The sequence below is a fragment of the Streptomyces sp. NBC_00353 genome, from assembly GCF_036108815.1.
Lineage (GTDB): Bacteria > Actinomycetota > Actinomycetes > Streptomycetales > Streptomycetaceae > Streptomyces.
Map to the genome: position 1 here is coordinate 7,979,519 of NZ_CP107985.1, position 114,431 is coordinate 8,093,949.

The 114,431-nt window shown below is 70.4% G+C and carries 104 protein-coding genes, 7 tRNA genes, 3 pseudogenes and 1 riboswitch; of the genes and pseudogenes, 88 read left to right on the top strand and 26 right to left on the bottom strand.

Annotated elements, in window-relative coordinates; all coding sequences use genetic code 11:
- Positions 1-25: 25 nt before the first annotated feature.
- Positions 26-1,354, bottom strand: a complete 1,329-nt coding sequence (locus OHA88_RS35955) for a protein kinase domain-containing protein (protein WP_328628579.1) — start codon at positions 1,352-1,354, stop codon at positions 26-28.
- A 205-nt stretch (positions 1,355-1,559) separates the two neighbouring features.
- Here OHA88_RS35955 and OHA88_RS35960 point away from each other — a divergent pair, with 205 nt between their 5' ends.
- The 6 genes from OHA88_RS35960 to OHA88_RS44715 all read left to right on the top strand — a co-directional run bounded on the left by OHA88_RS35960 (position 1,560) and on the right by OHA88_RS44715 (position 5,432).
- On the top strand, positions 1,560-1,817 hold the full coding sequence (locus OHA88_RS35960; protein ID WP_030918716.1) for a hypothetical protein: 258 nt from the start codon (positions 1,560-1,562) through the stop codon (positions 1,815-1,817).
- Between the two features lie 189 nt (positions 1,818-2,006).
- Positions 2,007-2,216, top strand: a complete 210-nt coding sequence (locus tag OHA88_RS35965; RefSeq protein ID WP_030968659.1) for a hypothetical protein — start codon at positions 2,007-2,009, stop codon at positions 2,214-2,216.
- 276 nt (positions 2,217-2,492) lie between these two features.
- Positions 2,493-3,491 carry a phosphotransferase family protein gene (locus OHA88_RS35970; RefSeq protein WP_328628580.1) on the top strand — a complete coding sequence of 333 codons (999 nt, stop codon included), beginning with the start codon at positions 2,493-2,495 and terminating at the stop codon, positions 3,489-3,491.
- Between the two features lie 67 nt (positions 3,492-3,558).
- Positions 3,559-3,843 carry a TFIIB-type zinc ribbon-containing protein gene (locus OHA88_RS35975; protein ID WP_267006168.1) on the top strand — a complete coding sequence of 95 codons (285 nt, stop codon included), beginning with the start codon at positions 3,559-3,561 and terminating at the stop codon, positions 3,841-3,843.
- Between the two features lie 145 nt (positions 3,844-3,988).
- A complete protein-coding gene (locus OHA88_RS35980; RefSeq protein WP_328628581.1) occupies positions 3,989-5,335 on the top strand; it encodes an L-lactate MFS transporter in 1,347 nt (448 codons plus the stop codon).
- Positions 5,316-5,432: an MFS transporter small subunit gene (locus OHA88_RS44715; RefSeq protein ID WP_425896216.1), complete on the top strand. Its 117-nt coding sequence runs from the start codon at positions 5,316-5,318 to the stop codon at positions 5,430-5,432. Before OHA88_RS35980 ends, OHA88_RS44715 begins: the two co-directional genes overlap by 20 nt.
- A gap of 67 nt (positions 5,433-5,499) precedes the next feature.
- Here OHA88_RS44715 and OHA88_RS35985 read toward each other — a convergent pair.
- The 5 genes from OHA88_RS35985 to OHA88_RS36005 form a co-directional block, all read right to left on the bottom strand.
- Positions 5,500-5,574: transfer RNA gene (locus tag OHA88_RS35985), tRNA-Val, on the bottom strand.
- A gap of 23 nt (positions 5,575-5,597) precedes the next feature.
- Positions 5,598-5,669 (bottom strand) — tRNA-Val (locus tag OHA88_RS35990).
- Between the two features lie 19 nt (positions 5,670-5,688).
- Positions 5,689-5,760: transfer RNA gene (locus OHA88_RS35995), tRNA-Val, on the bottom strand.
- A gap of 1 nt (position 5,761) precedes the next feature.
- Positions 5,762-5,835, bottom strand: a tRNA-Cys gene (locus OHA88_RS36000).
- A 37-nt stretch (positions 5,836-5,872) separates the two neighbouring features.
- Positions 5,873-5,945: transfer RNA gene (locus OHA88_RS36005), tRNA-Gly, on the bottom strand.
- A 163-nt stretch (positions 5,946-6,108) separates the two neighbouring features.
- Here OHA88_RS36005 and OHA88_RS36010 point away from each other — a divergent pair.
- The 3 genes from OHA88_RS36010 to OHA88_RS36020 all read left to right on the top strand — a co-directional run bounded on the left by OHA88_RS36010 (position 6,109) and on the right by OHA88_RS36020 (position 8,876).
- Entirely contained in the window at positions 6,109-7,143 is a 1,035-nt protein-coding gene (locus OHA88_RS36010) for a chorismate-binding protein (protein ID WP_328629873.1), read from the top strand.
- Positions 7,143-7,964, top strand: coding sequence for an aminotransferase class IV (locus tag OHA88_RS36015; protein WP_328628582.1), 822 nt, complete (start codon positions 7,143-7,145; stop codon positions 7,962-7,964). Before OHA88_RS36010 ends, OHA88_RS36015 begins: the two co-directional genes overlap by 1 nt.
- 72 nt (positions 7,965-8,036) lie before the next feature.
- Positions 8,037-8,876 carry a GNAT family N-acetyltransferase gene (locus OHA88_RS36020; protein WP_328628583.1) on the top strand — a complete coding sequence of 280 codons (840 nt, stop codon included), beginning with the start codon at positions 8,037-8,039 and terminating at the stop codon, positions 8,874-8,876.
- A 38-nt stretch (positions 8,877-8,914) separates the two neighbouring features.
- Here OHA88_RS36020 and OHA88_RS36025 read toward each other — a convergent pair whose 3' ends face one another.
- On the bottom strand, positions 8,915-9,430 hold the full coding sequence (locus OHA88_RS36025; RefSeq protein ID WP_328628584.1) for a DsbA family protein: 516 nt from the start codon (positions 9,428-9,430) through the stop codon (positions 8,915-8,917).
- Between the two features lie 223 nt (positions 9,431-9,653).
- Between OHA88_RS36025 and OHA88_RS36030 the strand changes: the two genes are divergently transcribed.
- From OHA88_RS36030 to OHA88_RS36045, 4 genes are all read left to right on the top strand, one after another.
- Positions 9,654-10,109: a hypothetical protein gene (locus tag OHA88_RS36030; protein ID WP_267008160.1), complete on the top strand. Its 456-nt coding sequence runs from the start codon at positions 9,654-9,656 to the stop codon at positions 10,107-10,109.
- A gap of 160 nt (positions 10,110-10,269) precedes the next feature.
- Positions 10,270-11,289: a LacI family DNA-binding transcriptional regulator gene (locus tag OHA88_RS36035; RefSeq protein WP_328628585.1), complete on the top strand. Its 1,020-nt coding sequence runs from the start codon at positions 10,270-10,272 to the stop codon at positions 11,287-11,289.
- A 102-nt stretch (positions 11,290-11,391) separates the two neighbouring features.
- A complete protein-coding gene (locus OHA88_RS36040) occupies positions 11,392-12,363 on the top strand; it encodes an acetylxylan esterase (RefSeq protein ID WP_328628586.1) in 972 nt (323 codons plus the stop codon).
- Between the two features lie 157 nt (positions 12,364-12,520).
- Positions 12,521-12,676 carry a hypothetical protein gene (locus tag OHA88_RS36045; protein ID WP_176902249.1) on the top strand — a complete coding sequence of 52 codons (156 nt, stop codon included), beginning with the start codon at positions 12,521-12,523 and terminating at the stop codon, positions 12,674-12,676.
- Positions 12,677-12,691: 15 nt separating this feature from the next.
- Here OHA88_RS36045 and OHA88_RS36050 read toward each other — a convergent pair whose 3' ends face one another.
- Together OHA88_RS36050 and OHA88_RS36055 are read right to left on the bottom strand one after the other, a co-directional pair.
- Entirely contained in the window at positions 12,692-13,264 is a 573-nt protein-coding gene (locus tag OHA88_RS36050; protein WP_328628587.1) for a CGNR zinc finger domain-containing protein, read from the bottom strand.
- A gap of 354 nt (positions 13,265-13,618) precedes the next feature.
- The gene (locus OHA88_RS36055) at positions 13,619-14,032 is read right to left on the bottom strand and encodes an SsgA family sporulation/cell division regulator (RefSeq protein ID WP_003959770.1); all 414 of its coding nucleotides are present in this window, start codon (positions 14,030-14,032) and stop codon (positions 13,619-13,621) included.
- A 190-nt stretch (positions 14,033-14,222) separates the two neighbouring features.
- On the opposite strand from OHA88_RS36055, the gene OHA88_RS36060 reads away from it, so the two are divergent.
- From OHA88_RS36060 to OHA88_RS36075, 4 genes and pseudogenes are all read left to right on the top strand, one after another.
- Positions 14,223-14,702 carry a TIGR02611 family protein gene (locus tag OHA88_RS36060; RefSeq protein ID WP_328628588.1) on the top strand — a complete coding sequence of 160 codons (480 nt, stop codon included), beginning with the start codon at positions 14,223-14,225 and terminating at the stop codon, positions 14,700-14,702.
- 54 nt (positions 14,703-14,756) lie between these two features.
- Positions 14,757-14,828 (top strand) — tRNA-Val (locus OHA88_RS36065).
- Between the two features lie 344 nt (positions 14,829-15,172).
- Positions 15,173-15,452, top strand: a pseudogene (locus tag OHA88_RS44720) (extracellular solute-binding protein); the annotation flags it as partial.
- Positions 15,452-16,239, top strand: a pseudogene (locus OHA88_RS36075) (exo-rhamnogalacturonan lyase family protein); the annotation flags it as partial. The pseudogenes OHA88_RS44720 and OHA88_RS36075, both read left to right, overlap by 1 nt.
- Before the next feature lie 46 nt (positions 16,240-16,285).
- Here the strand turns inward: OHA88_RS36075 and OHA88_RS36080 are convergent.
- Positions 16,286-18,769, bottom strand: coding sequence for an SCO7613 C-terminal domain-containing membrane protein (locus OHA88_RS36080; protein ID WP_328628589.1), 2,484 nt, complete (start codon positions 18,767-18,769; stop codon positions 16,286-16,288).
- A gap of 83 nt (positions 18,770-18,852) precedes the next feature.
- Here OHA88_RS36080 and OHA88_RS36085 point away from each other — a divergent pair, with 83 nt between their 5' ends.
- Positions 18,853-19,299 (top strand): SRPBCC family protein, encoded by a 447-nt coding sequence (locus OHA88_RS36085; RefSeq protein ID WP_328628590.1) that lies wholly within the window; start codon positions 18,853-18,855, stop codon positions 19,297-19,299.
- Positions 19,300-19,338: 39 nt separating this feature from the next.
- Positions 19,339-19,410: transfer RNA gene (locus OHA88_RS36090), tRNA-Val, on the top strand.
- Positions 19,411-19,502: 92 nt separating this feature from the next.
- Here the strand turns inward: OHA88_RS36090 and OHA88_RS36095 are convergent.
- Entirely contained in the window at positions 19,503-20,228 is a 726-nt protein-coding gene (locus OHA88_RS36095; RefSeq protein ID WP_328628591.1) for a 3'-5' exonuclease, read from the bottom strand.
- Between the two features lie 195 nt (positions 20,229-20,423).
- Between OHA88_RS36095 and OHA88_RS36100 the strand changes: the two genes are divergently transcribed.
- From OHA88_RS36100 to thrS, 3 genes are all read left to right on the top strand, one after another.
- Entirely contained in the window at positions 20,424-21,020 is a 597-nt protein-coding gene (locus OHA88_RS36100; protein WP_030918773.1) for a DUF4365 domain-containing protein, read from the top strand.
- Positions 21,020-22,303, top strand: coding sequence for a hypothetical protein (locus OHA88_RS36105; protein ID WP_328628592.1), 1,284 nt, complete (start codon positions 21,020-21,022; stop codon positions 22,301-22,303). The genes OHA88_RS36100 and OHA88_RS36105 overlap by 1 nt, the downstream gene beginning before the upstream one ends.
- Before the next feature lie 128 nt (positions 22,304-22,431).
- On the top strand, positions 22,432-24,408 hold the full coding sequence (gene thrS, locus OHA88_RS36110) for a threonine--tRNA ligase (protein ID WP_313936353.1): 1,977 nt from the start codon (positions 22,432-22,434) through the stop codon (positions 24,406-24,408).
- A 34-nt stretch (positions 24,409-24,442) separates the two neighbouring features.
- Here thrS and OHA88_RS36115 read toward each other — a convergent pair whose 3' ends face one another.
- Positions 24,443-25,120, bottom strand: a complete 678-nt coding sequence (locus OHA88_RS36115; RefSeq protein ID WP_328628593.1) for a potassium channel family protein — start codon at positions 25,118-25,120, stop codon at positions 24,443-24,445.
- 66 nt (positions 25,121-25,186) lie between these two features.
- Here OHA88_RS36115 and OHA88_RS36120 point away from each other — a divergent pair, with 66 nt between their 5' ends.
- Entirely contained in the window at positions 25,187-25,747 is a 561-nt protein-coding gene (locus OHA88_RS36120) for an HIT family protein (protein ID WP_326602544.1), read from the top strand.
- A 67-nt stretch (positions 25,748-25,814) separates the two neighbouring features.
- Here OHA88_RS36120 and OHA88_RS36125 read toward each other — a convergent pair whose 3' ends face one another.
- Entirely contained in the window at positions 25,815-27,485 is a 1,671-nt protein-coding gene (locus OHA88_RS36125) for a hypothetical protein (RefSeq protein WP_267008161.1), read from the bottom strand.
- A 148-nt stretch (positions 27,486-27,633) separates the two neighbouring features.
- Positions 27,634-29,859, bottom strand: a complete 2,226-nt coding sequence (locus OHA88_RS36130; protein ID WP_328628594.1) for an elongation factor G-like protein EF-G2 — start codon at positions 29,857-29,859, stop codon at positions 27,634-27,636.
- A 267-nt stretch (positions 29,860-30,126) separates the two neighbouring features.
- Here OHA88_RS36130 and pgsA point away from each other — a divergent pair, with 267 nt between their 5' ends.
- The 15 genes from pgsA (at position 30,127) to OHA88_RS36205 (ending at position 45,673) form a co-directional block, all read left to right on the top strand.
- Complete coding sequence (gene pgsA, locus OHA88_RS36135; protein ID WP_267006184.1) at positions 30,127-30,798, top strand: phosphatidylinositol phosphate synthase; 672 nt, start codon at positions 30,127-30,129, stop codon at positions 30,796-30,798.
- Entirely contained in the window at positions 30,795-31,730 is a 936-nt protein-coding gene (locus OHA88_RS36140; protein ID WP_328628595.1) for a phosphatidylinositol mannoside acyltransferase, read from the top strand. The genes pgsA and OHA88_RS36140 overlap by 4 nt, the downstream gene beginning before the upstream one ends.
- On the top strand, positions 31,727-32,887 hold the full coding sequence (locus tag OHA88_RS36145) for a glycosyltransferase family 4 protein (protein ID WP_328628596.1): 1,161 nt from the start codon (positions 31,727-31,729) through the stop codon (positions 32,885-32,887). The genes OHA88_RS36140 and OHA88_RS36145 overlap by 4 nt, the downstream gene beginning before the upstream one ends.
- Positions 32,888-33,097: 210 nt before the next feature.
- Positions 33,098-33,643, top strand: a complete 546-nt coding sequence (locus OHA88_RS36150) for a hypothetical protein (protein WP_328628597.1) — start codon at positions 33,098-33,100, stop codon at positions 33,641-33,643.
- Positions 33,644-33,915: 272 nt separating this feature from the next.
- Entirely contained in the window at positions 33,916-34,836 is a 921-nt protein-coding gene (pdxS, locus tag OHA88_RS36155) for a pyridoxal 5'-phosphate synthase lyase subunit PdxS (protein WP_030968722.1), read from the top strand.
- Between the two features lie 6 nt (positions 34,837-34,842).
- Positions 34,843-35,436 carry a pyridoxal 5'-phosphate synthase glutaminase subunit PdxT gene (gene pdxT / locus OHA88_RS36160; RefSeq protein ID WP_030918809.1) on the top strand — a complete coding sequence of 198 codons (594 nt, stop codon included), beginning with the start codon at positions 34,843-34,845 and terminating at the stop codon, positions 35,434-35,436.
- A gap of 62 nt (positions 35,437-35,498) precedes the next feature.
- Positions 35,499-36,251 (top strand): YebC/PmpR family DNA-binding transcriptional regulator, encoded by a 753-nt coding sequence (locus tag OHA88_RS36165; RefSeq protein ID WP_030918812.1) that lies wholly within the window; start codon positions 35,499-35,501, stop codon positions 36,249-36,251.
- A 121-nt stretch (positions 36,252-36,372) separates the two neighbouring features.
- On the top strand, positions 36,373-36,945 hold the full coding sequence (gene ruvC, locus OHA88_RS36170) for a crossover junction endodeoxyribonuclease RuvC (RefSeq protein ID WP_030918815.1): 573 nt from the start codon (positions 36,373-36,375) through the stop codon (positions 36,943-36,945).
- Entirely contained in the window at positions 36,942-37,568 is a 627-nt protein-coding gene (gene ruvA / locus OHA88_RS36175) for a Holliday junction branch migration protein RuvA (RefSeq protein ID WP_328628598.1), read from the top strand. Before ruvC ends, ruvA begins: the two co-directional genes overlap by 4 nt.
- Before the next feature lie 71 nt (positions 37,569-37,639).
- Entirely contained in the window at positions 37,640-38,713 is a 1,074-nt protein-coding gene (gene ruvB, locus OHA88_RS36180; RefSeq protein ID WP_328628599.1) for a Holliday junction branch migration DNA helicase RuvB, read from the top strand.
- A 165-nt stretch (positions 38,714-38,878) separates the two neighbouring features.
- Positions 38,879-39,382, top strand: coding sequence for a preprotein translocase subunit YajC (yajC, locus tag OHA88_RS36185; RefSeq protein WP_328628600.1), 504 nt, complete (start codon positions 38,879-38,881; stop codon positions 39,380-39,382).
- A gap of 147 nt (positions 39,383-39,529) precedes the next feature.
- Positions 39,530-41,272, top strand: a complete 1,743-nt coding sequence (gene secD / locus OHA88_RS36190; protein ID WP_328628601.1) for a protein translocase subunit SecD — start codon at positions 39,530-39,532, stop codon at positions 41,270-41,272.
- A 1-nt stretch (position 41,273) separates the two neighbouring features.
- The gene (gene secF / locus OHA88_RS36195; RefSeq protein WP_328628602.1) at positions 41,274-42,374 is read left to right on the top strand and encodes a protein translocase subunit SecF; all 1,101 of its coding nucleotides are present in this window, start codon (positions 41,274-41,276) and stop codon (positions 42,372-42,374) included.
- Positions 42,374-42,925, top strand: a complete 552-nt coding sequence (locus OHA88_RS36200) for an adenine phosphoribosyltransferase (protein WP_328628603.1) — start codon at positions 42,374-42,376, stop codon at positions 42,923-42,925. The genes secF and OHA88_RS36200 overlap by 1 nt, the downstream gene beginning before the upstream one ends.
- Before the next feature lie 180 nt (positions 42,926-43,105).
- On the top strand, positions 43,106-45,673 hold the full coding sequence (locus tag OHA88_RS36205) for a RelA/SpoT family protein (RefSeq protein ID WP_328628604.1): 2,568 nt from the start codon (positions 43,106-43,108) through the stop codon (positions 45,671-45,673).
- 76 nt (positions 45,674-45,749) lie between these two features.
- On the opposite strand, the gene OHA88_RS36210 is transcribed toward OHA88_RS36205, so the two are convergent.
- Both OHA88_RS36210 and OHA88_RS36215 read right to left on the bottom strand, forming a co-directional pair.
- Positions 45,750-46,979, bottom strand: a complete 1,230-nt coding sequence (locus tag OHA88_RS36210) for a DUF349 domain-containing protein (RefSeq protein ID WP_267006197.1) — start codon at positions 46,977-46,979, stop codon at positions 45,750-45,752.
- A gap of 203 nt (positions 46,980-47,182) precedes the next feature.
- The gene (locus OHA88_RS36215; RefSeq protein WP_328628605.1) at positions 47,183-47,974 is read right to left on the bottom strand and encodes a peptidylprolyl isomerase; all 792 of its coding nucleotides are present in this window, start codon (positions 47,972-47,974) and stop codon (positions 47,183-47,185) included.
- 159 nt (positions 47,975-48,133) lie between these two features.
- Between OHA88_RS36215 and OHA88_RS36220 the strand changes: the two genes are divergently transcribed.
- The 4 genes from OHA88_RS36220 to OHA88_RS36235 all read left to right on the top strand — a co-directional run bounded on the left by OHA88_RS36220 (position 48,134) and on the right by OHA88_RS36235 (position 52,542).
- Positions 48,134-48,820, top strand: coding sequence for an MBL fold metallo-hydrolase (locus tag OHA88_RS36220; RefSeq protein ID WP_267006199.1), 687 nt, complete (start codon positions 48,134-48,136; stop codon positions 48,818-48,820).
- Positions 48,821-48,834: 14 nt separating this feature from the next.
- Positions 48,835-50,097, top strand: a complete 1,263-nt coding sequence (gene hisS, locus OHA88_RS36225) for a histidine--tRNA ligase (RefSeq protein ID WP_328628606.1) — start codon at positions 48,835-48,837, stop codon at positions 50,095-50,097.
- 369 nt (positions 50,098-50,466) lie between these two features.
- A complete protein-coding gene (locus OHA88_RS36230) occupies positions 50,467-51,102 on the top strand; it encodes a vitamin K epoxide reductase family protein (protein ID WP_267006201.1) in 636 nt (211 codons plus the stop codon).
- Between the two features lie 66 nt (positions 51,103-51,168).
- The gene (locus OHA88_RS36235) at positions 51,169-52,542 is read left to right on the top strand and encodes a replication-associated recombination protein A (RefSeq protein WP_326631853.1); all 1,374 of its coding nucleotides are present in this window, start codon (positions 51,169-51,171) and stop codon (positions 52,540-52,542) included.
- 30 nt (positions 52,543-52,572) lie between these two features.
- Here the strand turns inward: OHA88_RS36235 and OHA88_RS36240 are convergent, their stop codons facing one another.
- Positions 52,573-53,274: a DUF2470 domain-containing protein gene (locus OHA88_RS36240; RefSeq protein WP_328628607.1), complete on the bottom strand. Its 702-nt coding sequence runs from the start codon at positions 53,272-53,274 to the stop codon at positions 52,573-52,575.
- A 188-nt stretch (positions 53,275-53,462) separates the two neighbouring features.
- Between OHA88_RS36240 and rpsD the strand changes: the two genes are divergently transcribed.
- Complete coding sequence (rpsD, locus tag OHA88_RS36245; protein WP_030918857.1) at positions 53,463-54,077, top strand: 30S ribosomal protein S4; 615 nt, start codon at positions 53,463-53,465, stop codon at positions 54,075-54,077.
- Between the two features lie 27 nt (positions 54,078-54,104).
- Here rpsD and OHA88_RS36250 read toward each other — a convergent pair whose 3' ends face one another.
- Positions 54,105-56,309, bottom strand: coding sequence for an ATP-binding protein (locus OHA88_RS36250; protein WP_328628608.1), 2,205 nt, complete (start codon positions 56,307-56,309; stop codon positions 54,105-54,107).
- 164 nt (positions 56,310-56,473) lie between these two features.
- Between OHA88_RS36250 and OHA88_RS36255 the strand changes: the two genes are divergently transcribed.
- The 13 genes from OHA88_RS36255 to nusB all read left to right on the top strand — a co-directional run bounded on the left by OHA88_RS36255 (position 56,474) and on the right by nusB (position 69,832).
- On the top strand, positions 56,474-56,926 hold the full coding sequence (locus OHA88_RS36255) for a DUF948 domain-containing protein (protein ID WP_267008162.1): 453 nt from the start codon (positions 56,474-56,476) through the stop codon (positions 56,924-56,926).
- Between the two features lie 7 nt (positions 56,927-56,933).
- Positions 56,934-57,302: a DUF6167 family protein gene (locus tag OHA88_RS36260; protein ID WP_267006205.1), complete on the top strand. Its 369-nt coding sequence runs from the start codon at positions 56,934-56,936 to the stop codon at positions 57,300-57,302.
- Positions 57,302-59,971, top strand: a complete 2,670-nt coding sequence (gene alaS / locus OHA88_RS36265) for an alanine--tRNA ligase (RefSeq protein ID WP_328628609.1) — start codon at positions 57,302-57,304, stop codon at positions 59,969-59,971. The genes OHA88_RS36260 and alaS overlap by 1 nt, the downstream gene beginning before the upstream one ends.
- Positions 59,968-60,453 (top strand): Holliday junction resolvase RuvX, encoded by a 486-nt coding sequence (ruvX, locus tag OHA88_RS36270; protein WP_267006207.1) that lies wholly within the window; start codon positions 59,968-59,970, stop codon positions 60,451-60,453. The genes alaS and ruvX overlap by 4 nt, the downstream gene beginning before the upstream one ends.
- Before the next feature lie 94 nt (positions 60,454-60,547).
- The gene (gene mltG, locus OHA88_RS36275) at positions 60,548-62,368 is read left to right on the top strand and encodes an endolytic transglycosylase MltG (RefSeq protein WP_328628610.1); all 1,821 of its coding nucleotides are present in this window, start codon (positions 60,548-60,550) and stop codon (positions 62,366-62,368) included.
- Positions 62,365-63,192, top strand: a complete 828-nt coding sequence (locus OHA88_RS36280) for a shikimate dehydrogenase (protein ID WP_328628611.1) — start codon at positions 62,365-62,367, stop codon at positions 63,190-63,192. The genes mltG and OHA88_RS36280 overlap by 4 nt, the downstream gene beginning before the upstream one ends.
- Before the next feature lie 148 nt (positions 63,193-63,340).
- Positions 63,341-64,525 carry a chorismate synthase gene (gene aroC / locus OHA88_RS36285; protein ID WP_326631867.1) on the top strand — a complete coding sequence of 395 codons (1,185 nt, stop codon included), beginning with the start codon at positions 63,341-63,343 and terminating at the stop codon, positions 64,523-64,525.
- The gene (gene aroB / locus OHA88_RS36290) at positions 64,522-66,168 is read left to right on the top strand and encodes a 3-dehydroquinate synthase (protein WP_328628612.1); all 1,647 of its coding nucleotides are present in this window, start codon (positions 64,522-64,524) and stop codon (positions 66,166-66,168) included. Before aroC ends, aroB begins: the two co-directional genes overlap by 4 nt.
- Positions 66,165-66,605, top strand: coding sequence for a type II 3-dehydroquinate dehydratase (gene aroQ, locus OHA88_RS36295; RefSeq protein ID WP_326602514.1), 441 nt, complete (start codon positions 66,165-66,167; stop codon positions 66,603-66,605). The genes aroB and aroQ overlap by 4 nt, the downstream gene beginning before the upstream one ends.
- A gap of 136 nt (positions 66,606-66,741) precedes the next feature.
- The gene (locus OHA88_RS36300; protein WP_328628613.1) at positions 66,742-67,563 is read left to right on the top strand and encodes a Pro-rich N-terminal domain-containing protein; all 822 of its coding nucleotides are present in this window, start codon (positions 66,742-66,744) and stop codon (positions 67,561-67,563) included.
- Positions 67,564-67,675: 112 nt separating this feature from the next.
- On the top strand, positions 67,676-68,782 hold the full coding sequence (locus tag OHA88_RS36305; RefSeq protein WP_328628614.1) for an aminopeptidase P family protein: 1,107 nt from the start codon (positions 67,676-67,678) through the stop codon (positions 68,780-68,782).
- Positions 68,783-68,831: 49 nt separating this feature from the next.
- Positions 68,832-69,398 (top strand): elongation factor P, encoded by a 567-nt coding sequence (gene efp / locus OHA88_RS36310; RefSeq protein WP_114243496.1) that lies wholly within the window; start codon positions 68,832-68,834, stop codon positions 69,396-69,398.
- A gap of 2 nt (positions 69,399-69,400) precedes the next feature.
- Positions 69,401-69,832 carry a transcription antitermination factor NusB gene (gene nusB / locus OHA88_RS36315; RefSeq protein ID WP_267006214.1) on the top strand — a complete coding sequence of 144 codons (432 nt, stop codon included), beginning with the start codon at positions 69,401-69,403 and terminating at the stop codon, positions 69,830-69,832.
- A 425-nt stretch (positions 69,833-70,257) separates the two neighbouring features.
- Here the strand turns inward: nusB and bldD are convergent, their stop codons facing one another.
- On the bottom strand, positions 70,258-70,758 hold the full coding sequence (bldD, locus tag OHA88_RS36320) for a transcriptional regulator BldD (protein WP_014157378.1): 501 nt from the start codon (positions 70,756-70,758) through the stop codon (positions 70,258-70,260).
- Positions 70,759-70,955: 197 nt separating this feature from the next.
- Between bldD and pyrR the strand changes: the two genes are divergently transcribed.
- The 14 genes from pyrR (at position 70,956) to OHA88_RS36390 (ending at position 87,650) form a co-directional block, all read left to right on the top strand.
- Positions 70,956-71,540: a bifunctional pyr operon transcriptional regulator/uracil phosphoribosyltransferase PyrR gene (gene pyrR / locus OHA88_RS36325; protein WP_267006215.1), complete on the top strand. Its 585-nt coding sequence runs from the start codon at positions 70,956-70,958 to the stop codon at positions 71,538-71,540.
- Positions 71,541-71,631: 91 nt separating this feature from the next.
- Positions 71,632-72,657 (top strand): aspartate carbamoyltransferase catalytic subunit, encoded by a 1,026-nt coding sequence (locus OHA88_RS36330; RefSeq protein WP_328629874.1) that lies wholly within the window; start codon positions 71,632-71,634, stop codon positions 72,655-72,657.
- A gap of 2 nt (positions 72,658-72,659) precedes the next feature.
- Complete coding sequence (locus tag OHA88_RS36335; protein WP_328628615.1) at positions 72,660-73,946, top strand: dihydroorotase; 1,287 nt, start codon at positions 72,660-72,662, stop codon at positions 73,944-73,946.
- Complete coding sequence (locus OHA88_RS36340; RefSeq protein WP_328628616.1) at positions 73,943-74,524, top strand: PH-like domain-containing protein; 582 nt, start codon at positions 73,943-73,945, stop codon at positions 74,522-74,524. Before OHA88_RS36335 ends, OHA88_RS36340 begins: the two co-directional genes overlap by 4 nt.
- Complete coding sequence (carA, locus tag OHA88_RS36345) at positions 74,521-75,663, top strand: glutamine-hydrolyzing carbamoyl-phosphate synthase small subunit (protein WP_328628617.1); 1,143 nt, start codon at positions 74,521-74,523, stop codon at positions 75,661-75,663. The genes OHA88_RS36340 and carA overlap by 4 nt, the downstream gene beginning before the upstream one ends.
- On the top strand, positions 75,656-78,964 hold the full coding sequence (carB, locus tag OHA88_RS36350; RefSeq protein WP_267006219.1) for a carbamoyl-phosphate synthase large subunit: 3,309 nt from the start codon (positions 75,656-75,658) through the stop codon (positions 78,962-78,964). Before carA ends, carB begins: the two co-directional genes overlap by 8 nt.
- Positions 78,965-79,029: 65 nt before the next feature.
- Positions 79,030-80,139 (top strand): quinone-dependent dihydroorotate dehydrogenase, encoded by a 1,110-nt coding sequence (locus OHA88_RS36355; protein WP_328628618.1) that lies wholly within the window; start codon positions 79,030-79,032, stop codon positions 80,137-80,139.
- A complete protein-coding gene (pyrF, locus tag OHA88_RS36360; protein WP_328628619.1) occupies positions 80,136-80,975 on the top strand; it encodes an orotidine-5'-phosphate decarboxylase in 840 nt (279 codons plus the stop codon). The genes OHA88_RS36355 and pyrF overlap by 4 nt, the downstream gene beginning before the upstream one ends.
- Positions 80,976-81,219: 244 nt before the next feature.
- Positions 81,220-81,543 carry an integration host factor gene (locus tag OHA88_RS36365; RefSeq protein ID WP_267006222.1) on the top strand — a complete coding sequence of 108 codons (324 nt, stop codon included), beginning with the start codon at positions 81,220-81,222 and terminating at the stop codon, positions 81,541-81,543.
- Positions 81,544-81,581: 38 nt separating this feature from the next.
- A complete protein-coding gene (gene gmk / locus OHA88_RS36370) occupies positions 81,582-82,199 on the top strand; it encodes a guanylate kinase (protein WP_328628620.1) in 618 nt (205 codons plus the stop codon).
- Positions 82,200-82,282: 83 nt separating this feature from the next.
- Positions 82,283-82,555 carry a DNA-directed RNA polymerase subunit omega gene (gene rpoZ / locus OHA88_RS36375; RefSeq protein WP_003970369.1) on the top strand — a complete coding sequence of 91 codons (273 nt, stop codon included), beginning with the start codon at positions 82,283-82,285 and terminating at the stop codon, positions 82,553-82,555.
- Positions 82,556-82,699: 144 nt separating this feature from the next.
- The gene (coaBC, locus tag OHA88_RS36380; protein ID WP_326602505.1) at positions 82,700-83,902 is read left to right on the top strand and encodes a bifunctional phosphopantothenoylcysteine decarboxylase/phosphopantothenate--cysteine ligase CoaBC; all 1,203 of its coding nucleotides are present in this window, start codon (positions 82,700-82,702) and stop codon (positions 83,900-83,902) included.
- A 241-nt stretch (positions 83,903-84,143) separates the two neighbouring features.
- Positions 84,144-85,367: a methionine adenosyltransferase gene (metK, locus tag OHA88_RS36385; protein ID WP_328628621.1), complete on the top strand. Its 1,224-nt coding sequence runs from the start codon at positions 84,144-84,146 to the stop codon at positions 85,365-85,367.
- Between the two features lie 138 nt (positions 85,368-85,505).
- Positions 85,506-87,650, top strand: a complete 2,145-nt coding sequence (locus OHA88_RS36390) for a primosomal protein N' (protein WP_328628622.1) — start codon at positions 85,506-85,508, stop codon at positions 87,648-87,650.
- Between the two features lie 70 nt (positions 87,651-87,720).
- On the opposite strand, the gene OHA88_RS36395 is transcribed toward OHA88_RS36390, so the two are convergent.
- On the bottom strand, positions 87,721-88,272 hold the full coding sequence (locus OHA88_RS36395; protein WP_328628623.1) for a hypothetical protein: 552 nt from the start codon (positions 88,270-88,272) through the stop codon (positions 87,721-87,723).
- 227 nt (positions 88,273-88,499) lie between these two features.
- On the opposite strand from OHA88_RS36395, the gene fmt reads away from it, so the two are divergent.
- From fmt to OHA88_RS36415, 4 genes are all read left to right on the top strand, one after another.
- Positions 88,500-89,432: a methionyl-tRNA formyltransferase gene (gene fmt, locus OHA88_RS36400; RefSeq protein ID WP_328628624.1), complete on the top strand. Its 933-nt coding sequence runs from the start codon at positions 88,500-88,502 to the stop codon at positions 89,430-89,432.
- Positions 89,433-89,577: 145 nt separating this feature from the next.
- Entirely contained in the window at positions 89,578-91,011 is a 1,434-nt protein-coding gene (locus OHA88_RS36405) for an RsmB/NOP family class I SAM-dependent RNA methyltransferase (protein WP_328628625.1), read from the top strand.
- Positions 91,012-91,333: 322 nt separating this feature from the next.
- Positions 91,334-92,017, top strand: a complete 684-nt coding sequence (rpe, locus tag OHA88_RS36410) for a ribulose-phosphate 3-epimerase (protein WP_030918954.1) — start codon at positions 91,334-91,336, stop codon at positions 92,015-92,017.
- Between the two features lie 175 nt (positions 92,018-92,192).
- Positions 92,193-93,209, top strand: coding sequence for a sugar-binding transcriptional regulator (locus OHA88_RS36415; RefSeq protein ID WP_267008164.1), 1,017 nt, complete (start codon positions 92,193-92,195; stop codon positions 93,207-93,209).
- A gap of 105 nt (positions 93,210-93,314) precedes the next feature.
- Here the strand turns inward: OHA88_RS36415 and OHA88_RS36420 are convergent, their stop codons facing one another.
- Positions 93,315-94,337 carry a terpene synthase family protein gene (locus OHA88_RS36420; RefSeq protein WP_328628626.1) on the bottom strand — a complete coding sequence of 341 codons (1,023 nt, stop codon included), beginning with the start codon at positions 94,335-94,337 and terminating at the stop codon, positions 93,315-93,317.
- A gap of 305 nt (positions 94,338-94,642) precedes the next feature.
- Here OHA88_RS36420 and OHA88_RS36425 point away from each other — a divergent pair, with 305 nt between their 5' ends.
- Positions 94,643-96,109, top strand: coding sequence for a GuaB1 family IMP dehydrogenase-related protein (locus OHA88_RS36425; protein ID WP_328628627.1), 1,467 nt, complete (start codon positions 94,643-94,645; stop codon positions 96,107-96,109).
- A gap of 94 nt (positions 96,110-96,203) precedes the next feature.
- On the opposite strand, the gene OHA88_RS36430 is transcribed toward OHA88_RS36425, so the two are convergent.
- Positions 96,204-97,199, bottom strand: coding sequence for a GDSL-type esterase/lipase family protein (locus OHA88_RS36430; protein ID WP_328628628.1), 996 nt, complete (start codon positions 97,197-97,199; stop codon positions 96,204-96,206).
- A gap of 157 nt (positions 97,200-97,356) precedes the next feature.
- Here OHA88_RS36430 and OHA88_RS36435 point away from each other — a divergent pair, with 157 nt between their 5' ends.
- The 3 genes from OHA88_RS36435 to OHA88_RS36445 all read left to right on the top strand — a co-directional run bounded on the left by OHA88_RS36435 (position 97,357) and on the right by OHA88_RS36445 (position 100,618).
- Entirely contained in the window at positions 97,357-97,812 is a 456-nt protein-coding gene (locus OHA88_RS36435; RefSeq protein ID WP_267006233.1) for an Lrp/AsnC family transcriptional regulator, read from the top strand.
- A 253-nt stretch (positions 97,813-98,065) separates the two neighbouring features.
- Positions 98,066-98,863, top strand: a complete 798-nt coding sequence (locus OHA88_RS36440; protein WP_328628629.1) for a carbon-nitrogen hydrolase family protein — start codon at positions 98,066-98,068, stop codon at positions 98,861-98,863.
- A 48-nt stretch (positions 98,864-98,911) separates the two neighbouring features.
- Positions 98,912-100,618 (top strand): flavin monoamine oxidase family protein, encoded by a 1,707-nt coding sequence (locus OHA88_RS36445; RefSeq protein ID WP_328628630.1) that lies wholly within the window; start codon positions 98,912-98,914, stop codon positions 100,616-100,618.
- A 136-nt stretch (positions 100,619-100,754) separates the two neighbouring features.
- Here OHA88_RS36445 and OHA88_RS36450 read toward each other — a convergent pair whose 3' ends face one another.
- Together OHA88_RS36450 and OHA88_RS36455 are read right to left on the bottom strand one after the other, a co-directional pair.
- The gene (locus OHA88_RS36450; RefSeq protein ID WP_383919355.1) at positions 100,755-101,474 is read right to left on the bottom strand and encodes a DUF5995 family protein; all 720 of its coding nucleotides are present in this window, start codon (positions 101,472-101,474) and stop codon (positions 100,755-100,757) included.
- A gap of 219 nt (positions 101,475-101,693) precedes the next feature.
- Positions 101,694-103,085, bottom strand: a complete 1,392-nt coding sequence (locus tag OHA88_RS36455; RefSeq protein ID WP_328628631.1) for a uracil-xanthine permease family protein — start codon at positions 103,083-103,085, stop codon at positions 101,694-101,696.
- 266 nt (positions 103,086-103,351) lie between these two features.
- On the opposite strand from OHA88_RS36455, the gene OHA88_RS36460 reads away from it, so the two are divergent.
- Positions 103,352-104,647: an alginate lyase family protein gene (locus OHA88_RS36460; RefSeq protein WP_328628632.1), complete on the top strand. Its 1,296-nt coding sequence runs from the start codon at positions 103,352-103,354 to the stop codon at positions 104,645-104,647.
- Between the two features lie 49 nt (positions 104,648-104,696).
- Here OHA88_RS36460 and OHA88_RS36465 read toward each other — a convergent pair whose 3' ends face one another.
- Positions 104,697-105,923, bottom strand: a complete 1,227-nt coding sequence (locus tag OHA88_RS36465) for an MFS transporter (RefSeq protein ID WP_328628633.1) — start codon at positions 105,921-105,923, stop codon at positions 104,697-104,699.
- 149 nt (positions 105,924-106,072) lie between these two features.
- On the opposite strand from OHA88_RS36465, the gene OHA88_RS36470 reads away from it, so the two are divergent.
- Positions 106,073-107,278, top strand: coding sequence for an ROK family transcriptional regulator (locus tag OHA88_RS36470; protein WP_328628634.1), 1,206 nt, complete (start codon positions 106,073-106,075; stop codon positions 107,276-107,278).
- Here OHA88_RS36470 and OHA88_RS36475 read toward each other — a convergent pair.
- A pseudogene (locus OHA88_RS36475) lies at positions 107,247-107,986 on the bottom strand (SDR family oxidoreductase). The gene OHA88_RS36470 and the pseudogene OHA88_RS36475 sit on opposite strands and share 32 nt — an antisense overlap.
- A gap of 174 nt (positions 107,987-108,160) precedes the next feature.
- Positions 108,161-108,291, top strand: a riboswitch (FMN riboswitch).
- Between the two features lie 159 nt (positions 108,292-108,450).
- Between OHA88_RS36475 and ribD the strand changes: the two are divergent.
- The 8 genes from ribD (at position 108,451) to OHA88_RS36515 (ending at position 114,355) form a co-directional block, all read left to right on the top strand.
- The gene (gene ribD, locus OHA88_RS36480; RefSeq protein WP_328628635.1) at positions 108,451-109,551 is read left to right on the top strand and encodes a bifunctional diaminohydroxyphosphoribosylaminopyrimidine deaminase/5-amino-6-(5-phosphoribosylamino)uracil reductase RibD; all 1,101 of its coding nucleotides are present in this window, start codon (positions 108,451-108,453) and stop codon (positions 109,549-109,551) included.
- A complete protein-coding gene (locus OHA88_RS36485; protein WP_267006241.1) occupies positions 109,552-110,160 on the top strand; it encodes a riboflavin synthase in 609 nt (202 codons plus the stop codon).
- Positions 110,157-110,801, top strand: a complete 645-nt coding sequence (locus OHA88_RS36490; protein ID WP_328628636.1) for a nicotinamide mononucleotide transporter family protein — start codon at positions 110,157-110,159, stop codon at positions 110,799-110,801. Before OHA88_RS36485 ends, OHA88_RS36490 begins: the two co-directional genes overlap by 4 nt.
- The gene (locus tag OHA88_RS36495; RefSeq protein WP_328628637.1) at positions 110,798-112,096 is read left to right on the top strand and encodes a bifunctional 3,4-dihydroxy-2-butanone-4-phosphate synthase/GTP cyclohydrolase II; all 1,299 of its coding nucleotides are present in this window, start codon (positions 110,798-110,800) and stop codon (positions 112,094-112,096) included. The genes OHA88_RS36490 and OHA88_RS36495 overlap by 4 nt, the downstream gene beginning before the upstream one ends.
- 29 nt (positions 112,097-112,125) lie before the next feature.
- Positions 112,126-112,611, top strand: a complete 486-nt coding sequence (gene ribH / locus OHA88_RS36500) for a 6,7-dimethyl-8-ribityllumazine synthase (RefSeq protein WP_030919009.1) — start codon at positions 112,126-112,128, stop codon at positions 112,609-112,611.
- Positions 112,612-112,646: 35 nt separating this feature from the next.
- Positions 112,647-112,919, top strand: a complete 273-nt coding sequence (locus OHA88_RS36505) for a phosphoribosyl-ATP diphosphatase (RefSeq protein WP_018524273.1) — start codon at positions 112,647-112,649, stop codon at positions 112,917-112,919.
- A gap of 64 nt (positions 112,920-112,983) precedes the next feature.
- Positions 112,984-113,832, top strand: a complete 849-nt coding sequence (hisG, locus tag OHA88_RS36510; protein ID WP_328628638.1) for an ATP phosphoribosyltransferase — start codon at positions 112,984-112,986, stop codon at positions 113,830-113,832.
- Between the two features lie 58 nt (positions 113,833-113,890).
- A complete protein-coding gene (locus OHA88_RS36515) occupies positions 113,891-114,355 on the top strand; it encodes a PH domain-containing protein (RefSeq protein ID WP_328628639.1) in 465 nt (154 codons plus the stop codon).
- Positions 114,356-114,431: the final 76 nt, after the last annotated feature.

A 114,431-nucleotide genomic window follows, 5' to 3' on the forward strand; every position in this document is an offset into this window, starting at 1 on the left:
GGACTGACCGGCTGCTTGCCGGCGCCTACTGCCGGGGCAGCAGGCGCTGCCCCTGATGCTGTTCCTGCACTGCTTGCTGTTCCTGCTGTTCCGGGGCCTGTGTGGCGCCCAGCCCACGGGCCGGTCCCTGGCAACCCTGCGCCGCCGCGATCCCCAGCGCCACCAGCAGTGTCACCACGACGAAGACGACAAGACGCTGCCGCAGCAGCCGCGGGTTGGCCGGACGCCGGCCCGTCGATGTCGTACGCGTCCCGGGCCGGGTTCCCGGACGCCCCTTCGTGCCGTTCGTCCCGTTGGTGGCCTGGGGGCGCTTGCCGGAGCGCGTGGTGTTGCGAGGCGGCTGCGGCCGCGAGCCGCCGGTACGGGGCGACGCGGTGCGCGAGGGCGCCGTCTGCCGGCCCTGCGGACGCGGCGCCGGAGCGCTCGCCGCACGCCGGGTCTGCTGTTCGGTGTACGGGCCGTCGAGCCGGCCGGTCGGCCGGTCCAGCTCCTGCGCCGAGCGCTGCGCGGGCGGCCGGCTCTCGTGCAGCCCCTGCGCCTCGCGGGCCGCGATCTCCTTGAGCCGCATGGAGAGTTGAAGCGTGCTCGGCCGCTCCTCCGGATCCTTCGCCAGACAGGCGCTCACCAGCGGCGCCAGCGCGTCGTGCACGTCGTACAACTGCGGTTCCTCGTGCACCACGCGGTACAGCATCACCTCGGAACTGCCGTGCCCGAAAGGCGAGTCGGCCATCGCCGCGTACGCCAGCGTGGCACCGAGCGAGAACACGTCCGTCGCGGGCGTGACCGCCGCGCCCCGCACCTGCTCGGGCGCCAGGAACCCGGGCGAGCCCACGGCCGTACCGACGTGCGTGAGCGTGCTCGCCCCGGTCGCCCAGGCGATGCCGAAATCGATGATCCGGGGGCCCTTGGGGGAGAGGAGGATGTTCGACGGCTTCAGATCACGGTGGACGACACCGGCCTCGTGCACCGCCACCAGCCCCTCGGAGAGCGCCGCCCCGATCGACGCCACCTCGGCCGCCGACAGCGGACCCTCCTCGGCCACCTTGTCGTGCAGTGAGGGGCCGGGGACGTACTGCGTGGCGAACCACGGTCGGTCCGCCTCCAGATCGGCCGCCACCAGACGTGCCGTACAGCCGCCGCGGATCCGCCGCGCCGCCGACACCTCGCGCGCGAAACGCGAACGGAACTCCTGGTCCTCGGCGAGATCCGGGCGGATCACCTTGAGCGCCACCCGCTGGCCGCGCCGGTCCGAACCCAGATAGACGACACCCATGCCGCCCGCTCCGAGTCGTCTGTGCAGCCTGAACGAGCCGACGACACGCGGGTCCTCGCGCCGGAGCCGCATCATCGCCATGTCTGCCCATCCCCGCTGCCTGGTCCGCCTGACGTGGCACAGCTTACGTACCCGTGGCCCGGCGCGCTCAGAGGCCGCGCCCTCGCCCGCCCATCGATTGTCAGTGCCGGGTGGGAAACTTGAAGGGTGGTCAGGGAGCCGCGGATCCACGCTCCCCGGCCCGTGCGAGATCTCAAAGGTCCGTCGCAGAAGGGGGATTGGATCAGTGAAGGGCGATCGAGTCGAAATAGTCGTGGACGCCGGGGACACGACGCGTACCTACGAAGTGGTGGCCGGCAGAGCCGGTCGCCGGGTGGAGACGGCCGTCCGCCGAGGGGTGGTCGAAGTGAGTGAAGTCACTCGCAACGGCTCCGTGGTCCGCACCGCCCGCTTCATGGCGGCCAGGGTGCTCGCCCTGGTCGAACAACCGGTCCCCCGGGAGGACGCATCCGAGCGCCCCCTCCGGGAAGACCCCAAGGTCTAGTGCCCGATCTCCACCCAGGGGAGTACGCCGAGCACCGACGGCTCATCCTCCGGGAGGCCCGGCATTCGATACGCGGGCATGACGACCTGCGCCCCGGCCGTCCCTAATGTTGAAGTCGAGCGGCGGGCGTTGCACTCGTCCCCCGAGGTCAGATGCCCGCCGCTCCCACAACAGGTCAGGAGAGGAACCATGGCGGACACGGCAGCGCGGACGATGATCCGTACGCAGGGGCGCAGGGCACATGCCGCGTTCGGCAGCCGCCCGTCGTCCGGTACGCGCCACCCGCTGGTGGCGACGGCCATGGTTCTTCCTCTGGCGGCCCTGCTCGTAGTCGTCTTCGGCGGCTGGGACGCAGTGGTCACACAGGCGTCGTCCGTGGGTGTGATGCTGGGGCGCTGAGCGGCGCCCCGGGTCCGGAAGAGCGGTCCGGACCGGGACATCGGGCCAACAGCCCCGTGGGGACGGGGGTGCGGCGGACGGCAGCGTTTGTCCGGTCAGCTGGGGAGCTGACCGGACATCGCGCTTTCCGGGGTCCCTCGCGCCCGGCCGCCGCGCCCCCGGCCGCGGCACTGCCCGGAGGCACTCGGCGCCGCATCACGGCGTGCGCTGCGGCGCGTACGCTCATCGGCGGGCCCGGGCGGAACCGGGCCGCACCTGCTGCCACCGGGGGAGACCGTGACCACCGCAGTCGTCCGTGCGCTGGGCGCCCTCGCTCATGACGCGGCCCACCCGCCCACGGGTGCCGAGGCGCCGTGCACCTGCCCGGCACCGACCGTGCTCGCGGACCGCGCCGACGGCACGGTCGTCCGCAGCGGTCCGGTGGTCGCGAAGGCCCACGCCCCGGACACCGACACCACGGCCCTGGCCGCCCGCCTCGCCCTCGCCGCGTCCCCCGCGCTGACCGGCATCCTCCTGCCACCCGTACCCCGGCCCGCCGGGCCCGCCGCCCCCAACTCCACGGTGCACGGCCGCTCCGTGACCCTGTGGCCGCACGGCGAACCTGTCGACCCCGCAGACCCCGACGCCGCCCCCTGGGAAGAGGCCGCCGTCCTCCTGGCCCGGCTCCACCGCACCGCACCGCCGACCCCGCCCCGGGCCGTGCGGCGGGCGTTCCCCGCGATGCGCGGCCCCGCGAAGGCCGCACTCGCCGTGGCCCGGATGTGCCGGGCCCGGCCCGGTGACCCGGCCACCGCCCCCGTACGCGAAGCATGGCGGCGGCTGCCCGCCTGGGCCCGCGACGAGGACGTCGCGCCTCCGCACCGCTCGCGCTTCCTCTGCCATGGCGATCTGCATCTCGGCCAGCTCGTCCGCCACCCCGCCCCGCACGGGCCCTGGCTGCTGATCGACGTCGACGACCTGGGCCTCGGTGACCCCGCCTGGGACCTCGCGCGCCCCGCCGCCTGGTACGCGGCCGGGCTGCTGTCTCCCGACGTCTGGCTGCGCTTCCTGGACGCCTACCGGGCGGCCGACGGGCCGGCCGTACGCGCCGACGGCGACCCCTGGCCCGACCTGGACGTCCCGGCCCGCGCCCTGACGGTGCAGACCGCCGCGCTGGCGTTCGCCAAGTCTGCCGCGGAGGGGAGAACTCCGGATGAAGTGGAACAGATGATGATCGACGCCTGTGCCCGAATTGCGTCCCTCCCGCACGAGTTGGCCGCCGAACACTCGTCGTAGGGTGAACCGATCGTCTCCGGGCATGAATTCCGGGACGGCGAACCGACGGCGAGGAGCTGAGCCGACCATGCAGTGTCCCAAGTGCCACGCGCAGATGCAGACATACAACCGCAATGGCATCCAGATCGAGCAGTGCAGCGGCTGCCGGGGGATATTCCTCGACTACGGCGAGCTGGAGTCCCTGACCCGCATCGAGGCGCAGTGGACGCAGCAGGCGCCGCCCGTGCCGCCGGCCCCTCAGGCCTACCCGGCCGCACCCGCCCCCGCCTGGGGCGCTCCGCAGCACCACGGCGGCCATCACGGCGGTCACCACCGGCACAAGAGCTTCGGCCACATGCTCTTCTCGTCCTGATCGGGCCGACGCCATGCTGCGGGCCCGGACGCACGGTGTCCGGGCCCGCAGCGCGCACGGCCCGGCCCGGCCGTAGTGCATACCGTCGACAAAGTCTTGTCGGACATCTAGGCACCGACATGGTTGATCCTTAAAGTTCCGGCCCATGACCTTCCTCGACAGGTCCCGGACCGTCGCGCCACCCGGCTGGAGCCGCTGGCTAGTCCCGCCCGCCGCCCTCGCGGTGCATCTCTCGATCGGGCAGGCCTATGCCTGGAGCGTGTTCAAGCCCCCGCTCGAGTCGGCTCTCGGCCTTTCCGGTACCGCCAGCGCCCTTCCCTTCCAACTCGCCATCGTCATGCTCGGCCTCTCCGCGGCCTTCGGCGGCACCCTCGTCGAACGCAACGGGCCGCGCTGGGCGATGTTCGTCTCCCTCGTCTGCTTCTCCTCGGGCTTCCTCGTCGCCGCCCTCGGCGTTGCCACCGATCAGTTCTGGCTGGTCGTCCTCGGTTACGGCTTCATCGGCGGTATCGGACTCGGCATCGGCTACATCTCGCCGGTCTCCACACTCATCAAGTGGTTCCCCGATCGTCCCGGCATGGCCACCGGCATCGCCATCATGGGCTTCGGCGGCGGAGCGCTGATCGCCTCGCCCTGGTCGACCGGGATGCTCGAAGCCTTCGGTACCGACAGCGCGGGAATCGCCACTGCCTTCCTGGTCCACGGTCTCGCCTACGCCGGTTTCATGGCGCTCGGCGTCCTCCTTGTCCGGGTGCCGCCGGACGGCTGGCTCCCGGCCGGCCACCGGTCGGAGGCGGCGCCCCGCCGCCTCGTCACCACGGCTCAGGTGTCCGCCCGCAACGCGCTGCGGACACCGCAGTTCTGGTGTCTGTGGGTGGTGCTCTGCATGAACGTCACCGCGGGCATCGGCATTCTGGAGAAGGCCGCTCCCATGATCTCGGACTTCTTCACGGGCACCTCGGCCCCGGTCACGGTCTCCGCCGCGGCAGGCTTCGTCGCCCTGCTCTCCCTGGCCAACATGACCGGCCGGCTCCTGTGGTCCTCGACCTCGGACCTCATCGGCCGCAAGAACATGTACCGCATCTACCTGGGTGTCGGCGCGCTGATGTACCTCACGATCGTCCAGTTCGGCAGCTCCAAGCCGCTCTTCATCTGCTGCGCGCTGGTGATTCTCTCGTTCTACGGAGGCGGATTCGCCACGATCCCCGCCTATCTGCAGGACCTCTTCGGCACGTATCAGGTCGGCGCCATCCACGGCCGGCTGCTGACTGCCTGGTCCACCGCCGGCGTCCTCGGCCCGCTGATCGTCAACTGGGTGGCCGACGCGGGCGAGCGTGCGGGCCGCAGTGGGTCCGACCTGTACACGACATCGCTGACGATCATGATCGGACTGCTGATCGTCGGCTTCGCCGCCAACGAGCTCGTGCGCCCCGTCCACCCACGCTTCCACGAGGCAGCGGAGAGGAAGACCCGTGTACACCAGCAGTCGTAGAACACTCACTGCCGTTGTCTGGCTCTGGGTCGCCCTGCCGTTCGCCTACGGGCTGTACGAACTGATCCGTAAGGCCACCCAACTCTTCACCGGCTGACCCCGGTCGGTCGAGCCCACCGCGGAAACGACGAAGCCCCGGTCGTCGAGACGACCGGGGCTTCGGCTGGTGCGCGATACTGGGATTGAACCAGTGACCTCTTCCGTGTCAGGGAAGCGCTCTCCCGCTGAGCTAATCGCGCAGAGTGAACCTGCGTGTACAGCGTGCGCGATACTGGGATTGAACCAGTGACCTCTTCCGTGTCAGGGAAGCGCTCTCCCGCTGAGCTAATCGCGCGGGGATCCTTGCGGACCAGTGGACGATACTGGGATTGAACCAGTGACCTCTTCCGTGTCAGGGAAGCGCTCTCCCGCTGAGCTAATCGTCCTTGGAGGTGGAGACGGGATTTGAACCCGTGTAGACGGCTTTGCAGGCCGTTGCCTCGCCTCTCGGCCACTCCACCAGGAGTGCAGGGGTTCGGGAAAAGATCCCCCACTTCGAGCGGACGACGAGATTCGAACTCGCGACCCTCACCTTGGCAAGGTGATGCTCTACCAACTGAGCCACGTCCGCTTGTCGTTTCCGTTCCACTTGCGTGTCCCGGCGACGTGTTGAACTCTAGCGGATTCCCGGGCCAGTACAAAAACGCGTTTGTGCAGCGTGCTGCGGTGCGTTCGCCCCGGCGCAGGTCACCGCGGGCCGTCCTAGACTCAGCAACGTGCACGACCTCGCTCCAATGGCCCGCTTCGACGGCCTCATCGCGTCCGATCTGCAGGATGTGACCAGTGATCCCGCCGCCCTCGACTCGTCCGGCTTCTGGGCCGTATGCGCCGATTTCGAGGGCGGTCTCGTCTGCGCCCGCTTCGGCACCGTACGGTCCGCGCCGGTGCCCGCACCCGTGCCCGGGGCCTGGCGCGGCCCCGGAGCCGGCGACTGGGTCTCGTCCCTGGACCGGGCCGCGTACACCGCCGGAGTACGTCGAATCCGGGAGTACATAGCGGCGGGCGAGGTCTACCAGGCCAACCTCTGCCGGGTGATGACCGCGGTGCTGCCGGACCCGGCTGCCGCGGACGTCGACGCCCTCACCGCGCTGCTGGCACTCGGCAACCCCGCCCCCTATGCAGGAACGATCCGGCTGCCCGCGCACGGCGTGGAGGTCGCCACCGCGTCCCCCGAACTCTTCCTGAAGCGGGACGGCCGGACCGTCGAGTCCGGACCGATCAAGGGCACCGGCCGCACCGAAGCCGATCTGCTGGAGAAGGACCACGCCGAGAACGTGATGATCGTCGACCTGGTCCGCAACGACCTGGGCCGGGTCTGCGCCACCGGATCGGTCACCGTCCCCGACCTCTGCGTGGTGGAGAAGCACCCGGGACTCGTCCATCTCGTCTCCACCGTGCGCGGCCACCTCGCCGACGGCGTCGGCTGGCCCGAACTGCTCGCCGCCGCGTTCCCGCCCGGCTCGGTCACCGGGGCACCCAAGTCCAGCGCCCTCCGGATCATCGAGTCACTGGAGACCGCGCCCCGCGGCCCCTACTGCGGCGGTATCGGCTGGGTCGACGCAGACCGCTCCACCGCCGGCCTCGCCGTCGGTATCCGGACCTTCTGGGTCGACCGCACCGAAGCCGCCCCGGTCCTCCGGTTCGGCACCGGCGCCGGCATCACCTGGGGCTCCGACCCGGAACGTGAATGGGACGAGACCGAGCTGAAGGCGGCCCGGCTGCTCGCTGTAGCGTCGGGCGCTCACCGAGCGACTGAAAGGACCGCGTGATGAGGATCTGGGTCAACGGCGCACTGCGCGACGAGGCCGACGCCAGGGTGTCCGTGTTCGACCACGGACTGACCGTGGGCGACGGCATCTTCGAGACCGTCAAGACCTCCGCCGGCCGGCCCTTCGCCCTCACCCGGCACCTCGACCGGCTGACCCGCTCGGCCCGCGGCCTCGGCCTGCCGGACCCCGACCTCGACGAAGTGCGCCGGGCCTGCGCCGCGGTCATCGACGCCAACCCCATGGAGCTCGGACGGCTGCGCATCACGTACACCGGCGGGCTCTCCCCGCTCGGCTCCGACCGTGGCAACGACGGGGCGGGCCTCGTCGTCGCCCTCGGGGAATCCACCCGACGCCACGACACCACCGCCGTGATCACCGTCCCCTGGACACGCAACGAGCGAGGCGCGCTCGCCGGGCTCAAGACCACCTCGTACGCGGAGAATGTCGTCGCACTCGCCCGCGCCCATGAACGGGGCGCCTCGGAGGCGCTCTTCGCCAACACTGTCGGGCAGCTCTGCGAAGGCACCGGAACCAATGTCTTCGTCGTCCTCGACGGGCAGCTGCACACCCCGCCGGTCTCCTCCGGCTGCCTCGCCGGGATCACCCGCGCGCTGGTCGTCGAGTGGGCGGGGGCGCACGAGACCGAACTGTCCATGGATGTGCTGGAGCACGCCGAGGAGGTGTTCGTGACCTCGAGCCTGCGGGATGTCCAGGCCGTCCACCGGATCGACGGCCGGGAGCTGCCCGGCACGCCGGGACCCGTGACGGCGAAGGCCATGAGGGTATTCGACGAGCGCGCCGGGCACGACCTCGATCCGTGAGCGCGATCCGTCCCCCGGCCGGATCCGCGAAATCAGGTGACGGGCCGCGTCTCAGCGGATAGAACACCGGTGATGACCACGACCCTCCGGCCGACCGGGCCGATCCAGCAAGGCGCCGACGGCGCGAGGACCCGCGCGTACGACGTGTGCGACAACGGACGCCCGGTCGGCGTCGTCGAGATCGGCACCGACCCGGGATTCGGAGCGACGGCAGGGGTGCTCCGCTCCCTGCGGATCGACGAACCGAACCGAAGGCGCGGCCGCGGCACCATTGCCGCACTCGCCGCCGAGGAAGTGCTGCGCGGCTGGGGTTGCTCCCGGCTGGAGTTCTCGGTGGGAGCGGACAGCACAGCCGGACAGCGGCTCGCTGCTGCGCTCGGGTACACCGAGCGCAGCAAGAACATGATCAAGGATCTGCCGCAGAACCCTCCCGTACTGCCGGACGGAGTCACCGGGCGACCGATGACGCCGGAGGAGTTCGCACAGTGGGAGAGCACCGCGATCACCGCTTACGCGGAGACCTGGATCGCCCGCGGCGTCCCGGAGGTCGAGGCCATGCGGAAGGCCGAGATCTCCCACCGGACGTATCTGCCGCACGGACTCGCCACGGAGGGCACGCATCTGCACACCCTGGTCCATGAGGACGACGGGACCGTGGGACATGTCTGGGTGTCACGGTTCGAGATGCACCCGGGGACGGTGGTCGGGTACGTCTTCGACGTCGAGGTGCGGGAGGCTTTCCTCGGCCGGGGGTTCGGCCGGGCGCTGATGCTCGAGGCGGAACGCATCGCGCTGGACGCCGGGCACGAGCGGATCGGTCTGCACGTCCTCTCGTCCAACACGCCGGCGGTCCGGCTGTACGAGTCGCTCGGTTACGAAGTGATCCTGTACAACCTCGTCAAGGCCCTGTAGCCGCCTCGGCAGGTCCGCGCCGGCTGCGCAGAGTGCCGTCAGGCCTGCTCGGCCAGCAGCCGGTCGGCGATCTCCTCGATCCGCTCGCGCAGCCCGTCCTGATTCCTGCTGCCGTCCAGTGTCTCGCCGCCGATCACATACGTGGGGGTGCCGGTCACGCCGATGGCCTTCCCCTCGGCCTGGTCGGCGTCGACCATCAGCAAGTGCCGCCCGTCGATCAGGGCGGTGTCGAACTCCTCGGCATCCAGGCCGAGTTCACGCGCAACCTCGATCAGCAGCGGCTCGCCCGTGCGGCCGAGCTCGTCGGTCCTGGCGAGCACGGCCTCGATGTACGGCCAGTCCTTGCCCTGCTCCGCGGCCTCCTCGGCGGCCTGTGCCGCGGCGTAGGCGTGCTTGTGCTTCTCCAGCGGGAAGTGTCGCAGGCGCACGTCGAGCCGGTCGCCGTACCGGGCGCGAAGGGCGTGCACATCGGTGAGGGCGCGGTGGCAGTCGGGGCACTGGAGCTCGCACCAGACGTCGAGGACGACCGGGGCTGCGGGGGTGGAATCGCTCATGGGGCCAGTCTCCCAGGGCGCGAGTGCGCATCCCAATCGGCATCCGCCCCGGACCCGGTTGACATTCGCCCCGGCCCCGTTCGGTGTGCCGACCGGGCTCCGGTCGGCACCTGGGGAGGATCCCGGCCCTGAAATGTCCCTGATGTGGTCCTGGATCATGGCCACCCACCGGGTGGGCGGTGCAGGATGGAAGGGACGTTTCCCCGCGCGCCTGGAGGCCCCGATGCTTGCCGAGACCATTTGCTCCGCGGTGTCCGCGGCGGGCTTGGGCATCGCCGCCGTGACCGCGTACCGGAAGCGCTTCCTGGCCGCGACCCGGATCGCCGCCTATTCCCTGGTCCCGATCGCTCTGGTGCTGACCGGGGTCGTCCAGTGGGTCTCCGACATCGCCTTCAAACCCAGCGTCTGGCTCGGCTTCGGACTGCTCGGGCTGGCCTGGCTGCTCTTCATGACCACGCGCGCGATCGAACGCCGCGGGGTCGGCACCCGCAAGGAGCGCAAGGCCGCCGCACAGGCGGCACAGCGTGACGCCGTCGCGCCCGCCGCATCGGCGCCCTCCCTCGGGGGTGGCGTACCGGCGCTCCGGCCGCAGGCGAAGGAGAAGCCGAAGCAGCAGGCCACCGCCGCGGGTGAGGACTTCAGCGACATCGAGGCCATTCTGAAGAAGCACGGCATCTGAGACCCGGCCCGCAGGCAGGCCATCTGGGCGGGGCGACGTATGAATCGATGGTGAATCGATTCATATGTGATCCTTGGCGCCCTCCCGTGATCCTTGACGCTCTACGGGGATGGGGCTAGCGTCCCGGTCGGATTGAAACAATTCAGGTAGGGCAGGGCAAGTGGCGCGTGTGGCAGGGATCAAGGATGTGGCCCGGCAGGCCGGAGTCTCCGTGGGCACCGTGTCCAATGTGATCAATCGGCCCGAAGCGGTGCTGCCGGAGACCCGGGCCAGGGTGCTGGCCGCGATCGAGGAGCTCGGGTACGTACGCAGCGAGTCCGCGCGCCAGCTCAGGGCCGGCCGCAGCCGGATCATGGCGCTGCTGGTCCTCGACATGGGCAACCCGTTCTTCGTCGACGTGGCCCGGGGTGCCGAGCGCGCCGCGCGGCAGGCCGGCCTCGGGGTGATGGTCTGCAACAGCGGCCAGAGCCCCGCGGAGGAGGCCGAGTATCTGGGGCTCTTCGCCGAGCAGCGGGTGTGCGGTGTGCTGGTCACACCTGCCGATGCGACCGGCCGCAATCTGGAGGCGTTCAGGCGCCACCGCATCCCCTTCGTGCTGGTGGACCGGGTCGCATCCTCCACCGGGACCTGTGCGGTCTCCGTCGACGACGTGCGGGGCGGCACCCTGGCCGTCGGCCACCTCGTCTCGGCCGGGCACCGCGCGGTGGCGTACGTCAGCGGCCCCGGCGACCTTCACCAGATCAGGGACCGCCGCGAGGGTGCCCTGTCGGCCCTCGCCGGGGCCGGGCTGGGGCCCGAGGCGCTCGTCGAGATCCCCTCCGAGCGCCTGGACGTGGCGGCCGGCCGCGACGCCGGGGCCCGGCTGCTGGGGCTCGTGCCCCGGCCCACCGCCGTGTTCTGCGCCAACGACCTGCTGGCTCTCGGCGTACTGCAGTCGCTGTACGCGGCCGGCGTGCGGGTGCCGCAGGACATCGCCATCGTCGGCTACGACGACATCGAATTCGCCGCTGCTGCTGCCGTACCGCTCACCTCGGTCCGTCAGCCCGCCGTCATGATGGGCCGGCTGGCCGCGGAACTCCTGCTGGAGGAGGCGGACGACGAGGACGGCACGCACGAGCACCGCAGCGTGGTGCTCCAGCCGGAGCTGGTCGTGCGCGCCTCCAGCACGGCGGCGCACTGACCCGGGCCGGCGCCCGATTCCCCGGTCCGCGCCCGGGACCTGCTTTCTTCCGTGTTCCTGTCCGTCCGTCCCTCCTTGCCGTATGTCCGAAACGGAGACGCCGTGCCCCTGTTCGATCTTCCTCTGGATCAACTCCGCGACTACCGCCCGGAGTCCGGTGAACCCGCCGACTTCGACGCCTTCTGGAAGCGCACCCTCGATGAGTCGTCCGCGTTCCCGCTCGACCCCGAATTCCAGCCTTACGACGGGGCGTTGAGCACGGTCGACATACACGACGTGACCTTCTCCGGCTGGGGCGGTCACCGCATACGTGCCTGGCTGAACGTTCCCGCGGGCGCCGAGGGTCCCCTCCCGTGCGTCGTCCACTACCTCGGCTACGGTGGCGGTCGCGGACTGCCGCACGACCACCTGGTCTGGCCCGCGGCCGGCTGGGCCACCCTGCTCGTCGACACCCGCGGCCAGGGCGCCGTCAACAGCCACTCGGCGGGCTCCACGCCCGACCCGCACGGCGGCGCCAACCCGCAGTCGCCCGGCTTCATGACCCGCGGCATCCTCGACCCCGACGCGTACTACTACCGGCGCGTGTTCACCGACGCGGTACGCGCCGTCGAGGTGGCCCGTGCCCACCCGTCCGTCGACCCGGACCGGATCGTCGTGCACGGCGGCAGCCAGGGCGGCGGCATCGCCCAGGCGGTGGCCGGACTCAGCCCGCACGTGAAGGCGGCGCTGATCGACGTACCGTTCCTGTCCCACTTCCGGCGGGCCGTCGAGATCACCGACAAGGACCCGTACCAGGAGATCGTGCGTTTCCTCGCCACCCAACACGGCCTCGCCGAGCAGGTGTTCCGTACGCTTTCCTACTTCGACGGCATCAGCTTCGCCGCCCGGGCCACCGCCCCGGCGCTCTACTCGGTGGCGCTGATGGACACCATCTGCCCGCCGTCGACGGTCTTCGCCGCCTACAACCACTGGGCGGGCCCGAAGGAGATCGAGGTCTACCCCTGGAACAACCACGAGGGCGGCTCATCGGCCCACCGGGCCGTCCAGCTGCGCATGTTGCGCGATCTCGGCTGAGCGGTACGGGGGCGGGAGAGCGGGCCGCGGTCCCGAATATGTGACGGCGAATCGGACGCCGGAGCGAATCTTCCCGGTCATGGGGAGAGTGAACTCCCGTCACAAAAAGGCGTGTTGATCGCCAACGGGGTCCGGCCTGCGTCATGATCGTCCCGAGATGGTGGACACCTCCCGGGGCGATGCCCCCGCACCCCCCGACGAAGAGCCGCGTGGCTGCCTCTTCGCGCTGTCCCAGCCCCCTTTGATGATCTTCCTCGCGGTGGTCGGCAGCCTGCTGCTGATGGCCGCGTTGCACGATCTCTTCCTGCTGTGAGCGCGCGGTGAGCGGTCAGCCGGCCGCTTCCCTGCGGCGCGCCCGGTACGCGGCGACATGGAGCCGATTACCGCAGGTGCGGCTGGAGCAGTACCGGCGGGAGCGGTTGCGGGACAGATCCACGAACGCGTCCCGGCAGTCCGGTGCCTCGCAGCGCCGAAGCCGCTCCAGTTCGCCCGCCACGACGATGAAGGCCAGCGCCATGCCGCAGTCGGCCGCGAGATGGTCGGCGATCGATGCGTCCGGTGCGAAGTAATGCACATGCCAGTCGTAGCCGTCGTGGTTGCTGAGTTGCGGTGTGGTGCCCGCGGCGGCCACGAGGTTGTTGACGAGACCGGCGGCGATCCGGGTGTCCTGCGTCGCGAAGATCTCGGCGAAGCGGGTCCGTACGTCCTGTACGGCCCGCAGGTCCTTCTCGCCGAGGTCGCCCACGCCGCTGATGCGGTGCCGCCGGGTGAATTCGTAAAGCGCTTCGACGCCGGCGAGACCGTCGTTCCGCTCGTCCTCGGGCCGGTCGGTCTCCGGTGCGGTGTTCACCAGATCGACCACCGTGTCGAGGGCGATCCGGGTGTCGTGGGGGATCAGCACGCTTTCGCTCCCTGGCCTCCGGCGAGCGGGCGCCCACCGATGCCGGCTGACTCTACTGGCTCGGCGAAGGCGCACAGGGGCCCGGAGAGGGCCCGTGGAGCCGGCGAGGAGCGCTTACCGGCTGCGGGTGGGCACCAGGGGCCGGAGGAGGCGTACGGGGGCACTGGGGGCGCGCTGGGCCTGCCAGGCGCGGATCGGTGGGCCGGATGTGCGCCGGTGCGCACCGGCGCACATCGCACCGACGCCGTCACCACGGTGGTTTCCGTGGTCACGGCGCCGGTGTCTGCCCTATGTGGTTGTCTGCGCGGCACCGTCGCCCCGAGTCGGACGGCGCCGTGCAGCTCTCGATCTGGCTCAGCTCTCGGCCAGGATGTGTGAGAGCTCCGTATCGAGGTCGAAGTGACGATGCTCGGTGCCGGGCGGTACCGCGGCGTCGGTCCTCTTCAGGAACGACTCCAGGGCCCTCGCCGGGGCCTCGAGCAGGGCTTCGCCCTCTGGGGAGCTCAGCGCGATGCAGACGACGCCCTGGCCGTGACTTCGAGATGGCCAGACGCGGACGTCTCCGGTGCCGGTGGGCCTGTGCAGCCCCTCGGCTAGGAGGTCGCGGGCGAATACCCATTCGACCGTCTCCTCCGCTCCGGTGTGGAAGGTGGCGTGCACGGCATACGGATCGGCCGTGTCATACCGCAGGCCCGCGGGTACAGGCAGTGAGGACTCGCTCGACACAACGAGGCGCAGGTGCAGCTCGCAGCTGACCGTGGTGTTCATAAGCGCCAGGGCCTTTCGCTCAGTGTGCGCTCGGGGATTCGCACGTCGGCGAAATCGACATGCCACCTACGGTGGCGTTGTAAACCCCTCTGACCTTTTTGTGGCCCTTCAGGTAGCTCGTGCAGCGGTGTGTAACTTTGGGTTATGCGACCATTCCGGTGACAAAGACCGTTCCGGTAGGTTGGGGCGTATGAATGCGGAGAGTGACGCGCGGGACGAGGCCGCCGCACCGGCGGCCCGGGTGCCCGCTACGGGGGACGTGACGCCGGACGTCACCGAGGGTGTGACGAAGGGTGACCGGGAGCTCGGATCGCGGGCGCCCGGCTTCATCAAGGCGTCCAGGGCGCTCCATGTGAGCTGGCAGGTCGGCGTCTTCGTGGTCGGCCTCGCCGTGGTCGTGGCGGGCGTGATCATGCTGCCGCTGCCAGGGCCCGGCTGGCTGGTGATCTTCGGCGGCATGGCGATCTGGGCGACCGAGTTCGTCTGGGCGCAGCTGGTGCTGCGCTGGACCCGTCGCAAGGTCACCGAGGCGGCGCAGAAGGCGCTCGATCCCAAGGTCCGGCGACGGAACATCATCCTCACCGTGGTCGGGTTGGTGATCGTCGCCGTGCTGGTCGGGATCTATGTCTGGAAGTTCGGCATCATGATGCCGTGGAAGATCAACGAGTGACCTGACGGTGGTCGGAGGGCACCGCTGACATGGGGTAATGTTTGCGGTGCGTCCGGGCGATTAGCTCAGTGGGAGAGCGCTTCGTTCACACCGAAGAGGTCACTGGTTCGAAACCAGTATCGCCCACCTGGACAGAGGGCCCGTGAGACTGCAGAGTCTCACGGGCTCTTTGCGTTTCCCGGACCGAATCCGGTGTCGCGGGCCCCTGTCGCCCCGGACGAGTCGAAGCGCTTCGATCGATTTCGTCTCAACCGTTGACGTTGCCCCCTTGGATCTCCAGCTTGTCCAGCAAGCGTTTTCTGAAGCGATTGAATCGAACCGTGGTGGCGGGGCCGGCTGCCCGGGAGGGGTGTGTCATGAGGTCTTGGCGGAGTGCCCAGGGGCTGCGTGCGGCCGGCATCGGTGTGGCGGCACTGGGGCTGATGGCCTCCAGCTGCGGCGGTGACGGCGGGGGCGGCGGGTAGGTCGAGATCCGCTGCTTCCGGTGGGGCGGCCAGGAGCGGGCCACGCTGATCAACAAGACCATCGCGTTGTTTCGAGAAGAAGCACCCGAACATCAAGGTCAAGACGGACTTCCAGGACTACGAGAATTTCTGGAAGAAGTTCAACACGCAGGCCTCCGCGGGCAATGCCCCCGATGTCTTCCGGAACTCCGTCGCATTTCTGTACAAGTACGACGACAAGCGTGTGCTGCTCGACCTCAATTCCCAGGTCGAGGCCGGAAATCTCAGCATGGAGAACTTCCAAGCACCCCGTACGGCATCGTCCGCACCAGCGAACTCGTCTTCTGGGCCAACGACTCCACCCCCAGTGCCGAAGCGCTCGCCCAGCAGTCACGTACCGTCCGCACCCTGCCGGAGCTCGTCGCCCCGCCCTCGCAGCTGATCGGCGCGAAGGTCTTCGGCGGACTGTTCCCCCCGGTCGACCGCTCCACCCCCGCGAAGGCGAAGATCGAGGACCACCTGGACTTTCTCTTCACGTACTACGAGGACCAGGTCGAGATGCGCCGTTGGTACGGCTTCTGGGGCTAACCCGAGGCGGACAAGGGGCAGTGGCCTGTACGACCTGCACACCGGGAAGTTCGCCGTCGCCACCGAACCCGTCGTCAGCGAATCCCACCTGTCCGCGGTCTTCGGGCCGAACGCACTGTGCGCCGAACTCATCGGCCTCGTCGACATGCTCGCGTTCAAGGACGCACATCTGGACTACTGCCGGTACTTCAACGCCATCAAGGCGGAGCGGACCGCGTGCTACGGAACGGACTTCGGCAGCCTGCTGCTGTTCCAGGGCCACTCGCGGCTCGACGCGTACACCGCTGTCCAGACCGGCGACGCGAAGCCCGCGGCCCGCGCCTGGGAGAAGTTCTACAAGAGCGCCGGCTACCAGGAATCCCCCCTGGAAGACGGAGAAGGCGAGCGGCCCCGTCACCACCGTCGCAGGCAGCGAGGCCAACTGGGTCCACACCGACGACACCGCGCTGTACGGACTCGCCGCCATCGAGAACCTCGCACTCCTCGGTGACCGGATGCCGGCCTGAGGCAGCCGAAGCACGCCCCGGGCCGGGCCGCCGACCACGACCTACGTCAGCGCATCCGGCCCAGGGCGTCCTTCAGCCGCCGCGCATCGCGCAGCCGCTGCTCGTACGTCGCCCCGACCACCAGCAGCAGCAGACCGGCCAGCGCGGGCGGCAGCCAGCGCGGCAGTGCACCCACGACCTGGATCACATACGGCACCAGTTCGTGCAGCGCATCCATGGCCAGCACCGCACCACCGAGCAGCAGCAGCGCCTGCAGCCGCAGCCGCGCCCCGGCCAGCGTGATCACCAACGCCGCCACGCCGAGCAGCAGCGGCCGCACCCACGACGGGTCGACCCAGGCCGCGAAGAGACTCGGCACCAGCGTCGCCGCCAGGCCCGCCCCGTACGCGGTCCACGAGGACGCCGCCGGATCACGGCGCCGCCGCAGCGCACCGACCGCCAGCGCGGGCACCGTCACCGGCAGGGTGTACGCCTCCGGGGCCGACACATCCGACGCCGACAGCCGCACCCAGGTCGCCAGGACGAACAGGACCACCGCCAGATACCCGGCCGCCGGCCGCCGCTCCGCACGCACAGCCGTGCCCGCCGCCAGCACACCGCACAGCGCGAGGACCAGAGCCAGGAACGGCGCATCCGGTACGGCCATCGCGACCGCCACCGCACCGGCGACGGCGCCGGTCAGCTCGACCGGCAACGCCGACGGCGCGCCCCGCAGCCGCGCCCCGAGCAGGACCGTCACGGTGGGGACGATCAGCATGAGCGGCGCGGCCCGGTACGTCGCCAGCTCCAGTGAGGCCCCCACCGCACCGGCGAGCACCATCGCGCACACCACGGCCGCACACGCCGGCACCGCCTGCCTCAGCCGGGCCCCCCGCGCCGCCGTCGCCGCACCGGCACGCATCCCGACCGCCGCCGCCGCGAACAGCACCAGCAGCGCCCCGAACACTCCATAGGTGGCGGGCTCCACGGCCAGCGAAAGCGCCCCCGCACTCACCGCCCCGACCACGGCGCACACCAGCGCGGCCGTCGCCACAGGGCCCGCGCCGCGGCGCACCCCCCGTACCGTCACGGCGAGGAGCGCCGAGACCAGCACCGACTGCACCGCCACCGCCACCGCGTACGGAGCGTCCAGCGCAACCGGCAGCACCAGCAGCCCCGTCCAGCCGAGCACCAGCGCACTCGCACCCGCCGCACCCGGCCGTGCCGTACTGGGGGAGACCACCGCCCCGGCCGTTCGTACACACCACGTCCACCAGCGGTACGCCGCCCCCGTCAGACCGGCCATCACCAGCAGCATCACCGGGGCCGTGGAGAGCTGCGACCACTCCATTCCCTCCAGTCCCAGCGCACCGCGAGCGCGGCCCTCCGGCGCACCCGACCACACCGCCGTCAGCCGCGAAACCGGACCCACCAGCGTCATCGCGACCACAGGCACCGCGGACAGCACCGACCCGGCGACCACCACCCCCGACGCCCACAGCACGCCCCGCCCTGCCGGTCGCGGCAGCGGAGTCCGTACCGCTGCCGGCAGCACCAGACCGCACAGCAGATACACCGGAACCGACCAGTCCTCAGCCGCCCCCGCACGCAGCACACCGCCCACCCCGGCCACCACGGCGAGCCCGGCCAGCAGCCCACCGGCCACCGCGAACTCCTTCGGCGCCCGCCACACCCCGAACAGCGCGACCGCCGCCCCCGCCAGCAGCAGCGCCCCGGGCGCCACCGCCGCCGCCGGCGCACCAGCCGTCACCGACAGCACCAGAGCCACCAGCAGCCCCGCCGTCCCCGCAAGGCAACCACCGACGGTCGCGGTCACCCGCATCGCAACACCCTTGCCCCACAGGGCGATCGCACAGTCCAGCGCCGCCGTCAGCAGCAGCGCCCCACCGAGGACCGACGCCTGCGCACCCACCGCCCAGGCCCACAGCACCAGCGGGAACTGCACGCTCACCACGGCCATCGGCAGCGGCAGACGCAGCTTGTCGAGCGCCAGACCGTAGGCCGCCCACAGAACGGCCAGCACCGCCGAAGCGGCCGAGGCGAAACCGAGGCCGCCGGTGTCCGGCGCCGCCACCCGGTGCAGCGCATAGGCATCCAGCACCATCAGCACCAGCGCGAGCGCGCCCAGCGACTCGGCTGTCGACGACAGCCCACGGCGCAGCAGCACGGCGGGCGCGGCCAGCGCGGCGACCGTCACCAGAGCGAGCACCGCCGAGCGGCCGCCGATCCCCATCTGGCCCCAGCTGACCAGGGTGAATGCGATCGCCGCGATCATCAGCAGCAGACCGCCCAGGGTCAGCAGCACATTCTGTGCACTGCGCGGCGGCACGGGGGCCGCCGAGGGGAACGAGGGCGCGAACGGGGCCGGGGCCGTTCGTCCGGGCGGTGCTGCGGGAGGCGTGACCGGCGGCTGCAGAACACTCAGCAGCCAGGCACGACGGGTCAGCAGTTGCATCCGGCGGGCATCCAGCCGGGCCAGTTCACGGTCGAGGAGCGCCAATTCCTCGGCAGGCGGCGGCACATGTTCCATGAACGGAGTGTGGCGCGGCCCACAGGTTCGGACATGCGCTCGGATACTCAGCTGTGGGACTGAGTACGCGCAGACTGGGATCCATGGACTGGAGCCGCTACCGTTTTATGAGCATCTGGGACGTATCCGCCCCACCCGCTGTCGTGTACGGAGTCCTCGAACGCGCCGAGGAGTACCCCCGATGGTGGCCGCAGATCCGCGAGGTCGCCACCGTCGACGACGCCACCGGAACCATGCGGATCCGCTCCTTCCTCCCGTACGACCTCGTCATGACCGTCCGCGAGAGCCGCCGCGACCCGGCGGCCGGAGTGCTCGAAGTGACACTCGACGGCGACCTCGACGGCTGGGCCCGCTGGACCGTCACCGCACACGGCACCGGCACCCGCGCCACGTACGAGCAGGAGGTCGAGGTGCGCCGGACGATGATGCGGCTGCTCGCGGTGCCGGGACGTGCGGTGTTCCGGGCGAACCACGCGCTGATGATGCGGGCCGGACGCCGAGGACTGGTGGCCCGTCTCGAAGGAGTTTGAACCACACCCGCCGAGCCCTGTATGGTTCAGTGCGTTCCCGGGCGATTAGCTCAGTGGGAGAGCGCTTCGTTCACACCGAAGAGGTCACTGGTTCGAAACCAGTATCGCCCACCCCGGGAGAGGCCGGTCCGTCAGCTTCATCGACGGACCGGCCTCTGCATGTCCGGACCACGGTCACGGGACCGGCTTCCGCAGGCCCGCGATCATGCCGCCGCCGGCAGTTCCGGACGCAGCGGCCAGGCCGGGTCCACCGCCTCCGGCGTACCGCTCTTCGCGAACCACGCCTGCAGCCCGCGGGCCTGCGCCGCGTGCCACACCGCTTGCAGCGCGTGCAGCTCCGAGGGGGACAACCGCTCCAGACGTGATGAGAAGCGCCGCCCCACCGCCCGCACAAGCTCCAGCGACGCCGCCGCATCGGCCGCCGCATCATGGGCGCCGTCCAGCACCACCTCGTACTGCGCACAGAGATCGGTGAGCGTGCGCCGGCCCTTGCGGTACCGGTCCAGATGCTTGTCGAGGACCCGCGGATCCAGCACGCACAGCGGCGTGTTCTCCAGGTACCCGGTCAGCGACGACGCCCGGTGCCGCTTCAGCTCCCGGTCCAGCAGCGTCAGATCGAACGGCGCGTTCATCACGACGAGAGGGCGCCCGGCCGCGCACTGCTCGGCGAGCGCCCGGGCTATCTCCTCCACCACCGGCGCCGGCCACCGGCCGTTGCGCTGAAGGTGATCGTCGGTCAGACCGTGGATCTCGGTGGCCCCCACGGGCACCGGCACCCCCGGATTCACCAGCCAGCGGGTCACGCGCATGCGCCCGCCCGCCGTGTCCTGGACGACCAGGGCCGCCGAAACGATGCGGTCCTCCTCGACGTCCACTCCTGTTGTCTCGGTGTCAAAAGCGGCCAGTGGCCCTTCATACCAGTGAGTCATCCCCGAACTCCTCGTGCCCGACCGGCAGATGGTGTGATTCCCCTGCCCGATTCGGTGATACCCGGGCCCTTTGCCTGATACGCCGTTTGCGGACCGCTCCGTGCGGTGACAACACAGGTGACGGGCGCGGAAGTTGCCCCGAGGACTCACCAACCGAACAAACCGAACGGCACAGCCCGGAAGGCATACGGAGCCATGGCGCTCGCGCAGCCCGAATCAGGGGGCCCCTCCCGTGCCGAAGGCTACGGGGGAGGGCTGTTGCCCCAGCAGATCGCTCCGCTGCGCGGCACACTCGCCACCACCGCCTGCATGGAGACCCTCCAGGTGGGCTACTTGCACGCGGTCGCGGCCGCGGCGGGGTGCTCCCTGTCGCAGCCCTTTCCCGACAACGGCATCGACTGGCATGTCAGCCACGGCGCCCCCGGTCACCTCGTCGACGACGAGGTGACCATAAAGGTGCAGCTGAAATGCACCTACCAGATACCACCGCACCCGTCCGGACCGACGTTCGCCTTCACGCTGGACAACGCCCACCTGGTGAAGCTGGCCCGTACGCCCGTGTCGGTGCACAAGATCCTGGTCGTGATGGTTGTGCCCCGCAGTCAGGACGACTGGCTGCGGGCCGGACACGACCGGCTCGACCTGCGGCACTGCTGCTACTGGACCAACCTGGCCGGCCACGCGGTGACAGGCCGGCACAGGACCACTGTGCGGATCCCGACCACGCGCATATTCGACGACCGCGCGCTCTGCGAGATCATGACGCGGGTCGGGGCGGGAGGGAGACCCTGATGCACCGGCCGATGGACGAGCCCGTCGATGCAGTGATGCCGTCGGGCACACGACCACACCCCAGTGAGACGGTGAGCCACTGGCCCACCGCGCTGCCGCCCGTCGGGGACATCCCCGATCCCGCCCGCGTCGACCCCGCGGTCCTCGGCGCCCTGCTGGACCGGCACGGCTGGCGTCGCCGCGGCGGCTCGGCCGGGCGGTACAGCCGATGGACCCCGCCGGGAACCGTGGCACCCTCCGGCGGCGGTACGAGCCTGCTCGTACCCGAGACCACGGCCTTCCCCGACAGCGAGGACCTCCTCGCCGAGGCACTCACCGCGCTCGCCCGGAGCGCCGCGCCCTCAGCCCGTGACGTCCTGGTCTCCCTCGCCGTGCCCAGCGACGAGATCCGCTGGTGGCGCGATGTCCCCGACGGTGCGGTCGGCGCCGCGGGCGCCGCCGGAGCGGCCAGCTGGAGCGGCGCCGAACAGCTGCGCGCCGCGGCCCGGCAGATCCTTCTCGCCGGGGCGCTCGCCGTGCGGGGGCGCACCGGCTTCCACGGCGCACGTCACCGTCGCCGGGCCCTCGCCGCGCTCGAAGGCATCCTCGTCGGACCCGCGCCGGGTGGCCGCGACCTCACCGCGTATCTCCCCGTCGAACCGGGCCGCGCCGTCTCCGTACGGCTCTACCACGCCCTGCACGCCACCCGTGAGGCCATCGACTTCCAGCGCGCCACCGGGGGCATGGAAGCCTTCGACGGTGCTGTCGAGGCCGGTGTCAGCCGGGAGCTGACCCAGGCCGTCATCGCCCTGGTCCGCGGCTCGGAAGGGACGAGGATCTCCCTCGCCTGGGCACCCGCCGCGGGAACCCCCGAAGGCTGCCCGGCCCGCCCCGAACCGGTCGAGTTCTCACCCGGCGACCTGCCCGCCCTGCGGCTGGCCGGCGCCCGATACGTCGAGGACGAACCCGCCGTCAACGTACGGATCACCGGGGCCGTCGTCCGGATGCGCCGCTCGGGGCCGCGCGGCGCCGGAGTCGTACGGCTGCGGGTCCTGGCGGGCGCCGAGGTTCCGCACGTGCGGCTCGAGCTCGACGAGGAGGCGTACCGGATCGCCGGCCACGCCCATCTCGTCGGGCTGCCGATCCGGGTGGAGGGGAGGCTGGAGAGCCGGGACGGCTTCCGGCGGCTGACCCGGGCCTCGCAGGTGGTACCCGTACAGGTCGACGAGGCGGAACGGGACCGGCTGATGAAGTCGCTCCAGGAGAACCTCGACTTCTTCGAGGAGGCCTGCACGGGCGAGTAGGCGCGCCGAATCGGGCAGGCGGGCGGCCTGAGCCGACCCTTTCGCTAAGGGGGCCATCGGCTCGGTACGATTCGTCTTGCGTGCGCAGTGGAACAGGGCGCGCACCCCCCTTCAGTCAGGAGAGACCGGTGTCAGACGTCCGTGTGATCATCCAACGCGATTCCGAGCGGGAAGAGCGCGTGGTGACGACGGGCACTACGGCTGCCGAGCTCTTCCCCGGCGAGCGCACCGTCGTTGCCGCCCGGGTCGCCGGTGAGCTGAAGGACCTCGCGTACGTCGTCGCCGACGGCGAGGTCGTCGAACCCGTCGAGATCTCCTCCGAGGACGGCCTGAACATCCTCCGGCACTCCACCGCGCACGTCATGGCGCAGGCCGTGCAGGAGCTCTTCCCCGAGGCCAAGCTCGGCATCGGCCCGCCGGTCAAGGACGGCTTCTACTACGACTTCGACGTCGAGAAGCCGTTCACGCCCGAGGACCTCAAGGCCATCGAGAAGAAGATGCAGGAGATCCAGAAGCGGGGACAGCGGTTCTCCCGCCGGGTCGTCACCGACGAGGCCGCCCGTGAGGAGCTGGCCGACGAGCCGTACAAGCTGGAGCTCATCGGTATCAAGGGTGCCGCCTCCACGGACGACGGCGCGGACGTCGAGGTGGGCGGCGGCGAGCTGACCATCTACGACAACCTGGACGCCAAGACCGGAGACCTGTGCTGGAAGGACCTCTGCCGCGGTCCGCACCTGCCGACCACCCGGAACATCCCGGCGTTCAAGCTGATGCGGAACGCCGCGGCGTACTGGCGGGGCAGCGAGAAGAACCCGATGCTCCAGCGCATCTACGGCACCGCCTGGCCCACCAAGGACGAGCTCAAGGCACACCTGGAGTTCCTGGAGGAGGCCGCCAAGCGCGACCACCGCAAGCTCGGCAACGAGCTGGACCTCTTCTCCTTCCCCGACGAGATCGGCCCCGGCCTCGCCGTCTTCCACCCCAAGGGCGGCATCGTCCGCCGGGCCATGGAGGACTACTCGCGCAAGCGGCACGAGGAGGAGGGCTACGAGTTCGTCTACTCGCCGCACGCCACCAAGGGCAAGCTCTTCGAGAAGTCCGGCCACCTGGACTGGTACGCCGAAGGCATGTACCCGCCCATGCAGCTCGACGACGGGGTGGACTACTACCTCAAGCCGATGAACTGCCCCATGCACAACCTGATCTTCGATGCGCGCGGCCGTTCCTACCGCGAACTGCCGCTGCGTCTCTTCGAGTTCGGCACGGTGTACCGCTACGAGAAGTCGGGTGTGGTGCACGGCCTGACCCGTTCGCGCGGCTTCACGCAGGACGACGCGCACATCTACTGCACCAAGGAGCAGATGGCGGAGGAGCTCGACAAGACGCTCACCTTCGTCCTGAACCTGCTGCGCGACTACGGTCTGACCGACTTCTACCTGGAGCTCTCCACCAAGGACCCGGAGAAGTTCGTCGGCTCGGACGAGATCTGGGACGAGGCCACCGAGACGCTGCGCCAGGTGGCCGAGAAGCAGGGCCTTCCCCTGGTCCCCGACCCGGGCGGCGCCGCTTTCTACGGCCCGAAGATCTCGGTCCAGTGCAAGGACGCCATCGGCCGCACCTGGCAGATGTCGACCGTGCAGCTCGACTTCAACCTGCCGGAGCGCTTCGACCTGGAGTACACCGGCCCCGACGGGACCAAGCAGCGCCCGGTCATGATCCACCGCGCCCTGTTCGGCTCCATCGAGCGGTTCTTCGCCGTGCTGCTGGAGCACTACGCGGGTGCGTTCCCGGTGTGGCTGGCCCCGGTCCAGGCGGTCGGCATCCCGATCGGCGACGCGCACATCCCGTACCTCCAGGAGTTCGCGGCGGCGGCCAGGAAGAAGGGGCTGCGGGTCGAGGTGGACGCCTCGTCCGACCGCATGCAGAAGAAGATCCGCAATCAGCAGAAGGCCAAGGTGCCCTTCATGATCATCGCGGGTGACGAGGACATGGCCAACGGCGCCGTATCCTTCCGCTACCGCGACGGATCGCAGGAGAACGGCATCCCGGTCGACGAGGCCATCGCCAAGATCCAGAAGGCCGTCGAGGACCGCGTCCAGGTCTGACCGGCCGACAGGGGCTCCAGGGGTCCACGCAGCGCTAGCCGCTCTGCGTGGGCCCCTTCTCGTCCTCCCGGGTGAACACCTGCACCAGCCACGACGAGAACGAACCAGTCACTGCCCCCAGCAGCGCCAGACCGCAGACCATCAGCCCCGCCGCGACGGTCCGGCCGCCCGCCGTGACCGGGACCGCGTCCCCGTACCCCACTGTGGTGAGCGTCTCGCACGCCCACCACACCGAGTCGCCGAAGGTGCGGATCGTGGTGCCCGGAGCATCGTGCTCCTGGTGGTACACGGCCAGCGCGGCCGAGAATCCGAGCAGCAGGGCGGTCATACCGGCGTAGGCGATCACCCGGGCGTACAGACTCAGCCGTGGCTGCTCCCTTCGCCGCTGGAGGGCCGTGTAGAGCCGGATCAGGCGCAGCGGGCGCAGCAGTGGAAGCACCAGCACCACCGTGTCCAGCCAGTGGGTGCGCAGGAACCGCAGGCCCTGGCCGCTGAGCCGGATCCGTACGACGTAGTCCACGCCGAAGAACAGCCAGGTGCAACAGACCAGGATCAGGGCGATGCCGCGCCAGGGCTGGGCGTCGTGCGGGGCGAGGACCCGGCCCGCGTACCCGATGAGGAAGACCAGCGACGCGACGAAGAGCGGTACTTCCGTTCGCTGCTCCCAGCGACTGAACCGCAGAGGGGTGGAGTCCGTGGGCTGGTCGCTCATCGCCTCAGCATCGCCGTCCGCCGACCGGTGCGGCCCCGGCGACACGCGCGGCGGGAGTGAAGCAATATGCTGATCGGCATGACGACTGAGCCGGAGCAGCAGATCGGAGTGGGAACGCCCGACGCGTTCCAGCGCCTGTGGACGCCTCACCGGATGGCGTACATCCAGGGTGAGAACAAGCCGACCGGCCCTGAGGCCGGCGACGGCTGTCCGTTCTGTGCGATCCCGGCGAAGTCGGACGAGGACGGACTCGTCGTGGCGCGCGGCGAGAAGGTCTATGCCGTGCTCAACCTGTATCCGTACAACGGCGGCCACCTCATGGTGGTGCCGTACCGGCATGTCGCCGACTACACGGAGCTGGACGGTCCGGAGACGCTTGAGCTGGCCGACTTCACCAAGCGCGCGATGTCGGCGCTGCGGGCGGCCTCGGGAGCGCACGGCTTCAACATCGGGATGAACCAGGGAGCGGTGGCGGGCGCGGGAATCGCCGCCCATCTGCATCAGCACCTGGTGCCGCGCTGGGGTGGCGACACGAACTTCATGCCGGTGGTGGGTCATACGAAGGTGCTGCCGCAGCTGCTGGCCGACACCCGGAAGATGCTGGCCGACGCCTGGCCCGCGGCCTGAGTCGAGCGGTACCCGTGTGGGGTGCCACGGAGTGGTCCGGGGCACCCCACACGTACCCACTGCGTCTCTATGCGTCGTACACGTCTGCCTTTTTCGGCGTCGGATCCTGCACGAATCCGCTGAGAATCATGGAGCGGTTGTCGAAGCGCTCCGTGTTGACGCCGTTCTCGTCGAGGACTCGGAGCGCCGCGGCGTGCACGGCCCGCAGGACGGGGGTGGCGGCGCGGATCGCGTCGTCCGCCATGAAGCGGTGGCGCCAAGGCTTCTCGGCCCAGGCGTGGCGCAGGCCGAACGGCTCCGGGAGGGTGATCTTGCCGCCCAGGTAGTCGAGCAGCGGCGGGTACCAGGTGAAGGGGGCACGCAGGGCCAGGCGGACGACCTCCTTGGGCTCCACCAGCGGGAGCATGACCTTGCGGGTCTCCCAGAACCTGACCGTCTTGTTGACCGTTTTCTCCTTGGCCTTCGGCTTGCTCGTGAAGAGCGAATGGACGGGGCCCAGGGCGTGCCCGGTGACCTCGATCCGCAGCGTTTCGTGGAGCACCGTGACAGTGATCATCATGGTGATCACCAGCTGGCCGTCCCAGAGGGTGAACTGGACGCCGAGGTAGTGCCGGTCGCCGCTGCCGAACTGCTGGTGGTTGCAGATCCGCTGTATCTCGTGCGGCTTGATCTGGAAGGTGGCGACGTCCTCGCCCTCCGGGCGGGCGACCTCGTCGGCGTTCTCGCCGACGGGCGAGACGACCCAGTGAGTGACCGACGGCGTGGGGAAGCCGCCGGTGTGCAGCGGGCCGCGTTCCAGCATCTTGAGCTGGTCGTGGATGACGCGAATGAGGTCCCAGCTGCGGAACCGGTGGAATTCCTTGCCTGGATCCTTGGATACGAGCTCCTCGGCGAGCTGCCAGCTGCCCCAGCGGGTTCCCATGCCGAGGATGCCCTTGGGGCCGGCGTAGAAGACGGAGTTGGACTGCTGCTCGGCCGCCAGCTTCTCCAGGCCCTGGCGGAGCGCCTCGCGGGCGGTCTCGTTCGGGTTCTTCGGTACGGCCTCGGGGATCTTGGCGATGACACCGCCGCCGGAGAGCAGCCCTTCCCAGCGGGCGCGCATGTCCTTGGCGGACGTCTCGGCGATCCGCTTGGCGATCAGCCAGCCGATGACAGGGGCGACGATCATGGCGCGCAGGTACAGCGCGAGGAGTCCGGTGGCCGGCAGTTTGATCAGGAAGAACAGGGCCGCGATGCCGATGACGGGGAGCAGGGCGATGCCGAGGGCGCTGAGGGCCTTGTCCTTGGTGGCGCCCAGGCCGTCGCGGAGGCGGAACGCAAGCACCCACAGGAGCAGTCCGGGCAGGAAGAGGAAGCCGAAGACCACGGTGACCAGGGTCAGTTTGGTGTCCCTGGCCTTGCGGAGCCGGGTCGCGGACAGGCAGTGCTCGACGACGGTCTGCGGGTCGGTGCCGAAGGACTGGATGAGGGCCTTGCGGGCGCCGCCCAGCATGCGTTCCTGCACGGCGCGGGAGAAGGCCTCGCCGAGGTTGGGGGCGAAGTATTTGCTCTTGAAGAGCTTGGAGCGGCCCTCTTCGATCTTGGACTTGTGCCACTCGCTGTTGGCCTTGAGGATGTCGTCCACCGGGCTGTCGCGGTATGCGGCGGAGGCCAGGGCGTTCGTCGCCACCGCCTGTCCGGCCGCCCCCTGGAGCGGGATCTGCGCTCCAGGAGAGAAATCGAATCCGTCGTTGGCCACTGTCGCCCCCACTTGCCGCCAAGGATCTGCTCCTGCGGCTGTTTTCCCAACTGCCGTGCCCGGCACACCTTCTGAGCTGGGACCACAGCGTATCGTCCGGATCAACGCGCTGCCCGCCCTTGTGGACAAGGGCGGGCAGCGGTGCCAACTATGTACCGTTTGAGGTGTTTTCCCGCTCTTCGCGGATGCGGTCCGCGAGCTGCGGGGGCATCGGTTCGTGCCGGGCGTACGACCGGTCGAAGCGGCCGGTGCCGTGCGACAGCGAGCGCAGGTCGATTGCGTACCGGCCGATCTCCAGCTCCGGCACCTCGGCCCGCACGAGGGTGCGTCCCGGCCCCGACTGCTCGGTGCCGACCACCCGCCCGCGCCGCCCCGACAGATCGCTCATCACCGGGCCCACATAGTTGTCGGGGATCAGGACCTGGACCTCGGAGACGGGTTCGAGGAGCTGGATACGGGTGTCCGCGGCCGCCTCCCGCAGCGCCAGTGCGCCCGCCGCCTGGAACGCGGCGTCGGACGAGTCCACCGAGTGCGCCTTCCCGTCCCGCAGGGTGATCCGGACGTCGACCAGGGGATGGCCGGCCGCCACTCCGCGGGCTGCCTGGGCGCGTACCCCTTTCTCCACGGACGGGATGAACTGGCGCGGTACCGCCCCGCCGACCACCTTGTCGACGAATTCGATGCCCGAACCGGGGGGCAGCGGATCCACATCGATCTCGCAGATGGCGTACTGGCCGTGGCCGCCGGACTGCTTGACGTGCCGGCCGCGGCCGGTCGACGGGCCGGCGAACGTCTCGCGCAGGGGCACCCGGTGCGGTACGGAGTCGACCTGGACCCCGTACCGGGTGCGCAGCCGGTCCAGGGCCACGTCCTGATGGGCTTCGCCGAGGCACCACAGGACCACCTGATGCGTGTCCTGGTTCTGTTCGAGGCGCATGGTCGGGTCCTCGGCGACGAGCCGTGCGAGCCCCTGGGAGAGCTTGTCCTCGTCCGCCTTGCTGTGTGCCTCGATGGCGAGCGGCAGCAGCGGATCGGGCATGGTCCAGGGCTCCATCAGCAGCGGATCGTCCGGGGCCGAGAGAGTGTCTCCGGTCTCGGCGCTGCCCAGTTTGGCGACGCAGGCCAGATCCCCGGCGATGCAGCTGGTCAGAGCGCGCTGCTGCTTGCCGAACGGGGCGGAGAGCGCGCCGACCCGGACCTCCGCGTCGTGGAAGGGACGGGGTTCGTGGCCGGGGTCGGTGAGGCCGTGGCCGAGGACATGGACGGTTTCGTCGGGGCGCAGGGTGCCGGAGAAGACGCGGACGAGCGAGACGCGTCCGACATACGGGTCGGAGGCCGTCTTGACCACCTCGGCGACCAGCGGCCCTTCGGGGTCGCAGGCCGGGGCGGGGCGCAGGGCGCCCTGCGGGGTGGTGACGGCGGGCAGCGGGCGCTCCAGCGGGGTCGGGAAGCCGCCCGTGATCAGGTCGAGGAGTTCGACGGTGCCGATGCCCTGGCGGGCGCCGTCGGTGGCGGGTGCCGCGGTGAGGACGGGGTGGAAGGTGCCGCGGGCGACGGCGCGCTCCAGGTCGTCGATGAGGGTCTTGATGTCGATGTCCTCGCCGCCGAGGTAGCGGTCCATCAGGGTCTCGTCCTCGCTCTCGGCGATGATTCCTTCGATCAGCCGGCTGCGGGCGTCCTGGAGCGGTGTCTGCTGGTCGTCGGCGGGCGGGGTCGCCTTCCGCTCGCCGCTGGAGTAGTCGAAGATCCGCTGCGAGAGGAGTCCGGTGAGTCCGGTCAGCGGGGCGTGCCCGTCCGGGCCCTCGGCGCCGAGCACCGGGAGATAGAGCGGAAGTACGGCGTCGGGGTCGTCGCCGCCGAAGATCTCTCCGCAGACCCGGGTCATCCCGTCGAAGGAGGTGCGCGCGGTGTCGAGGTGGGTGACGACGATCGCGCGCGGCATGCCGACGGCGGCGCACTCCTCCCACACGGCGCGGGTGGTGCCCACCACGGCGTCGGCCTCCTGGGCCGCCGAGACAACGAAGAGGGCCGCGTCCGCTGCCCGCAGACCGGCCCTGAGTTCCCCGACGAAGTCGGCGTATCCGGGGGTGTCCAACAAATTGATCTTGTACCCGCCCCATTCGACGGGGACCACGGAGAGCTGTACGGAGCGTTGCTGGCGGTGTTCGATCTCGTCGTAGTCGGAGACCGTCCCGCCGTCTTCGACCCGGCCGGCCCGGTTGACCGCTCCGGCGGTCTGTGCGAGGGCCTCGACGAGGGTGGTCTTGCCTGAACCGCTGTGGCCGACCAGCACCACATTCCGTATGGAGGAGGGCCGGTCGGCCGTTGCTGCTCTGCCGGCGGCCCCGGTGTGTGCGTGTGCCTTGTCGCCCATGATGTGCCTCCCGGTGGAGTGCGCTGTGCGGGGAGCTTGCCTGGCGCGTTGAGGGGAGATGAGGGGCGCGGGCACGGGGAGCCGCCGCGGCGGCTTCGGCGACGCCCGCGGTAATTCGAGCTTTCCACTCACGTCGGCCTGCGTCCATACGTCGTACGCCGACGCACCTGGACGGGTGCCCGGAGGTTGGACCCCTGCACGGGTGACTACGATGGGCCAGCCGGTGGCCGAAGGGGCCGCACGGCCCACCGACCCCTCGGGAAGGCCATGCTGAACAAGTACGCGCGTGCATTTTTTACGCGTGTCCTCACACCGTTCGCCGCCCTGTTGCTCCGTCTCGGTGTGAGCCCTGACGCGGTCACGCTCATCGGTACGGCCGGAGTGATGGCAGGTGCGCTGGTCTTCTTCCCCATGGGGGAGTTCTTCTGGGGCACGATCGTCATCACGATCTTCGTCTTCTCCGACCTCGTCGACGGGAACATGGCCCGACAGGCCGGTATCTCCAGCCGCTGGGGCGCGTTCCTGGACTCGACCCTGGACCGGGTCGCCGACGGGGCGATCTTCGGCGGGTTCGCGCTCTGGTACGCCGGCAACGGCGACGACAACGTGCTGTGCGCCGTGGCGATCTTCTGCCTGGCGAGCGGCCAGGTGGTCTCGTACACGAAGGCCCGCGGCGAATCGATCGGCCTGCCGGTCGCGGTCAACGGTCTGGTCGAGCGTGCCGAGCGGCTGGTGATCTCGCTGGTGGCGGCCGGGCTGGCCGGGCTCCACAAGTTCGGTGTGCCGGGCATCGACATCCTGCTGCCGATCGCGCTGTGGATCGTCGCCGTTGGCAGTCTGGTGACGCTCGTGCAGCGGGTGGTGACCGTGCGCCGCGAGTCCGCGGAGGCCGACGCGGCCGCTGCGGCGGCGGACCGGGGGAGCGAGGCCGCACAGTGAGCGGCGCCCAGGGGGAGTCGAAGCCAGGGCTGAAGGACCGGCTGACCGACGGTCTGTACGGGCTCGGCTGGGGCGCGGTCAAGAAGCTTCCCGAACCGGTCGCACAGGCCCTCTTCCGTGCCCTCGCCGACCAGGTGTGGAAGCGGCGCGGCAAGAGTGTGCTGCGGCTGGAGTCGAACCTGGCGAGGGTGGTACCGGACGCGAGCCCCGCCCGCCTCGCCGAGCTCTCCAGGGCCGGGATGCGTTCGTACATGCGCTACTGGATGGAGTCGTTCCGTCTGCCGACGTGGAGCCCGGAGCGGATCAAGGCCGGCATAGACGTGACGGACGCCCACCGGCTGACCGACGGGCTCGATGCCGGACGCGGTGTGATCCTCGCCCTGCCCCACCTGGCCAACTGGGACCTGGCCGGGGCCTGGGTCACCACCGATATGAAGGTGCCGTTCACCACGGTCGCCGAGCGGCTGAAGCCCGAATCGCTGTACGACCGGTTCGTCGCCTACCGCGAGGGGCTCGGCATGGAGGTCCTGCCGCACACCGGCGGGTCCGCCTTCGGCACCCTGGCGCGGCGGTTGCGCGACGGCGGCCTGGTCTGTCTGGTCTCCGACCGCGATCTGTCCGCATCCGGTGTCGAGGTGACGTTCTTCGGCGACACGGCACGGATGCCCGCGGGTCCCGCGCTGCTGGCCCAGCAGACCGGTGCGCTGCTGCTGCCCGTGACCCTCCGGTACGACGGGACTCCGGTGATGAAGGCGCGGATCCACCCGGCCGTCGAGGTGCCCGAGTCAGGTACGCGTACCGAGAAGACGTCTGTGATGACACAGGCGCTGGCCGATGCCTTCGCCACCGGAATCGCGGAGCACCCGGAGGACTGGCACATGCTGCAACGGCTCTGGCTCGCCGACCTCGAACCCAGGGAGGAGCAGCCGTGAAGATCGGCATCGTCTGCCCGTACTCCTGGGACGTACCGGGCGGTGTGCAGTTCCACATCCGCGACCTGGCCGAGCACCTGATCCGCCTCGGCCACCAGGTGTCGGTGCTGGCCCCCGCCGACGACGAGACGCCGCTGCCGCCGTACGTGGTGTCGGCGGGCCGGGCCGTGCCCGTCCCGTACAACGGCTCCGTCGCCCGGCTGAACTTCGGATTCCTCTCCGCTGCGCGGGTGCGCCGCTGGCTGCACGACGGCACCTTCGACGTGATCCACATCCATGAGCCGACCTCGCCGTCGCTGGGGCTGCTCGCCTGCTGGGCCGCGCAGGGGCCGATCGTCGCCACGTTCCACACCTCCAACCCGCGCTCCCGGGCGATGATCGCCGCGTACCCGATCCTGCAGCCCGCGCTGGAGAAGATCAGCGCGCGCATCGCGGTGAGCGAGTATGCGCGCCGGACCCTGGTCGAGCACCTCGGCGGCGACGCTGTGGTCATTCCGAACGGGGTCGATGTCGGCTTCTTCGACAAGGCCGAGCCCAAATCCGAGTGGCAGGGCGGGACGATCGGCTTCATCGGGCGCATCGACGAGCCGCGCAAGGGCCTGCCCGTCCTGATGAGGGCACTGCCCGCGATCCTCGCCGCCCGCCCGGACGCCAGGCTGCTGGTGGCGGGCCGGGGCGACGAGGAGGAGGCCGTCGCCTCGCTGCCGGAGGAGATGCGCGAGCGCGTCGAGTTCCTCGGCATGGTGAGCGACGAGGACAAGGCACGGCTGCTGCGCAGCGTCGATGTGTACGTGGCCCCCAACACGGGCGGCGAGAGCTTCGGGATCATTCTGGTCGAGGCGATGTCGGCGGGCGCACCGGTCCTCGCCAGCGATCTGGATGCGTTCGCCCAGGTGCTGGACCTGGGCGCGGCGGGCGAGCTGTTCGCCAACGAGGACGCGGACGCGCTGGCGGCGGCGGCGATCCGGCTGCTCGGCGATCCCGCGCGGCGCGCGGAGCTGAGCGAACGGGGCAGCGCGCATGTGCGGCGGTTCGACTGGTCGACGGTGGCGGCGGACATCCTCGCGGTGTACGAGACGGTGACGGACGGGGCCGCATCGGTGGCGACGGACGAACGCACCGGGCTGCGGGCCCGGTTCGGGCTGGCCCGTCCCTGAGGCGGGACGCTCCGGCTCCGTGCCGGCCGCACCGGGGCGGTCAGGGCTCCGTGCGGTCCGGCTCGGGGCCGTGCAGCTCAGCGGCACCTCGGGTCCGTCCGTCCCGGGCCCGACCGGCGCGTTCGAGGACCTGGGGCCGGAGCTGCTTCCCGGGCAGGGGCGCGGGCCGGAGGGCCGGGCCGCGCGCGCCCGACGGTAGCCTTGCGGCCCGTGACCGAAACCCTCATCTGGATCGCCGTCGCGCTCGTCGCGATCGGCCTGTACCTCAGCTGGACCGCCGGACGGCTGGACCGGCTGCACGCGCGGATCGACGCCGCCCGCGCCGCCCTCGACGCACAACTGCTGCGCCGTGCCTCGGTCACCCAGGAACTGGCCACGTCCGGCGTCCTCGACCCGGCCGCGTCCATCGTGCTGTACGAGGCCGCGCACGCGGCCCGGCAGTCGGAGGAGGAGCACCGCGAGGTCGCGGAGAGCGAGCTCAGCACCGCGCTGCGGGCGGTGTTCGGCGAGCCGGCCCAGGTGGAGGCCGTGAAGGAGATCCCCGGCGGCGAGGAGGCCGCGTCCGAGCTGGCCGCGGCCGTGCGACGGGTCCCGATGGCGCGGCGGTTCCACAACGACGCGGTGCGCGCGGCGCGTGCGCTGCGCAGGCACCGCACGGTGCGTTGGTTCCGGCTGGCCGGACACGCGCCGTTCCCCTTGGCCTTCGAGATGGACGACGAGCCCCCGGTCGCGCTGGCGGACCGCCCGGGCAGCTGACATGTGAACGGCCGCCACCGGGCCCCGTACGCGGCCGCACAGCCCCCGTACAGCAGGCCTGTACGTCCCGCACAGGCCTGCCACCCGCGCTGAGCGGGGCCCACGCTCTGCTCCGCCGCAGGGCGCGCCGTTCGTCCCGTACGCGGCCGTACGCCGCCAAAACGATCCACCGGCCTGCCATTGGCCCTTGCTGTGGACTGGTTCCGAGGAGTTTGCTCAGCAGAGCACCAACGAGCACCATCAGCATCTTTTTCTCCGAGTGAGGTCGATCCGTGTCCACGCTTCCCACCACCCCGCAGTCCACCGACTCCCCGGCGACCGGCACCGCGCGCGTCAAGCGCGGCATGGCCGAGCAGCTCAAGGGCGGCGTGATCATGGACGTCGTCAACGCCGAGCAGGCGAAGATCGCCGAGGACGCGGGCGCCGTGGCCGTCATGGCCCTCGAGCGGGTGCCCGCCGACATCCGCAAGGACGGCGGCGTGGCCCGGATGTCCGACCCGAACATGATCGAAGAGATCATCGAGGCCGTCTCCATCCCGGTGATGGCGAAGTCGCGTATCGGCCACTTCGTCGAGGCCCAGGTCCTCCAGTCCCTCGGCGTCGACTACATCGACGAGTCCGAGGTCCTCACGCCGGCCGACGAGGTCAACCACAGCGACAAGTTCGCCTTCACCACACCGTTCGTCTGTGGCGCCACCAACCTGGGCGAGGCACTGCGCCGCATCGCCGAGGGTGCGGCCATGATCCGCTCGAAGGGCGAGGCCGGCACCGGCAACGTCGTCGAGGCGGTCCGCCACCTGCGCCAGATCAAGAACGAGATCGCCCGGCTGCGCGGCTACGACAACAACGAGCTGTACGCCGCAGCCAAGGAGCTCCGCGCCCCGTACGAGCTGGTCAAGGAGGTCGCCGAGCTCGGCAAGCTGCCCGTCGTCCTGTTCTCCGCGGGTGGCGTCGCCACCCCGGCCGACGCCGCGCTGATGCGCCAGCTCGGCGCCGAGGGCGTCTTCGTCGGCTCCGGCATCTTCAAGTCCGGCGACCCGGCCAAGCGCGCCGCCGCCATCGTGAAGGCCACCACCTTCTACGACGACCCGAAGATCATCGCGGACGCCTCCCGCAACCTGGGCGAGGCCATGGTCGGCATCAACTGCGACACGCTGCCCGAGACCGAGCGCTACGCCAACCGCGGCTGGTAGTCACTGATGAGCGACACCCCTGTGATCGGAGTCCTGGCTCTTCAGGGCGACGTACGGGAGCACCTGATCGCCCTGGCCTCGGCTGATGCCCTGGCCAGGCCGATCCGGCGCCCCGAGGAGCTCGCCGAGGTCGACGGTCTCGTCATCCCCGGCGGCGAGTCCACCACCATGTCCAAGCTGGCCGTCCTGTTCGGCATGCTGGAACCGCTGCGCGAGCGGGTACGCGCCGGAATGCCGGTCTACGGCACCTGCGCGGGAATGATCCTGCTGGCAGACAAGATCCTCGACCCGCGTTCGGGCCAGGAGACCGTCGGCGGCATCGACATGATCGTGCGACGTAACGCGTTCGGGCGGCAGAACGAGTCCTTCGAGGCGGCCGTCGAGGTCACCGGAATCGACGGCGGTCCGGTCGAGGGCGTCTTCATCCGGGCCCCCTGGGTGGAGTCGGTCGGCGCACAGGCCCAAGTCGTGGCCGAGCACGGCGGTCACATCGTCGCCGTACGGCAGGGAAACGCCCTGGCGACGTCATTTCACCCGGAACTGACCGGGGACCACCGAGTTCACGCGCTCTTCGTCGACATGGTGCGCGCAGTCCGATGACTCGATCCCGGTAGGATCTCTCGGGTTCGTTAAGAAATTGGTGACGCGAAGGAGACAGGCAGATGTCCGGCCACTCTAAATGGGCTACGACGAAGCACAAGAAGGCCGTGATTGACGCCAAGCGCGGCAAGCTCTTCGCGAAGCTGATCAAGAACATCGAGGTCGCGGCCCGCACCGGCGGTGTGGACCCCGAGGGCAACCCGACCCTCGTCGACGCGATCCAGAAGGCCAAGAAGAGCTCCGTCCCGAACAAGAACATCGACTCCGCGGTCAAGCGCGGTGGCGGTCTCGAAGCGGGCGGCGTCGACTACCAGACGATCATGTACGAGGGTTACGGCCCGAACGGTGTCGCGGTGCTCATCGAGTGCCTCACCGACAACCGCAACCGTGCCGCTTCCGACGTACGGGTCGCGATGACCCGCAACGGCGGTTCGATGGCCGACCCGGGTTCGGTCTCGTACCTCTTCAACCGCAAGGGCGTCGTCATCGTCCCCAAGGGCGAGCTGACCGAGGACGACGTCCTCGGTGCGGTGCTCGACGCGGGCGCCGAGGAGGTCAACGACCTCGGTGAGTCCTACGAGGTCGTCAGCGAGGCCACCGACATGGTCGCGGTCCGTACCGCGCTCCAGCAGGCCGGCATCGACTACGACTCCGCAGAGGCCAACTTCCTGCCCACCATGCAGGTCGAGCTGGACGAAGAAGGCGCACGCAAGATCTTCAAGCTGATCGACGCGCTGGAGGACAGCGACGACGTGCAGAACGTCTTCGCCAACTTCGACGTCTCGGACGAGGTCATGGAGAAGGTCGACGCCTGAGGCGCACTCAGCACAGCCTTCAGCACGGGCCGGCGGGGACACACCCCGTCGGCCCGTCGCATTGTCAGTGCGAGCCGATAGCCTGCGGGAACAGTTGACCGATCGGCAGAGGGGGCGCTTCATGCGGGTACTGGGCGTGGACCCGGGGCTGACCCGGTGCGGCGTCGGCGTCGTCGAAGGCGTCGCGGGCCGCCCCCTGACGATGCTCGGGGTCGGCGTCGTGCGTACCCCGGCCGACGCGGAGCTCGGCCACCGGCTGGTCGCCATCGAGCGAGGCATCGAGGAGTGGCTCGACGAGCACCGTCCCGAATTCGTCGCCGTGGAGCGGGTGTTCAGCCAGCACAACGTCCGTACGGTGATGGGCACCGCCCAGGCCAGTGCGGTCGCCATGCTCTGCGCCTCCCGTCGCGGCATCCCCGTCGCCCTGCACACCCCCAGTGAGGTCAAGGCCGCCGTCACCGGCAGCGGCCGCGCCGACAAGGCACAGGTCGGCGCGATGGTCACCCGGCTGCTGAGGCTCGACGCCCCGCCGAAGCCGGCCGACGCCGCCGACGCGCTGGCCCTCGCCATCTGCCACATATGGCGGGCCCCGGCCGTCAACCGCCTCCAGCAGGCACATGCGGCCGCCGCCGCGGCCCGCACCCCGCGCGTTCCCCGTACCCCCGCAGTTCCCGTCCGGAAGGTCCCCCGATGATCGCCTTCGTCAGCGGCCCCGTCGCCGCACTCGCCCCGACCACGGCCGTGATCGAGGTCGGTGGCATCGGCATGGCCGTCCAGTGCAGCCCCCACACCCTTGCCGACCTGCGGATCGGTCAGGAGGCCAGGCTGGCGACCTCGCTCGTCGTGCGGGAGGACTCGCTGACGCTCTACGGCTTCGCCGACGACGACCAGCGGCAGGTCTTCGAGCTCCTGCAGACCGCCAGCGGCGTCGGCCCGAGGCTCGCCCAGGCGATGCTGGCCGTGCACAGCCCGGACGCCCTGCGCCTCGCCGTCTCCGCCGACGACGAGAAGGCGCTCACCGCTGTCCCCGGCATCGGCAAGAAGGGCGCGCAGAAACTCCTGCTCGAACTGAAGGACAGGCTCGGCGAGCCCGTCGGCGCCCACATCGGCCGGCAGGGCGTCGGCACCGCCGTCTCCTCCTCCTGGCGCGACCAGCTGCAGGCCGCCCTGATCGGCCTCGGCTATGCGAGCCGCGAGGCCGACGAGGCGGTCTCCGCCGTTGCCCCGCAGGCCGAGGCCGCCCTCGCCGAGGGCGCCCAGCCGCCCGTACCGCAACTGCTGCGCGCCGCACTGCAGACGCTCAACCGCGCACGCTGACCGGACGCGACACCCCGACGCACGGGCATCGCACGGCCCGGCACCGAAACACCCGAGGCGGGACTGACCGAATGAACTGGGACGACACCGGACCCGACACCGACGAGCGGCTCGACGAGCGCCTCGTCGACGCAGGCGCGGACGGCGAGGACACCGCGGTCGAAGCCGCCCTGCGGCCGAAGGACCTCGACGAGTTCGTCGGCCAGGAGAAGGTGCGCGAACAGCTCGACCTGGTCCTGAAGGCGGCCCTTGCCCGCGGCGCCACCGCCGACCACGTCCTGCTCTCCGGTGCCCCCGGCCTCGGCAAGACCACCCTCTCCATGATCATCGCCGCCGAGATGGGCGCCCCGATCCGGATCACCTCCGGTCCCGCCATCCAGCACGCGGGCGATCTCGCCGCGATCCTCTCCTCCCTCCAGGAGGGCGAGGTCCTCTTCCTCGACGAGATCCACCGCATGTCGCGGCCCGCCGAAGAGATGCTCTACATGGCGATGGAGGACTTCCGGGTCGACGTCATCGTCGGCAAGGGCCCCGGCGCCACGGCCATCCCGCTGGAGCTGCCGCCCTTCACCCTGGTCGGCGCCACCACCCGGGCCGGACTCCTGCCGCCCCCGCTGCGCGACCGCTTCGGCTTCACCGGCCACATGGAGTTCTACGCCCCCGCCGAACTGGAACGCGTCATCCACCGCTCGGCCCGCCTCCTCGACGTCGCGATAGACGCCGACGGTGCCGCCGAGATCGCCGGCCGCTCTCGCGGTACGCCCCGTATCGCCAACCGGCTGCTGCGCCGCGTCCGCGACTATGCCCAGGTCAAGGCGGACGGCCGGATCGACCGCAGCGTCGCCGCCGCGGCACTCAGGGTGTACGAGGTCGACGCCAGGGGCCTGGACCGGCTGGACCGGGCGGTGCTCGGCGCGCTGCTGAAGCTCTTCGGCGGCGGCCCGGTGGGCCTGTCCACCCTCGCAGTGGCCGTGGGGGAGGAGCGTGAGACGGTCGAGGAGGTCGCGGAGCCCTTCCTGGTACGGGAAGGTCTGCTGGCCAGGACGCCGAGGGGCCGGGTCGCCACCCCGGCGGCCTGGGCCCATCTGGGTCTCGTCCCCCCGTCCCACGGTGGAAAAGGACAACAGGGTCTTTTTGGGGCGTGATGCGTCACAGGTTGGCCCAGATCAGGAACCGCGGTGCCATGCTGGGCGTTGTTCCATCGATGCGGACTCGCTTAGACTCCGCCGATGCCGTCCGTACAGGGCGGCGTGCCCACCCCCGTAGATCAGGCCGCATTTCAGCGCGGTCGTGCGAAGGAAACTCGTCCCGTGAATCCCGTGACTCTCCTCCCCTTCATCGTGCTCATCGGGGCCATGTTCCTGATGACCCGGTCCGCCAAGAAGAAGCAGGCTGCCGCCGCGCAGATGCGCAACGACATGCAGCCCGGCACCGGCGTCCGGACGATCGGGGGCATGTACGCCACCGTCAAGGAGCTGCACGACGACACGGTTGTCCTTGAGGTCGCCCCCGGCGTCCACGCCATCTACGCCAAGAACGCCATCGGCGCCGTCCTCGACGACGCGGAGTACAACCGGATCGTCCACGGTGACGGCGACGACATCGACGGCGCGATCGTGCCGGACGACGCCTCCTCGCTGACCGAGGCGACCGGCTCCGACGAGCCCGTCGAGGCCGACGCGGACGACGACTCCTCGGACAACGCCAAGATCGACCTGGGCAAGAAGGCCGAGGCCGACGACGTCGAGCCGAAGGCCGAGCCGAAGGACGTGAAGGCCGATGAGAAGGCCGACGGCGAGGCCGACGCGAAGTAGGGCATGACCCGGGGGATGCTGTGAGCCTACCGGCGTCCGGCATCCCCCGGAACGTGCGGTCTTCTGCGGGGGCAGGTCCCCACAACACTTCGTGGCCGCTCGGGCGCGTACCCGGCGCGGGGCGGTTGGACAGGGAGAAACGAGAAGGTGGCAGCACCGAAGAAGGGCCGAGGGCCGTCCGGCGGCCAGGGCAGGCCGGGGCGTGCCCTGGCTCTGATCCTGATCGCCATGGTCGCGCTCACCGGCGGGATGTTCTTGTCCGGTCACACCACGCCTCGGCTGGGTATTGACCTGGCGGGCGGCACGTCGATCACGCTCAAGGCGAAGAGTCAGCCCGGCAAGCCCGACGCGATCAACCCGACCAACATGGACACCGCGGTCAGCATCATCGAACGCCGTGTCAATGGTCTGGGTGTCTCGGAGGCCGAGGTCCAGACCCAGGGCCGGGACAACATCATCGTCAACATCCCCAAGGGGACGAACTCGAAGCAGGCCCGGGAACAGGTCGGTACGACCGCCCAGCTCTACTTCCGGCCCGTGCTCACCGTAACCGCAGGCCAGGCCACGCCCACCGACACGGCCAGCCCGTCGGCATCCGGTTCGGCCAAGCCGAGCGCCTCGCCCAGCGACAAGGAGACGGCGTCCGGTTCGAAGGCCACCCCCTCGGCCGGCGCCACCACCCAGGGCCGCGCGGTCACCGGCGCCCTGACGAAGGACACGTCGCCCAGCCCCGGCGCCAGTGCCTCCGGCACGCCGAAGGCGTCCGCGAGCCCCTCGGCCTCGGTCGACCCGGCCACCGCCGAGCTCCAGAAGCGGTTCGCCGCTCTGGACTGCTCCACCAAGGCCGGCCGTGCGAAGGCCGGTGCCAACGCGAAGCCCACCGACACCACGATCGCGTGCAGCTCCGAGGGTGACGCCAAGTACGTCCTCGGCCCGGCCGAGGTCTCCGGTACGGACGTGGACAGCGCCAAGGCCACGATCGACCAGCAGCGCGGCATGTGGATCGTGCAGATGGACTTCACCGACAAGGGTTCGAAGAAGTTCCAGCAGATCACCTCCAAGCTGTCCCAGCAGCAGTCGCCGATGAACCAGTTCGCCATCGCGCTCGACGGCGAGGTCGTCTCCGCGCCCCAGGTGAACGAGACGCTCAGCGGCAGCGCCGAGATCTCCGGCAGCTTCACCCAGCAGTCCGCCCAGGACCTGGCGAACGTGCTGTCGTACGGTGCGCTCCCGCTGTCCTTCGACGAGGACACGGTCACCACCGTCACCGCCGCGCTCGGCGGTGAGCAGCTCCAGGCGGGTCTGATCGCCGGTGCGATCGGTCTGGCCCTGGTCGTCATCTACCTGGTGGCCTACTACCGCGGCCTTGCGCTCATCGCGCTCCTGAGCCTCCTGGTCTCCGGCATCCTGACCTACACGCTCATGTCGCTGCTCGGCCCGGCCATCGGCTTCGCGCTGAACCTCCCCGCGGTCTGTGGTGCCATCGTGGCGATCGGTATCACCGCGGACTCGTTCATCGTGTACTTCGAACGCATCCGGGACGAGATCCGTGACGGCCGCACACTGCGTCCGGCCGTCGAGCGCGCCTGGCCGCGCGCCCGGCGCACCATCCTGGTCTCCGACTTCGTGTCGTTCCTCGCCGCCGCGGTGCTCTTCATCGTCACCGTCGGCAAGGTCCAGGGCTTCGCCTTCACGCTGGGTCTCACCACCCTGCTCGACGTGGTCGTGGTGTTCCTCTTCACCAAGCCCGTCATGACGCTGATGGCCCGTACGAAGTTCTTCTCCGGCGGTCACCCGTGGTCCGGCCTGGACCCGAAGCGGCTCGGCGCCAAGCCGCCGCTGCGGCGCACGCGTCGTGTCAACGCCCCCACCGACCCGAAGGAGGCGTGAGATGTCGCGACTCGGCAGTCTCGGCTCCCGGCTCTACCGCGGCGAGGTCGGTTACGACTTCATCGGCAAGCGCAAGATCTGGTACGGCATCTCGATCCTGATCACCATCACGGCCGTCGTGGCCCTGGCGGTCAGCGGCCTCAACATGGGGATCGAGTTCAAGGGCGGCGCGGTCTTCACCACTCCGTCGACCAGTGCCTCGGTCGCCCAGGCGGAGGAGTCCGCGGTCTCCGCCTCCGGCCACCAGGCGATCGTCCAGAAGCTCGGCAACGGCGGTCTGCGTATTCAGATCACCGAAGTCGACCTGGCGAAGTCCGACGCGATCAAGGCGGAGCTCTCCAAGGACCTCAAGGTCCCCGAGGAGAAGATCAACGCCGACCTGGTCGGCCCCAGCTGGGGTGAGCAGATCGCCAACAAGGCCTGGACCGGCCTCGGCATCTTCATGATCCTCGTGGTGATCTACCTCGCCATCGCGTTCGAGTGGCGGATGGCGATCGCGGCCCTGGTCGCGCTGATCCACGACATCACGATCACGGTGGGTATCTACGCCCTGGTCGGCTTCGAGGTCACCCCGGGCACCGTGATCGGTCTGCTGACCATCCTCGGTTACTCCCTGTACGACACGGTCGTCGTCTTCGACAGCCTCAAGGAGGGCACGAAGGGGATCACCAAGCAGACCCGGTGGACGTACAGCGAGATCGCCAACCGGTCGATCAACGGCACGCTGGTCCGTTCCATCAACACCACCGTCGTGGCGCTGCTGCCGGTCGCCGGTCTGCTGTTCATCGGTGGCGGTGTCCTCGGCGCCGGCATGCTGAACGACATCTCGCTGTCGCTCTTCGTCGGCCTCGCCGCCGGTGCGTACTCCTCGATCTTCATCGCCACCCCGCTGGTCGCCGACCTCAAGGAACGCGAGCCGCAGATGAAGGCCCTGAAGAAGCGGATCCTCGCCAAGCGCGCGGCAGCCGCCGCCAAGGGCGAGTCAGCCGAGGGCGAGCAGGCGTACGACGACGACGTCCACGTGGACGCCGCACCCACCGCTGCGGTGGTCGGCCAGCGCCAGCAGCCCAGGGGCCACGGCCGGACCCCGGGGAAGCGCTGATGACCAGCACCACCGAGAGCATCAGGGAACTGCTGCTCAGCCGGATCCGTGATGTGGCGGACTACCCGAAGCCGGGGGTGATATTCAAGGACATCACCCCGCTGCTCGCGGACCCGGTGGCGTTCACGGCTCTCACCGACTCCCTCGCGGAGCTGTGCGTCCGGCACGGCGCCACGAAGATCGTCGGTCTGGAGGCGCGCGGCTTCATCCTGGCCGCGCCGGTCGCGGTCCGGGCCGGGCTCGGTTTCGTACCCGTCCGCAAGGCCGGGAAGCTGCCCGGAGCCACGCTCAGCCAGGCGTACGAGCTGGAGTACGGCACCGCGGAGATCGAGATCCACGCCGAGGACCTCGCCCCCGACGACCGGATCATGGTGATCGACGACGTCCTCGCCACCGGCGGCACCGCCGAGGCCTCGCTGGAGCTGATCCGGCGGGCCGGTGCCCAGGTCGCGGGCGTCGCGGTCCTCATGGAGCTCGGCTTTCTCGCCGGCCGGGCCCGGCTGGAGCCGGGGCTCGCGGGTGCCCCGCTGGAGGCTCTGATCACGATCTGAGCGTCGCCCGCGGTAGCGGACCGTACGCGGACGGCACAATCGCACACACAGGACGGGCACCCGGGAACAGCCGGGTGCCCGTCCCGCGTTGTGAAAGGTCTCACCGTCCCCGGGGGAGCTCCGGCCGCAGGGTCGATACGATGGCCTTTCCGGGTGTCCGGATCCGCACGAGGAGCGCTCTTGCCAGACGAGGCCCAGCCAGTCGCCGCCCCGCAGCCCGACAAGCCCGCGGCGGTCCCAGCCACGCCCGAGAAGAAGCAGCCCGTGGCGAAGGAGAAGCCGAAGCCCCCGGCCCCCGAACCCGTGCGCAGCGCGGCGCAGGCGCCCATCAAGGCGAACGGGTCCGCCGCCGACCGGCCGGCCCCGGCCTCGCCGGCGCCGACAGCCCCGAAGCCCCCGGCCAAGCCCGCCGTCAAGCCCGTGGCTCCGGCCGGCGCCGTCGCTCGTTCCGGCGGTTCCTCCAACCGGGTACGGGCCAGGCTCGCCCGGCTCGGGGTGCAGCGCTCCAGCCCGTACAACCCGGTCCTCGAACCGCTGCTGCGTGCCGTCCGCAGCAACGACCCCAAGATCGAGACGTCCACGCTGCGTCAGATCGAGCGCGCCTACCAGGTCGCCGAGCGCTGGCACCGCGGCCAGAAGCGCAAGAGCGGCGACCCGTACATCACGCACCCGCTCGCCGTCACGACGATCCTCGCCGAACTCGGCATGGACCCGGCGACGCTGATGGCGGGCCTGCTGCACGACACGGTCGAGGACACCGAGTACGGCCTCGACACGCTGCGCCGCGACTTCGGCGACCAGGTCGCGCTGCTCGTCGACGGCGTGACCAAGCTCGACAAGGTCAAGTTCGGCGAGGCGGCGCAGGCCGAGACCGTACGCAAGATGGTCGTCGCCATGGCGAAGGACCCCCGGGTCCTCGTCATCAAGCTCGCCGACCGGCTGCACAACATGCGCACCATGCGCTATCTCAAGCGGGAGAAGCAGGAGAAGAAGGCCCGCGAGACGCTGGAGATCTACGCGCCCCTGGCACACCGGCTGGGCATGAACACCATCAAGTGGGAACTGGAGGACCTCGCCTTCGCGATCCTCTACCCCAAGATGTATGACGAGATCGTCCGTCTCGTCGCCGAGCGGGCGCCCAAGCGCGACGAGTACCTCGCCATAGTGACCGACGAGGTCCAGGCCGACCTGCGCGCAGCCCGGATCAAGGCCACCGTCACCGGACGCCCGAAGCACTACTACAGCGTCTACCAGAAGATGATCGTGCGGGGCCGGGACTTCGCCGAGATCTACGACCTGGTGGGCATCCGCGTCCTCGTCGACACCGTCCGCGACTGTTATGCCGCACTCGGCACCGTGCACGCGCGATGGAATCCGGTCCCCGGCCGGTTCAAGGACTACATCGCGATGCCCAAGTTCAACATGTACCAGTCGCTGCACACCACGGTGATCGGTCCCAGCGGCAAGCCGGTCGAGCTGCAGATCCGCACCTTCGACATGCACCGCCGCGCCGAGTACGGCATCGCCGCCCACTGGAAGTACAAGCAGGAGGCCGTCGCGGGCGCCTCCAAGGTCCGTACCGACGTGCCGAAGAACACCGGCCGCGGCCAGGACACCGTCAACGACATGGCGTGGCTGCGCCAGCTCCTGGACTGGCAGAAGGAGACCGAGGACCCCAGCGAGTTCCTGGACTCGCTGCGCTTCGACCTCTCCCGCAACGAGGTCTTCGTCTTCACACCCAAGGGCGACGTCATAGCGCTCCCCGCGGGTGCGACACCGGTCGACTTCGCGTACGCCGTGCACACGGAGGTCGGCCACCGGACCATAGGAGCACGGGTCAACGGGCGGCTCGTACCGCTCGAATCGACCCTCGACAACGGCGACCTGGTGGAGGTCTTCACCTCCAAGGCGGCCGGCGCGGGACCGTCCCGGGACTGGCTCGGCTTCGTCAAGTCGCCGCGCGCCCGGAACAAGATCCGCGCCTGGTTCTCCAAGGAGCGCCGCGACGAGGCGATCGAGCAGGGCAAGGACGCCATCGCGCGTGCCATGCGCAAGCAGAACCTGCCGATCCAGCGGATCCTGACCGGGGACTCGCTGGTCACGCTCGCCCACGAGATGCGCTACCCCGACATCTCGTCGCTGTATGCGGCGATCGGCGAGGGCCATGTCGCGGCCGCGGGCGTCGTGCAGAAGCTGGTGCAGGCGCTCGGCGGGGAGGACGCCGCCAACGAGGATCTCGCGGAGAGCACGCCGCCGTCCCGCAGCCGCCACAAGCGCCGCTCCAACGCCGATCCGGGTGTGGTCGTCAAGGGCGTCGAGGACGTCTGGGTCAAACTGGCCCGCTGCTGCACGCCCGTACCCGGCGACCCGATCATCGGCTTCGTCACCCGCGGCAGCGGCGTCTCCGTGCACCGCGCCGACTGCGTCAACGTCGACTCGCTGTCGCAGCAGCCGGAGCGGATCCTCGAGGTCGAATGGGCACCCACCCAGTCCTCGGTCTTCCTGGTCGCCATCCAGGTCGAGGCACTGGACCGGTCGCGGCTGCTCTCGGACGTCACACGCGTCCTGTCCGACCAGCACGTCAACATCCTGTCCGCAGCCGTGCAGACCTCGCGGGACCGGGTGGCCACCTCGCGCTTCACCTTCGAGATGGGCGACCCGAAGCACCTCGGACACGTCCTGAAGGCCGTACGGGGCGTGGAGGGCGTCTACGACGTCTACCGGGTGACCTCGGCCCGCAGGCCGTAAGCGCACCCCGCACATACAAGGAAGGGGCTCCCGTACGTCACGTACGGGAGCCCCTTCCTCGTGTGCGGTGTCCGGCTCAGCCGCCGAACTCCTCCAGGCCCTTCAGCGCCTGGTCCAGCAGTGCCTGGCGGCCCTCCAGCTCACGGGCCAGCTTGTCGGCCCGGGCGTTGTTGCCCGCGGCGCGCGCCGTGTCGATCTGCGTACGCAGCTTGTCCACGGCAGCCTGCAGCTGACCCGTCAGACCCTCGGCGCGCGCACGCGCCTCCGGGTTCGTCCGGCGCCACTCGGACTCCTCGGCCTCCTGGAGCGCCCGCTCCACCGCCTGCATCCGTCCCTCGATCTTCGGGCGGGCGTCACGCGGCACATGGCCGATGGCTTCCCAGCGCTCGTTGATGGCACGGAACGCGGCCCTCGCCGCCTTCAGGTCCTTCACCGGCACCAGCTTCTCGGCCTCGACCGCGAGCTCCTCCTTCAGCTTGAGGTTCTCGCCCTGCTCGGCGTCCCGCTCGGCGAAGACCTCGCTGCGGGCGGCGAAGAAGACGTCCTGCGCACCGCGGAAGCGGTTCCACAGATCGTCCTCTGCCTCGCGCTGGGCGCGGCCCGCCGCCTTCCACTCCGTCATGAGATCGCGGTAGCGCGCGGCCGTCGTCCCCCAGTCGGTGGAACCGGACAGCGCCTCGGCCTCGACGACCAGCTTCTCCTTGGCCTTGCGGGCCTCCTCGCGCTGGGCGTCCAGCGAGGCGAAGTGCGCCTTGCGGCGCTTGGAGAACGCCGAGCGCGCGTGCGAGAAGCGGTGCCACAGCTCGTCGTCCGACTTGCGGTCGAGCCGCGGCAGGCCCTTCCACGTGTCGACGAGCGCCCGCAGGCGCTCGCCCGCGGAGCGCCACTGCTCGCTCTGCGCCAGCTCCTCGGCCTCGACGACCAGCGCCTCCTTGGCGTGCTTCGCCTCGTCGGTCTGCTTCGCCTTCTGGACCTTGCGTTCCTCGCGGCGGGACTCGACCGTCGCGACCAGCGCGTCAAGGCGCTTCCGCAATGCGTCGAGGTCACCGACCGCGTGATGCTCGTCGACCTGCTGACGCAGATGCTCGATGGCGGTCGTTGCGTCCTTCGCCGACAGGTCGGTGGTCTTCACCCGCCGTTCGAGGAGGCCGATCTCGACCACGATGCCCTCGTACTTGCGCTCGAAGTAGGCCAGAGCCTCCTCGGGTGAGCCGGCCTGCCACGATCCGACGACCTGCTCGCCATCGGCTGTACGCACGTACACGGTGCCCGTCTCGTCGACGCGGCCCCACGGGTCGCTGCTCACAGCGCCTCCTCCACCTGATGCCTGTGAGAGGGTTCGCCCCCCTGGCATCGTCCACAGTTTCCTGGGGCGGGCTGCGCGCCCGCCCTGCACAACGCCAATCTAGGCGACCGGCCGCCCGGCTGTCCGCACTCAGCGCGGCCGAATTCTTCGGCCCGCACCCCGGCGGCCGGACCGGACTCGCCGGGCCGGCCGCCCCGGTCGGCTCAGGCCTTGTCGACGGCCGCCTTCGAGATGGTGACGGCCTTCTTCGGGGCACCGTCGGCCGCGCCACCGGTGACACCGGCGGTCCCGACCGCCTTCACGGCCTTCAGCGAGGCGGCGTCCATCGTGCCGAACGGCGTGTAGCTCGGCGGGAGTTTGCTGTCCTTGTAGACCAGGAAGAACTGGCTGCCGCCGGTGTGCGCCTGACCGGTGTTGGCCATCGCCACCGTGCCCGCCGGGTACGTCACCGTGCCGTCCTTGCCCGCCTTGCCCAGCGCGGTCAGGTTCTCGTCCGGGATCGTGTAGCCCGGGCCGCCCGTGCCGTCGCCCTTGGGGTCACCGCACTGCAGGACGAAAATGCCCTGCGTGGTGAGGCGGTGACACTTCGTACCGTCGAAGAAGCCCTTGTCCGCGAGCGACTTGAACGAGTTCGTCGTGTGCGGGGTCTTCGCCGCGTCCATCGTGAACGCGATGTCGCCCTGGCTCGTCTTGAGCGACATCGTGTACTTCGACTTTTTGTCGATCTTCATCGCGGGCTCGGGCGCACTGCTCTCGCTCGCCGAGGGCGAGGGCGAAGGGGACGGGCTGGTGCTCGACGCCGCGTCGTTCTTTTCCTTGTCGTCGCCGCCGAGGGAGACGAACGCGGTGACTCCCACGACCGCCACCACGGCCAGCGCGGACGCGATGACGACGGTGAGTCGCCTGGTCCTGCGGCGGGCCTCCTCCCGGCGCTGCTGCTGCCGCTCGAACTTCTCCCTGGCGAGCTGCCGCCGCCGCTGATCGCTGCTGACCACCGGGTGATCTCCTTGTACGTCGTGTGATCGGGCCTGGGTTGCCCCGTACCGTATATGGGTTAGCTGTGGAATGAGGAGCGCCGGTAGGCTCTGAACTGCCGCGACCTTCTCAGCCGCAGTCGGCCGCACCCCTTCGTCGGACGACCATTAAGGACGATCGTGCTCATTGCCGGGTTCCCCGCCGGGGCCTGGGGGACCAATTGCTACGTGGTCGCCCCCGCCGCCGGTGAGGAGTGCGTGATCATCGACCCGGGCCACCAGGCCACCCAGGGAGTCGAGGACGCGCTGAAGAAGCATCGGCTGAAGCCCGTCGCCGTAGTGCTCACCCACGGGCACATCGATCATGTCGCCTCGGTCGTCCCGGTGTGCGGCGCGCACGATGTCCCCGCCTGGATCCACCCCGAGGACCGGTACATGATGAGCGACCCGGAGAAGGCCCTCGGCCGCTCCATCGGGATGCCGCTCATGGGCGAGCTGACGGTGGGGGAGCCGGACGACGTCAAGGAGCTGACCGACGGTGCCCAGCTGCTGCTGGCCGGTCTGGAGTTCGGTGTTGCGCATGCGCCCGGCCATACCAAGGGGTCGGTGACGTTCAGGATGCCCGAGGCCGCGGATGTTCCGCAGGTCCTCTTCTCGGGCGACCTGCTCTTCGCCGGCTCCGTCGGACGCACCGACCTGCCCGGCGGCGACCACGCCGAGCTGCTCGAGTCGCTGGCCCGTGTGTGCCTGCCGCTCGACGACTCGACCGTGGTGCTGTCCGGCCACGGCCCCCAGACGACCATCGGCCGCGAGCGCGCCTCGAACCCGTATCTGCACGGGCTGGCCGCGCCCCGACGAGGAATGTGACGAGAGTTAGAACCGTGAGCACCTTCAAGGCCCCCAAGGGCACGTACGACCTGACCCCGCCCGACTCCGCGAAGTACCTCGCGGTGCGCGAGGCGCTCTCCGCACCGCTGAAGAACTCCGGCTACGGCTACATCGAGACGCCCGGCTTCGAGGACGTCGCGCTCTTCTCGCGCGGAGTCGGTGAGTCCACCGACATCGTGAGCAAGGAGATGTACACCCTCACCACCAAGGGCGGCTCCGAGCTGGCGCTGCGTCCCGAGGGCACCGCGTCGGTGCTGCGTGCCGCACTGGAGGCCAACCTCCACAAGCTCGGCAACCTGCCGGTCAAGCTCTGGTACTCCGGCTCGTACTACCGCTACGAGCGTCCGCAGAAGGGCCGCTACCGGCACTTCTCGCAGGTCGGTGCCGAGGCGATCGGCGCCGAGGACCCGGCACTGGACGCCGAGCTGATCATCCTGGCCGACCAGGCGTACCGCACGCTGGGGCTGCAGAATTTCCGGATCCTGCTGAACTCGCTGGGCGACAAGGAGTGCCGTCCCGTCTACCGGGACGCGCTCCAGGAGTTCCTGCGCGAGCTCGACCTGGACGACGACACCCGCCGCCGCATCGACCTCAACCCGCTGCGGGTCCTCGACGACAAGCGCGCCGAGGTGCAGAAGCAGCTCGTCGGCGCACCGGTCCTGCGTGACTACCTGTGCGATGCGTGCAAGGCGTACCACGAGGAGGTCCGCGATCTGCTGACCGCGGCGGGTGTGGTGTACGAGGACGACGAGAAGCTCGTCCGCGGCCTCGACTACTACACCCGCACCACCTTCGAGTTCGTCCACGACGGACTCGGCTCGCAGTCCGCGGTCGGTGGCGGCGGCCGCTACGACGGCCTGTCCGAGATGATCGGCGGCCCGGCGCTCCCGTCGGTCGGCTGGGCGCTCGGCGTGGACCGTACGGTGCTCGCACTGGAGGCCGAGGGCATCGAGCTCGAACTGCCCTCGTCCACCAGCGTCTTCGCGGTGCCGCTCGGTGAGGAGGCCCGCCGGGTGCTGTTCGCCAAGGTGACGGAGTTGCGCCGAGTGGGCGTAGCCGCCGACTTCGCGTTCGGCGGGCGCGGTCTCAAGGGCGCGATGAAGAGCGCCAACCGGTCCGGCGCCCGCTTCACCGTCGTCGCGGGCGAACGTGATCTCGCCGAGGGCGTGGTCCAGCTGAAGGACATGGAGTCGGGGGAGCAGCAGGCGGTCGCGCTCGACGCGCTGGTCGCCGAGATCCAGCAGAAGCTGGCCTGATCCACCGTCTCCGACTGTGCCCGCCCGGTCCGCCGGGCGGGCACAGTGCGTCACCGCCCCTGTACCGTCAACCCCGCGGGAGCCGGTTCATCCTGGCGGACGAGACCGAACCGGGAAGACGGCGGTCTGCGGGGGGAGGCCGGGGCGGGGGGTCGTCGTGGCCGTCCGCTGTCCGTAACGCCTGGGCAGCCCCCGCACAGCCCCCTGTCGGTTCGGTCGCGGCGAGGTAGTGGCTAGCGAAAGCCGCGCGTTCCCTGCCGCCGTGTGTGCGTCTCTCCGCACATCTTTATGTCCATCGAACGGATGGCAGGTGAGGTGGTGCGGCACAATGACCATGCCCAGCAGGCCACTCACTGATGGAACGGCGATATGACGACTGCAGCGGTTGACCATCCCTCCTCGGACCAGGACGAGGACGGCCGGAAGAGGACCATCGGCGGCAGCCGCGCGTTCGCACTGCTGCTGGTGATCACCGGTGCCGCCGCCCTCCTCGCCGCCTGGGTCATCACGATCGACAAGTTCAAGCTGCTCGAGGACCCCAGCTTCACACCGGGCTGCAGCCTCAACCCCGTGGTCTCGTGCGGCAACATCATGAAGAGCGAGCAGGCGTCCGCCTTCGGGTTCCCGAACCCGATGCTGGGACTCGTCACCTACTCCGTCGTCATCGGCATCGGCCTGGCCCTGCTCGCCGGCGCCCGCTTCCGCAGCTGGTACTGGCTCGGCCTCAACGCGGGCACACTGTTCGGCGTCGGTTTCTGCACCTGGCTGCAGTACCAGTCGCTGTACAACATCAACTCGCTCTGCCTGTGGTGCTGCCTGGCCTGGGTCGCCACGATCTTCATGTTCTGCTACGTCACCACGCACAACATCAAGCACCGGATCCTGCCCGCGCCGAACTGGCTGCGCAACGCACTCACGGAGTTCCACTGGGTGCCGCCGGTCCTCTGGGTCGGCATCATCGGCATGCTGATCCTGACCCGCTGGTGGGACTTCTGGACCAGCTGACCGTCCGCGCCGGGAGCGGGCACCGGCCCGGCCGGGATGTCAGTGCCGTGACATAGGCTTCAAAACGTGGAGCCCGACCTCTTTACCGCAGCCGCCGAAGACCGCCAGGAGAAGGACCCGTCCAGCAGCCCCCTCGCTGTCCGGATGCGCCCTCGTAGCCTCGACGAGGTCGTCGGCCAGCAGCATCTGCTGAAGCCGGGCTCGCCGCTGCGCCGCCTCGTCGGCGAAGGGAGCGGCGGACCTGCCGGCCCGTCGTCGGTGATCCTCTGGGGCCCGCCCGGCATCGGCAAGACGACTCTGGCGTACGTGGTCAGCAAGGCCACCAACAAGCGCTTCGTCGAGCTCTCCGCGATCACCGCGGGGGTCAAGGAAGTACGGGCCGTCATCGAGGGCGCCCGCCGCGCCACCGGTGGCTACGGCAAGGAGACCGTCCTCTTCCTCGACGAGATCCACCGCTTCTCCAAGGCCCAGCAGGACTCACTGCTGCCGGCCGTGGAGAACCGCTGGGTGACGCTCATCGCCGCGACGACCGAGAACCCGTACTTCTCGATCATCTCGCCGCTCCTGTCGCGCTCGCTGCTCCTGACCCTCGAATCACTCACCGACGACGATCTGCGCGCCCTGATGCGCCGCGCCCTGACCGCCGAGCGCGGCCTCGGCGGCGCGGTCACACTGCCCGAGGATGCCGAGGCCCATCTGCTGCGCATCGCGGGCGGTGACGCGCGCCGCGCGCTGACGGCGCTGGAGGCGGCGGCCGGTGCGGCCCTCGCCATGCAGGAGAAGGAGGTCACCCTCCAGACGGTCGAGGCGACCGTCGACCGGGCAGCCGTGAAGTACGACCGGGACGGCGACCAGCACTACGACGTGGCGAGCGCGCTGATCAAGTCGATCCGCGGCTCCGACGTGGACGCGGCGCTGCACTATCTGGCCCGGATGATCGAGGCGGGGGAGGACCCGCGGTTCATCGCCCGGCGGCTGATGATCTCCGCCAGCGAGGACATCGGCCTCGCCGACGCCACGGCGCTGCCCATAGCGGTCGCCGCCGCCCAGGCCGTCGCCATGATCGGCTTCCCGGAGGCGGCGCTCACCCTCAGCCATGCCACGATCGCGCTGGCGCTCGCCCCCAAGTCCAATGCGGCGACGCTGGCGATCTCCGCCGCCCAGGCGGATGTGCGCAACGGCCTGGCAGGCCCGGTCCCGGCCCATCTGCGCGACGGCCACTACAAGGGGGCCGCCAAGCTGGGCCATGCGCAGGGCTACGTCTATCCGCACGATGTCCCCGGCGGGATCGCAGCCCAGCAGTACGCCCCGGACGCGGTCGCCGACAAGCGCTACTACCGGCCCACGCGGTACGGCGCCGAGGCGCGGTACGCGGATGTGGTGGACCGTGTCCGCGACCGGCTGGGCCGCGGCGGTTCCGACGACGTCACGGACGCGTAGAGCTCCTCCTCCGGACGGTGGGGCACCCGTTCAGCGTGCGGCCGCTTCGAACAGTGTGTGCATCGCGTGGCGCAGTTCGGTGACGTCGCGCACCGGCTGGGGGAATTCGAAGCGTGCGTCGAAGCACCGCCCGTCGGCCTCGCAGAAGCGCACCCGCAGCCCGTGCCGGTCGAGCGCGACCGGCACGACCGAGGGCCGGTGGGCCGCGCAGCTGTCGTCCGCCCGCTCGCCCAGCAGCCCGCACAGCAGCGCCACCTGTTCGCCGTGCGCCGTGTGCAGATGCTGCAGCAGCTCCGCCTCGTGGGCGACGAGCGGGTCGGCGGCGGCATCCCGGAATTCCTCCGGCTCGACGTCCTGGGCGCCCCACAGATCGTCGACGTACGCCTCGCCGGTCTCCAGCCGCAGCATCATCCGTCCGGGCCCGGCCATGCCCGGTACGGAGGTGAGCCATCCGGAGATCCAGCCGCGGCCACGGATGCGGTGCGGTACGGAGACCGGTGCGACGTCCGTGATCTCCAGCACTGCGGTCAGCTCGTCGTCCTGGGCGCGCGTGGCAGCCCGTACGGCCGGGGAATCGGCGGGGAATTCGAGGAACAGATCGCCCTCCGGGCCTACACTGCGATCCAGCGGCACCAGCTGGTCGAAACCGGCTGTGGTCAGCCCGGGGATGAGCAGTACCGCCGAACAGGTACTCTGTACGAGAGTTCGTGTGCGCTCGGCTGCTGACGGCATCCGAGTGTTTTCAAGCCCGCTGGGACGCGGCTGACCACGATCTGATCGGTCCTCCGTCGTATCGGCGCCCTCGATGGCGTCGACGCTGTCAGTGCTGTCCGTGACGTGTGTGGTGTTCCCAGGGCGAGACATGCGATCTCCTTGAGTAAGGTGAGCCTAACCTAACCCACAACGGAGGTCTGGAGAACGTGCCTAATCAGTCGCGTCCCAAGGTCAAGAAGTCTCGTGCGCTCGGCATCGCCCTGACGCCGAAGGCCGTCAAGTACTTCGAGGCCCGCCCCTACCCGCCGGGCGAGCACGGCCGTGGCCGCAAGCAGAACTCGGACTACAAGGTCCGTCTGCTCGAGAAGCAGCGTCTGCGCGCCCAGTACGACATCAGCGAGCGCCAGATGGCGCGCGCCTACGACCGCGCCAAGAAGGCCGAGGGCAAGACGGGCGAGGCGCTCGTCGTCGAGCTCGAGCGCCGTCTCGACGCGCTGGTCCTGCGTTCGGGCATCGCCCGCACGATCTACCAGGCCCGCCAGATGGTCGTCCACGGTCACATCGAGGTCGACGGCCGCAAGGTCGACAAGCCGTCCTTCCGCGTCCGTCCCGACAACATCGTGATGGTCCGCGAGCGCAGCCGCGACAAGCACCCCTTCCAGGTGGCCCGCGAGGGTGGTTACGCCCCCGACGGCGAGACCCCGCGCTACCTGCAGGTGAACCTGAAGGCCCTGGCCTTCCGCCTGGACCGGGACCCGAACCGCAAGGAGATCCCGGTGATCTGCGACGAGCAGCTCGTCGTCGAGTACTACGCCCGCTGATCCAGGCGTAGCCGCTCTCACCAGCGCTCAGGCCCGCCCCCTCCCCGATGTCGGGGAGGCGGCGGGCTTCCGCGTTCTGCCGTCCGGGGCCGGTACGGGACCACGCCGCTGTCCCTTCACGCCCGGACGGTCCACGGGCAGGCAAGCCAGCGCCCGTGCCACCGCCGCGTCCGGATCCAGCTGCGCACCCGCCCGACGACCCGATTCGTACCGTGCGTCGCCGAGCTCCCGCCGCGCCAGCCGCTCGCACTCCGCCCGCGGCCTGCCGTAGTACGCCGAACCGAACAGCGGCAGCCCCACCGACGGCCAGAACCGCTCGGCGGCCCCCTGCAGCACCGCCGCCTCCGCCGCATCCCCCTCGACCGCCGTGACCAGTGCCAGCAGTTCCATGGCGAGGACGGACCCGAGCAGGTCGTGGAAGGCGTGGCCGATCGCCAGCGACTCCCGGAGCAGCTCCCGGGCGCACTCCGGCCGCCCCTGCTGCAGCTGTGCGTAGGCCAGCACATAGAGCGCGTACGAGAGTGCCCACCGCTCCCCGTGGTCCTCGCAGACCTCCTTGACCTCCTGGCAGATCTCCGCCGCGGCCTCCAGGTCCCCGCGGAACCCGACCGCCATCGCCAGTTCGATCTGGGCCATCAGCACGTTGCTGTTCATCTCGCCGAGGTCCCGGTAGCGCACCAGCGCGTCCTGCAGCAGCTCCTCGGCGCGGACCATGTCGTCCGTGACGAGGGCCAGACAGCCCGTGCGGTGCACCGCGTAGGCCTGGGCCGTGGCGTCACCGGCCCGGTCCGCCTCCTCCCGGCACTCGTGCAACGCGGAGATCGCCCCGACCGCGTCCCCCTGCAGTACGGCCACGTACCCGAGCACCCACAGCGCCTTGAGCCGGGAGGGTTCGTACGGCGTCTCCCCCTCCAGTACATGGTTCAGCCAGTGCCGCCCCTCCGAGAGGCGCCCGCAGCCGACCCAGAGGAACCAGAGCGTGCCCGCCAGGTACTGCGCGAGATGGGCCTCGTCCGGGCACGCCAGCGAACACTCCATCGCCCGGCGCAGATTGGGCAGCTCGCTCTCGGCCCGGGCCGCGACCTCGCCCTGCCGAGGGCTGAACCAGTCGAGTTCGCACCAGGTGGCGAGCCCCAGGAACCAGTCCCGATGGCGCCGTCGTAACCGGTCCGTGTCGCCGGTGGCGGCCAGCCACTCGGCGCCGTACTCGCGCACGGTGTCCAGCATCCGGTAGCGGGTGCCCACCGCCGAGTCCTCGCGCAGCACCACGGACTGCGCCAGCAGCGCCGTCAGCACATCGAGCACCGACTCGGCCGGCAGCTCGGGGCTGCTGCAGATGTACTCGACGGCCTCCAGATCGAACTGCCCGGCGAATACCGACAGCCGCGCCCACAGCAGCCGCTGCTCCGGGGCGCACAGCTCATGACTCCAGCCGATGGCCGTACGGAGCGTCTGGTGGCGCGCCTGCGCGCTGCGGCTGGTGCCGGTCAGCAGGCGGAAGCGGTCGTCCAGACGTTGCAGCACCTGTTCCGTGGACAGGGCGCGCAGCCGTCCGGCGGCCAGTTCCAGCGCGAGTGGGATGCCGTCCAGCCGACGGCACAGCTCCCGCGCCGATCCGCGGTTGTCCTCCGTCAGCCGGAACTCCGGGCGCACCGCCGAGGCCCGCTCCGCGAACAGCGTCATGGCGTCCTCGTCGGCCATCGGTGCGAGCGGATAGGTGACCTCGCCGTCCAGCTCCAGGGGCTGCCGTCCGGCGGCCAGCACCCGCAGCTGCGGGGCCCTGCGCAGCAGCGCGCACACCAACTCGGCGCAGGCGTCGACAAGATGCTCGAAGCCGTCGATCACCAGCAGGAGCCGGCGTTCGGTGAGATGTTCGAGGAGTGTCGTGCGGGGCGGGCGGCTGGTGTGATCGGTGAGTCCCAGCGCGTCGATCACGGCATGTTCCAGCAGTCCCGGGTCGTGGACGGTGGACAGCTCCACCAGCCGGACCCCGTCGCAGTACCGTTTCTCCAGGAGAGCTGCTGCCCGGGTGGCGCAGCGGGTCTTCCCCACGCCACCCACCCCGACCACGGTGACCAGTCTCGATTCCGTCAGCAGACGGCTCAGGTCGGCCAGCTCCTCGTCACGTCCCACGAATCGGTTCAGTTCCGCCGGGAGATTGCCGCGGGCCGTGGTACCGGGGCTCGGAGCGTCGGGGGAATCGTCGGGGGAGGGGCGCTGGGAGCGTCGCATGAAACACGCAGAGTACTGGCGCGGCAGCTCTCCGTACAATCTCCTTTGTGCAACTCCCGTTGCCCCCATCCGTAATGCGGTAGGGGGCGCACCCCCCGGCGCGATAGGGTCGGGAGACGACGATTCGACAAGCCAGAGAGCGGTGCAACGTGTCCGGTGGAGAGGTGGCCGGGATCCTGGTGGCCGTCTTCTGGGCGATCCTGGTCTCGTTCCTCGCCGTCGTCCTGGTGAGGCTGGCCCAGACGCTCAGGGCAACCACCAAGCTCGTGGCGGAAGTGACCGAGCAGGCCGTTCCGCTGCTTGCCGACGCCTCCGCGACGGTGCGCTCCGCGCAGACTCAGCTCGACAAGGTCGACGCGATCGCGACGGACGTCCAGGAGGTCACCTCCAACGCCTCGGCGCTCTCCACCACCGTCGCATCGACCTTCGGCGGACCACTGGTCAAGGTGGCCGCGTTCGGTTACGGAGTGCGGCAGGCCATCGGCCGCCGGACCTCCCCGGAAGCCGAGCCGGCCCGCCGGGCGGCGTCGCGTCGCACGGTGATCGTCGGCCGTACGGTGCCGTCCGCGAGGGCCAAGAAGCGCGGCGGCAGAAGCTCCCGCGGATCGAAGGACTGACGCAGCGATGTTCCGCCGTACGTTCTGGTTCACCGCCGGCGCAGCCGCCGGCGTCTGGGCCACCACCAAGGTCAACCGGAAGCTCAAGCAGCTGACCCCCGAGAGCCTCGCGGCGCGCGCCGCCGACAAGGCGATCGAGGGAGGTCACAAGCTCAAGGACTTCGCTCTCGACGTCCGCGACGGCATGGTCCGGCGCGAGGCCGAGCTGGGGGAGGCGCTGGGCCTGCAGGCACCGGTCGACCCCGAGCTCCCGGTACAGCGTCATTTCGCGGTCGAGGCGGCCGAGCCCGCCCCGGCCGCAGACGCCACCGCCCACCGCAAGCTCCCCTACAACTCGTACAACGACAACTCGTACAACCGGAATGAGGACCACTGATGGAGTCGGCTGAAATTCGTCGCCGCTGGCTGAGCTTCTTCGAGGAGCGCGGGCACACCGTCGTGCCTTCGGCGTCGCTCATCGCGGACGACCCGACTCTGCTGCTGGTCCCCGCGGGCATGGTTCCCTTCAAGCCGTACTTCCTCGGCGAGGTCAAGCCGCCCGCTCCGCGCGTCACCAGCGTGCAGAAGTGTGTGCGTACGCCCGACATCGAAGAGGTCGGCAAGACCACCCGGCACGGCACCTTCTTCCAGATGTGCGGCAACTTCTCGTTCGGCGACTACTTCAAGGAAGGCGCCATCAGCTACGCCTGGGAGGCTCTCACCACCTCCGTGGCGGACGGCGGCTTCGGTCTCGACCCCGAGCGACTGTGGATCACGGTCTACCTCGACGACGACGAGGCCGAGCAGATCTGGCGCGACAAGATCGGCGTCCCGGCCGAACGCATCCAGCGTCTGGGCAAGAAGGACAACTTCTGGTCCATGGGCGTCCCCGGCCCGTGCGGACCCTGCTCCGAGATCAACTACGACCGCGGCCCCGAGTTCGGCGTCGAGGGTGGACCGGCCGTCAACGACGAGCGGTACGTGGAGATCTGGAACCTGGTCTTCATGCAGTACGAGCGGGGCGCCGGCGACGGCAAGGAGGACTTCCCGATCCTCGGTGACCTGCCGTCCAAGAACATCGACACCGGCCTCGGCCTCGAGCGCCTCGCGATGATCCTGCAGGACGTGCAGAACCTGTACGAGATCGACACCTCGATGGCCGTCATCGAGAAGGCCACCGAGCTGACCGGGGTGCGCTACGGCGAGAACCACACCTCCGACGTCTCGCTCCGCGTCGTCACCGACCACATGCGTACGTCCGTCATGCTCATCGGCGACGGTGTCACCCCCGGCAACGAGGGCCGCGGCTACGTCCTGCGCCGCATCATGCGCCGCGCCGTCCGCAACATGCGCCTCCTCGGCGCCACCGGCCCGGTCGTCGCCGAGCTCGTCGACACGGTCATCAAGTCGATGGGCCAGCAGTACCCGGAGCTGATCACCGACCGCAAGCGCATCGAGACCGTTGCCCTCGCCGAAGAGGCCGCCTTCCTGAAGGCCCTCAAGGGCGGCACCAACATCCTCGACACCGCGGTCACCGAGACCAAGGCCGCCGGCGGCAAGGTCCTCGCCGGCGACAAGGCGTTCCTGCTCCACGACACCTGGGGCTTCCCGATCGACCTCACCCTGGAGATGGCCGCCGAACAGGGCCTCGCCGTGGACGAGGACGGCTTCCGCCGCCTGATGAAGGAGCAGCGGGACCGCGCCAAGGCCGACGCCAAGGCCAAGAAGACCGGCCACGCCGACCTGTCCGCCTACCGCGAGGTGGCCGACAAGTCGGGCTCCACCGAGTTCACCGGCTACACCTCCACCGAGGGCGAGTCGACGATCGTCGGCCTCCTCGTCGACGGGATCTCCTCGCCCGCCGCCACCGAGGGCGACGAGGTCGAGGTCGTCCTCGACCGCACGCCGTTCTACGCCGAGGGTGGTGGCCAGCTCGCCGACCAGGGCCGGATCCGGCTCGACACCGGCGCCGTCATCCAGGTGCGCGACGTCCAGCAGCCGGTCCCGGGCGTCTCCGTCCACAAGGGCACGGTCCAGGTCGGCGAGGTGACGGTCGGCGCCATCGCCTACGCCGCCATCGACACCACCCGCCGCCGCGCCATCGCCCGCGCCCACAGCGCCACGCACCTCACGCACCAGGCGCTGCGTGACGCCCTCGGCCCGACGGCCGCCCAGGCCGGTTCGGAGAACTCGCCGGGCCGCTTCCGCTTCGACTTCGGTTCGCCCGCCGCCGTCCCCGGCACGGTCCTCACCGACGTCGAGCAGAAGATCAACGAGGTTCTCTCCCGGGAGCTCGACGTCCAGGCCGAGGTCATGTCGATCGACGAGGCCAAGAAGCAGGGCGCCATCGCCGAATTCGGCGAGAAGTACGGCGAGCGGGTCCGGGTCGTCACCATCGGCGACTTCTCCAAGGAGCTGTGCGGCGGTACGCACGTCCACAACACCGCCCAGCTGGGTCTGGTGAAGCTGCTCGGCGAGTCGTCCATCGGCTCCGGCGTGCGCCGTATCGAGGCCCTCGTCGGCGTCGACGCGTACAACTTCCTGGCCAAGGAGCACACGGTCGTCGCCCAGCTCCAGGAGCTGGTCAAGGGCCGCCCCGAGGAGCTTCCGGAGAAGGTCTCCGCCATGCTCGGCAAGCTGAAGGACGCCGAGAAGGAGATCGAGAAGTTCCGCGCGGAGAAGGTCCTCCAGGCCGCCGGCGGACTCGCCGAGTCCGCCAAGGACGTACGCGGTGTCGCCCTGGTCACCGGACAGGTGCCGGACGGGACGTCCGCCGACGACCTGCGCAGGCTGGTCCTCGACGTCCGGGGCCGTATCCAGGGCGGTCGTCCGGCCGTCGTGGCGCTGTTCACCACGGCCAACGGCCGTCCGCTGACCGTCATCGCCACCAACGAGGCCGCCCGCGAACGCGGCCTCAAGGCCGGCGACCTGGTCCGTACGGCTGCCAAGACCCTCGGTGGCGGTGGCGGCGGCAAGCCGGACGTCGCCCAGGGCGGCGGCCAGAACCCCGCCGCGATCGGCGAGGCCATCGCCGCTGTCGAACGCCTCGTCACCGAGACGGCGTGACGGCGGGAGTGACGCAGATGCGCCGCGGACGTCGCCTCGCGATCGACGTCGGGGATGCCCGGATCGGGGTCGCCTCGTGCGACCCCGACGGGATCCTCGCCACCCCGGTGGAGACCGTGCCGGGACGCGACGTCCCGGCCGCCCACCGGCGGCTGGGGCAGATCGTCGAGGAGTACGAGCCCATCGAGATCATCATCGGTCTGCCCAGATCCCTGGGCGGCGGTGAAGGGCCCGCCGCGGCCAAGGTCCGGCTCTTCGCCCAGGAGGTCGCCCGCTCGGCCGCACCCATTCCGGTGCGATTGGTGGACGAGAGGATGACCACAGTGACGGCGAGTCAAGGACTGCGAGCCTCGGGTGTGAAGTCCAAGAAGGGCCGGTCTGTCATCGACCAGGCTGCCGCTGTGGTGATCCTCCAGAACGCTCTGGAGTCGGAGCGGGCGTCAGGTAAAGCTCCGGGCGAGGCCGTCGAAGTGGTTGTCTGATCGCGATACGGTAACGTTCCGCGCGATGCGGCGGTGTTCGAACAAATACCGCACAGCAAGAGGCGGAAGTTCGTCTCGCGGCTCTAGGGGATCGATGACTGAGTATGGCCGGGGCCCCGGCTCCGAACCGTGGCATCCCGAGGATCCCCTCTATGGGGACCAGGGATGGGATGGCCAGCAGGCTGCCCACGGCCAGAGCCAGTACGGCGGCCCGCAGCAGTCCTATCCGCAGGACCCCTATGCCCAGCAGCAACCGCAGCAGACGTACCCCCAGCATCAGCAGTACCAGCAGTACGGCTCACCGCAGGACCCGTACGGGCAGGACCCGTATGGGCAGCAGCAGCCGCAGCACCAGCACGACCCGTACGCCCAGGACCCGTACGCGCAGCAGCAGCCGCAGCAGCCGCAGCAGCCGCAGCAGCCGCAGCAGCCGCATGACCCGTACGCCCAGCAGGCTCCGCAGCACCAGCAGTACAACGGGGGCTGGGACACCGGTCAGCAGCCTGCGGCGATGCCGCCGTACGACGGCAATTCGCAGGACGCGTACGGGAACCGGCCGGGTGGCTACGGTGCTTCGCACGACCCCTACGGCACTCCGGAGGCGTACCCGCCGCCGCAGCCCCCGGGCCGGCGCGAGGCCGAGACCGAACAGGGCCCACCGCGTAACCCCGACTGGGACCCGGACGAGCCCGAGGAGGAGACGCACCCCTTCTTCACGGGCGTCGACGACGACCGCGATGTCCGGCGCCCCCGTGACGACGATGACGAGTACGACGACGACCCGCGTGAGTCGCGCAGGGACGGCGGCAGCGAACGCCGCGGCAAGGGCAAGAAGAAGAGCCGCAACGGCTGTGCCTGCCTCGTCGTCTCCGTGGTCCTCGCCGGCGGTCTCGGCGGCGCGGCCTACTTCGGCTACACGTACTGGCAGGAACAATTCGGCGCGGCACCGGACTACACCGGCAAGGGCTCCGGCACGGTCGAGGTCGAGGTCCCGAAGGGTGCCCTCGGCAACGAGATCGGCAACATCCTGAAGGAGAAGGGTGTCGTCAAGAGCGTCGACGCCTTCATCGCGGCGCAGACCGAGAACCCCAAGGGGAAATCGATCCAGGCGGGCGTCTACGTCCTCAACGAGCACATGTCCGCGGCCGAGGCCGTGAAGATGATGATCGACCCGAAGAGCCAGAATCTGCTGATCATTCCTGAGGGCAGGACCACCAGGGATGTCTACAAGATGGTCGACACGAAGCTCGGTCTCAAGGCCGGCACCACCAAGGACGTTGCCAAGAAGAACGTCGGCGGTCTCGGGCTGCCGGACTGGGCCGACGACGACCCGGCCGTCGACGACCGGCTGGAGGGCTTCCTCTATCCCGCGGCCTACCCGGTCACCAAGGAGATGAAGCCCGAGGCCGTCCTCAAGAAGATGGTCTCCCGGGCCAACCAGGAGTACGGCAAGGTCGACCTCGAGTCGAACGCCAAGAAGCTGGGTCTCAAGAGCCCCTGGCAGCTGATCACCGTCGCCAGCCTCGTTCAGGCCGAGGGCAAGTACAAGCACGACTTCGACAAGGTCGCCCGGGTCGTCTACAACCGGCTCAAGCCCAACAACACCGAGACCTACGGACTGCTCGACTTCGACTCCACCGTGAACTACGCCAAGGCCCAGAGCACCCTGGACACGGGCGCGGTCTCGAACCTGCGGAAGTTCAAGGACCCGTACAACACGTACTACGTCCACGGACTGCCGCCGGGTCCCATCAACAACCCCGGCGAAGCGGCGCTTCACTCGGCGATCAAGCCCACCCCCGGGCCTTGGTACTACTTCGTGTCCGTGACCGCGGACAAGACCGTGTTCGCGGTCACCAACGAAGAGCACGAGCGCAATCGCAAGAAGTACGAACAGGAGAAGTCGGGTCAGTGAGCACCATCCGACGGGCGGCCGTCCTCGGCTCGCCCATCGCCCACTCGCTCTCCCCGGTGCTGCACCGTGCCGCGTACACCGAACTCGGTCTCGCCCACTGGTCGTACGACCGTTTCGACGTGGACGAGGCGGGGCTCCCCGGCTTCATCGAGGGACTCGACGCCTCCTGGGCCGGGCTGTCGCTCACGATGCCGCTGAAGCGCGCGATCATCCCGCTGCTGGACTCGGTCAGCGGGACCGCATCCTCCGTCGAGGCCGTCAACACCGTGGTCTTCACCGAGGACGGCCGTCGCGTCGGTGACAACACCGACATCCCCGGCATGATCGCCGCGCTGCGTGAGCGCGGCGTCGAGAAGACCGACTCGGCCGCCGTCCTCGGCGCCGGAGCCACCGCGTCCTCCGCGCTCGCCGCGCTGTCGGAGATCTGCACGGGTCCGGTCACCGCATACGTACGCAGCCGCGAGCGCGGCGACGAGATGCGCGGCTGGGGCGAGCGGCTCGGGGTCGACGTACGGATCGCCGACTGGGCGGACGCGGAGCAGGCGCTGCGCGCACCCCTGGTGATCGCCACCACGCCGGCCGGCACCACGGACGCGCTCACCGGTGCGGTGCCGACGGCTCCCGGCACGCTGTTCGATGTGCTGTACGAGCCCTGGCCGACCGGACTCGCCGCAGCCTGGTCGGCCAGGGGCGGCGCAGTCGTCGGAGGTCTGGATCTTCTGGTGCACCAGGCCGTCCTCCAGGTCGAGCAGATGACGGGTTGCTCACCGGCCCCTCTCGCGTCCATGCGGCAGGCCGGTGAAGCGGCACTCGCCGCCCGCTGACACCCGGCACGGAGGAGCTCCGATCCGTCCGTCAGCTGGACCGGCGGACGGGTCGGGGGCCCGAACGTGGGAGGATCAAAGGCGGCGGGCCAGGGCCGCGCACCCGGTCGCGCCGTTGCAGTTTCAGGCGCGAGCATGAGGAGCACCGTTGAGCAGGTTGCGCTGGCTGACCGCAGGGGAGTCGCACGGCCCCGCACTGGTGGCGACGCTGGAGGGTCTTCCCGCCGGTGTCCCGATCACCACGGAGATGGTGGCGGACGCACTGGCCCGGCGGCGGCTCGGCTATGGCCGCGGCGCTCGCATGAAGTTCGAGCAGGACGAGGTCACCTTCCTCGGCGGGGTGCGCCACGGGCTCACCATGGGTTCCCCGGTCGCCGTGATGGTGGGCAACACCGAATGGCCCAAGTGGGAGCAGGTCATGTCGGCCGACCCGGTCGACCCCGACGAACTGGCCAAGCTGGCCCGTAACGCCCCGCTGACCCGCCCCCGCCCCGGCCACGCCGACCTCGCGGGCATGCAGAAGTACGGCTTCGACGAGGCCCGGCCGATCCTGGAGCGCGCCAGCGCCCGGGAGACCGCGGCCCGGGTGGCGCTCGGCGCCGTCGCCCGGTCGTACCTCAAGGAGACCGCGGGCATCGAGATCGTCAGCCACGTCGTCGAACTGGCCGCGGCCAAGGCTCCCTACGGTGTCTACCCCACGCCCGCCGATGTCGAGAAGCTCGACGCCGACCCGGTGCGCTGCCTCGACGCCGCCGCGAGCAAGGAAATGGTCGCCGAGATCGACCAGGCCCACAAGGACGGCGACACCCTCGGCGGTGTGGTCGAGGTGCTCGCGTACGGCGTGCCGGTCGGTCTCGGCTCGCACGTGCACTGGGACCGTCGTCTCGACGCCCGCCTCGCCGCCGCCCTCATGGGCATTCAGGCCATCAAGGGTGTCGAGGTCGGCGACGGCTTCGACCTGGCCCGGGTCCCCGGTTCGAAGGCGCACGACGAGATCCTGGTCACCGAGGACGGCATCAAGCGCGCCTCCGGCCGTTCCGGCGGCACCGAGGGCGGTCTGACCACCGGGGAGCTGCTGCGGGTCCGCGCCGCGATGAAGCCCATCGCGACCGTGCCCCGCGCGCTGGCCACCGTCGATGTCGTCACCGGGGAGCCCGCCAAGGCGCACCACCAGCGCTCCGATGTCTGTGCCGTGCCGGCCGCCGGGATCGTCGCCGAGGCGATGGTCGCGCTGGTCCTGGCCGACGCCGTCGCGGAGAAGTTCGGCGGCGACAGCGTCCCCGAGACCCACCGCAACGTCCAGTCGTACCTCGACCACCTCCAGATCCGATGAGCGGCCCGCTGATCGTCCTCGTCGGCCCGATGGGCGTCGGCAAGTCCACGGTCGGTGAGCTCCTCGCCGACCGGCTCGGCACCACCTACCGGGACACCGACGCGGACGTCGTGGCCACGGCGGGCAAGCCGATCTCCGAGATCTTCTACGACGAGGGCGAGGAACACTTCCGCGAGCTGGAGCGAGAGGCGGTACGCGCCGCGGTCGCCGAGCACACGGGCGTCCTCTCGCTCGGCGGCGGAGCCGTGCTCGACGAGACGACCCGCACCCTGCTCGTCGACCACGCGGTCGCCTACCTCTCGATGGACGTCGAAGAGGCCGTCAAGCGGGTCGGGCTGAACACCGCGCGCCCGCTGCTCGCCGTCAACCCGCGCCGGCAGTGGCGCGAGCTGATGGACGCCCGCCGCCATCTCTACACCGAGGTGGCCAGGGCGACCGTCGCCACCGACGGGCGCACCCCCGAAGAGGTCGCCCAAGCGGTCCTCGACGCACTGGAACTGCCGGAGCGCGCGGGCGACCCCGCGGCGCCCGGCCGGGAGAACACACACATGACGGACCAGGGACCCACACGCATCCAGATCGCCGGCAGTGCGGGCACCGACCCGTACGAGGTGCTGATCGGCCGACAGCTGCTCGGCGAGCTGCCGTCGCTCATCGGAGACCGCGCCCAGCGGGTCGCGGTCCTGCACCCCGAGGCACTCGCCGAGACCGGCGAGGCGGTCCGTCAGGACCTCGCCGACCAGGGGTACGAGGCCATCGCGATCCAGCTGCCGAACGCCGAGGAGGCCAAGACCGTCGAGGTCGCGGCGTACTGCTGGAAGGCGCTCGGGCAGACCGGCTTCACCCGCACCGATGTGATCGTCGGCGTCGGTGGCGGCGCCACCACGGATGTGGCCGGGTTCGTCGCGGCGACCTGGCTGCGCGGGGTGCGCTGGATCGCCGTACCGACGACGGTGCTCGCCATGGTCGACGCGGCCGTCGGCGGCAAGACCGGCATCAACACCGCCGAGGGCAAGAACCTCGTCGGCGCCTTCCACCCGCCGGCCGGGGTGCTCTGCGACCTCGCCTCCCTCGACTCGCTGCCCGTGCACGACTACGTCAGCGGCATGGCCGAGATCATCAAGGCCGGATTCATCGCCGACCCCGCGATCCTCGACCTGATCGAGTCGGACCCGGAAGGTGCCCGTACGCCCGCCGGACCGCACACCGCCGAGCTGATCGAGCGCTCCATCCGGGTGAAGGCCGAGGTCGTCTCCAGCGACCTCAAGGAGTCCGGTCTGCGCGAGATCCTCAACTACGGCCACACCCTCGGCCACGCCATCGAGAAGAACGAGCGCTACAAGTGGCGCCACGGCGCGGCCGTCTCCATCGGGATGGTCTTCGCCGCCGAGCTCGGCCGGCTGGCCGGACGCCTCGACGACGCCACCGCGGACCGGCACCGGGCGATTCTGGAGTCCGTCGGACTGCCGCTCACCTACCGCGGTGACCAGTGGCCCAAGCTGCTGGAGAACATGAAGGTCGACAAGAAGTCCCGCGGCGACCTGCTCCGCTTCATCGTCCTCGACGGCCTGGGCAAGCCCACCGTCCTGGAGGGCCCCGACCCGGCCGTGCTGCTGGCCGCGTACGGGGAGGTGTCGGCGTGACCCGCAGGGTCTTCGTGCTCAACGGGCCGAACCTCGGCCGGCTCGGATCCCGCGAGCCCGATGTGTACGGAGCGACGTCGTACGCCGGACTCGTCGAGACCTGCCAGGCGCTCGGCAAGGAGCTCGGCTTCGACGTCGACGTCCGGGAGACCAACGACGAGGGCGAGCTGATCCGCTGGCTGCACGAGGCAGCGGACGGTTCAATTCCGGTCGTTCTCAACCCGGGAGCATTCACCCATTACTCGTACGGAATGCGGGACGCGGCCGCGCAGCGCACCGCCCCGCTGATCGAGGTGCACATCTCGAACCCGTACGCACGGGAGGAATTCCGCCACACCTCCGTGGTCGCACCGGTGGCCACGGGGACCGTGGCCGGATTCGGCATCGGCTCCTACCGGCTCGCGCTCCGCGCCCTCGCGGACGAACTGACGGACTGACAGGCCGCGTACCGGACGGCCGACCGGCCGACGGGCACTCCGTACCGTCCCCGACCGTTGCCTCTGTGGCGGCCGGGGACGGTACGGTTGCCGTTCCACCAGCGCCAGTTGCCTGTACGAGACGGAGTGGCACCGGATGCAGCACGCAGTGGGGGCCCCGCTGCCGCCGCCCCAAGGACCCGGAAACGGACCTGCCGGCTGGACGCACCAGGCCCAGCACCCCGGACACCCCGGTCCGCCGGGGCCACCGCCACCGCCCGCCCCCCGGGGCCAGGGCTGGACCGGCCCCGCCCCGCACCACGCGCCCGCGCCCGTCTCCCGGGAGACCACCGGGCACATCCAGCTGCCGCCCGGCGGCCCTGTCCCGCTGCCCGCACCACCCGCCGAGCCCGGCACGGGCACGGCGACGCTCGCCGTCCTCCTGATCGGTCCGGCGGGCGCGGGCAAGACCACTGTGGCCAAGCTGTGGGCCAGCCGCCGCCGGGTCCCCACGGCGCACGTCAGCCTCGACGACGTCCGCGAATGGGTCTGCTCCGGCTTCGCGGACCCGCAGGCCGGGTGGAACGACCACTCGGAGGCCCAGTACCGGCTGGCCCGCCGCACCTGCGGCTTCGCCGCCCGCAATTTCCTGGCCAACGGCATCTCCTGCATCCTCGACGACGCGGTCTTCCCCGACCGCCCGGTCGTGGGCCTCGGCGGCTGGAAGCGCCATGTGGGCCCGGGGCTGCTGCCCGTGGTGCTCCTCCCCGGCCTGGAGATCGTGCTGGAGCGCAACGCCGCCCGCAGCGGCAACCGCCGACTGTCGGACGAGGAGGTCGCCCGGATCCACGGCAGGATGGCGGGCTGGTACGGCTCGGGGCTGCCGATCATCGACAACTCGACCTACGACGTGGAGACCACGGCCCGCGTCCTCGACGACATACTGGCCCGCTCCATAGCCAGCCCGCCCGCATGGTGACGGCCCGGCGGGTCCCGGTTCCGCACACCTGAGCGCGGGCCCCGACCTGCTGCGGTCCCCGGTCGGATGCGCTGACCGGGCAGCCCGGCGCTCCCGCTCGTAGGCTCGTGGCATGTCAGAGGTGTACACCGTCCGCCGCGCGCTGCTGCGGGACCGGTGCGCCGCCGTCGGATCCGCGGCCGCTCTGGTCTCCCGCCCCGCCAACGTCCGCTACCTCGCGGGCGGGGCGCCCCCGGGTGCCGTGCTGCTGCTCGGCCCCGACGAGGACGTCCTGGTCTGCCCCCGAGCGCCGACCGGCGATCCCGTCCAGGGGCGCACCGACGACGAGCTGCGGCTGGCCCTGCTGCCCGCCACCGACGGCGATCCGGTGGTCGCAGCCGCCGACCTGGCCACCTCCGCCGGCGCGGAATCGCTCGCCGTGGAGGAACACGATCTGACGGTCGCCCGCCACCGGGCCATGCACGCGGTCGCCCCGCGGCTCCGGCTGGCCGACCTCGGCGCCACGGTGGAGCAGCTGCGCGTCGTCAAGGACGAGGAGGAGATCGCCTGCCTGCGGATCGCCGCCGAGATCACCGACCAGGCGCTCGGTGAACTCCTCGAATCGATCCTCGTCGGCCGCACCGAACGGCATCTCGCACTGGAACTGGAACGGCGGCTGGTGGACCACGGCGCCGACGGGCCCGCCTTCTCGACCTCCGTCGCCACCGGACCCAACTCGGGCCAGGGCCGTCACCGGCCCTCCGACCGGCGGGTCGAGGAGGGAGATTTCCTCTCCGTCTGCCTCGGCGCCAACTATCGCGGCTACCGGTGCGAGATCGGACGTACATTTGTTATCGGGACGGCGCCGGCCGCCTGGCAGATCGACCTCTACGACCTGGTTTTCGCCGCTCAGCGGGCCGGACGCGAGGCCTTGGTGCCCGGCGCCGCGTACCGCGATGTGGACCGCGCGGCCCGTCATCTCCTGGACTCCGCGGGCCACGGCGACGGCCTCGCACCCTCGACCGGGCACGGGGTGGGGCTCGAAATCGACGAGGACCCGCAGCTGGCACCGGCAGCCATGGGTAAACTGGACGCTTGTGTGCCGGTCACCGTCGAACCGGGGGTTCACCTCCCTGGCCGGGGCGGGGTCCGGATCGATGACACGCTCGTCGTGCGCCCCGAGGCGGACGGCGGACCCGAGCTACTCACCATTACGACCAAGGAGCTGCTCGCGCTCTAGCGCGCATCCTTGGTTGTCCACCAGCTTCAGTCCAGGAGATTCCGCAACCGTGGCTTCCACGAACGACCTCAAGAACGGCCTGGTGCTCAAGCTCGACGGAGGCCAGCTCTGGTCCGTCGTCGAGTTCCAGCACGTCAAGCCCGGCAAGGGCCCGGCTTTCGTGCGCACCAAGCTCAAGAACGTGCTGTCCGGCAAGGTCGTCGACAAGACGTTCAACGCCGGCGTGAAGGTCGAGACGGCCACCATTGACCGCCGCGACATGCAGTTCTCGTACATGGACGGCGAGTACTTCGTCTTCATGGACATGGACACGTACGACCAGCTCATGGTCGACCGCAAGGCTGTCGGCAACGCCGCCAACTTCCTGATCGAGGGCTTCACCGCCTCCGTCGCCCAGCACGAGGGCGAGGTGCTCTACGTCGAGCTGCCGGCCGCCGTCGAGCTGACCATCCAGCACACCGACCCGGGTGTCCAGGGCGACCGCTCCACCGGCGGCACCAAGCCCGCCACGCTGGAGACCGGTTACGAGATCGGCGTCCCGCTCTTCATCACCACGGGTGAGAAGATCAAGGTCGACACCCGCACGGGCGACTACCTCGGCCGGGTGAACAGCTAACCGTGGCTGCTCGGAACACGGCCCGCAAGCGAGCCTTCCAGATCCTCTTCGAGGCCGACCAGCGCGGTGAGTCCGTGCAGACGGTCCTCGCGGACTGGGTGCGGCACTCGCGGTCCGATACCCGTCAGCCGCCGGTCACCGAGTACACGATGGAGCTCGTCGAGGGGTACGCGCAGTACGCCGACCGTATCGACGACCTCATCATCACCTACGCCGTGGACTGGGAGATCGACCGCATGCCGGTCGTCGACCGGAACATCCTGCGGCTCGGTGCGTACGAGCTGATCTGGGTGGACGGGACGCCGGACGCGGTGGTGATCGATGAGGCGGTCCAGCTCGCCAAGGAGTTCTCCACCGATGACTCCCCGTCCTTCGTGAACGGGCTGCTGGCCCGCTTCAAGGACCTCAAGCCGAACCTTCGCCGGGAGTCGTAGCCTCCGGCGGCGTTCAGCCCACGAAGGGCCCACGGTCGTGCGACCGTGGGCCCTTCGGCGTGCGCTTCCTGGGCGGAGCGCGGTGCAGCGGTCCGGGGCGTCCTTGTCCTCGATCGCCGGACGGGCTCGATAGGTGCGCTGGTCCCGGTACGGGGTACCTCCGGGGACGGACCGGCCGCCGCGCGTCTGCCGCGATTCGATCGTCCGGGGGTGAGGCACAAGTGAGGCAGGGGTGGGGCCGTTCAGGGGAGTGGAGTCCCCGCAGGGGGCGGCGGACGTGCCGGCTACGCACGCGAGCCCGTCCGGCGATCGAGGACGAAACCCTCACCCCGGACCCGGGCAGCAAAAAACGCCGGGATGCCGGGGCCCGAATGGGGACCCGGTCAACCCGGCGTTACGTTTCTTCGCGGCTTCAGACCCGTACGTCAGCCCTCGTCGTGGGCGACCGCGCGACGCGCGTCCGCGTCCAGGACGCCCCAGCTGATCAGCTGCTCGGTGAGCACGGACGGCGACTGGTCGTAGATCACGGCCAGCGTGCGCAGGTCGTCCTGGCGGATCGAGAGCACCTTGCCGTTGTAGTCACCGCGCTGGCTCTGGATCGTCGCCGCATAGCGCTGCAGCGGTCCGGCCTTCTCCGGCGGGACGTGGGCGAGGCGCTCCAGGTCCAGGACAAGCTTGGGCGGCGGCTCGGCGGCCCCGCCGGGCGTCGTGCCGGGCAGAAGCTCCTGCACCGGGACCCCGTAGAAGTCCGCCAGCTCGGCGAGACGCTGTACGGTCACGGCACGGTCGCCGCGCTCGTACGAACCGACCACGACGGCCTTCCAGCGGCCCTGGGACTTCTCCTCCACGCCATGGAGGGAGAGGCCCTGCTGGGTGCGGATGGCGCGGAGCTTGGCCCCGAGCTGTTTTGCGTATTCGCTGGACATAAGGCTCCCCGGACGAAGTCTGGTAACTCACTGTGAGGTTACGCAGCGTTACTTGGATGCGTCAAGCCGAATGGTCCGCACCGGCACCTCCCGGGGTTGTGACCAAGGCTCCGTGCAAGGCCTGGTAACGTTGATGAAGCAAATTTCGACGTCCTTTAAGGTCCGTCCAGTGAGGCGGAGAAGGAGGTCCGTTTCTTATGGACGCACAGCACGAAGCCACCGGCAATGCGGCACGCCCCGTTCTCGAGGCTCCCGACATCGCCCGAGTTCTGACTCGAATCGCCCACGAAATCGTCGAACGCGCCAAGGGCGCCGACGATGTGGTGCTCCTCGGCATCCCGACACGAGGCGTCTTCCTCGCCCGTCGGCTGGCCGACAAGCTCGAAGAGATCACCGGCCGGAAAGTGCCGGTCGGCTCCCTCGACATCACCATGTACCGCGACGACCTGCGGCTGCGCCCGGCGCGCGCCCTGGCCCGCACCGAGATCCCCGGCGAGGGTATCGAGGGCCGACTGGTCGTCCTGGTCGACGATGTGCTCTTCTCCGGCCGTACGATCCGCGCCGCGCTCGACGCGCTCGGCGACATCGGCCGCCCCCGCGCGGTGCAACTCGCGGTCCTTGTCGACCGCGGCCACCGCGAGCTCCCGATCCGCGCCGATTACGTCGGCAAGAACCTCCCCACGTCGCTGCGGGAGACGGTCAAGGTCCAGCTCGCCGAGGAGGACGGCCGCGACGCCGTGCTGCTCGGTGTCCAGCAGACCGCCCCGGCGGGCGCGCAGTAGCTGCACTCACCCGTACGGCCGACATCCGGTCGTACGACTGCTTCCGCACGCCCGCATGCCTGAACCCTCCAGCCACCCGGAGAACACCCAGATGAAGCGTCACCTCATCTCGGCCGCCGACCTCACCCGCGACGACGCCGTCCTGATCCTCGACACCGCCGAGGAGATGGCCCGCGTCGCCGACCGGCCGATCAAGAAGCTCCCGACCCTGCGCGGCCGCACTGTCGTCAACCTCTTCTTCGAGGACTCGACGCGTACCCGCATCTCCTTCGAGGCCGCCGCCAAGCGCCTCTCCGCCGATGTCATCAACTTCTCCGCGAAGGGCTCGTCCGTCTCCAAGGGCGAGTCGCTCAAGGACACCGCGCTGACCCTGGAGGCGATGGGCGCGGACGCCGTCGTCATCCGGCACGGTGCCTCCGGCGCCCCGTACCGTCTCGCCACCTCCGGCTGGATCGACGGTGCCGTCGTCAACGCCGGCGACGGCACGCACGAGCACCCCACCCAGGCACTCCTGGACGCCTTCACCATGCGCCGCAGGCTGGTCGGGGCCGATGCCGGACTCGGCCGGGACCTGGAAGGACGACGGATCACGATCGTCGGCGACATCCTGCACAGCCGGGTCGCCCGCTCCAACGTGCACCTGCTGCACACCCTCGGCGCCCACGTCACGCTGGTGGCCCCGCCGACCCTCGTCCCGGTCGGTGTCGAGCAGTGGCCGTGCGACGTCAGCTACAGCCTCGACGACGTGCTGCCGAAGTCCGACGCGGTGATGATGCTGCGGGTGCAGCGTGAACGGATGAACGCCGCGTACTTCCCGACCGAGCGCGAGTACTCACGCCGCTACGGCCTGGACGGCGAGCGCATGGCGAAGATGCCCGGGCACGCCATCGTCATGCACCCCGGCCCGATGGTCCGCGGCATGGAGATCACCGCCGAGGTCGCCGACTCCGACCGGTGCACGGTCGTCGAGCAGGTCGCCAACGGCGTCTCGATCCGCATGGCGGTCCTGTACCTGCTGCTGGGCGGCTCCGAGCCCGCCGCACCCTTCCACCCGTCGCCCGCCGCCACCCTTGATCGAAGCGCTGCGCGCCCTGCCGATTCCGAGGAGAACAAGTAACCATGAGCAAGATCCTTATTCGCGGCGCGAAGGTCCTCGGTGGCGAGCCGCAGGACGTCCTGATCGACGGCGAGACCATTGCACAGGTCGGTACCGGTATCGATGCCGGTGACGCCGTGGTGGTCGAGGCCGAGGGGCAGATTCTGCTCCCCGGGCTGGTCGACCTCCACACCCACCTGCGCGAGCCCGGCCGTGAGGACTCCGAGACCGTCCTCACCGGCACCAAGGCCGCGGCAGTCGGCGGCTTCACCGCCGTGCACGCCATGGCCAACACCTTCCCGGTCGCCGACACCGCCGGCGTCGTCGAGCAGGTCTGGCGGCTCGGCAAGGAGTCCGGCTACTGCGACGTGCAGCCGATCGGCGCCGTCACCGTCGGCCTGGAGGGCAAGCACCTCGCCGAACTCGGCGCCATGCACGATTCGGCCGCCGGAGTGAAAGTCTTCTCCGACGACGGCAAGTGCGTCGACGACGCCGTGATCATGCGGCGCGCGCTGGAGTACGTGAAGGCGTTCGACGGTGTCGTCGCCCAGCACGCCCAGGAGCCCCGCCTCACCGAGGGCGCCCAGATGAACGAGGGCATCGTCTCGGCCGAGCTCGGCCTCGGTGGCTGGCCTGCCGTCGCCGAGGAGTCGATCATCGCCCGCGATGTCCTCCTCGCCGCCCACGTCGACTCCCGGGTGCACATCTGCCACCTGTCGACCGCCGGCTCCGTCGAGATCGTCCGCTGGGCCAAGTCCAAGGGCTGGAACGTCACCGCCGAGGTCACCCCGCACCACCTGCTCCTCACCGACGAACTCGTACGGTCGTACAACCCCGTCTACAAGGTGAACCCGCCGCTGCGTACCGAGGCCGATGTGATGGCCCTGCGCGAGGCGCTCGCCGACGGCACGATCGACTGCGTCGCCACCGACCACGCCCCGCACCCGCACGAGGACAAGGACTGCGAGTGGGCCGCGGCCGCCATGGGCATGGTGGGCCTGGAGACGGCGCTCTCGGTCGTCCAGCAGACGATGGTCGAGACCGGTCTGCTCGACTGGGCGGGTGTCGCGGACCGGATGTCCGTCCGCCCCGCGGCCATCGGCCGCCTGGAAGGACACGGCCGTCCCGTCTCGGCCGGTGAGCCTGCCAACCTCACGCTGGTCGATCCGACATACCGTGGAGTCGTGGACCCCGCGGGCTTCGCCTCCCGCAGCCGCAACACCCCGTACGAGGGGCGCGAGCTGCCGGGTCGCGTCACCCACACGTTCCTGCGGGGCCGTGCCACGGTCGTCGACGGGAAGCTCGCGTGACATCACTCACCCCCCTGTACCAGCTGGCCGCCGAGCAGAAGTCGGCGGACGTGACCGACCTGTCCGCCCGCATCAGCTGGGTGATCGGACTCGTCGTCTTCATCGCCTTCGTCTACTGGCTGATGCGCCAGGGATGGAAGTGGCGGGGAAGCCTGCAGTCCGACCTGCCGGAGCTGCCCGCCACGCCGGACGGGTACGCGACACAGCCACCCCTGCTGACGATGACCGGCCGCTACCACGCCTCGACGACCGCCGGGCAGTGGCTCGACCGGATCGTCGCCCACGGCCTCGGCACCCGCAGCCGCGTCGAGCTCACGCTGACCGAACAGGGTCTCGACGTCGTACGCCCCGGGGCGGCCGACTTCTTCGTCCCGGCAGCGCAGCTGCGTGACGCCCGGCTCGACAAGGGCATCGCGGGCAAGGTCCTCCCCGAGGGCGGCCTGCTGATCATCACCTGGGCGCTCGGCGACAAGCTGATCGACTCCGGCTTCCGCTCCGACCGCTCGGCCGAACACCCGGCCTGGGTCGACGCCATCCACCACCTCACCGACAGCACTACGGAAGGCATCGCGCGATGACGACCTCCACCCGGGGAGCCTCCAGGGTTCCCGCCGTACTCGTCCTGGAGGACGGCCGCGCCTTCCGCGGCCGCGCCTATGGGGCCGTGGGGGAGACCTTCGGCGAGGCGGTGTTCTCCACCGGCATGACGGGCTACCAGGAGACGCTGACCGACCCGTCGTACCACCGCCAGGTCGTCGTGATGACCGCCCCGCACGTCGGCAACACCGGTGTGAACGACGAGGACCCCGAGTCGCAGCGGATCTGGGTCGCCGGATACGTGGTGCGCGACCCCGCGCGGCTGCCCTCCAACTGGCGCTCGCAGCGCTCGCTCGACGAGGAGCTGGAGCGCCAGGGCGTCGTCGGCATCAGCGGCATCGACACCCGTGCCCTCACCCGCCACCTCCGCGAGCGCGGCGCCATGCGCGTCGGCATCTTCTCCGGTGACGCCGTCGCCGACGAGGCCACGCTGCTGGCCCGCGTCAAGGAAGCCCCCGAGATGGTGGGCGCCGACCTCTCCGCCGAGGTCGCGACCAAGGAGACGTACGTCGTCCCCGCGATCGGCACGAAGAAGTTCACCGTGGCCGCGATCGACCTCGGCATCAAGGGCATGACCCCGCACCGGATGGCCGAGCGCGGCATCGAGGTGCACGTCCTGCCCGCCACCGCCACCCTCGACGAGGTGTACGCGGTCGAGCCCGACGGAGTCTTCTTCTCCAACGGCCCCGGCGACCCGGCCACCGCCGACCACCCGGTCTCCGTCATGCAGGGCGTCCTGGAGCGGAAGACGCCGCTCTTCGGCATCTGCTTCGGCAACCAGATCCTGGGTCGTGCCCTCGGCTTCGGCACCTACAAGCTGAAGTACGGCCACCGCGGCATCAACCAGCCGGTGCAGGACCGCACGACCGGCAAGGTCGAGGTCACCGCGCACAACCACGGCTTCGCCGTCGACGCCCCGCTGGACAAGGTGTCCGACACGAAGTTCGGCCGCGCCGAGGTCTCCCACGTCTGCCTGAACGACCAGGTCGTCGAGGGACTGCAGCTCCTCGACCAGCCGGCCTTCAGCGTCCAGTACCACCCCGAGGCAGCCGCCGGCCCGCACGACGCCGCGTACCTCTTCGACCGTTTCGTATCCCTGATGGAGGGCCAGCGTGCCTAAGCGCTCCGATATCCAGTCCGTCCTGGTCATCGGCTCCGGCCCGATCGTCATCGGACAGGCCGCCGAGTTCGACTACTCCGGCACCCAGGCCTGCCGCGTCCTCAAGGCCGAGGGCCTGCGCGTCATCCTGGTGAACTCCAACCCGGCGACGATCATGACCGACCCGGAGATCGCCGACGCCACGTACGTCGAGCCGATCACCCCCGAGTTCGTCGAGAAGATCATCGCCAAGGAGCGCCCCGACGCGCTGCTCCCGACGCTGGGCGGTCAGACCGCGCTCAACACCGCGATCTCCATGCACGAGAAGGGTGTCCTGGAGAAGTACGGTGTCGAGCTCATCGGCGCCAATGTCGAGGCCATCAACAAGGGCGAGGACCGCGACCTCTTCAAGGGCGTCGTCGAAGCCGTCAACGCCAAGATCGGCCACGGCGAGTCCGCCCGCTCCGTCATCTGCCACTCGATGGACGACGTCCTGGGGGGCGTCGAGACGCTCGGCGGCTACCCCGTCGTCGTCCGCCCCTCCTTCACCATGGGCGGCGCCGGCTCCGGCTTCGCGCACGACGAGGAGGAGCTGCGCCGGATCGCCGGTCAGGGCCTCACGCTCTCCCCGACCACCGAGGTGCTCCTGGAGGAGTCCATCCTCGGCTGGAAGGAGTACGAGCTGGAGCTGATGCGCGACAAGCACGACAACGTCGTGGTCGTCTGCTCCATCGAGAACTTCGACCCGATGGGCGTCCACACGGGTGACTCGATCACCGTGGCCCCGGCCATGACGCTCACGGACCGCGAGTACCAGCGGCTGCGCGACATCGGCATCGCGATCATCCGCGAGGTCGGCGTCGACACCGGCGGCTGCAACATCCAGTTCGCCATCGACCCGGCCGACGGCCGCGTCATCGTGATCGAGATGAACCCGCGCGTCTCCCGCTCCTCGGCGCTGGCGTCGAAGGCCACCGGCTTCCCGATCGCCAAGATCGCCGCCAAGCTGGCCGTCGGTTACACGCTCGACGAGATCCCCAACGACATCACCGAGAAGACCCCGGCCTCCTTCGAGCCGACGCTCGACTACGTCGTGGTCAAGGCCCCGCGGTTCGCCTTCGAGAAGTTCCCGTCCGCCGACTCCACCCTCACCACCACCATGAAGTCGGTGGGCGAGGCCATGGCGATCGGCCGCAACTTCACCGAGGCGCTGCAGAAGGCACTGCGCTCCCTGGAGAAGAAGGGCTCGCAGTTCACCTTCATCGGCGAGACCGGCGACAAGGCCGAGCTGCTCGCCGAGGCGGTCCGGCCGACCGACGGCCGTATCAACACCGTCATGCAGGCGATCCGGGCCGGCGCCACCCAGGAAGAGGTCTTCGACGCCACGAAGATCGACCCCTGGTTCGTCGACCAGCTGTTCCTGATCAAGGAGATCGCCGACGAGCTGGCCGCCGCCGACAAGCTCGACCCCGAGCTGCTCGCCGAGGCCAAGCGGCACGGCTTCTCCGACGCCCAGATCGCCGAGATCCGCGATCTGCGCGAGGACGTCGTCCGCGAGGTGCGGCACGCGCTCGGCATCCGCCCGGTCTACAAGACGGTCGACACCTGCGCCGCCGAGTTCGCCGCGAAGACGCCGTACTTCTACTCCTCGTACGACGAGGAGAGCGAGGTCGCGACCCGCACCAAGCCCGCGGTGATCATCCTCGGCTCGGGCCCCAACCGCATCGGCCAGGGCATCGAGTTCGACTACTCCTGCGTCCACGCCTCCTTCGCGCTGAGCGACGCCGGCTACGAGACCGTGATGGTCAACTGCAACCCGGAGACGGTCTCCACCGACTACGACACCTCCGACCGCCTGTACTTCGAGCCGCTGACCCTCGAGGACGTGCTGGAGATCGTGCACGCCGAGTCCCTCGCGGGCCCGATCGCCGGTGTCATCGTCCAGCTCGGCGGCCAGACCCCGCTGGGCCTGTCGCAGGCGCTCAAGGACAACGGTGTGCCGGTCGTCGGCACCTCGCCGGAGGCGATCCACGCCGCCGAGGACCGCGGCGCCTTCGGCCGCGTCCTGGCCGAGGCCGGACTCCCGGCCCCCAAGCACGGCACCGCCACCACCTTCTCCGAGGCCAAGGCCATCGCCGACGAGATCGGCTACCCGGTCCTCGTACGTCCGTCGTACGTGCTCGGCGGCCGCGGCATGGAGATCGTGTACGACGAGACGCGGCTGTCCTCGTACATCGCCGAGTCCACCGAGATCAGCCCCACCCGGCCGGTCCTGGTGGACCGCTTCCTCGACGACGCCATCGAGATCGACGTCGACGCGCTCTACGACGGCACCGAGCTCTACCTCGGCGGCGTCATGGAGCACATCGAGGAGGCCGGCATCCACTCCGGCGACTCCGCCTGCGCGCTGCCCCCGATCACCCTCGGCGGCTACGACATCAAGCGGCTTCGGGCCTCCACCGAGGGCATCGCCAAGGGCGTCGGGGTCCGCGGACTGATCAACATCCAGTTCGCGCTCTCCGGCGACATCCTGTACGTCCTGGAGGCCAACCCGCGCGCCTCGCGCACCGTCCCCTTCACCTCGAAGGCGACCGCGGTCCCGCTCGCCAAGGCCGCCGCCCGCATCTCGCTGGGCGCGACCATCGCCGAGCTGCGCGAGGAGGGGCTGCTGCCGAAGAACGGCGACGGCGGTACCCTGCCGCTCGACGCGCCGATCTCCGTCAAGGAGGCGGTCATGCCGTGGTCGCGGTTCCGCGACATCCACGGCCGCGGCGTCGACACCGTCCTCGGCCCGGAGATGCGCTCCACCGGTGAGGTCATGGGCATCGACTCGGTCTTCGGCACGGCGTACGCCAAGTCGCAGGCCGGCGCGTACGGCCCGCTGCCCACCAAGGGCCGCGCGTTCATCTCCGTCGCCAACCGCGACAAGCGCTCGATGATCTTCCCGGCGCGCGAGCTGGTCGCCCACGGCTTCGAGCTGCTGGCCACCTCCGGCACCGCCGAGGTGCTCAAGCGCAACGGCATCCACGCCACGGTCGTGCGCAAGCAGTCCGAGGGCGTCGGACCGCAGGGCGAGAGGACCATCGTCCAGCTCATCCACGACGGCGAGGTCGACCTGATCGTCAACACGCCGTACGGAACGGGCGGCCGGCTCGACGGCTACGAGATCCGTACCGCGGCCGTCGCCCGGTCCGTGCCGTGCCTCACGACGGTCCAGGCGCTCGCTGCCGCCGTCCAGGGCATCGACGCACTCAACCACGGAGACGTCGGCGTACGTTCCCTGCAGGAACACGCGGAACATCTGACCGCGGCGCGCGACTAGCAGGCCCAGCAGGGGGACACCGGAAACGGTGTCCCCCTCTCTGTGAGGACACCGAGGACACCCCGATGTACAAGTTCTTCTTCCAGCTGGTCTTCAAGCGGATGGACCCGGAGCAGGCCCACCACCTGGCCTTCCGGTGGATCCGCCTCGCGGCCCGCATCCCCGTGCTGCGTACGTTCGTCGCAGCGGCGCTCGCCCCCCGCTACAAGGAGCTGCGCACCGAGGCCCTCGGCCTGCGCATGCACGGCCCGTTCGGCCTCGCCGCGGGCTTCGACAAGAACGCCGTCGCGATCGACGGCATGTCGATGCTCGGCTTCGACCACATCGAGATCGGTACGGTCACCGGCGAGCCGCAGCCCGGCAACCCCAAGAAGCGGCTCTTCCGCCTCGTGGCGGACCGCGCGCTGATCAACCGCATGGGATTCAACAACGAGGGCTCCGCGGCCGTGGCCGAGCGCCTGGCCACCCGCAGCCCGGTCTTCCGGACCACGGTCGGCGTCAACATCGGCAAGACCAAGGTCGTGCCGGAGGCAGAAGCCGTCGGCGACTACGTGAAGTCGACCGAACGGCTCGCCCGTCACGCCGACTACCTCGTCGTCAACGTCTCCTCGCCCAACACGCCCGGCCTGCGCAACCTCCAGGCCACCGAGGCCCTGCGCCCGCTGCTCACCGCCGTGCGCGAGGCGGCCGACCGGATCGTCACCGACCGCCGGGTCCCGCTCCTCGTCAAGATCGCCCCAGATCTCGCGGACGAGGACGTCGACGAGGTCGCCGATCTCGCGGTCGAGCTGGGCCTGGACGGCATCATCGCCACCAACACCACCATCGCCCGCGACGGCCTCGGGCTGAAGTCCTCTCCGTCGCTGGTCGAGGAGACCGGCGGACTCTCCGGAGCGCCCCTCAAGGCGCGCTCCCTGGAGGTCCTGCAGCGGCTCTACGCTCGCGTGGGCGACGAGATCACCCTCGTGGGCGTCGGCGGCATCGAGACCGCCGAGGACGCCTGGCAGCGCATCCTCGCCGGCGCCACCCTCGTCCAGGGCTACAGCGCCTTCATCTACGAGGGGCCGTTCTACGCCCGCGCGATCCACAAGGGCCTCGCCGTGCGCCTCGCCGCCTCCCCGTACGCCACCCTCGCCGAGGCCGTCGGCGCCGAGACCCGGAAGGTCATGAAGTGACCCCTGAACCCTTCGGCGCGCGACTGCGCCGCGCCATGGACACCCGCGGGCCGCTCTGCGTCGGCATCGACCCGCACGCCTCGCTGCTCACCGCCTGGGGCCTGAACGACGACATCGCGGGCCTGGAGCGGTTCACCCGTACGGTCGTCGAGGCGCTGGCCGACCGGGTCGCCGTCCTCAAGCCGCAGTCCGCGTTCTTCGAGCGGTTCGGATCGCGCGGCATCGCCGTCCTGGAGAAGGCCGTCGAGGAGTCGCGGGCGGCCGGGGCGCTCGTCCTGATGGACGCCAAGCGCGGCGACATCGGCTCCACCATGGGCGCCTACGCGGCGACCTACCTGGACGAGGGCTCGCCGCTCTTCTCCGACGCGCTCACCGTCTCGCCGTACCTGGGCTTCGGTTCGCTGCGACCGGCGCTCGACGCGGCCGTCCTCTCCGGTTCGGGCGTCTTCGTCCTCGGCCTCACCTCCAACCCGGAGGGCGCCGAGGTGCAGCGCGCCACCGCCGCCGACGGCCGGTCGCTGGCCCAGCTGATGCTCGACCACGTGGCCGCCGAGAACGAGGGCGCCACGCCGCTCGGCTCGGTCGGTGCAGTGATCGGCGCCACACTCGGCGACGCGGGGGTGAACCTGGCGGTCAACGGACCGCTGCTGGCCCCCGGCATCGGTGCGCAGGGCGCCACCCCCGCCGATCTCCCGGGTGTCTTCGGCGCCGCGGTGGGCAATGTGCTGCCGAGCGTGAGCCGGGGCGTGCTGCGCCACGGACCCGACGCGTCCGGGCTGCGCGAAGCCGCCGATCGGCTCACGGACGAGGTCCGCGAGGCCGTCCCGGCAAGCTGACGATGCCACGTAACAGCGTGTTGGCGGAATCCTGACCAAAAATCTCGGTAGTTATGCCTGAAATGTCCTGGTCGGCCAAGGCTGACCAGGACTTTTCGTCTGTTCTCGCTGACTCGGGCGGCCTTGGCCGCTAGTCTCCGTCGAGAGCCAACGTGCACAGGTTGTTCGTTGCTCACCAGGTGTGGGGCGATTAAGTTCCTCACCGGTCCGTATCCGACAGATCGACATCCGAGGTGACGTAGGCGTGGCTCTTCCGCCCCTTACCCCTGAACAGCGCGCAGCCGCGCTCGAAAAGGCCGCCGCGGCTCGCCGGGAGCGGGCCGAGGTCAAGAATCGACTCAAGCACTCCGGCGCTTCCCTCCACGAGGTCATCAAGCAGGGCCAGGAGAACGACGTCATCGGCAAGATGAAGGTCTCCGCCCTTCTCGAGTCCCTGCCCGGCGTGGGCAAGGTCCGCGCCAAGCAGATCATGGAGCGGCTCGGGATCTCCGAGAGCCGCCGGGTCCGGGGCCTCGGCTCCAACCAGATTGCTTCCCTGGAGCGAGAGTTCGGCGGCTCTCCCGTCTGACGTTCTCAGGCACCCCTGAGAACGGGGATAATCGCTCCATGGCTGCAACATCCCGGGGGACGTCCCCCGTACCCCCGGACGTACGTCCGCGGCTGACCGTGCTCTCCGGCCCCTCCGGGGTCGGCAAGAGCACGGTCGTCGCTCATATGCGCAAGGTCCACCCAGAGGTCTGGCTCTCGGTGTCGGCGACGACCCGGCGGCCGCGCCCCGGCGAGCGCAACGGCGTCCACTACTTTTTCGTGGACAACGACGAGTTCGACAAGCTGATCGCCAACGGTGAGCTGCTCGAGTGGGCCGAGTTCGCCGGCAACCGCTACGGCACACCGCGCCGGGCCGTGCTCGAACGCCTGGAGGCGGGCGAACCGGTCCTCCTGGAGATCGATCTCCAGGGGGCGCGACTGGTACGTCAGTCGATGCCCGACGCGCGGCTGGTCTTCCTCGCCCCGCCCGGCTGGGACGAGCTGGTGCGCCGGCTCACCGGCCGCGGGACCGAGTCGCCGGACGTCATCGAGCGACGGCTCGCCGCCGCGAAGGTCGAACTCGCTGCCGAATCCGAGTTCGATACGACGCTGGTCAACACCTCCGTCGAGGACGTGGCACGCGAGCTGCTAGCCTTGATGTTGCAGACTTCCGCCCGCCGTGAGAGCAGCGACTGACGCAGCCGACCCGGATCGCCACCCCGGCGGAACCCGCACTGTCAAAGATCTCTTTGATTTTTACCCCCTTCGGAAGGCAGAGAGTGTCCTCTTCCATCACCACGCCCGAGGGCATCATCAACCCGCCGATTGATGAGCTCCTCGAGGCCACCGACTCGAAGTACAGCCTTGTGATCTACGCCGCCAAGCGCGCGCGCCAGATCAACGCGTACTACTCGCAGCTCGGCGAGGGCCTCCTCGAGTACGTCGGTCCGCTCGTCGACACCCACGTGCACGAGAAGCCGCTGTCGATCGCGCTCCGCGAGATCAACGCGGGCCTGCTGACCTCCGAGGCCATCGAGGGCCCCGCGCAGTAAGCAGGAATTGCACCTTCACCACAGGCCCGGCGGTCACCACTGCCGGGCCTGTGGTGTGTCCGGGGCTGTGGGAGCCGCTCGGACGCCGTGAGGCAGCATGGGGGTGTACGTGTCCGAGTACGTACCCGAGTGCGGGGAGACGCAGTGGAGAAGCCGAAGGTCGTTCTGGGGGTCAGCGGGGGCATTGCCGCCTACAAGGCGTGTGAGCTGCTGCGACGGCTGACCGAGTCCGGTCATGACGTACGCGTCGTCCCGACCGGGTCGGCGCTGAACTTCGTGGGCGCCGCGACCTGGTCGGCGCTCTCCGGCCACCCCGTGTCGACCGAGGTGTGGAACGACGTCCACGAGGTGCCGCACGTGCGCATCGGCCAGGGCGCCGACCTCGTCGTGGTCGCCCCCGCCACCGCCGACATGCTGGCCAAGGCCGCCCACGGCCTCGCCGACGACCTCCTCACCAACACGCTGCTCACCGCCCGCTGTCCTGTGGTCTTCGCGCCCGCCATGCATACCGAGATGTGGGAGCACCCCGCCACCCAGGAGAACGTCGCCACGCTCCGCCGACGCGGCGCCGTCGTCATCGAGCCCGCCGTCGGCCGGCTCACCGGCGTCGACACCGGCAAGGGCCGGCTGCCCGACCCCGGCGAGATCTTCGAGGTCTGCCGCCGGGTGCTGGCCCGCGGGCCCGTCGAACCCGATCTGGCGGGCCGCCACGTGGTGATCAGCGCGGGCGGTACCCGGGAGCCGCTCGACCCGGTCCGCTACCTCGGCAACCGCTCCTCCGGCAAGCAGGGGTACGCGCTCGCCCGCACCGCGGTCGCCCGCGGCGCCCGCGTCACCCTCATCGAGGCCAACACCGGGATGCCCGACCCGTCCGGCGCCGATGTCGTGCGGGTCGGCACCGCGGTACAGCTGCGCGAAGCCGTGCTGAAGGCCGCGTCCGACGCCGATGTCGTGGTGATGGCGGCCGCGGTCGCCGACTTCCGCCCGGCCGAGTACGCCCAGGGGAAGATCAAGAAGAAGGACGGCCAGGAGCCCGCCCCGATCACGCTCGTACGTAATCCCGACATCCTCGCGGAGGTCTCCGCCGAGCGGGCCGCACCGGGCCAGATCGTCGTCGGTTTCGCCGCCGAGACCGACAACGTCCTCGCCAACGGCCGGGAGAAGCTCCGCCGCAAGGGCTGCGATCTCCTGGTCGTCAATGAGGTGGGGGAACGCAAGACCTTCGGCTCCGAGGAGAACGAAGCGGTGGTGCTCGCGGCCGACGGCGGTGAGACGCCCGTGCCGTACGGTCCCAAGGAAGGGCTCGCCGACACGATCTGGGATCTCGTGTCGGCGCGTTTCGTGTGAATTCCTCGTTTCGCCACCCCGAGAGCCCGAAACCCCCTAAAAATGGGCATACAGGGCTTCTTCGGGGAGTGATTGTCGTACCGCAGCAAGCAGTGCCGCACGTCACAGAACTTCCAAAAGGCGAGACACGTTGTCCGACAAGCGATAGCGACCGATAAACTGGGTCCCGGACCGTGTCGGGCGCAGCTCCCGGATGTCCGCCAATGATCAGCCAGCAGCCGCTGCAACCCCAGGGAGCGATGTGTCCCGCCGTCTCTTCACCTCGGAATCTGTCACCGAGGGTCACCCCGACAAGATCGCTGACCAGATCAGCGACACCATTCTCGACGCCCTCCTGCGTGAGGACCCGACTTCGCGCGTCGCCGTCGAGACCTTGATCACCACCGGTCTGGTGCATGTCGCGGGTGAGGTCACGACCAAGGCCTACGCCGACATCCCGACGCTGGTGCGCAACAAGATCCTGGAGATCGGTTACGACTCCTCCAAGAAGGGCTTCGACGGCGCCTCCTGTGGCGTCTCGGTGTCCATCGGCTCACAGTCCCCGGACATCGCGCAGGGCGTCGACACGGCGTACGAGAAGCGGGTCGAGGGTGCCTCCCGGAGGGACGAGGAGGACGAGCTCGACAAGCAGGGCGCGGGCGACCAGGGCCTGATGTTCGGCTACGCCTGCGACGAGACCCCGGAGCTCATGCCGCTCCCGATCTACGTGGCGCACCGCCTCTCGCGCCGGCTGTCCGAGGTCCGCAAGAACGGGACCATCCCCTACCTGCGCCCCGACGGCAAGACGCAGGTCACCATCGAGTACGACGGCGACAAGGCCGTCCGTCTCGACACGGTCGTCGTCTCCTCGCAGCACGCCAGCGACATCGACCTCGACTCGCTGCTCGCCCCCGACATCCGCGAATTCGTCGTCGAGCACGTCCTCGCGCAGCTGATCGAGGACGGCATCAAGCTGGACACCGACGGTTACCGGCTGCTGGTGAACCCGACCGGCCGCTTCGAGATCGGCGGCCCGATGGGCGACGCCGGTCTGACCGGCCGCAAGATCATCATCGACACGTACGGCGGCATGGCCCGTCACGGCGGCGGTGCCTTCTCGGGCAAGGACCCGTCGAAGGTGGACCGCTCTGCGGCGTACGCGATGCGCTGGGTCGCCAAGAACGTCGTCGCGGCGGGCCTCGCGGCGCGCTGCGAGGTGCAGGTGGCGTACGCGATCGGCAAGGCCGAGCCGGTCGGCCTGTTCGTCGAGACGTTCGGCACCGCCGCGATCGAGACCGAGAAGATCGAGCACGCCATCGGTGAGGTCTTCGACCTCCGCCCGGCCGCGATCATCCGCGACCTCGACCTGCTGCGTCCGATCTACGCCCAGACCGCGGCGTACGGCCACTTCGGCCGCGAGCTTCCCGACTTCACCTGGGAGCGCACCGACCGCGTGGAAGCACTGCGCAAGGCGGCCGGGCTGTAAGCCTGCCGCTCTCGCCCGTACGCCGGGGCCCGGACGCCGCACGCGGTGTCCGGGCCCCGGCGCGTGCGGCCCCGGCCGGCCGGGGAGAACGGTCCTGGGCAGGGGCCGCTGTCAGTGGTGTCTGGTAGGAATTTGGCTGTGAGCAGCGACAACGAGCATTCCGTGGACCCCGAGGGTGGGGCGCCGGAGCAGCTTGCGCTCATTCGGGAGACCGTACGGAAGGCGAACGTGCCGCGGGCCAAGCCGCGGACCTGGCGGGGGGCCGCACTCGCCAAGGAGCTGCCCGTCGCCCGGGTGATGGTCAACAAGGGCGTGCTCCACCTCGACCAGTACTTCGACTACGCCGTGCCGGAGGAGCTCGACGCCGAGGCGCAGCCCGGTGTGCGGGTGCGGGTGAGGTTCGGGGCCGGGGGGCGCAATGTCCGCGGCGGGCGCCGTGAGGGCGGCGGGCTGATCGACGGGTTCCTCATCGAACGGCGTGCCGAGTCGGACTACCCGGGGGCGCTCGCCGCGCTCGCCTATGTCGTATCGCCCGAGCCGGTGCTCGGACCCGAGCTCCTCGCCCTGTCCCGTGCCGTGGCCGACCGGTACGCAGGCAGTCTCGCCGATGTGCTGCAGCTCGCCGTGCCGCCCAGGAACGGACGGGCCGAGTCCAAGCCGTCGCCGGAACCGCTGCCGCCGCCTCCGGCGCCGTCGGCCGGGAGCTGGGAGCGGTACGAGCAGGGGCCCGCGTTCCTGCGGGCGCTGGCCGAGGGCGGGGCGCCCCGGGCCGTATGGACCGCGCTGCCGGGCCCGCACTGGCCGCTGGAGATCGCCAGGGCGGTCGCCGCGACCCTCGCCTCCGGGCGGGGTGCGCTCGTCGTCGTACCGGACGGGCGCAGTGCCGGGCGGGTGGACGCCGCGCTCACGGAGGTGCTGGGGGCGGGCCGCCATGCGCTGCTGACCGCCGACTCCGGGCCCGAGAAGCGGTACCGGGAGTGGCTCGCCGTGCGGCGCGGATCCGTGCGCGCGGTGGTCGGGACGCGGGCCGCCATGTTCGCACCGGTCGCGGATCTGGGTCTGGTCGCCGTGTGGGACGACGGCGACTCCAGCCACAGCGACGACAACGCCCCGTTCCCGCATGTCCGGGAGGTCCTGGAGCTGCGGGCGGCGCACGGCCGGTGCGCGTTCCTGCTCGGCGGGACGAACTGCACGGTGGAGGCCGCCCAGCTGGTGGAGAGCGGCTGGGCGCTGCCGCTGCGTGCGGACCGGGAACAGCTGCGGATCGCGGCGCCGCTGATCCGTACCGTCGGCGACGGCGAGCTGGCGCGGGACGGGGCGGCCCGGGCGGCGCGGCTGCCCAGCCTCGCCTGGCAGACCGTGCGGGACGGGCTGCGCAGCGGGCCGGTGCTGGTGCAGGTGCCGCGTCGTGGGTACGCACCCCGGCTGGCCTGCGAGCGCTGCCGCGAGCCGGCCCGGTGCCGTCACTGCGCGGGACCGCTGGAGGCACCGGACCAGCAGGATCTCAACTGCGCCTGGTGCGGCCGGGCCGAAACCGCCTGGCACTGCGTCGCGTGCGGCGCCAACCGGCTGCGGGCCCGGATCGTCGGCGCCCGGCGGACCGCAGAGGAGCTCGGCCGGGCGTTTCCCGCCGTGCCGGTGCGCACATCAGGGCGCGACCACATCCTCGATTCCGTCCCCGATGTGCCCGCGCTGGTGGTCAGCACCCCCGGAGCCGAGCCTGTCGCCGAGGGCGGCTACGCGGCCGCGCTGCTGCTCGACGGCTGGGCGATGGTCGGCCGCCCCGACCTGAGGGCCGGCGAGGAGGCGCTGCGCCGCTGGACCGCCGCGGCCTCACTGGTACGGGGGCAGCAGGAAGGCGGCACGGTGGTGATCGTCGCCGAACCGACGCTGCGGCCGGTCCAGGCACTGGTGCGCTGGGACCCGGTCGGCCACGCCCGCCGCGAACTGGCGGAACGAGCCGAGCTGGGCTTCCCGCCGGTGTCCCGGATGGCCTCGGTGACCGGCCCGCCGGAGGCTCTCGCCGCCTTCCTCGCCGCCGCGGAACTGCCGCCGGAGGCGGAGGTACTCGGCCCGGTCCCGGTGCCGCGCACCGAACCCGGCAGACCGCGCAGACCGTGGGACGCGCCGGTGGGGGAGAGCTGGGAGCGGGCACTGCTCCGGGTGCCGCCGGGCAGCGGCGCCGCACTTGCCGCCGCTCTGAAGACGGCGCAGGCGGCGCGGATGGCCCGGGGGAACGGCGATCCGGTACGGATCAGGATCGATCCCCCGGACATCGGCTGACCGGACGTGCGCCGAGCCACATACGACTGCCCCTCCGCGCTTCGGGCACGGCGGGGCAGAGGGGGTTCGGTCAGCCGTTGCGCGGGCCGGGGAAGGCGCCGGGGCGCAGGTCCTCGCGCAGGGACGGGCGGTCCGCCGAGGGCTGGGGAGGCATCGAGCGGGCCGTAGGTACGGCGGGCAGTACCGACGACGTGCCGGACCCGGGCGTCACGGGCAGCGGACGCGTCCCCGCGGTCTCCGCGGCCACCTCCACCTCCACGGCCCCCGGCTGCGGGTTCCGGCGGGCGCCGTAGCGGCGGTGGACCGCCTGCTTGGTGACTCCGAGTGCGGAGCCCACCGCGTCCCAGGAGAAGCCCAGCGAGCGGTCGAAGTCCACTGCCGCCGTCACCAGGGTTTCGACGCTGTCCCGCAGTTCCTGGGCCAGCCTGACGGTGGGGGCCGGGGCCCTGCCGTAGACGACGAAGCCCGTGGACGGGCCGGAGCGGCGCGGACGGTAGACGTTGCCCAGTTGGGCCGTGAGCGTGCGCAGTGCGTCCACCTGCCGCCGGACCCGCTCGATGTCCCGCACCAACAGATGCAGGCTGGCCCGCGCTTGGGCGTCGTGGGTTGCGTGGTCGGCCATGAAGAAGCCTCTCGAACCGGCGTTGAAAGGGGTCGGACCGCACCTGGCGGCCCGCTTCGGTCAATCTCTCTTGACCAACGCGTCACCCGGGGCTGTGGTCACGCTTCAGGGGCGTACGCGCATATGCGCGGGGCGCACGGTCGTGCGTACGCCCCCGGTCGGTTGCCGCCTAGACTGGTGCGTTGCTCGTCACCGTACGTTTCGGCCTGAGAGGCAGTCAGCCACCCATGAAGCTCGTCTTCGCAGGCACCCCCGAGGTAGCCGTACCCGCCCTGGACGCCCTGATCTCCGCCGGCCGGCACGAAGTGGCCGCCGTCGTCACCCGCCCCGACGCTCCCGCCGGACGCGGCCGTCGACTGGTCGCCAGCCCCGTCGCGGAGCGCGCCGAGGAAGCCGGGATCGAGGTGCTGAAGCCCGCCCGGCCTCGCGACGAGGACTTCCTCGCGCGGCTGCGGGAGATCGCCCCGGACTGCTGCCCGGTCGTCGCCTACGGGGCGCTGCTGCCCAAGACCGCGCTCGACATTCCTGCCCGCGGCTGGGTCAATCTGCACTTCTCGCTGCTCCCGGCCTGGCGCGGCGCGGCCCCCGTGCAGCACGCGGTGATGGCCGGGGACGAGGTCACCGGTGCCTCGACCTTCCTGATCGAGGAGGGACTCGACTCCGGACCGGTGTACGGCGTGCTCACCGAGGAGGTACGGCCCACCGACACCAGCGGCGATCTGCTCACCCGGCTCGCCTTTGCCGGCGCCGGGCTGCTCGCCGCGACCATGGACGGTATCGAGGACGGCACCCTGCACGCCGTGCCGCAGCCGGAGGAGGGCGTCACCCTCGCACCGAAGATCACCGTCGAGGACGCCCAGGTGCAGTGGTCGGCGCCCGCGCTGCGGGTCGACCGGGTGGTGCGCGGCTGCACCCCCGCCCCCGGGGCATGGACGCTCTTCCGGGGGGAACGCCTCAAGCTGATCCAGGCCGTGCCCGTCCTGGACCGCGCCGACCTGGCGCCCGGCGAGCTGTCCGCGTCCAAGAACAATGTGTACGTCGGCACCGGATCGCACGCCGTCGAGCTGCTCTGGGTCCAGCCGCAGGGCAAGAAGCCGATGCGGGCCGCGGACTGGGCGCGCGGGGTGCGGATCGCCCCGGGGGAGCTGATCGGGGTCTGAGCCCTGTCCGGCGGCATGTCCGGCGGGGACGCGGGACAGGACCGTCCGGTGGCCTGTCCTGTCCTCGATCGCCGGACGGGCTTGATCCGACGGCGACGTAGGCTGGGAGGGTTCGCCCCCTCACCATCAGCGGAGCACCTTTCACGTGAACGACCAGCAGCGTCGCCGTCCCGCCAAGCCGCATCGCCGGCCTCAGAAGGACCCGGTCCGGTTCCTCGCCTTCGAAGCGCTCAGGGCTGTCGACGAACGCGATGCGTACGCCAACCTCGTCCTGCCCCCGCTGCTGAAGAAGGCACGCGCCAAGGGTGACTTCGACGCCAGGGACGCGGCGCTGGCGACCGAGCTGGTCTACGGGACGCTGCGGCGCCAGGGCACGTACGACGCGATCGTCGCGTCCTGCATCGACCGGCCGCTGCGCGAGGTCGACCCGCCGGTCCTCGACGTGCTGAACATGGGCGTCCACCAGCTGCTCGGCACGCGTATCCCCACCCACGCCGCGGTCTCCGCCAGTGTGGAGCTGGCCCGGGTGGTGCTCGGCGAGGGACGGGCGAAGTTCGTCAACGCCGTGCTGCGGAAGGTCGCCGCGGACGACCTCGACGGCTGGGTGGCGCGCGTCGCCCCGTCGTACGACGAGGATGCCGAGGACCACCTCGCCGTCGTGCACTCGCACCCGCGGTGGATCGTCTCGGCCCTCTGGGACGCGCTGGGCGGCGGCCGCGCCGGGATCGAGGATCTCCTCGAAGCCGACAACGAACGGCCCGAGGTCACCCTCGTCGCCCGCCCCGGCCGTTCCACCACCGATGAGCTGTTCACGGCCCTCGGCGACGAGAACGGGCTGCCCGGCCGCTGGTCGCCGTATGCCGTACGGATGGCCGAGGGCGGCGAGCCGGGCGCCCTGGCCGCCGTGCAGGAAGGCCGTGCCGGAGTCCAGGACGAGGGCAGCCAGCTGGTGGCCACGGCCCTCGCCAACGCGCCGGTGGACGGCAGCGACACCCGGTGGCTCGACGGCTGCGCCGGGCCGGGCGGCAAGGCCGCGCTGCTCGCCGCCCTCGCCGCCGAACGCGGCGCTGCCCTCCTCGCCGCCGAGAAGCAGCCGCACCGGGCCCGGCTCGTCGAGCGCGCGCTGGCCGGCAACCCCGGCCCGTACCAGGTCATCACCGCCGACGGCACCCGCCCGCCGTGGCAGCCCGACAGCTTCGACCGGGTCCTGATGGACGTCCCGTGCTCCGGCCTCGGCGCGCTGCGCCGTCGCCCGGAGTCCCGCTGGCGCCGCCGCGCGGAGGACCTGGAGAGCTTCGCGCCGCTGCAACGGGGCCTGCTGCGGGAGGCATTGAAGGCCGTGCGGGTCGGTGGCGTCGTCGGTTACGCGACCTGCTCGCCGCATCTCGCGGAGACCCGAGTGGTCGTCGAGGACGTGCTGAAGGGGCGCGGCGGCCAGCCGGTCGAGGCGGAGTGGGTGGACGCGCGCCCGCTGATGCCCGGTGTGCCCGCGCTGGGCGACGGACCCGACGTCCAGCTGTGGCCGCACCTGCACGGCACGGACGCGATGTATCTGGCTCTGCTGCGGCGTACCGCGTAGGGCCCGGTACCGCCGGCCTCACGCGGTGCGGTGACCTGTGCCGCGTGCGGCCGGTGGCGGAATGTACGTCCCGAGCGCCCGCAGCCGAGTGTCCGGACCCACGCGTAACGAAATTGCGTAACGAAACCCTCGCCCCCGCGGTGTGCGGTCCGGGGGAAGGTCACCGCCGCAAGGCCTGTACCGCTGCCGATCGGCCCGACGCGGGCCGAATCGCCCGGATCGGGCAGCCGAAACCCCTGGATTTCGCGAACTGTAATGATCCCGTGAGGCTTTGGCCCGCACTCGGGCGGGGAAGTGCCGCGGAACATGGCAGGCTTGGCACATGGCCCAGATCAACCCGAGCATCCTGTCCGCCGACTTCGCTCGCCTCGCCGAGGAGGCGAAGGCCGTCGAAGGCGCCGACTGGCTCCATGTCGATGTCATGGACAACCACTTTGTGCCCAACCTGACCCTCGGCGTGCCCATCGTGGAATCGCTCAGCCGGGCCACGGACACTCCGCTGGACTGCCATCTGATGATCGACGACCCGGACCGCTGGGCGCCGCAGTACGTCGAGGCGGGGGCCGGCTCGGTCACCTTCCATGCGGAGGCCGCGGCAGCGCCGGTGCGGCTGGCGCGGGAGATCCGGGCCAAGGGCGCCCGCGCCTCCATGGCGCTGAAGCCCGCGACGCCCATCGAGCCGTACGAGGACCTGCTCCCCGAGCTCGACATGCTGTTGATCATGACGGTGGAGCCGGGCTTCGGCGGCCAGGCCTTCCTGGACATCATGCTGCCGAAGATCCGCCGTACCCGTGAGCTGATCTCCAAGCACGGTCTGGAGCTGTGGCTCCAGGTCGACGGCGGGGTCTCGGAGTCCACCATCGAGCGGTGCGCCGAGGCCGGTGCGGACGTCTTTGTCGCCGGTTCCGCGGTGTACGGGGCCCAGGACCCGGCCGAGGCGGTACGCGCCCTGCGTGCCAAGGCGGACGGGACGATCGCTTCGGCGGCCTGGGCGTGCAACCACTGAAGCCGGCGGCGACGTCGGCAGTGACGACGCAGCCCGGTCGGGCCCCGGTTGCCGGTCGGCCCGGCCAAGGGCAGATGAACGCGGTCCGACGGGACCGATCAAGGATCGCCGGATCTGACAGGATGAACGGCGTATCGAGCGTGTGAACAGCAGTGAGGAGATCGCGGTGTCTGCTATGTCGGCGGGACGGTCCGCCCTGCGGATGGGGCCCGCGGAGCTGGTGCAGGCGGCGGCCATGGCCCGCCGCTTCTACCTCGAGGGAAAGTCGAAGATCCAGATCGCCGAGGAGTTCGGCGTCAGCCGCTTCAAGGTGGCCCGGGTCCTGGAGACGGCGCTCGAGCGTGACCTCGTACGGATCGAGATCCGGGTCCCCGCAGAGCTGGACGCGGAGCGTTCCGACGCGCTGCGGGCCCGCTACGGGCTGCGGCACGCGGTCGTCGTCGAGTCTCCCGCAGAGGAGCAGGACGACGCCCCGGACCCGGAGAACCTGGGCGAGGTCGCGGCCGATCTTCTCGGCGAACTGGTGAACGAAGGCGATGTCCTGGGCCTGGCCTGGGGCCGGTCCACCATCCACATGGCGGCGGCCCTCGACCGGCTGCCGCCGTGCACGGTCGTGCAGCTCACCGGGGTGTACGACGCGGGGACCGCCGAGCGCGGTTCGGTCGAGGCGGTCCGGCGGGCCGCCCAGGTCTCCGGTGGCGAGGCCCACCCGATCTATGCGCCGATGCTGCTGCCCGACCCGGCCACGGCCGCCGCGCTGCGTCACCAGACCGGCATCGCCCGCGCCTTCGAGTACTTCGACAAGGTGACGGTCGCCGCGGTCTCCATCGGCTCCTGGGAGCCGGGTATCTCCACCGTCCACGACATGCTGACCGACGAGGAGCGGGAGCACTACGCGTCGCTCGGCGTCGCGGCCGAGATGTCCGCACACCTCTTCGACACGGAGGGGCGCCGGGTCGGCCGCGACCTGGGCGAGCGGTGCATCACCGTCGAGGCGGACCGGCTGCGGCGGATCCCCGAGGTTGTGGCGATCGCGGGCGGCCAGCGCAAGGCGGCGGCGATCGGGGCGGTCCTGCGGTCCGGTCTGGTCACCAGCCTGGTGACGGACACATCAGCCGCCGAATATCTGCTGACGGAGTCCGCGGCGCCGCGGCGGCCCGCACTGGAGCGGGCCGACCCGGACGGGGTCTGAGCGGGACCGGGCGGCGTTCCGGACGGGCCGCCCGGCGGCCACCGCGCCCCGGCCGCCGGACGGGCTCCACGCCCCGTCCGGCAGCCGATGCGATGCGCTGCGGGGTCAGTCCTGCCGTAGGCCCAGGACCGTTGGCTCCAGGTACTGCTGCGGCTCCTTGTACTGGCTGACGTCCGCGGGGTTGTAGCGCGGCGTCTGCCGTGACCAGTCCAGATTGCCGCGCATCCAGCTCCGCATGCCGTTCAGGTACGGGACGAGCATCCCGGAAAGCAGCGGGTAGGCCGTCACCAGCTCGGCCTCGGCAGCCAGGAAGCGCTCCGTCTCCCTGGCGATCTCCGCGCAGACGTGCTCCAGAGCCTGCTGCTTGCCGTATCCGCGATGGTGCCGGACCAGGTGGACGAGGTTGTGGATCTCGCCGAGGACCTGTTCCTTCTCGTACGAGTACACGTCATTGGCCCAGCACACGACATTGCACGAGGCTTCGAGCGCGACGATGAACCGTGGGTCGTTGTGGATCGACTCGGGTGCCTCGATACCGGCCACGATCTCTATCAGGTCCATGCAGACATGTATGGCGCCGGTGTGCCGCCGCTTGGCGATGTACGTCTCCTCGGACGGCACGACACCCTTCGCCCGGTTCCCCGCCTCCCAGGTGGTGGCCGTGGTGAGGTACGTGATCAGGTGCCAGGCGAACCGTCGCAGCCAGTGCGCGGCCGCGTTCGGCGTCGTCCGTTCCCACAGGTCGGCCAGGGCGACCACCGCGGCCGGGAGCTCCTCGTCCGGCAGCGGGCCGGCGCCGGTCCCCTGGACCACGGCGCGCATCAGCGACACCACGTCGCGAACCCGGTCCGGGCTGCGGCCGAGATGGCCGTCGTCGAGCTGGTCGTCGACGAGAAACAGCCAGACGAACCAGTCGGCGACGAGATCGAGATTCTCGGCGTTCGCGGTCGGATACACCATGCCGACGAACGCGCCGAAGTCGGCTTGCTCGAAGCGTTCCCTGGCTGAATCCCGGTGTACCAGACCGGTGCTGCGCGTCCAGCTGTCGAGGTGCGCACGCGTGTTCGCGACGTGCGGGTTCGTCTGCTGGGGGAACGGGCAGTAGATGTCCGGCAGTTCGTTCTCCACGGGCGGGTCTGGATCCTCTCCGGTCGTACGTGTGACGGAAGTTGGGGCCTTTCCGCCTGTTCCTCGGGACTTGGTTGCGACCCGCGGGACCTGCGCGTTTGAAGCTACCTGACCCCTTGTCACCAGGTCCAGGGAAGATGATCGTGAATGGTTGAAAGCTGTTCGGGTAGTGTCTGTGGGTAAGGCAGGTTCCACTTGCCCGTGACTCCCGCACGCGGCCCTTGTAGGAACGTACGAACGCGGGAGCCGTTTGCTGTGTCTTCAGGGCAGCGACCTGCGCGGTTCCGTATGAAAAAATGAGCCTTATGCGTTTTCTTGAGCCCGGCACCGGTCGCTACACAGAGTCCCCCTCGGTCCCGTACGACCTCACGTACGACGACGTCTTCATGGTTCCGGGCCGCTCAGCGGTCGGTTCCCGCCAGGGGGTCGACCTCTCCTCGCCGGACGGCACCGGCACCACCATCCCGCTCGTCGTCGCCAACATGACGGCGATCGCGGGCCGCCGGATGGCCGAAACGATGGCCCGCCGCGGCGGGCTGGTCGTCATCCCCCAGGACATCCCGATCGACGTCGTCACCGACGTCATCTCCTGGGTGAAGACGCGCCATCTCGTGCTCGACACGCCGATCGTGCTGACCCCGGGACAGACCGTCGCCGACGCCCTGTCCCTGCTGCCGAAGCGCGCGCACGGCGCCGGCGTCGTCGTCGACGAGGAGCAGCGGCCCGTCGGCGTCGTCACCGACCACGACCTGACCGGTGTCGACCGCTTCACCCAGCTCTCCGAGGTCATGTCCAAGGACCTGGTGCTGCTCGACGCGGACATCGATCCGCGCGACGCGTTCAACAAGCTCGACGGCGCCCACCGCAAGCTCGCCCCCGCGGTCGACGCGGACGGCCGGCTCGTCGGCATCCTCACCCGCAAGGCCGCGCTCCGCGCCACCCTCTACACCCCGGCCACCGACGCCGACGGCAAGCTGCGGATCGCCGCTGCCGTCGGGATCAACGGCGATGTCGCGGGCAAGGCCAAGCAGCTCCTCGACGCAGGCGTCGACACCCTCGTCGTGGACACCGCGCACGGTCACCAGGAGTCCATGATCAGCGCGGTCCGCGCGGTCCGTGCGCTCGACCCGCAGGTGCCGATCGTGGCCGGCAACATCGTCGCCGCCGAGGGCGTGCGCGACCTCATCGAGGCCGGCGCGGACATCATCAAGGTCGGTGTCGGCCCCGGCGCCATGTGCACCACCCGGATGATGACCGGCGTCGGCCGGCCCCAGTTCTCCGCAGTGCTGGAGTGCGCCGCCGAGGCGAAGAAGTACGGCAAGCACGTCTGGGCGGACGGCGGCGTCCGCCACCCGCGCGATGTCGCCATGGCGCTCGCCGCGGGCGCGTCCAACGTGATGATCGGCTCCTGGTTCGCCGGTACGTACGAGTCGCCCGGCGACCTCCAGCAGTCCGCCGACGGGCGCTACTACAAGGAGTCCTTCGGCATGGCGTCCGCGCGCGCCGTGAAGAACCGCACGTCGGACGAGTCGGCGTACGACCGCGCCCGCAAGGCGCTCTTCGAGGAGGGCATCTCCACCTCGCGGATGTTCCTGGACCCGGCGCGCCCCGGCGTCGAGGACCTGATCGACTCGATCATCGCGGGCGTCCGCTCCTCGTGCACGTACGCAGGTGCGGCGTCCCTGGAGGAGTTCGCCGAGAAGGCGGTCGTCGGTGTGCAGAGCGCCGCCGGTTACGCCGAGGGCCAGGCGCTGCACGCCAGCTGGAGCTAGTCACGCGCTCCCGGCAGCGCCGGTAGGCAACGAGGAAGAAGTCCGGGCCGCCGACGCGGCCCGGACTTCTTCCGTCGGTGGGGGAGAACGCCGCTCAGCAGGCCGGCGCGGATACGTACGGGGCGAGCGCCTCCGTGACGGCCGCCGCCAGACGGGCGTGGCCGGCGTCGTGGGGGTGCAGGCCGTCCGCCAGATGTTCCGGCCCGAGGACATCGCGTCCCGGCAGCACGGACAGCCGGGAGTCGCCCGCGCGGACGAGGTCGGCACCGGCCTCCTCCATCGCCGTCCGCAGCTCGCGCAGAGTGGCCCCCAAGGCATTCGGGGTGTCCTCGGCGTCCGGGCACAGGAGCGGTGAGACGAGCAGCAGCGGTGTCCCGGGGTGGCCCGCGCGCACCAGTGTGATGAACGCGCGCACCGTCTCGTACAGCAGCGGTGCCGAGAACGGCACTCGTGACCAGCAGTTCGTACCGAACGCCAGCGTCAGTACGTCGGCCGGGAGCGCCGCGATCTGCTCGGCGACGCACAGCTCCCCGCGCGCCGCCCCCGCGTACCCCAGATTGACCGGGTCCAGCCCGAGCTCGCGGCCGGCCACCGCGGGCCACGCGTGAGCGGGGCGCGTGGACCACCAGCCCTCGGTGATCGAGTCGCCGTGCACCACCCACCGCGGCTGCTCCGGCGCGGGCAGCAGCGTGCCGCCCACCGCCCGCACGCCGAGGATCAGGGGGGACTGTCCCTGCGGCGGATGGACGGTGAACGGGCCTTCCCCGGGCGGGAGTTCGAGCACGGCGACCGCCTCCTCGGCGGGCTCCGTGAAGATCTCCGCCACGCACCGGTCGCCCTGCCAGAGCGCGAACACGTGGGCGAGGTCGTGCAGCGCGTCCGCCGGGTCGGGCACCGCGGCGCGGTAGCGGATCTCCACCGCACGCGCACCCGGTGCCAGGAACTCCAGCCGTACCCCGATGGGCAGCAGCGCCCGCGCCCCGGTGTCCCACGGCAGTCGCGCCAGATCGGCCGGGTCGGCCCGCACCGTACGCACACCGTCCCGCCAGGCCACACCGCGCAGAAAGAGGTCGGGGTCGAGCCAGGTCATCGGGTCTCCGTTCGGTAGGGGTGCGCACTGCACCCTTACCCCGCTGCGTCGCCCCGACGTCCGTACGGCCCCGTCCGTCACCGCGTGTTCTACTTCGGGTGCGGCACGGTGTGCCGCCGTCCCCGAACACCCATCGCAGAGAAGTGATCCACCTGAAGTGCGACTGAACGATCTCGACGAACGCATCGTCCACGCCCTTGCCGAGGACGCCCGCCGCTCCTACGCCGACATCGGCGCGATCATCGGCCTCTCCGCGCCCGCGGTGAAGCGCCGCGTCGACCGGTTGCGCGCGGAAGGGGCCATCACCGGCTTCACCGTGCGGGTGGACCCGGCGGCGCTCGGCTGGGAGACCGAGGGATTCATCGAGATCTACTGCAGCCGCAACACCTCCCCGGAGGCGATCAAGACCGGTCTGGCGCGCTATCCGGAGATCGCGTCGGCATCCACGGTCACCGGGGAGGCCGACGCGATCGTCCAGGTCTTCGCCGCAGACATGCGCCACTTCGAGCAGGTGCTGGAGCGGATCGCGGGCGAGCCCTATGTGGAGCGCACCAAGTCGGTGCTGGTCTTGTCGCCGCTGCTGCGGCGGTACTCCTCGGGGACTCCGGGCTGATCACACAGGCGGGCGACGGCTCTCCGGCGCGTCCTGTCGGGGCCGCGGACACACACCTGGGCAGGTGGTCCTCGACGAGACCGATATCACCCCTCTGACCTGCAACGACACTCCACGCAACGAATCACCGCCGCAGCGGTGGATCGCGCAATGGATCGACGGTCGGCGCGCAACGCTCGCGCCTTGTCCGGCCGGAATCCCGGCCCGTACCGTCTATACGTCCCCGCTAAGCCCGCACCGCCCGAGGTCTGCCATGCCGCCGTTGCGCACCGCCCTGCTCCAGAGCTCCGGACGTCCGGGCTCGGTGGCCGAGAACATCAAGGTGCTCGACGAGGCCGCCGGCCGCGCGGCAGCGGCCGGGGCCCGGCTGCTGGTCTGCCCCGAACTGTTCCTCACCGGATACGCCATCGGCGACGACGTGCCCCGGCTGGCCGAGCCCGCCGACGGCACCTCCGCACGGGCCGTCGCCGACATCGCCGTGCGGCACGGGCTCGCGGTCCTGTACGGCTACCCGGAGCGCGCGGACGAGCTGATCTTCAACGCGGCGCAGCTGATCGGCCCGGACGGCACCCGGCTCGCCAACTACCGCAAGACCCACCTGTTCGGCTGCTTCGAGCAGCAGTGGTTCACCCCCGGTGAGCAGCCCGTCGTCCAGGCCGAGGTGGACGGCGTACGCATCGGGATCATGATCTGTTACGACGTCGAGTTCCCGGAGAACGTACGGGCGCACGCGCTCGCCGCCACCGACCTGCTGCTGGTGCCGACCGCGCAGATGCACCCCTTCCAGTTCGTCGCGGAGTCCGTCGTACCGGTCCGTGCCTTCGAGAGCCAGATGTATGTCGCGTACGTCAACAGGACAGGTCCGGAAGGCGAGTTCGAGTTCGTCGGGCTGAGCTGCCTGGCCGGCCCCGACGGCACCGTCCGCACCCGGGCCGGACGCGGCGAGGAGCTTGTCGTCGGCGATGTGGACCCGGAGTTCCTGACCGCGTCCCGCGCCGCCAACCCGTATCTGCACGACCGCCGCCCCGGTCTGTACGGCTCCCTCGTCTGAGCCCACGCCCTCCCGCTTCCTCTTTCCCGTGCAAGGAGTCCGTACCCCATGACGTCCACGGTGCCCAACGCCGTCCAGCACACCGACGCGCAGCCGCCGATCACCATGTTCGGGCCGGACTTCCCGTACGCGTACGACGACTTCCTGGCCCACCCCGCGGGGCTCGGCCAGATACCGGCGACCGAGCACGGCACCGAGGTCGCCGTCATCGGCGGCGGGCTCTCCGGCATCGTGGCCGCGTACGAACTCATGAAGATGGGCCTCAAGCCCGTCGTCTACGAGGCGGACCAGATCGGCGGGCGGCTGCGTACCGTCGGTTTCGACGGCTGCGACCCCTCGCTGACCGCCGAGATGGGCGCGATGCGCTTCCCGCCGTCGTCCACGGCGCTGCAGCACTACATCGACCTGGTGGGCCTGCGGACCGAGCCGTTCCCCAACCCGCTGTCCCCCGCCACCCCGTCGACCGTCGTCGACCTCAAGGGCGAGTCGCACTACGCGGAGACCATCGCCGATCTGCCGCAGGTCTACCGCGATGTGATGGACGCCTGGAACGCCTGTCTGGAGGAGGGCGCCGACTTCTCCGACATGAACCGGGCGATGCGCGAGCGCGACGTCCCGCGCATCCGGGAGATCTGGGCGAAGCTCGTCGAGAAGCTCGACAACCAGACCTTCTACGGCTTCCTCTGCGCCTCCGACGCCTTCAAGTCGTTCCGGCACCGCGAGATCTTCGGTCAGGTCGGCTTCGGTACCGGCGGCTGGGACACCGACTTCCCCAACTCCATCCTGGAGATCCTGCGGGTCGTCTACACCGAGGCGGACGACCATCACCGCGGCATCGTCGGCGGCAGCCAGCAGCTCCCGCTGCGGCTCTGGGAGCGCGAGCCGCAGAAGATCGTGCACTGGCCGCTCGGCACGTCGCTGTCCTCGCTGCACGACGGTGAGCCCCGCCCCGCCGTGACCCGGCTGCACCGCACCGCCGGGAACCGGATCACCGTCACCGACGCGACCGGCGACATCCGCACCTTCCGGGCGGCGATCTTCACCGGCCAGTCCTGGCTGCTGCTCTCCAAGATCGACTGCGACGACGCGCTGTTCCCCATCGACCACTGGACGGCGATGGAGCGCACCCACTACATGGAGTCGTCGAAGCTGTTCGTTCCGGTCGACCGGCCGTTCTGGCTGGACAAGGCCGTCGACGACAGGGGGGTTCCCACGGGCCGGGACGTCATGTCGATGACGCTCACCGACCGGATGACCCGGGGTACCTACCTCCTCGACGACGGGCCCGACAAGCCGGCCGTCATCTGCCTCTCGTACACGTGGTGCGACGACAGCCTGAAGTGGCTGCCGCTCTCCCCGAACGAGCGCATGGAGGTCATGCTGAAGTCGCTCGGCGAGATCTACCCGGACGTCGACATCAGGAAGCACATCATCGGCAACCCGGTGACGGTCTCCTGGGAGAACGAGCCCTACTTCATGGGCGCGTTCAAGGCCAACCTGCCGGGCCACTACCGCTATCAGCGGCGGCTGTTCACCCACTTCATGCAGGACCGGCTGCCCGCCGACAAGCGCGGACTCTTCCTCGCGGGCGACGACATCTCCTGGACGGCCGGATGGGCCGAGGGCGCCGTGCAGACCGCGCTCAACGCCGTCTGGGGTGTGATGAACCAGTTCGGCGGCGCCACGGATGCGACGAACCCCGGCCCCGGTGACGTCTTCGACGACATCGCCCCGGTCGAACTCCCGGAGGACTGACCGGCGTTACGCGGGCCGGCAGACGCTGCGCTGCCGGCCCCGGCCCCGGCCCCGGCCCGGGCTCCGGTACCGGGCGACGGATGGCGTACCGGATGCGCCGCCGCCGCGGTGCGGGCGCCTTCGCAGAGGTGTGCGGTCAGCGGCACGGGGTGAGCAGACAGCGCCCCACCAGACCCGCACCCGCGTCCATCCGCTGCCGGAACTCCTCGGCGAGCACCGGGAGATCACGCAGCCGCCACAGCACCCGGGCCGCCGACCACGCCGCCTCGCGGGCCCGGTCCAGACTCCATGACCCCAGCAGATGGGTCAGCGGATCCGCGACCTCCAGCAGATCGGGACCCGGCATCAGATCCTCGCGGATCTGCTCCTCCAGCATCGCGAGGAGGTCGCCCACCTGGTCGAACTCCTCCTGCAGGTCCGGTGGTGCGCAGTGGAGCGTGCGGCAGGTGTCCACGACGGCGAGCGCCAGATCGTGGCCGATGTGTGCGTTGATCCCCGCCATCGCGAACTGCAGCGGCCGTACACCGGGATGGTGCCGGTACTGGAACAGCGGGCGCCAGCAGTCGGGCGGCCGGTGACCCGCCGACGCTGCGTCGACGGCCGCGAGATAGCGCTCCGCGAACTGCACGTCCAGGGCGGCCGCGGCCACCCGGTCGGGGAACGCGCCTTCGGTGATCTGCCGGTCGACGGTCTCGGTGACCGTCAGATAGACCCGGTTGAAGACCGCCACCCCGTCCACCGGCGGCCAGGAGGACTGAAGGTCACGCATCCGCCCGAGCACCGAGGTGACATCGGGCGGCGCGGCGACGGGACCGGCCCGGCCCGCGAACTGCTCCATCTGCTTGAACTGCGACATGGGGGCAGCGTCCCAGCCGTGGGTCCGCCGTGGCGCCGACGGGCCGTGGGTTCATCGGAACGGGGGAACGAGGGCAGAGCCATCGGTGCCCCGGAGGCCCGCCCCGGGTCGTTCCGGACCGGTGAGCGCGGCGGTGCGCGGTCAGGCCGAAGGCGTCGGGTCACCGATTCCCTGGGCCACGAGTTCGGGCACGGTGTGTTCGCTTCCTCCCGGAAGGGGCTACTGCGTAGGCGGCTTCGTGTCGTCGTACGTGGACGTGCCCGCGTCCAGCAGCGGCTCCTGCGGCTTCAGATGGGCCGGGGCGAAGGCCCGCAGCACGTGGTAGCCGGTGATCACGACGATGGTGCCGAGCGCGATCCCGCTCAGCTCGAAGTCGTCGGTGATCTTCAGGCTGACCCCGCCGACACCGATGATGATGCCCGCGGCGGCCGGCACCAGATTCAGCGGGTTGCGGAGGTCGACGTTGCCGCTCATCCAGATCTGGGCGCCCAGCAGGCCGATCATCCCGTACAGGATGACGGTGATGCCGCCGAGGACCCCGCCCGGGATCGCGGCGACGATCGCGCCGAACTTGGGGCAGAGCCCGAACAGCAGGGCGAAGCAGGCGGCGGCCCAGTACGCGGCGGTGGAGTAGACGCGGGTCGCGGCCATGACGCCGATGTTCTCGGAGTACGTGGTGTTGGGCGGGCCACCCACGGCGGTGGAGAGCATGGAGGCTGCGCCGTCCGCCGCGATGGCGGTGCCGAGCTTGTCGTCGAGCGAGTCACCGGTCATCTCGCCCACGGCCTTGACGTGCCCCGCGTTCTCCGCGATCAGCGCGATCACCACCGGCAGTGCGACCAGGATCGCCGACCATTCGAAGCTCGGGGCGTGGAAGGACGGCAGTCCGATCCAGTCGGCCTTGGAGACCCCCGACAGGTCGAGCCGCCAGTGGTCGGCCGCCTCGGCGCCGCCCGTCGGTGAATGGATCTTTCCGAAGACCCGGTCCAGCACCCAGGACAGCGCATAGCCGAAGACCAGACCGAGGAAGATCGCGATGCGCGAGAAGAATCCGCGCAGGCACACCACGGCCATACCGGTGAAGAGCATGACCAGCAGCGCGGTCCACTGGTCCTGCGGCCAGTACGTCGACGCGGTGACCGGCGCCAGGTTGAAGCCGATGAGCATGACGACGGCGCCGGTGACCACGGGCGGCATCGCCGCGTGGATGATCCGGGCCCCGAAGCGCTGTACCGCGAGACCCGCGAGGAAGAGCGCCACGCCGACGACGAAGACCGCCCCGGTGACGACGGCACTGTCCCCGCCGCTCGCCCGGATCGTCGCGGCCACGCCCACGAAGGAGAGCGAACAGCCGAGATAGCTGGGCACCCGGCCGCGCGTGGCGAGCAGGAAGATGGCCGTCGCGACACCGGACATCATGATCGCGAGGTTCGGGTCCAGCCCCATGAGCACCGGGGCGACGAACGAAGCGCCGAACATCGCAACCACGTGCTGGGCGCCGAGCCCGAACGTACGGGGCCAGGAGAGCCGCTCATCGGGCCGGACCACGGCCCCCGGTGCGGGGGTCTTTCCGTCGCCGTGCAAGGTCCAGCGCACGCCGAGGCCGCCCATGGTCGCTCCCTGTGTGTCCGTGTGTGGGTCCGTGCGGTGCCCGGTGCCGTGTTCGTACGGCCCGGCGCCACCGCGGAGAAGATCAGCGCCATGGTAATGCCGGAGCGGCGTCGACCCGTGTCCGGGTTCCGCTGCGCGAGCCCTGCCCGAGGGTCCCATCCATGAATCGTGCGCGAAGCATTGTCACTCCGAACAGGCGGCTCTACGCTCACACGGTCGTGCTCGTGAACATCATTCAGATATCTGATTCATGAGGGGAGTGCTCGATGAGCGAAAGACCTCGTCGGCGTCTCGGAGCCCTGCTCACCACCGTCGTTGCCCTGACCGCCGTCCTGGTGCCGGCCGCCTCCTCCGCAGCCGCCACCGCCCACGGCCACCGCCCGCCGCCCCGGGTGCCGAGGACCGTGGTCATCGACGGCCACCGCATTCAGCAGACCAAGCTACGACTCGACCACGGCGACCGGGCTCTGCGCACGGCCGTCGACGCGCTGACCGTGAAGGCGGACAGCTGGCTGGACCAGGGCCCCTGGACGGTCGTCGACAAGCCGAAACCCGCACCGAGCGGGGACCCGCACGACTACCTGAGCCAGGCCCCGTACTGGTGGCCCTCCCAGCCGAAGACCGCGGAGAACCCGTGGGGCTGTCCGTACGTCCAGCGCGACGGCGAACGCAACCCCGAGGTCGACACCGGCACCGACCGCCCCGACATCGGCAAGGTCTTCAACTCGGTCACCACGCTCAGCCTCGCCTGGTACTACACGGGCCGGAAGCAGTACGCCGAGCACGCCTCGGACATCCTGCGCACCTGGTTCCTCGACCCCGCGACCCGCATGAACCCCAACCTGAACCACGGGCAGTTCATCCCCTGCAAGTACGACGGCCGGGCCATCGGCATCATCGACTTCTCCCAGCAGTACACCTCGGTCCTGGACGCCATCGCCCTCCTCGACACGGGTGCGCCCGGCTGGTCGAAGAGCGACCGGACCGGCATGCGGGCCTGGAACGCCTCCTTCCTGGACTGGCTGGTCGACTCGGACTTCGGCAAGCAGGAATCGGCCGCCCAGAACAACCACGGCACCTTCCAGGACATGCAGATCGCCGGCCTCGCCCTCGCCACCGGTGACAAGGACCTCGCCCGCAAGGTCGTCCTCGACGCGCGTGCGCTGCGGATCGACCCGCAGATCGCCGCCGACGGCACCCAGCCGCAGGAGCTGGCGCGCACCCGCAGCTGGCACTACTCGACCTTCGACCTGGTCGCCTACACGCGGCTCGCCGCGATCGGCAAGCAGGTCGGTGTGGACCTCTGGGCCTACCAAGGGCCGCAGGGACAGAGCCTGTTCAAGGCGGTCGACTATCTGCTGCCTGCCGCGACCGGGGCGGCCCCCTGGCCGCACCCCGAGCTCGAGTTCTACCGGTACGCGGCCAGTGACATCGTGCACGCTGCCGCCGACGCCGGTGACCGGCAGGCGCAGGCCGCCGTGCCGCAACTGGAGACGCCGCCCGGCGGCGACCTCTGGGCGCTGCGGCCGGCAGCGGAACAGCTCGACTCGATCGCCGGCTGAACGTCCGCGGGCGGGACTCCCCCCGGAGCCCCGCCCGCGGAACGAGCCCTCAGGCCCGGGGCTCGGCCGCCGCCTCCGGTACGCCGACCGCCTTCGCCGCGACCTGGCGGTCACCCGCCCGCAGCACCCCGGCCCCCAGCACCAGACCGAACGCCAACACCGTCACCAGGCCGAACGACACGACCAGCGAGGTCGCCTCGGCCAGCGAACCGATCGCCGACGGGGCGATCAGCCCGGAGGTGTACGTGATCGTGGCGACGCCCGCGATCGCCTGGCTCGGGTTCGGCCCGCTGCGTCCCGCCGCCGCGAACGCGAGCGGGACGACCACGGCGACACCGAGGCCCAGCAGCCCGAAACCGCACATGGCCGGAACCGCGCCCGGCGCGACGACCACCAGCACACCCCCGACGGTTGCCAGCACTCCGCCCACCCGCACGGTCCTGACCGCACCGAACCGGTCGACGACCTTGTCCCCGGCGATCCGGGCCACCGCCATCGTCAGTGCGAACGCCGTCGTGGATGCGGCCGCGAGCCCGGCGGAGCTGTCCATGATGTCCCGCAGGTAGACCGCCGACCAGTCCAGGCTGGCTCCCTCGGCGAACACCGCGCAGAACCCCACCGCGCCGATGACCAGCGCCGACCTGGGCGGCAGGGTGAACCGCGGTGGCGGCTCCTCGTCCGGCTCGCTGCGCAGATCCAGTACGTGCCGGCAGGCGACCAGGCCGAGCACGGTGAGCACGAGAGCGGCGAGGACGTGGTGCAGCCGGGCGTCGGCGCCGATGTGGGCGGCCACGGTGCCCGCCGCCGAACCGATCAGGGCACCCACGCTCCACATGCCGTGCAGCCCGGACATGATCGACTTGTCGAGACGGTTCTCCACCTCGACGCCGAGGGCGTTCATGGCCACGTCCGACATGCCGGCCGACGCCCCGAACACGAAGAGCGCCGCGCACAGCGTCAGCAGGTTCGGTGCCAGCGAGGGCAGCGTCAGCGCAAGCGTCCACAGGGCCAGCAGTCCGCGCAGTGCGGTTCTGGCGCCGAGGCGATGGCTGATCGCACCGGCCAGCGGCATGGCGAGCGAGGCACCGATCGCCGGGAAGGCCAGGGCGATGCCCAACTGCCCCGCACTGACCCCGGCGTGGTCCTGGATCCAGGGCACGCGCGTGGCGAAGCTGCCGGTCACCGCGCCGTGCACGGTGAAGACCGCGGCGATCGCGAACCTGGCCCGCCTCACCTGCTCCGTGCCGAAGACCGTCTCTGTGGATTCCGTCGTCATGCCGCCGTGCCCTCCCCTGGGAATTCTCTGTCGCGGTCGACCCCCGCGCCTGTCCTCACGGTGTGGGGAGTAAACTATCAGGAACCCTGCCTGATAAATAGGCCGTCATGGCCCCTCCCCGTGCGGCAGTGATCTGGAAGGATCCCGGCATGCCCGCATCACCGAGCACCGCCCGGGTCATCAACGACCGGCTCGCCCTTCGGCTGCTCCAGGAGGACGGCCCGCTGACGGCCACCCAGCTCAAGACCCTGACCGGACTCTCCCGCCCCACCGTGGCCGATCTGGTGGAGCGGTTGCAGGGGGCCGGTCTGATCCAGGTCGTCGGCGAGAGCGGCGCCGAGCGGCGCGGCCCCAACGCCCGGCTGTACGGGATCGTCGCGGACCGTGCCCACCTCGCCGCCCTCGACGTGCGCACCGACAGCGTCGCCGTCGTCGTCGCCGATCTCCTCGGCGTCACGCTCGCCGAGGCCACCCTGCCGATCGGCAGCGACACCGGCACCGAGACCGCCGCGGAACAGGCCGCCGCACTGCTGGAGGACACCGCGCGCGAGGCGGGCGCCGCACCGCTGCACAGCGTCGGCATCGGCGCCCCCGGCCTGATCGACCCGGTCACCGGAGAGCTCCGCGACACCACCGGCCTGCCCGCCTGGCACCGTCGCCTCGTCCGGGTGCTCCAGCAGCGGCTGCCCGCGACCGTGCTCGTCGAGAACGAGACCAATCTGGCCGCCGTAGCCGAACACCGTCTTGGCGCGGCCCAGGACCGCGACACCTTCGTCCTGCTCTGGCTCGGCCACGGCATCGGCGCCGCCGTCATGCTGGACGGCAAGCTGCGCCGCGGAGCCTCCGGCGGTGCGGGTGAGATCGGCTTCCTGCCCGTGCCGGGCACGGTGCGGATCCCCTCCGCGGTCAACTGCGACGGCGGGTTCCACTCCCTGGTGGGTGCGGCGCCGGTGTACGAACTGGCCCTGGGGCACGGCATCGACCTGCGTACGCGGATGGGTTCCGGGGAGCAGGAGCCGGCTGCCGCGTTCGCCGTACGGGCCGCCCTGGCCGGAGAAGGGGAGAGCGAGGCGTTCCTCTCGGCCCTCGCCGACCGCCTCGCGGTGGGCGCCGCCGCCGTCGCCTCGGTCATCGACCCCGGCTGTGTGGTCCTCGCCGGCGAGGTCGGTCACGCGGGCGGCGAAGCGCTGGCGTCCCGGGTCGAGGAGCGGCTGGCCATGATGTCCCCGCTGCGGACGGAGGTCAGAGCGGGCCTGCTGGGCGGCTCCGCGGTGCTCCGCGGTGCGCTGCTCGCCGCCCGCGATGCGGCTCAGGACGAGCTGTTCACCCCTGGCGGCGTCGGCAGCGCTCCGTGAGGAACTCCTCGAACGTGGCCTTCCCGACGGCCCGCCGGGGAGTCGGATGCCCGCCCCGCCGGTAGCCGGCATACGCCTTTCCGGCCAGCGGTACGGGCACCAGCGGCCGCCGTTTCCCGGCCGCCCGGAGATAGGCCCGGGCCGGCCCGGCAGCTCCCGGACCTCGGGTCCGCCCATCTCCGGCACCCGCCCCGCCGAACCGGCCACCGCCAACTCGGCCGGCCGGTCCGCGACTTCACCGGTATCGATGGACTGCGGCCGCACCCCGGCCGGCAACGGCATCACGGGCAGCCGGGCCGCTGCGGCGAGGACGCGCAGGACCAGGTCGTGGAACTGGGTGGACCGCAGGATCGTCCAGCCGAGCCCCGAATCCTCGACCATCTGCTCGACCTGCCGCTTGACCCGGTTGTAGCCGAGCGGCACCCGGTCCACGCCGACGATCGAGACATGGACCGGATGGGGGACACCGGCCTGTTTCGCGGCCTCGATGAGATGTCCGGCCGCCGTGTCGTCGCCACCGCGCGGCTGCGCGGCGCAGTGCACGATCGTGTCCGCGCCGTCGACCGCCGCGCCCAGGCCCGTACCGTCGCGCAGATCGACGGCACACGGCTGTGATCGTCGGCTCAGCACCCGGACTTCGTGCCCGTCGGTGCGCAGCCGGTCCGTCACCTCTCGTCCGAGGGTTCCGGTTCCGCCGGTCACCGGAATCGTCGCAGTGGATCCAGCCTGTCGGAGACGGCGAACGGGCGGCCCCCGAACCCGCTCGTGCGCCTGTCCGTGCGTCCGTCCGTGAGCCCGCCAGGGGCCCGGCTGTGAGCCACTCCACACCTCTCATCCGTATGGCCCATGAGCAGGCGTGGCACACTGATCCTGTAACAGCAGCAGCGCACTCCGGGGTCGGTGCAATTCCGAACCGGCGGTTATAGTCCGCGACCCGTCCGCATCCAGCGGCCGGTTGACCAGGTGAGATTCCTGGACCGACGGTTAAAGTCCGGATGGGAGGCAGTGCGCGGCGGGCCGTCACAGGTACGTCGTCGTCGGCGGATGCGTTTTCCGGGTTTCCGGAAGGCTCGCGTCCGTGTGTTCGGTTTCGGCGTTCCCTGTCGCGTTCCGCTTCATCTGTCGTCATCGACAGGCCCCGGAGTCCGTGCCCGAAGAGGCAGGAGGACCCGGTGGACACCGCAGCCGACAGCACCGCCATGGGCCGAGCGATCACGCTCGCCGCCCGCGGACTCGGCTCCACCAGCCCCAACCCGGTCGTCGGATGCGTGATTCTCGACGCCGAGGGACGTCCGGCCGGTGAAGGCTTCCACCAGCGTGCCGGGGGGCCGCACGCCGAGATCCACGCCCTGCGTGCAGCAGGTGAGAAGGCCCGGGGCGGCACCGCGTACGTCACTCTCGAGCCCTGTAACCACACCGGTCGCACCGGCCCCTGCGCCCAGGCGCTGATCGAGGCCGGTGTCAGCCGTGTCGTGTACGCGGTGGCCGACCCGACCCCTCAGGCCACCGGAGGTGCGGACACCCTCCGCGCAGCCGGGATCAAGGCCGAACAGGGGCTTCTCGCCGACGAGGCCGAGGCGGGCAACGCCGCGTGGCTGACCTCGGTGCGGCTCGGCCGTCCGTACGTCCTGTGGAAGTACGCCGCGACGCTCGACGGCCGGATCGCCGCCGCCGACGCCACCAGCCGCTGGATCACCTCTCCCGAGTCGCGCGCCGACGTCCACCGGCTGCGTGCCGAGGCCGACGCCGTCGTGGTCGGCTCCGGCACCGCCCGTACCGACGACCCCCAGCTCGGTGTCCGAGGCGTCGAGGGCGCCGCGCAGCCGCTGCGCGTGGTCGTCGACACCGGCGCCACGGCGGTGCGCCCCGGCGCCCGCGTCCTCGACGACACGGCACCCACCCTGGTCGCGGTCGCCGAGGACGCCGACACCGGCCATCTCCCCGAGGGGACCGTGCTGCGGCTGCCGCGTGCCGCCACCGGCCCCGGCCTGGACCTCCACGCCCTGCTCGCCGCCCTGCACTCGCGCGGCGTGCGCTCCGTACTTCTCGAAGGCGGCCCGACCCTGGCCGGGGCCTTCGTCGCGGCGGGAACGGTCGACAAGGTCGTCGGCTATCTCGCCCCCGTGCTCCTCGGCGCCGGCCCCGCGGCCCTCGCCGACGCCGGAATCTCCACCATCGCCCAGGCGTTGCGCCTCGACGTGACCGAGACCGTACGCATCGGCCCCGATCTGCGCATCACCGCCGTCCCCGCCCCTGCCCGGAAGGGAAACTGAGTGTTCACCGGAATTGTCGAAGAACTGGGTGAGGTCACCGCCGTCGAGAAGCTCGGCGACGCCTCCCGATTCCGCCTGCGCGGTCCCGTAGTCACCGAAGGCGCCAAGCACGGCGACTCCATCGCCGTCAACGGTGTCTGCCTCACCGTCGTCGACCTCGGCGACGGCGAGTTCACCGCCGATGTGATGGCCGAGACCCTGAACCGGTCCAGCCTCGGCGCACTGGAGACCGGCTCCCGGGTCAACCTGGAGCGCCCCATGGCGGTCGGCGGCAGGCTCGGCGGGCACATCGTCCAGGGCCATGTCGACGGCACGGGCCGCATCGTCGAGCGCAAGATCTCCGAGAACTGGGAGATCGTGAAGATCTCCCTCCCGGCGGAGCTGACCCGGTACGTGGTGGAGAAGGGCTCGATCACCGTCGACGGCGTGAGCCTGACCGTCGTCGACGCGGGACCCGACTACTTCACCATCAGTCTCATCCCCACCACCCTCGCCCTGACCACGCTCGGCATCAAGGAGCCCGGCGACCCGGTCAACCTCGAGGTGGACGTCATCGCGAAGTACGTCGAGCGGCTGCTCGGCGACCGGGACCGGGAGGACACGAAGTGAGCGCCGTCGGCTGGCTCAACTCGGAGGCCTTCGCCCTGTTCGGCCAGCACATCAAGTGGTCCGACATGATCGGCAACACGGTCGGGCTGGTCGCCCTCGCGCTCGGCTGGCGCCGCTCGATATGGACCTGGCCCGCCCAGCTGGTCTCCGGCCTGATCCTGCTGGCCGCCTTCGCCTCCGCCCACCTCTCGGGCAGTGCGGGCAAGCAGCTGGTGGTGATCGTCGTGGCCGCGTGGGGCTGGTGGTCGTGGAACCGCGGCAAGCAGCAGGCCCAGGACGGCTCCATCGCCGTACGGTTCGCCAGCTGGCGCGAGCGGGCCGTCCTGGTCGGCGGCGCCGCCCTCGGCACCCTCGCCGTCGGCGGGCTGTTCACCGCGTTCCCGACGCTGTCGTGGGACCCGTGGCCCGACGCCTACATCTTCGTCGGCACGATCGTCGCGATGTACGCCCAGGCGCGCGGCATGGTCGAGTTCTGGTTCGCCTGGCTGCTGGTCGACCTGGTCGGTGTGCCGCTGAACTTCGCCAACGGCTTCGCCTTCTCCGGCTTCGTCTACGTCATTTACGGCGCCCTCGTCCTGTGGGGCATGCGCGACTGGTGGCTGCGTACGCGGACACCTGCTCTGGAAGGAGCCACGGCATGACTGCCCAGCCCACCTGGTTGCACCCGGAACACGACAGCGTCGTCGAGGACCTCTCCCTCGACCCCGTCGAGCAGGCGATCCGCGACATCGCGGCCGGACGCCCCGTCGTCGTCGTCGACGACGAGGACCGGGAGAACGAGGGCGACCTCGTCATCGCGGCCGAGATGGCCACGCCCGAGATCGTCGCCTTCATGATGAGCGAATGCCGCGGCCTGATCTGCGCGCCGATGGAGAACGACGAACTGGAGCGGCTCGAACTGCCGCAGATGGTCACCCACAACACCGAGTCGATGCGCACGGCGTTCACCGTCTCGGTCGACGCCTCCGCGGCGCACGGCGTGACCACCGGCATCTCCGCCGCCGACCGGGCCACCACGCTCCGGATGCTGGCGGGCGGTCAGGCGGGCCCCGCCGACTTCGTGCGCCCCGGTCACATCTTCCCGCTCCGCGCCCGGTCCGGCGGTGTGCTCGTCCGTAACGGCCACACCGAGGCCGCCGTCGACCTGGCCCGGCTCGCCGGGCTGCGGCCCGCCGGTGCGATCGTCGAGATCGCCGGCGAGGACGGGGTGATGCTGCGTCTGCCCGAGCTGGTGCCGTTCGCCCGCAAGCACGGCCTCACGATCATCTCGATCGAGGACCTGATCGCCTACCGCCGCTCCTCCGAGCCGACCGTCCGCCGCGAGGCGGAGGTCCGGCTGCCGACGTCGTTCGGCGAGTTCACCGCGTACGGCTACCGCTCCACGGTCGACGGTGTCGAGCATGTCGCGCTCGTCCACGGCGACCTCGGTGACGGCGACGACATTCTCGTCCGGGTCCACTCCGAGTGCCTGACCGGTGACATCTTCCAGTCCCAGCGCTGCGACTGCGGCCCCCAGCTGCACGCTTCCATGGCGCGCATCACCGACGAGGGCCGCGGTGTCGTCGTCTATCTGCGCGGCCACGAGGGCCGCGGCATCGGCCTGCTCTCCAAGCTGCGGGCGTACGAACTCCAGGAGCACGGTGTCGACACCCTCGACGCCAACCTGGAGCTGGGCCTGCCCGCCGATGCCCGGGACTACGGGGCAGGCGCCCAGATCCTCAAGGACCTCGGCGTCCACGGCGTCCGGCTGATGACCAACAACCCCGACAAGACCGCCGCGCTCCTGCGGCACGGCCTCGCGATCACCGGCCGCGAGCCGATGCCCGTCCAGGCCGGCGAGCACAACCTGCGGTACCTGCGCACCAAGCGGGACCGCATGGGACACGACCTGCCCTGGCTCGACGCCGCCCCGGTGTCGACCTGCGGCAACCAATAACGACCACGGAAACGAGCGGTAGGAGAAACATGAGCGGCAAGGGCGCACCCGAACTGTCCGTACGCAACTGCGGTGACCTGCGAGTGGCGGTGATCGCCGCCCAGTGGCACGAGAAGGTCATGGACGGCCTCGTCGACGGCGCACTGCGTGCCCTGCACGACCTCGGCATCGACGAGCCGACGCTGCTCCGGGTCCCCGGCAGCTTCGAGCTCCCGGTCGTCGCCAAGGTGCTGGCCGGCCGCGGCTACGACGCGATCGTCGCCCTCGGCGTAATCATCCGCGGCGGCACGCCCCACTTCGAGTACGTGTCCCACGGCGTCACCAACGGCCTCACCCAGGTCGCCGTCGACACCGGGGTCCCGGTCGGCTTCGGCGTACTGACCTGTGACACCGAGGAGCAGGCGCTCGACCGGGCCGGCCTCGAAGGGTCCAACGAGGACAAGGGGCACGAAGCGGTCACCGCGGCCGTCGCCACCGCTGCCACGCTGCGCACCGTCAGCGAGCCCTGGCGCTGAGCGAGGGGGCGGCACCCCGTACTCTAAGAACCATCATGGCGAACAAAACCTTCGAAGAGCTCTTCGCCGAGCTGCAGCTCAAGGCCGCCAACGGCGACCCCTCGACCTCCCGCACCGCCGAGCTGGTGGACAAGGGCGTCCATGCCATCGGCAAGAAGGTCGTCGAGGAGGCCGCCGAAGTCTGGATGGCCGCCGAGCACGAGAGCAAGGACGCCGCCGCCGAGGAGATCTCGCAGCTGCTGTACCACGTCCAGGTGATGATGGTCGCCCGCGGAATCTCCCTCGACGACGTCTACGCGCACCTCTGAGCACGACCGCCGCACACCTTCACATCCGCACAAGACTCCCTCCTCGCAAAGGAAACCTGACCTCATGCTGCGCATCGCCGTCCCCAACAAGGGTTCACTCTCCGGGCCTGCGATGGCGATGCTCCATGAGGCCGGCTACCAGCAGCGCAAGGAGTCGAAGGAACTCGTCCTCGTCGACCCCGATAACGAGGTCGAGTTCTTCTACCTGCGGCCGCGCGACATCGCGATCTACGTCAGCTCCGGCCGCCTCGACATCGGCATCACCGGCCGCGACCTGCTGCTGGACTCCGGGGCCGATTCCGAGGAGATCCTCCAGCTCGGCTTCGCACGCTCCACCTTCCGTTACGCCACCAAGCCCGGCACGGCCCACGGCCCGCAGGACTTCGACGGCATGACCATCGCCACCTCCTACGAGGGCATCGTCGCCAAGCACCTCGCCGACGTGGGCGTCACCGCCTCCGTCGTCCACCTCGACGGCGCGGTCGAGACCGCCATCGAGCTCGGGGTCGCCCAGGTCATCGCCGATGTGGTGGAGACCGGCACCAGCCTGCGCAACGCCGGACTCGAAGTGATCGGCGAGCCGATCATGAAGTCGGAGGCCGTCGTCATCCGCCGTACGGGTGCTCCCCAGGACGACCCCAAGGTGCAGCAGTTCCTCCGCCGCCTGCAGGGCGTCCTGGTCGCCCGCAGCTACGTGATGATGGACTACGACTGCCGCGTGGAGCACCTGGAGCGCGCGGTCGCCCTCACCCCGGGCCTGGAGTCGCCGACCATCTCCCCGCTGCACCACGAGGGCTGGGTCGCCGTCCGCTCCATGGTCGCCGCCAAGGAGGCCCAGCGGATCATGGACGACCTGTACGAGCTCGGCGCCCGCGCCATTCTCACGACGGCCATCCACGCCTGCCGCCTCTGACGGCCGGACAGCCAGCGACCCACCGGCAGCCAGACCCACCGGAAGACAGAAGAAAACCATGTCCGCCCCCGCGCCCCGGCCCGAACTCCCCACTCTCCCGGTCACCTTCCGGCCGACCCGTAGCCGGGTGGTCCTGCTGACCGTGGGAGCGGCGATGTTCGTCGTCATCACCGTCATCGCGATGAGCCTGGAGCAGCTGAGCCCGGGGGAGCGGGTCAGCTTCATCTTCACCGCGCTGCTCTTCTTCGCCGTCCTGGCGCTGCTCAGCCGCCCCAAGGTCGTCGCCGACGACCACGGGGTGACCGTGGTCAATCTCACCCGCACCCGACGGCTGTCCTGGGCGGAGATCCTCCGCGTCAACCTGCGCGCCGGCGACCCGTGGGTCTTCCTCGATCTCAGCGACGGGACCAGCATGCCCGCCCTCGGCATCCAGCCCGGAATCGCCAAGGAACAGGCCGTTCGCGACGCCGGTACGCTCCGCGCCCTCGCCGAGAATCACGGCACGGGTACGGACAACGGCTGAGCCCCCTGCCCCGTTCGGCCACTTCTTGATTACTCTGGAGGGCGGTGGTGCTATGTGCGCCCCGCCCCGCACAGAG

What these genes read in the sequence shown, in the direction of transcription:
- OHA88_RS35980 (WP_328628581.1), top strand. Translation starts at nt 3,989, where the DNA reads ATGACCTTCCTCGACAGGTCCCGGACCGTCGCGCCACCCGGCTGGAGC.
- ruvB (WP_328628599.1), top strand. Translation starts at nt 37,640, where the DNA reads ATGAACTGGGACGACACCGGACCCGACACCGACGAGCGGCTCGACGAG.
- gmk (WP_328628620.1), top strand. Translation starts at nt 81,582, where the DNA reads ATGGCTGCAACATCCCGGGGGACGTCCCCCGTACCCCCGGACGTACGT.
- OHA88_RS36130 (WP_328628594.1), bottom strand. Translation starts at nt 29,859, where the DNA reads ATGGGCGACAAGGCACACGCACACACCGGGGCCGCCGGCAGAGCAGCA.
- OHA88_RS36515 (WP_328628639.1), top strand. Translation starts at nt 113,891, where the DNA reads ATGTCCGCCCCCGCGCCCCGGCCCGAACTCCCCACTCTCCCGGTCACC.
- OHA88_RS36085 (WP_328628590.1), top strand. Translation starts at nt 18,853, where the DNA reads ATGGACTGGAGCCGCTACCGTTTTATGAGCATCTGGGACGTATCCGCC.
- OHA88_RS36450 (WP_383919355.1), bottom strand. Translation starts at nt 101,474, where the DNA reads ATGTCGCAGTTCAAGCAGATGGAGCAGTTCGCGGGCCGGGCCGGTCCC.
- OHA88_RS36305 (WP_328628614.1), top strand. Translation starts at nt 67,676, where the DNA reads ATGTCAGAGGTGTACACCGTCCGCCGCGCGCTGCTGCGGGACCGGTGC.
- OHA88_RS36395 (WP_328628623.1), bottom strand. Translation starts at nt 88,272, where the DNA reads ATGGCCGACCACGCAACCCACGACGCCCAAGCGCGGGCCAGCCTGCAT.
- OHA88_RS36080 (WP_328628589.1), bottom strand. Translation starts at nt 18,769, where the DNA reads ATGGAACATGTGCCGCCGCCTGCCGAGGAATTGGCGCTCCTCGACCGT.
- ribH (WP_030919009.1), top strand. Translation starts at nt 112,126, where the DNA reads ATGAGCGGCAAGGGCGCACCCGAACTGTCCGTACGCAACTGCGGTGAC.
- OHA88_RS36120 (WP_326602544.1), top strand. Translation starts at nt 25,187, where the DNA reads ATGCTGATCGGCATGACGACTGAGCCGGAGCAGCAGATCGGAGTGGGA.
- OHA88_RS36455 (WP_328628631.1), bottom strand. Translation starts at nt 103,085, where the DNA reads ATGGGCGGCCTCGGCGTGCGCTGGACCTTGCACGGCGACGGAAAGACC.
- OHA88_RS36020 (WP_328628583.1), top strand. Translation starts at nt 8,037, where the DNA reads ATGACCACGACCCTCCGGCCGACCGGGCCGATCCAGCAAGGCGCCGAC.
- OHA88_RS36335 (WP_328628615.1), top strand. Translation starts at nt 72,660, where the DNA reads ATGAGCAAGATCCTTATTCGCGGCGCGAAGGTCCTCGGTGGCGAGCCG.
- hisG (WP_328628638.1), top strand. Translation starts at nt 112,984, where the DNA reads ATGCTGCGCATCGCCGTCCCCAACAAGGGTTCACTCTCCGGGCCTGCG.
- OHA88_RS36430 (WP_328628628.1), bottom strand. Translation starts at nt 97,199, where the DNA reads ATGACCTGGCTCGACCCCGACCTCTTTCTGCGCGGTGTGGCCTGGCGG.
- OHA88_RS36025 (WP_328628584.1), bottom strand. Translation starts at nt 9,430, where the DNA reads ATGAGCGATTCCACCCCCGCAGCCCCGGTCGTCCTCGACGTCTGGTGC.
- OHA88_RS36415 (WP_267008164.1), top strand. Translation starts at nt 92,193, where the DNA reads ATGTCGGCGGGACGGTCCGCCCTGCGGATGGGGCCCGCGGAGCTGGTG.
- fmt (WP_328628624.1), top strand. Translation starts at nt 88,500, where the DNA reads ATGAAGCTCGTCTTCGCAGGCACCCCCGAGGTAGCCGTACCCGCCCTG.
- OHA88_RS36505 (WP_018524273.1), top strand. Translation starts at nt 112,647, where the DNA reads ATGGCGAACAAAACCTTCGAAGAGCTCTTCGCCGAGCTGCAGCTCAAG.
- pgsA (WP_267006184.1), top strand. Translation starts at nt 30,127, where the DNA reads ATGCTGAACAAGTACGCGCGTGCATTTTTTACGCGTGTCCTCACACCG.
- OHA88_RS36465 (WP_328628633.1), bottom strand. Translation starts at nt 105,923, where the DNA reads ATGACGACGGAATCCACAGAGACGGTCTTCGGCACGGAGCAGGTGAGG.
- secF (WP_328628602.1), top strand. Translation starts at nt 41,274, where the DNA reads ATGTCGCGACTCGGCAGTCTCGGCTCCCGGCTCTACCGCGGCGAGGTC.
- OHA88_RS36095 (WP_328628591.1), bottom strand. Translation starts at nt 20,228, where the DNA reads ATGACTCACTGGTATGAAGGGCCACTGGCCGCTTTTGACACCGAGACA.
- OHA88_RS36030 (WP_267008160.1), top strand. Translation starts at nt 9,654, where the DNA reads ATGCTTGCCGAGACCATTTGCTCCGCGGTGTCCGCGGCGGGCTTGGGC.
- rpe (WP_030918954.1), top strand. Translation starts at nt 91,334, where the DNA reads ATGGCCCAGATCAACCCGAGCATCCTGTCCGCCGACTTCGCTCGCCTC.
- OHA88_RS36300 (WP_328628613.1), top strand. Translation starts at nt 66,742, where the DNA reads ATGCAGCACGCAGTGGGGGCCCCGCTGCCGCCGCCCCAAGGACCCGGA.
- OHA88_RS36115 (WP_328628593.1), bottom strand. Translation starts at nt 25,120, where the DNA reads ATGAGCGACCAGCCCACGGACTCCACCCCTCTGCGGTTCAGTCGCTGG.
- OHA88_RS36230 (WP_267006201.1), top strand. Translation starts at nt 50,467, where the DNA reads ATGACGACTGCAGCGGTTGACCATCCCTCCTCGGACCAGGACGAGGAC.
- OHA88_RS36010 (WP_328629873.1), top strand. Translation starts at nt 6,109, where the DNA reads ATGGCCCGCTTCGACGGCCTCATCGCGTCCGATCTGCAGGATGTGACC.
- aroB (WP_328628612.1), top strand. Translation starts at nt 64,522, where the DNA reads ATGAGCGGCCCGCTGATCGTCCTCGTCGGCCCGATGGGCGTCGGCAAG.
- OHA88_RS36440 (WP_328628629.1), top strand. Translation starts at nt 98,066, where the DNA reads ATGCCGCCGTTGCGCACCGCCCTGCTCCAGAGCTCCGGACGTCCGGGC.
- OHA88_RS36165 (WP_030918812.1), top strand. Translation starts at nt 35,499, where the DNA reads ATGTCCGGCCACTCTAAATGGGCTACGACGAAGCACAAGAAGGCCGTG.
- OHA88_RS36445 (WP_328628630.1), top strand. Translation starts at nt 98,912, where the DNA reads ATGACGTCCACGGTGCCCAACGCCGTCCAGCACACCGACGCGCAGCCG.
- pyrR (WP_267006215.1), top strand. Translation starts at nt 70,956, where the DNA reads ATGGACGCACAGCACGAAGCCACCGGCAATGCGGCACGCCCCGTTCTC.
- OHA88_RS36260 (WP_267006205.1), top strand. Translation starts at nt 56,934, where the DNA reads ATGTTCCGCCGTACGTTCTGGTTCACCGCCGGCGCAGCCGCCGGCGTC.
- OHA88_RS36200 (WP_328628603.1), top strand. Translation starts at nt 42,374, where the DNA reads ATGACCAGCACCACCGAGAGCATCAGGGAACTGCTGCTCAGCCGGATC.
- OHA88_RS36105 (WP_328628592.1), top strand. Translation starts at nt 21,020, where the DNA reads ATGCACCGGCCGATGGACGAGCCCGTCGATGCAGTGATGCCGTCGGGC.
- OHA88_RS35965 (WP_030968659.1), top strand. Translation starts at nt 2,007, where the DNA reads ATGGCGGACACGGCAGCGCGGACGATGATCCGTACGCAGGGGCGCAGG.
- OHA88_RS36355 (WP_328628618.1), top strand. Translation starts at nt 79,030, where the DNA reads ATGTACAAGTTCTTCTTCCAGCTGGTCTTCAAGCGGATGGACCCGGAG.
- bldD (WP_014157378.1), bottom strand. Translation starts at nt 70,758, where the DNA reads ATGTCCAGCGAATACGCAAAACAGCTCGGGGCCAAGCTCCGCGCCATC.
- ruvC (WP_030918815.1), top strand. Translation starts at nt 36,373, where the DNA reads ATGCGGGTACTGGGCGTGGACCCGGGGCTGACCCGGTGCGGCGTCGGC.
- OHA88_RS36045 (WP_176902249.1), top strand. Translation starts at nt 12,521, where the DNA reads ATGGTGGACACCTCCCGGGGCGATGCCCCCGCACCCCCCGACGAAGAG.
- OHA88_RS36495 (WP_328628637.1), top strand. Translation starts at nt 110,798, where the DNA reads ATGACTGCCCAGCCCACCTGGTTGCACCCGGAACACGACAGCGTCGTC.
- OHA88_RS36100 (WP_030918773.1), top strand. Translation starts at nt 20,424, where the DNA reads ATGGCGCTCGCGCAGCCCGAATCAGGGGGCCCCTCCCGTGCCGAAGGC.
- mltG (WP_328628610.1), top strand. Translation starts at nt 60,548, where the DNA reads ATGACTGAGTATGGCCGGGGCCCCGGCTCCGAACCGTGGCATCCCGAG.
- OHA88_RS36470 (WP_328628634.1), top strand. Translation starts at nt 106,073, where the DNA reads ATGCCCGCATCACCGAGCACCGCCCGGGTCATCAACGACCGGCTCGCC.
- OHA88_RS36425 (WP_328628627.1), top strand. Translation starts at nt 94,643, where the DNA reads ATGCGTTTTCTTGAGCCCGGCACCGGTCGCTACACAGAGTCCCCCTCG.
- pdxT (WP_030918809.1), top strand. Translation starts at nt 34,843, where the DNA reads ATGAGCGACACCCCTGTGATCGGAGTCCTGGCTCTTCAGGGCGACGTA.
- carA (WP_328628617.1), top strand. Translation starts at nt 74,521, where the DNA reads ATGACGACCTCCACCCGGGGAGCCTCCAGGGTTCCCGCCGTACTCGTC.
- OHA88_RS36060 (WP_328628588.1), top strand. Translation starts at nt 14,223, where the DNA reads ATGAATGCGGAGAGTGACGCGCGGGACGAGGCCGCCGCACCGGCGGCC.
- OHA88_RS36240 (WP_328628607.1), bottom strand. Translation starts at nt 53,274, where the DNA reads ATGCCGTCAGCAGCCGAGCGCACACGAACTCTCGTACAGAGTACCTGT.
- ruvA (WP_328628598.1), top strand. Translation starts at nt 36,942, where the DNA reads ATGATCGCCTTCGTCAGCGGCCCCGTCGCCGCACTCGCCCCGACCACG.
- OHA88_RS36055 (WP_003959770.1), bottom strand. Translation starts at nt 14,032, where the DNA reads ATGAACACCACGGTCAGCTGCGAGCTGCACCTGCGCCTCGTTGTGTCG.
- OHA88_RS35975 (WP_267006168.1), top strand. Translation starts at nt 3,559, where the DNA reads ATGCAGTGTCCCAAGTGCCACGCGCAGATGCAGACATACAACCGCAAT.
- OHA88_RS36250 (WP_328628608.1), bottom strand. Translation starts at nt 56,309, where the DNA reads ATGCGACGCTCCCAGCGCCCCTCCCCCGACGATTCCCCCGACGCTCCG.
- OHA88_RS36460 (WP_328628632.1), top strand. Translation starts at nt 103,352, where the DNA reads ATGAGCGAAAGACCTCGTCGGCGTCTCGGAGCCCTGCTCACCACCGTC.
- alaS (WP_328628609.1), top strand. Translation starts at nt 57,302, where the DNA reads ATGGAGTCGGCTGAAATTCGTCGCCGCTGGCTGAGCTTCTTCGAGGAG.
- OHA88_RS36015 (WP_328628582.1), top strand. Translation starts at nt 7,143, where the DNA reads ATGAGGATCTGGGTCAACGGCGCACTGCGCGACGAGGCCGACGCCAGG.
- OHA88_RS35955 (WP_328628579.1), bottom strand. Translation starts at nt 1,354, where the DNA reads ATGGCGATGATGCGGCTCCGGCGCGAGGACCCGCGTGTCGTCGGCTCG.
- OHA88_RS36330 (WP_328629874.1), top strand. Translation starts at nt 71,632, where the DNA reads ATGAAGCGTCACCTCATCTCGGCCGCCGACCTCACCCGCGACGACGCC.